Origin of the sequence: Paraburkholderia sp. A1RI_3L (assembly GCF_048957895.1) — a bacterium.
GTDB classification, from domain to species: Bacteria; Pseudomonadota; Gammaproteobacteria; order Burkholderiales; family Burkholderiaceae; genus Paraburkholderia; species Paraburkholderia kururiensis.
On sequence record NZ_JARCHA010000003.1, the window covers coordinates 173015 to 286510 of the forward strand.

At 64.0% G+C, this 113496-nt stretch carries 103 protein-coding genes, 2 tRNA genes, 2 pseudogenes and 1 riboswitch (1 of these 108 running past the window's edge); of the genes and pseudogenes, 62 read left to right on the plus strand and 45 right to left on the minus strand.

Going from position 1 to position 113496, the window contains the following annotated elements; all coding sequences use genetic code 11:
* Positions 1-184: 184 nt before the first annotated feature.
* Positions 185-361: a hypothetical protein gene (locus PXJ20_RS10550; RefSeq protein WP_421030660.1), complete on the plus strand. Its 177-nt coding sequence runs from the start codon at positions 185-187 to the stop codon at positions 359-361.
* Positions 362-371: 10 nt separating this feature from the next.
* Here PXJ20_RS10550 and PXJ20_RS10555 read toward each other — a convergent pair whose 3' ends face one another.
* The 4 genes from PXJ20_RS10555 to wrbA form a co-directional block, all read right to left on the minus strand.
* Entirely contained in the window at positions 372-1199 is an 828-nt protein-coding gene (locus PXJ20_RS10555; protein ID WP_017777755.1) for a metallophosphoesterase, read from the minus strand.
* A gap of 113 nt (positions 1200-1312) precedes the next feature.
* Complete coding sequence (locus PXJ20_RS10560) at positions 1313-2758, minus strand: FAD-binding oxidoreductase (RefSeq protein ID WP_017777756.1); 1446 nt, start codon at positions 2756-2758, stop codon at positions 1313-1315.
* 166 nt (positions 2759-2924) lie between these two features.
* On the minus strand, positions 2925-3344 hold the full coding sequence (locus PXJ20_RS10565; protein WP_421030661.1) for a DUF2069 domain-containing protein: 420 nt from the start codon (positions 3342-3344) through the stop codon (positions 2925-2927).
* Positions 3341-3943 carry an NAD(P)H:quinone oxidoreductase gene (gene wrbA / locus PXJ20_RS10570; RefSeq protein ID WP_017777758.1) on the minus strand — a complete coding sequence of 201 codons (603 nt, stop codon included), beginning with the start codon at positions 3941-3943 and terminating at the stop codon, positions 3341-3343. The genes PXJ20_RS10565 and wrbA overlap by 4 nt, the downstream gene beginning before the upstream one ends.
* An 84-nt stretch (positions 3944-4027) precedes the next feature.
* Here wrbA and PXJ20_RS10575 point away from each other — a divergent pair, with 84 nt between their 5' ends.
* Positions 4028-5347, plus strand: coding sequence for a YihY family inner membrane protein (locus PXJ20_RS10575; protein ID WP_017777759.1), 1320 nt, complete (start codon positions 4028-4030; stop codon positions 5345-5347).
* A gap of 7 nt (positions 5348-5354) precedes the next feature.
* Here the strand turns inward: PXJ20_RS10575 and PXJ20_RS10580 are convergent, their stop codons facing one another.
* From PXJ20_RS10580 to PXJ20_RS10590, 3 genes are all read right to left on the minus strand, one after another.
* Complete coding sequence (locus PXJ20_RS10580; protein ID WP_017777760.1) at positions 5355-5681, minus strand: DUF962 domain-containing protein; 327 nt, start codon at positions 5679-5681, stop codon at positions 5355-5357.
* A 146-nt stretch (positions 5682-5827) separates the two neighbouring features.
* Positions 5828-6661, minus strand: a complete 834-nt coding sequence (locus PXJ20_RS10585) for an alpha/beta fold hydrolase (RefSeq protein WP_421030662.1) — start codon at positions 6659-6661, stop codon at positions 5828-5830.
* Complete coding sequence (locus PXJ20_RS10590) at positions 6658-8028, minus strand: O-acetylhomoserine aminocarboxypropyltransferase (protein WP_421030663.1); 1371 nt, start codon at positions 8026-8028, stop codon at positions 6658-6660. Before PXJ20_RS10590 ends, PXJ20_RS10585 begins: the two co-directional genes overlap by 4 nt.
* Before the next feature lie 47 nt (positions 8029-8075).
* Here PXJ20_RS10590 and PXJ20_RS10595 point away from each other — a divergent pair, with 47 nt between their 5' ends.
* The 4 genes from PXJ20_RS10595 (at position 8076) to aroC (ending at position 12238) form a co-directional block, all read left to right on the plus strand.
* On the plus strand, positions 8076-8330 hold the full coding sequence (locus PXJ20_RS10595) for a hypothetical protein (protein WP_421030664.1): 255 nt from the start codon (positions 8076-8078) through the stop codon (positions 8328-8330).
* Positions 8331-8400: 70 nt separating this feature from the next.
* The gene (locus PXJ20_RS10600) at positions 8401-8862 is read left to right on the plus strand and encodes a CBS domain-containing protein (RefSeq protein WP_017777763.1); all 462 of its coding nucleotides are present in this window, start codon (positions 8401-8403) and stop codon (positions 8860-8862) included.
* Positions 8863-9147: 285 nt separating this feature from the next.
* Complete coding sequence (locus tag PXJ20_RS10605; RefSeq protein WP_421030665.1) at positions 9148-11085, plus strand: MFS transporter; 1938 nt, start codon at positions 9148-9150, stop codon at positions 11083-11085.
* 52 nt (positions 11086-11137) lie between these two features.
* Positions 11138-12238: a chorismate synthase gene (aroC, locus tag PXJ20_RS10610; RefSeq protein WP_421030666.1), complete on the plus strand. Its 1101-nt coding sequence runs from the start codon at positions 11138-11140 to the stop codon at positions 12236-12238.
* A 112-nt stretch (positions 12239-12350) separates the two neighbouring features.
* Here the strand turns inward: aroC and PXJ20_RS10615 are convergent, their stop codons facing one another.
* A complete protein-coding gene (locus PXJ20_RS10615; protein ID WP_126878858.1) occupies positions 12351-14024 on the minus strand; it encodes an electron transfer flavoprotein-ubiquinone oxidoreductase in 1674 nt (557 codons plus the stop codon).
* Positions 14025-14210: 186 nt separating this feature from the next.
* On the opposite strand from PXJ20_RS10615, the gene PXJ20_RS10620 reads away from it, so the two are divergent.
* Complete coding sequence (locus tag PXJ20_RS10620; protein ID WP_421030667.1) at positions 14211-14987, plus strand: SDR family oxidoreductase; 777 nt, start codon at positions 14211-14213, stop codon at positions 14985-14987.
* Between the two features lie 45 nt (positions 14988-15032).
* Entirely contained in the window at positions 15033-15470 is a 438-nt protein-coding gene (locus PXJ20_RS10625) for an acyl-CoA thioesterase (protein ID WP_017777768.1), read from the plus strand.
* A 141-nt stretch (positions 15471-15611) separates the two neighbouring features.
* Here PXJ20_RS10625 and PXJ20_RS10630 read toward each other — a convergent pair whose 3' ends face one another.
* Complete coding sequence (locus tag PXJ20_RS10630) at positions 15612-16166, minus strand: PAS and helix-turn-helix domain-containing protein (RefSeq protein WP_126878857.1); 555 nt, start codon at positions 16164-16166, stop codon at positions 15612-15614.
* A gap of 281 nt (positions 16167-16447) precedes the next feature.
* Between PXJ20_RS10630 and PXJ20_RS10635 the strand changes: the two genes are divergently transcribed.
* The 15 genes from PXJ20_RS10635 to PXJ20_RS10705 all read left to right on the plus strand — a co-directional run bounded on the left by PXJ20_RS10635 (position 16448) and on the right by PXJ20_RS10705 (position 30547).
* Complete coding sequence (locus PXJ20_RS10635) at positions 16448-17152, plus strand: CoA transferase subunit A (RefSeq protein ID WP_126878856.1); 705 nt, start codon at positions 16448-16450, stop codon at positions 17150-17152.
* 2 nt (positions 17153-17154) lie between these two features.
* The gene (locus PXJ20_RS10640) at positions 17155-17796 is read left to right on the plus strand and encodes a CoA transferase subunit B (RefSeq protein WP_017777771.1); all 642 of its coding nucleotides are present in this window, start codon (positions 17155-17157) and stop codon (positions 17794-17796) included.
* A gap of 331 nt (positions 17797-18127) precedes the next feature.
* A complete protein-coding gene (locus PXJ20_RS10645; RefSeq protein ID WP_277597687.1) occupies positions 18128-19003 on the plus strand; it encodes an alpha/beta fold hydrolase in 876 nt (291 codons plus the stop codon).
* A gap of 112 nt (positions 19004-19115) precedes the next feature.
* A complete protein-coding gene (locus PXJ20_RS10650) occupies positions 19116-19469 on the plus strand; it encodes a RidA family protein (protein ID WP_017777773.1) in 354 nt (117 codons plus the stop codon).
* A 130-nt stretch (positions 19470-19599) separates the two neighbouring features.
* Complete coding sequence (locus tag PXJ20_RS10655) at positions 19600-21822, plus strand: RelA/SpoT family protein (protein ID WP_421030668.1); 2223 nt, start codon at positions 19600-19602, stop codon at positions 21820-21822.
* 70 nt (positions 21823-21892) lie between these two features.
* Positions 21893-21969, plus strand: a tRNA-Val gene (locus PXJ20_RS10660).
* Positions 21970-22282: 313 nt separating this feature from the next.
* Positions 22283-24190 (plus strand): threonine--tRNA ligase, encoded by a 1908-nt coding sequence (gene thrS / locus PXJ20_RS10665; RefSeq protein WP_277597688.1) that lies wholly within the window; start codon positions 22283-22285, stop codon positions 24188-24190.
* Positions 24191-24239: 49 nt separating this feature from the next.
* Positions 24240-24761 carry a translation initiation factor IF-3 gene (gene infC, locus PXJ20_RS10670; protein ID WP_081601939.1) on the plus strand — a complete coding sequence of 174 codons (522 nt, stop codon included), beginning with the start codon at positions 24240-24242 and terminating at the stop codon, positions 24759-24761.
* A gap of 311 nt (positions 24762-25072) precedes the next feature.
* Complete coding sequence (gene rpmI / locus PXJ20_RS10675; protein ID WP_004191477.1) at positions 25073-25270, plus strand: 50S ribosomal protein L35; 198 nt, start codon at positions 25073-25075, stop codon at positions 25268-25270.
* Positions 25271-25299: 29 nt separating this feature from the next.
* Positions 25300-25659 carry a 50S ribosomal protein L20 gene (rplT, locus tag PXJ20_RS10680; RefSeq protein WP_017777778.1) on the plus strand — a complete coding sequence of 120 codons (360 nt, stop codon included), beginning with the start codon at positions 25300-25302 and terminating at the stop codon, positions 25657-25659.
* Between the two features lie 206 nt (positions 25660-25865).
* Positions 25866-26879, plus strand: coding sequence for a phenylalanine--tRNA ligase subunit alpha (gene pheS, locus PXJ20_RS10685; protein WP_017777779.1), 1014 nt, complete (start codon positions 25866-25868; stop codon positions 26877-26879).
* 121 nt (positions 26880-27000) lie between these two features.
* Complete coding sequence (pheT, locus tag PXJ20_RS10690; RefSeq protein WP_421030669.1) at positions 27001-29433, plus strand: phenylalanine--tRNA ligase subunit beta; 2433 nt, start codon at positions 27001-27003, stop codon at positions 29431-29433.
* Positions 29434-29489: 56 nt separating this feature from the next.
* Positions 29490-29903, plus strand: coding sequence for an integration host factor subunit alpha (locus PXJ20_RS10695; protein ID WP_026122041.1), 414 nt, complete (start codon positions 29490-29492; stop codon positions 29901-29903).
* Positions 29904-29994: 91 nt separating this feature from the next.
* A complete protein-coding gene (locus PXJ20_RS10700; protein WP_421030670.1) occupies positions 29995-30396 on the plus strand; it encodes a MerR family transcriptional regulator in 402 nt (133 codons plus the stop codon).
* Between the two features lie 74 nt (positions 30397-30470).
* Positions 30471-30547 (plus strand) — tRNA-Pro (locus PXJ20_RS10705).
* Between the two features lie 234 nt (positions 30548-30781).
* Here PXJ20_RS10705 and PXJ20_RS10710 read toward each other — a convergent pair.
* Both PXJ20_RS10710 and PXJ20_RS10715 read right to left on the minus strand, forming a co-directional pair.
* Positions 30782-31000, minus strand: a pseudogene (locus tag PXJ20_RS10710) (transposase); the annotation flags it as partial.
* Between the two features lie 261 nt (positions 31001-31261).
* Entirely contained in the window at positions 31262-32188 is a 927-nt protein-coding gene (locus PXJ20_RS10715) for a LysR family transcriptional regulator (RefSeq protein ID WP_413213538.1), read from the minus strand.
* 186 nt (positions 32189-32374) lie between these two features.
* Here PXJ20_RS10715 and PXJ20_RS10720 point away from each other — a divergent pair, with 186 nt between their 5' ends.
* Positions 32375-33094 (plus strand): type 1 glutamine amidotransferase domain-containing protein, encoded by a 720-nt coding sequence (locus PXJ20_RS10720; protein ID WP_421030671.1) that lies wholly within the window; start codon positions 32375-32377, stop codon positions 33092-33094.
* A gap of 30 nt (positions 33095-33124) precedes the next feature.
* Here PXJ20_RS10720 and PXJ20_RS10725 read toward each other — a convergent pair whose 3' ends face one another.
* Complete coding sequence (locus PXJ20_RS10725) at positions 33125-33943, minus strand: IclR family transcriptional regulator (RefSeq protein ID WP_421030672.1); 819 nt, start codon at positions 33941-33943, stop codon at positions 33125-33127.
* Positions 33944-34242: 299 nt separating this feature from the next.
* Here PXJ20_RS10725 and PXJ20_RS10730 point away from each other — a divergent pair, with 299 nt between their 5' ends.
* The 12 genes from PXJ20_RS10730 to PXJ20_RS10785 all read left to right on the plus strand — a co-directional run bounded on the left by PXJ20_RS10730 (position 34243) and on the right by PXJ20_RS10785 (position 46603).
* Positions 34243-34602 (plus strand): VOC family protein, encoded by a 360-nt coding sequence (locus PXJ20_RS10730; protein WP_413213540.1) that lies wholly within the window; start codon positions 34243-34245, stop codon positions 34600-34602.
* A 31-nt stretch (positions 34603-34633) separates the two neighbouring features.
* A complete protein-coding gene (locus tag PXJ20_RS10735; RefSeq protein ID WP_421030673.1) occupies positions 34634-35692 on the plus strand; it encodes an LLM class flavin-dependent oxidoreductase in 1059 nt (352 codons plus the stop codon).
* A gap of 2 nt (positions 35693-35694) precedes the next feature.
* Positions 35695-36813 carry a flavin reductase gene (locus tag PXJ20_RS10740; protein ID WP_199541346.1) on the plus strand — a complete coding sequence of 373 codons (1119 nt, stop codon included), beginning with the start codon at positions 35695-35697 and terminating at the stop codon, positions 36811-36813.
* Between the two features lie 4 nt (positions 36814-36817).
* Complete coding sequence (locus tag PXJ20_RS10745) at positions 36818-37696, plus strand: alpha/beta fold hydrolase (protein ID WP_421030674.1); 879 nt, start codon at positions 36818-36820, stop codon at positions 37694-37696.
* A gap of 395 nt (positions 37697-38091) precedes the next feature.
* Entirely contained in the window at positions 38092-39303 is a 1212-nt protein-coding gene (locus tag PXJ20_RS10750) for a porin (RefSeq protein WP_421030675.1), read from the plus strand.
* 35 nt (positions 39304-39338) lie between these two features.
* Positions 39339-40778 carry an MmgE/PrpD family protein gene (locus PXJ20_RS10755; protein ID WP_421030676.1) on the plus strand — a complete coding sequence of 480 codons (1440 nt, stop codon included), beginning with the start codon at positions 39339-39341 and terminating at the stop codon, positions 40776-40778.
* Between the two features lie 30 nt (positions 40779-40808).
* Positions 40809-41978, plus strand: coding sequence for a CaiB/BaiF CoA transferase family protein (locus tag PXJ20_RS10760; protein WP_017777793.1), 1170 nt, complete (start codon positions 40809-40811; stop codon positions 41976-41978).
* Positions 41975-42823, plus strand: coding sequence for an FAS1-like dehydratase domain-containing protein (locus tag PXJ20_RS10765; protein WP_421030677.1), 849 nt, complete (start codon positions 41975-41977; stop codon positions 42821-42823). Before PXJ20_RS10760 ends, PXJ20_RS10765 begins: the two co-directional genes overlap by 4 nt.
* A gap of 71 nt (positions 42824-42894) precedes the next feature.
* Positions 42895-44277, plus strand: a complete 1383-nt coding sequence (locus tag PXJ20_RS10770; protein ID WP_421030678.1) for an MFS transporter — start codon at positions 42895-42897, stop codon at positions 44275-44277.
* Complete coding sequence (locus tag PXJ20_RS10775) at positions 44274-45245, plus strand: ketopantoate reductase family protein (RefSeq protein ID WP_421030679.1); 972 nt, start codon at positions 44274-44276, stop codon at positions 45243-45245. The genes PXJ20_RS10770 and PXJ20_RS10775 overlap by 4 nt, the downstream gene beginning before the upstream one ends.
* Before the next feature lie 52 nt (positions 45246-45297).
* Entirely contained in the window at positions 45298-46119 is an 822-nt protein-coding gene (locus PXJ20_RS10780; protein WP_421030680.1) for an HpcH/HpaI aldolase/citrate lyase family protein, read from the plus strand.
* A gap of 112 nt (positions 46120-46231) precedes the next feature.
* The gene (locus PXJ20_RS10785) at positions 46232-46603 is read left to right on the plus strand and encodes a YciI family protein (RefSeq protein WP_017777798.1); all 372 of its coding nucleotides are present in this window, start codon (positions 46232-46234) and stop codon (positions 46601-46603) included.
* A gap of 208 nt (positions 46604-46811) precedes the next feature.
* Here the strand turns inward: PXJ20_RS10785 and PXJ20_RS10790 are convergent, their stop codons facing one another.
* On the minus strand, positions 46812-47405 hold the full coding sequence (locus PXJ20_RS10790; RefSeq protein WP_233411501.1) for a TetR/AcrR family transcriptional regulator: 594 nt from the start codon (positions 47403-47405) through the stop codon (positions 46812-46814).
* A gap of 145 nt (positions 47406-47550) precedes the next feature.
* Here PXJ20_RS10790 and PXJ20_RS10795 point away from each other — a divergent pair, with 145 nt between their 5' ends.
* On the plus strand, positions 47551-48507 hold the full coding sequence (locus PXJ20_RS10795; protein ID WP_421030681.1) for an NADP-dependent oxidoreductase: 957 nt from the start codon (positions 47551-47553) through the stop codon (positions 48505-48507).
* A gap of 731 nt (positions 48508-49238) precedes the next feature.
* Here PXJ20_RS10795 and PXJ20_RS10800 read toward each other — a convergent pair.
* Entirely contained in the window at positions 49239-50429 is a 1191-nt protein-coding gene (locus PXJ20_RS10800; RefSeq protein ID WP_421030682.1) for a sialidase family protein, read from the minus strand.
* 931 nt (positions 50430-51360) lie between these two features.
* Here PXJ20_RS10800 and PXJ20_RS10805 point away from each other — a divergent pair.
* Positions 51361-51702, plus strand: a pseudogene (locus PXJ20_RS10805) (IS3 family transposase); the annotation flags it as partial.
* An 8-nt stretch (positions 51703-51710) separates the two neighbouring features.
* On the opposite strand, the gene rfbB reads toward PXJ20_RS10805, so the two are convergent.
* From rfbB to PXJ20_RS10855, 10 genes are all read right to left on the minus strand, one after another.
* Positions 51711-52772, minus strand: coding sequence for a dTDP-glucose 4,6-dehydratase (gene rfbB, locus PXJ20_RS10810; RefSeq protein ID WP_421030683.1), 1062 nt, complete (start codon positions 52770-52772; stop codon positions 51711-51713).
* Positions 52769-53689, minus strand: coding sequence for a dTDP-4-dehydrorhamnose reductase (gene rfbD / locus PXJ20_RS10815; RefSeq protein WP_421030684.1), 921 nt, complete (start codon positions 53687-53689; stop codon positions 52769-52771). Before rfbD ends, rfbB begins: the two co-directional genes overlap by 4 nt.
* The gene (gene rfbC / locus PXJ20_RS10820) at positions 53686-54258 is read right to left on the minus strand and encodes a dTDP-4-dehydrorhamnose 3,5-epimerase (RefSeq protein WP_421030685.1); all 573 of its coding nucleotides are present in this window, start codon (positions 54256-54258) and stop codon (positions 53686-53688) included. The genes rfbD and rfbC overlap by 4 nt, the downstream gene beginning before the upstream one ends.
* The gene (gene rfbA, locus PXJ20_RS10825; protein WP_421030686.1) at positions 54255-55151 is read right to left on the minus strand and encodes a glucose-1-phosphate thymidylyltransferase RfbA; all 897 of its coding nucleotides are present in this window, start codon (positions 55149-55151) and stop codon (positions 54255-54257) included. The genes rfbC and rfbA overlap by 4 nt, the downstream gene beginning before the upstream one ends.
* Before the next feature lie 53 nt (positions 55152-55204).
* Complete coding sequence (locus tag PXJ20_RS10830; protein WP_421031001.1) at positions 55205-56518, minus strand: MFS transporter; 1314 nt, start codon at positions 56516-56518, stop codon at positions 55205-55207.
* 98 nt (positions 56519-56616) lie between these two features.
* Entirely contained in the window at positions 56617-57336 is a 720-nt protein-coding gene (locus tag PXJ20_RS10835) for an ABC transporter ATP-binding protein (protein ID WP_042300273.1), read from the minus strand.
* The gene (locus PXJ20_RS10840; RefSeq protein ID WP_421030687.1) at positions 57333-58118 is read right to left on the minus strand and encodes an ABC transporter ATP-binding protein; all 786 of its coding nucleotides are present in this window, start codon (positions 58116-58118) and stop codon (positions 57333-57335) included. Before PXJ20_RS10840 ends, PXJ20_RS10835 begins: the two co-directional genes overlap by 4 nt.
* The gene (locus PXJ20_RS10845) at positions 58115-59002 is read right to left on the minus strand and encodes a branched-chain amino acid ABC transporter permease (RefSeq protein WP_017777813.1); all 888 of its coding nucleotides are present in this window, start codon (positions 59000-59002) and stop codon (positions 58115-58117) included. The genes PXJ20_RS10840 and PXJ20_RS10845 overlap by 4 nt, the downstream gene beginning before the upstream one ends.
* Positions 58995-59888 carry a branched-chain amino acid ABC transporter permease gene (locus PXJ20_RS10850; protein ID WP_017777814.1) on the minus strand — a complete coding sequence of 298 codons (894 nt, stop codon included), beginning with the start codon at positions 59886-59888 and terminating at the stop codon, positions 58995-58997. Before PXJ20_RS10850 ends, PXJ20_RS10845 begins: the two co-directional genes overlap by 8 nt.
* A gap of 31 nt (positions 59889-59919) precedes the next feature.
* The gene (locus PXJ20_RS10855) at positions 59920-61014 is read right to left on the minus strand and encodes an ABC transporter substrate-binding protein (protein WP_421030688.1); all 1095 of its coding nucleotides are present in this window, start codon (positions 61012-61014) and stop codon (positions 59920-59922) included.
* Positions 61015-61320: 306 nt separating this feature from the next.
* On the opposite strand from PXJ20_RS10855, the gene PXJ20_RS10860 reads away from it, so the two are divergent.
* The 7 genes from PXJ20_RS10860 to PXJ20_RS10890 all read left to right on the plus strand — a co-directional run bounded on the left by PXJ20_RS10860 (position 61321) and on the right by PXJ20_RS10890 (position 71795).
* Positions 61321-61668: a RidA family protein gene (locus tag PXJ20_RS10860; protein WP_126875844.1), complete on the plus strand. Its 348-nt coding sequence runs from the start codon at positions 61321-61323 to the stop codon at positions 61666-61668.
* 30 nt (positions 61669-61698) lie between these two features.
* Positions 61699-62943: a D-amino acid dehydrogenase gene (locus tag PXJ20_RS10865; RefSeq protein WP_421030689.1), complete on the plus strand. Its 1245-nt coding sequence runs from the start codon at positions 61699-61701 to the stop codon at positions 62941-62943.
* Positions 62940-63731, plus strand: a complete 792-nt coding sequence (locus tag PXJ20_RS10870; protein ID WP_017777818.1) for a maleate cis-trans isomerase family protein — start codon at positions 62940-62942, stop codon at positions 63729-63731. Before PXJ20_RS10865 ends, PXJ20_RS10870 begins: the two co-directional genes overlap by 4 nt.
* Before the next feature lie 126 nt (positions 63732-63857).
* Positions 63858-64580: a GntR family transcriptional regulator gene (locus PXJ20_RS10875; protein ID WP_017777819.1), complete on the plus strand. Its 723-nt coding sequence runs from the start codon at positions 63858-63860 to the stop codon at positions 64578-64580.
* 117 nt (positions 64581-64697) lie between these two features.
* Complete coding sequence (locus PXJ20_RS10880) at positions 64698-65582, plus strand: glycosyltransferase family 2 protein (protein ID WP_017777820.1); 885 nt, start codon at positions 64698-64700, stop codon at positions 65580-65582.
* 101 nt (positions 65583-65683) lie between these two features.
* The gene (locus PXJ20_RS10885) at positions 65684-66619 is read left to right on the plus strand and encodes a dihydrodipicolinate synthase family protein (protein WP_017777821.1); all 936 of its coding nucleotides are present in this window, start codon (positions 65684-65686) and stop codon (positions 66617-66619) included.
* 1519 nt (positions 66620-68138) lie between these two features.
* On the plus strand, positions 68139-71795 hold the full coding sequence (locus tag PXJ20_RS10890) for an autotransporter outer membrane beta-barrel domain-containing protein (protein WP_421030690.1): 3657 nt from the start codon (positions 68139-68141) through the stop codon (positions 71793-71795).
* 252 nt (positions 71796-72047) lie between these two features.
* Here PXJ20_RS10890 and PXJ20_RS10895 read toward each other — a convergent pair whose 3' ends face one another.
* The 3 genes from PXJ20_RS10895 to PXJ20_RS10905 all read right to left on the minus strand — a co-directional run bounded on the left by PXJ20_RS10895 (position 72048) and on the right by PXJ20_RS10905 (position 75026).
* Positions 72048-73349 carry a sensor histidine kinase gene (locus tag PXJ20_RS10895; RefSeq protein WP_421030691.1) on the minus strand — a complete coding sequence of 434 codons (1302 nt, stop codon included), beginning with the start codon at positions 73347-73349 and terminating at the stop codon, positions 72048-72050.
* Between the two features lie 131 nt (positions 73350-73480).
* Positions 73481-74197: a response regulator transcription factor gene (locus PXJ20_RS10900; RefSeq protein ID WP_413213565.1), complete on the minus strand. Its 717-nt coding sequence runs from the start codon at positions 74195-74197 to the stop codon at positions 73481-73483.
* 10 nt (positions 74198-74207) lie between these two features.
* Complete coding sequence (locus PXJ20_RS10905) at positions 74208-75026, minus strand: MipA/OmpV family protein (RefSeq protein WP_421030692.1); 819 nt, start codon at positions 75024-75026, stop codon at positions 74208-74210.
* Positions 75027-75318: 292 nt separating this feature from the next.
* Here PXJ20_RS10905 and PXJ20_RS10910 point away from each other — a divergent pair, with 292 nt between their 5' ends.
* Entirely contained in the window at positions 75319-75618 is a 300-nt protein-coding gene (locus tag PXJ20_RS10910; RefSeq protein ID WP_277597720.1) for a putative quinol monooxygenase, read from the plus strand.
* 367 nt (positions 75619-75985) lie between these two features.
* Here the strand turns inward: PXJ20_RS10910 and PXJ20_RS10915 are convergent, their stop codons facing one another.
* Entirely contained in the window at positions 75986-77116 is a 1131-nt protein-coding gene (locus tag PXJ20_RS10915) for a DSD1 family PLP-dependent enzyme (RefSeq protein WP_421030693.1), read from the minus strand.
* 389 nt (positions 77117-77505) lie between these two features.
* Here PXJ20_RS10915 and PXJ20_RS10920 point away from each other — a divergent pair, with 389 nt between their 5' ends.
* Both PXJ20_RS10920 and PXJ20_RS10925 read left to right on the plus strand, forming a co-directional pair.
* A complete protein-coding gene (locus PXJ20_RS10920) occupies positions 77506-78240 on the plus strand; it encodes a cupin domain-containing protein (protein WP_421030694.1) in 735 nt (244 codons plus the stop codon).
* 3 nt (positions 78241-78243) lie between these two features.
* Entirely contained in the window at positions 78244-79569 is a 1326-nt protein-coding gene (locus tag PXJ20_RS10925; RefSeq protein WP_413213569.1) for an NAD(P)/FAD-dependent oxidoreductase, read from the plus strand.
* Between the two features lie 83 nt (positions 79570-79652).
* On the opposite strand, the gene PXJ20_RS10930 is transcribed toward PXJ20_RS10925, so the two are convergent.
* Positions 79653-80573, minus strand: coding sequence for a LysR substrate-binding domain-containing protein (locus PXJ20_RS10930; RefSeq protein WP_421030695.1), 921 nt, complete (start codon positions 80571-80573; stop codon positions 79653-79655).
* A 123-nt stretch (positions 80574-80696) separates the two neighbouring features.
* Between PXJ20_RS10930 and PXJ20_RS10935 the strand changes: the two genes are divergently transcribed.
* From PXJ20_RS10935 to PXJ20_RS10965, 7 genes are all read left to right on the plus strand, one after another.
* Positions 80697-81101 (plus strand): RidA family protein, encoded by a 405-nt coding sequence (locus PXJ20_RS10935; RefSeq protein WP_421030696.1) that lies wholly within the window; start codon positions 80697-80699, stop codon positions 81099-81101.
* A gap of 52 nt (positions 81102-81153) precedes the next feature.
* Positions 81154-82056 (plus strand): GNAT family N-acetyltransferase, encoded by a 903-nt coding sequence (locus PXJ20_RS10940; protein ID WP_421030697.1) that lies wholly within the window; start codon positions 81154-81156, stop codon positions 82054-82056.
* Between the two features lie 122 nt (positions 82057-82178).
* Entirely contained in the window at positions 82179-83456 is a 1278-nt protein-coding gene (locus PXJ20_RS10945; protein ID WP_421031002.1) for an NAD(P)/FAD-dependent oxidoreductase, read from the plus strand.
* Positions 83453-84910, plus strand: coding sequence for an aldehyde dehydrogenase family protein (locus PXJ20_RS10950; RefSeq protein WP_421031003.1), 1458 nt, complete (start codon positions 83453-83455; stop codon positions 84908-84910). Before PXJ20_RS10945 ends, PXJ20_RS10950 begins: the two co-directional genes overlap by 4 nt.
* Positions 84911-84989: 79 nt before the next feature.
* A complete protein-coding gene (locus tag PXJ20_RS10955) occupies positions 84990-86210 on the plus strand; it encodes a M20 aminoacylase family protein (protein WP_421030698.1) in 1221 nt (406 codons plus the stop codon).
* Between the two features lie 180 nt (positions 86211-86390).
* A complete protein-coding gene (locus PXJ20_RS10960; protein ID WP_421030699.1) occupies positions 86391-87557 on the plus strand; it encodes a DUF4382 domain-containing protein in 1167 nt (388 codons plus the stop codon).
* A gap of 503 nt (positions 87558-88060) precedes the next feature.
* Complete coding sequence (locus PXJ20_RS10965; protein WP_421030700.1) at positions 88061-89341, plus strand: NRAMP family divalent metal transporter; 1281 nt, start codon at positions 88061-88063, stop codon at positions 89339-89341.
* A 67-nt stretch (positions 89342-89408) separates the two neighbouring features.
* On the opposite strand, the gene PXJ20_RS10970 is transcribed toward PXJ20_RS10965, so the two are convergent.
* Both PXJ20_RS10970 and PXJ20_RS10975 read right to left on the minus strand, forming a co-directional pair.
* Positions 89409-89885: a hypothetical protein gene (locus PXJ20_RS10970; protein WP_199541381.1), complete on the minus strand. Its 477-nt coding sequence runs from the start codon at positions 89883-89885 to the stop codon at positions 89409-89411.
* 716 nt (positions 89886-90601) lie between these two features.
* Entirely contained in the window at positions 90602-92545 is a 1944-nt protein-coding gene (locus PXJ20_RS10975; protein WP_421030701.1) for a diguanylate cyclase, read from the minus strand.
* Between the two features lie 411 nt (positions 92546-92956).
* Here PXJ20_RS10975 and PXJ20_RS10980 point away from each other — a divergent pair, with 411 nt between their 5' ends.
* Entirely contained in the window at positions 92957-93229 is a 273-nt protein-coding gene (locus PXJ20_RS10980; protein ID WP_026122051.1) for a DUF1488 family protein, read from the plus strand.
* 13 nt (positions 93230-93242) lie between these two features.
* Here PXJ20_RS10980 and PXJ20_RS10985 read toward each other — a convergent pair whose 3' ends face one another.
* Positions 93243-93452: a hypothetical protein gene (locus PXJ20_RS10985; protein ID WP_017777842.1), complete on the minus strand. Its 210-nt coding sequence runs from the start codon at positions 93450-93452 to the stop codon at positions 93243-93245.
* A 486-nt stretch (positions 93453-93938) separates the two neighbouring features.
* Here PXJ20_RS10985 and PXJ20_RS10990 point away from each other — a divergent pair, with 486 nt between their 5' ends.
* Together PXJ20_RS10990 and PXJ20_RS10995 are read left to right on the plus strand one after the other, a co-directional pair.
* The gene (locus PXJ20_RS10990) at positions 93939-94523 is read left to right on the plus strand and encodes a Uma2 family endonuclease (RefSeq protein ID WP_421030702.1); all 585 of its coding nucleotides are present in this window, start codon (positions 93939-93941) and stop codon (positions 94521-94523) included.
* Positions 94524-94747: 224 nt separating this feature from the next.
* A complete protein-coding gene (locus PXJ20_RS10995) occupies positions 94748-95665 on the plus strand; it encodes a sterol desaturase family protein (RefSeq protein ID WP_421030703.1) in 918 nt (305 codons plus the stop codon).
* On the opposite strand, the gene PXJ20_RS11000 is transcribed toward PXJ20_RS10995, so the two are convergent.
* The 7 genes from PXJ20_RS11000 to PXJ20_RS11030 all read right to left on the minus strand — a co-directional run bounded on the left by PXJ20_RS11000 (position 95662) and on the right by PXJ20_RS11030 (position 102888).
* Positions 95662-95931: a hypothetical protein gene (locus PXJ20_RS11000; RefSeq protein ID WP_017777845.1), complete on the minus strand. Its 270-nt coding sequence runs from the start codon at positions 95929-95931 to the stop codon at positions 95662-95664. The genes PXJ20_RS10995 and PXJ20_RS11000 overlap by 4 nt on opposite strands.
* A gap of 169 nt (positions 95932-96100) precedes the next feature.
* Positions 96101-96256: a hypothetical protein gene (locus PXJ20_RS11005; RefSeq protein ID WP_017777846.1), complete on the minus strand. Its 156-nt coding sequence runs from the start codon at positions 96254-96256 to the stop codon at positions 96101-96103.
* A 35-nt stretch (positions 96257-96291) separates the two neighbouring features.
* Complete coding sequence (gene phbB / locus PXJ20_RS11010) at positions 96292-97035, minus strand: acetoacetyl-CoA reductase (protein ID WP_126875826.1); 744 nt, start codon at positions 97033-97035, stop codon at positions 96292-96294.
* Positions 97036-97217: 182 nt separating this feature from the next.
* Positions 97218-97790 (minus strand): TIGR01841 family phasin, encoded by a 573-nt coding sequence (phaP, locus tag PXJ20_RS11015; protein ID WP_421030704.1) that lies wholly within the window; start codon positions 97788-97790, stop codon positions 97218-97220.
* Between the two features lie 198 nt (positions 97791-97988).
* Entirely contained in the window at positions 97989-98186 is a 198-nt protein-coding gene (locus tag PXJ20_RS11020) for a hypothetical protein (protein ID WP_026122052.1), read from the minus strand.
* Between the two features lie 509 nt (positions 98187-98695).
* Entirely contained in the window at positions 98696-101047 is a 2352-nt protein-coding gene (locus tag PXJ20_RS11025) for a helicase C-terminal domain-containing protein (protein WP_421031004.1), read from the minus strand.
* Between the two features lie 5 nt (positions 101048-101052).
* Positions 101053-102888: a VRR-NUC domain-containing protein gene (locus PXJ20_RS11030; RefSeq protein ID WP_421030705.1), complete on the minus strand. Its 1836-nt coding sequence runs from the start codon at positions 102886-102888 to the stop codon at positions 101053-101055.
* A gap of 83 nt (positions 102889-102971) precedes the next feature.
* Between PXJ20_RS11030 and PXJ20_RS11035 the strand changes: the two genes are divergently transcribed.
* The 4 genes from PXJ20_RS11035 to bamC all read left to right on the plus strand — a co-directional run bounded on the left by PXJ20_RS11035 (position 102972) and on the right by bamC (position 105912).
* Positions 102972-103310, plus strand: a complete 339-nt coding sequence (locus PXJ20_RS11035; RefSeq protein ID WP_277597734.1) for a nucleotide pyrophosphohydrolase — start codon at positions 102972-102974, stop codon at positions 103308-103310.
* Positions 103311-103487: 177 nt separating this feature from the next.
* A complete protein-coding gene (locus PXJ20_RS11040; protein WP_421030706.1) occupies positions 103488-104069 on the plus strand; it encodes a hypothetical protein in 582 nt (193 codons plus the stop codon).
* A 174-nt stretch (positions 104070-104243) separates the two neighbouring features.
* Positions 104244-104471, plus strand: coding sequence for a hypothetical protein (locus PXJ20_RS11045; protein ID WP_199541386.1), 228 nt, complete (start codon positions 104244-104246; stop codon positions 104469-104471).
* Between the two features lie 214 nt (positions 104472-104685).
* Positions 104686-105912 (plus strand): outer membrane protein assembly factor BamC, encoded by a 1227-nt coding sequence (gene bamC / locus PXJ20_RS11050; RefSeq protein ID WP_017777857.1) that lies wholly within the window; start codon positions 104686-104688, stop codon positions 105910-105912.
* Between the two features lie 633 nt (positions 105913-106545).
* On the opposite strand, the gene PXJ20_RS11055 is transcribed toward bamC, so the two are convergent.
* From PXJ20_RS11055 to PXJ20_RS11080, 6 genes are all read right to left on the minus strand, one after another.
* Positions 106546-107508, minus strand: a complete 963-nt coding sequence (locus PXJ20_RS11055) for a DMT family transporter (protein WP_421030707.1) — start codon at positions 107506-107508, stop codon at positions 106546-106548.
* 327 nt (positions 107509-107835) lie between these two features.
* On the minus strand, positions 107836-109434 hold the full coding sequence (locus PXJ20_RS11060; RefSeq protein WP_421030708.1) for an L-lactate permease: 1599 nt from the start codon (positions 109432-109434) through the stop codon (positions 107836-107838).
* Positions 109435-109658: 224 nt separating this feature from the next.
* A complete protein-coding gene (locus PXJ20_RS11065; protein WP_413213588.1) occupies positions 109659-110081 on the minus strand; it encodes a hypothetical protein in 423 nt (140 codons plus the stop codon).
* A 336-nt stretch (positions 110082-110417) separates the two neighbouring features.
* On the minus strand, positions 110418-110642 hold the full coding sequence (locus PXJ20_RS11070; protein WP_017777865.1) for a glycine zipper 2TM domain-containing protein: 225 nt from the start codon (positions 110640-110642) through the stop codon (positions 110418-110420).
* A 298-nt stretch (positions 110643-110940) separates the two neighbouring features.
* Positions 110941-112872 (minus strand): phosphomethylpyrimidine synthase ThiC, encoded by a 1932-nt coding sequence (thiC, locus tag PXJ20_RS11075; protein WP_277597737.1) that lies wholly within the window; start codon positions 112870-112872, stop codon positions 110941-110943.
* Between the two features lie 92 nt (positions 112873-112964).
* Positions 112965-113081: riboswitch (TPP riboswitch) on the minus strand.
* Positions 113082-113215: 134 nt separating this feature from the next.
* A protein-coding gene (locus PXJ20_RS11080) for a GreA/GreB family elongation factor (protein WP_126875818.1) crosses the window boundary here: on the minus strand, positions 113216-113496 show its 3' portion. 130 nt of this gene lie beyond the right edge of the window; 281 of the gene's 411 nt are visible here — the last part of the coding sequence; its start codon lies beyond the right edge, outside the window — the gene reads right to left on this strand; its stop codon occupies positions 113216-113218.

Consider the following 113496-nt stretch of genomic DNA (forward strand, 5'->3'; position numbering starts at 1 on the left):
TCCGCTGATGTGGGCATGCCGCCTGCGGCGCGTCCTGTGTCGACTGCCGCTCGGCGTGTGATATGTGACCTGCTGTTACACGGCGCATGCGGCGTACAACACTTGCTTACTTTTTCGCGCGGCGCCGTTTGCTAACGTGTCGGGACCGGCAAGACCGAAGCAAGGCATAACGAAGAGGATTGGTATGGACACGCATCTCATGATTGGCGTCGCGGTGATGGTGGGACTGATCGGCCTCGCGGCGTCGCGCGACCTGCTTCAGGCGCTGCGCGCTCAACTGCGGCCCGCGACCGTGCGGATCACGACGGGCGGTGCGCGGCGCGTGGTTTCTTCGCCTCGCGACGTGTCGCACGGAGATTGAGGCGTCGGCCTCAGATTTCGATCACCTTGTCCCAGGCGAAGTGGCGGTTTTCCAGCCGGCCCGTGCGCCGGTCCACATAGCCGCGCGGATTGCACACCACGCGTGTGCCGTTCACCGTGTAGTCGAATGCTGTGTGCGTATGGCCGTGTACCCAGAGCGAGACGGGTGCGCGCACCAGCGACGGCAGGTCGTTCACGAAGCCCGCCGATACCGGATCGGCCGCATACCGGGCCGCGAGACTTTGCCGGTGCGGCGCGTGGTGCGTCACCACGATCGTCTTGCCTGAGAACGGCTTCGCGATTTCGGCTTCCAGCCACGCGCGGGCCCTGGCGTGCATGGCCAGCGTGTCGGCGGGCGTGAAGTCGCGCGGCGCGGACGTGGCGGCGGCCGCGCCGGCTTTGGCGTTCGCGGGCCACGAGACCTGAATCAATCCCCGGAAGTCCAGCATCACCTTGTTCGCCGCTTCAATGGCTTCGCGGCGCGTTGCCTCGTCGGCACCGAAGAGCGCGAAGTCGGTCCACAACGTGGTGCCGAGCACGCGCCAGCGCCCCTCTGGGTCCACCAGCACGGTGTTGTTCAGGAAGTGCACGTTGTCCACCGAACGCGCCGCGTCCTGCATCGCCGTTTCCAGTGCGCCGAAGTCGCCGTCGTAGTACTCGTGATTGCCGGGTACGTAGACCACCGGTACCGCGGCGTCGAACGTTTCAGCGGCCCAGCGCAGCCCCAGCGCGTGGTTGTGGATGTCGCCCGCGAGAATCACGAGGTCGGCCTCGGCGTGGGCAATGGTGTCCGGCTCGTCGCATTCCAGATGCAGATCGGACAGCACACGAATCTTCACGACGACAGCTCCTCGACGGTTGCTTCAACAGTTGGGCTTGTTTCGCTTCGCGCCCCGGCGAACACCCGACGGGCGGCATGGCGCCCGCGATGGTCCTGGATGGAAGGGCGCGACTAGGGATTGAAGCGTACCACCTTGCCCGGGTTCATCAGGTTGAGCGGATCGAGCGCCTGTTTGAGCGTGCGCATCAGTCGCACTTCGACTTCGCTCTTGTAGTGCGCGGCGTCGTCCACCTTCAACTGGCCGAGACCGTGTTCCGCGCTGATGCTGCCATGGTGGCGGTGCACGCTGTCGTAGACCACGCGGTTGATCGGGCTCTGGTATTGCGCGAGGAACGCCTTCGCATCCACGCCTTCGGGCGCCTGCACGTTGTAGTGCAGATTGCCGTCGCCAAGGTGGCCGAACGTCACCATGCGCGCGCCGGGCGCGGCTGCGGCGATGGCGGCGTCCGTTTCCGCGATGAAGGTGCCGATGCGCGAAATGGGCACCGCGATGTCGTGCTTGATGTTGAGTCCTTCTTCCGCCTGCGCGAGCGGGATGTGCTCGCGCAGATGCCAGAACGCCTGCGATTGCGCGAGGCTTTCCGCGACCACCGCATCTTCCACTAGACCCTCTTCGAGCGCCGTCTCCATCAGACGCTCGAAGAGTCCGCGCGCGTGCTCTTCGCTCTCGCTGTCGGACAGTTCGAGCAGCACGACCTGTGCGTGCCGGCTCTCGAACGGATAGCGCATCTGCGGGAAATGCCGGTTCACAAGTTGCAGGCAGAAATCGGACATCAGCTCGAAGCCCGTGAGAAGCGGGCCCGCGAAGCGTTGGGCGAGCGCGAGAAAGTCTAACGCGGCGTGCGGCGAGGCGAGTGCGGCAAGCGCCGTGACGCGCGCGGCGGGCAGCGGATGCAGCTTCATGACGGCCGCGGTGATGATGCCGAGCGTGCCTTCGGCGCCAATGAAGACGTCGCGCAAATCGTAGCCGGTGTTGTCCTTGCGCAGCCCGCGCAGGCCGCTCCAGATCTCCCCTTGCGGCGTCACGACTTCGAGGCCGAGGCACAGTTCGCGCGTATTGCCGTAACGCAGCACGCCGGTGCCCCCGGCATTCGTCGCCAGATTGCCGCCGATCGTGCAACTGCCTTCGGCGGCGAGCGAAAGCGGAAAGAGCCGGTCCGCTTCGCGGGCGCGCGCCTGGACTTCGGCGAGTACGACGCCCGCTTCGACGGTGATGGTGTTGTTGTGCGGGTCGACGTCGCGTATGCGGTTCAGGCGCTTCACGCTCAATACTGCCTGCGTGCCGCTTGCGTCCGGTGTGGCGCCGCCCGCGAGCCCCGTATTGCCGCCCTGAGGCACGAGCGCCACGCGGTGCTCGACCGCGGCGCGCACGAGCGCCGCCACCTCTTCGGCGTTGGCGGGCGTCAGCACGGCGCAGGCGGCGCCCGTGTAGCGGCGGCGCCAGTCGGTGAGGTACGGGGCGGTGTCGTGCGCATCGGTCAGCACGTGCTGCGCGCCGACGATCTCGACGCAGGCGGCAATGAACGACGAAATGGCAGTTTCAGCGGCTTCGGACATGATGAAGTGGGACGAAGGTAGGTATGCGGTGTCGGTTTGATTTGCGGCGTGTTGAGTGGAGTATCGCGCGACGTGTTGCGTAAGGTGCATTAGCCGGATGGCTATCGAGCGGGCCGTTCGGGGACGTATTCGCGCCCGGTAACGCGACAGGCCGGCAAGGCACGCGCTACTGTTGTCCAGGCGGCGCGCGTCGCGCAGCGCGCTTGAACGGCGCGACATAGACGAGAGCAGCAACAAAAAAAGCGCCGGCGAGCACGACCTCGACCCAGCCCAGCCGGCTCGACAGGCCGCCGTCCGTCATGCCGCGCACGACGCCCTCGGCGACATACAGCAGCACGAGCATTGACGCCCATTGCAGCGTGTACAGGTTGCGGCGAGCCACGCCGCGCAGCGCGAACAGCAGCGGGGCGGCCTTCAGCACGAGGGCCGAACCGCCCGGGCGAAGCGGCGCGAGCCACAGCTCCCATGCAATGCAGAGTGCGATGAGCCCCACGAGCGCGGCAAGCGCGCCGCGCGCCGCGGCACGCGACGACTCGACGCGTGCGTTCGCGGCCTGCGCGCTGCCGGCATCGCGAGGGACGTTCATGGCCGCTCGTTCAGCATGGACGCCGTACGGGCCAGCCGTGCGCCCAGCGCGATGGCGAGCGTGCGTTCGTCGGCGGAGATACCGTTCGCCGCTGTACCTGCGCGGGCGAAGTGCGAGGCGCCGTAGGGCGTGCCGCCGCTTTGCGTGGTGGCGAGCGCGCTTTCGGTGTAGGGAATGCCGACGAGCAGCATGCCGTGATGCAGAAGCGGCAGCATCATGGAAAGCAGCGTGGATTCCTGGCCGCCGTGCAGGCTGCCGGTCGACGTGAACACGCAGGCGGGCTTGCCGGCGAGCGCACCCGAGAGCCATTGCGGCGTGGTGCCGTCGAGGAAATACTTGAGCGACGCGGCCATGTTGCCGAAGCGCGTGGGTGAGCCGAGCGCGAGACCGGCGCATTCCTCGAGGTCACGCAACTCGGCGTAGGGCGGACCGGACTCGGGGATGTCGGGCTGTGTGGCTTCGCAGACGGTGGATACGGGGGGCACGGTGCGCACGCGCGCCTGAACACCGGGCACGCTGTCGATGCCTTGCGCAATCGCGAGCGCGAGTTCGCGGGTTGCGCCGTGCCGGCTGTAATAGAGCACAAGGATGTCTTTCATAGGCCTCGTCGGTGAACAGGTATTATAGGGGTTGGGTCGGCCGCGCATGCCGCGCGCGGCGCACACTTCGATTGAGGCGGGGCGATGGACTGGTTGTCGAAAGTGCGTGTGGATCTGGATCTCGTGCGGCGGCTCGCGCGCTTTGCTGCGCGGCGTAGCGCAGAAGACCGCATCCCCCAGGTGGCCGGCAGCCTGACCTTCACGACGCTGCTTTCGCTTGTGCCGCTCGCTACCGTCGCGTTCGCACTCTTCACGGCCTTTCCGATTTTCGCGCAGTTCCAGATGTCCCTGCAGGGCTTCCTCGCGGATCACCTGATGCCCTCGCAGATCAACGACCAGATCTTTCGCTACCTGAACCAGTTCGCGTCGAAGGCCAAGGGCCTCACGACGATGGGCATGATCGTGCTGTTCGTCACGTCGGTCATGACCATGATGACCATCGAATCCGCGTTCAACGTGATCTGGCGCGTGCGCAAGCCGCGGCCGTTCGCGCAGCGCGTGCTGGTCTACTGGGCCGTGCTCACGCTGGGGCCGATTCTCGTGGGCGTGAGCCTTTCCATCTCGTCGTATCTGTTCACCAAGTCGCTTGCTTTCGCGGCGGGCCAGAGCGGCTCCGGCGTGATCGAATGGCTGCTGACAGGTGCCATGCTGCCGCTCATGGTGCTCGCGTTCACCATGCTCTACGTCTATCTGCCGAACTGCCGCGTGGAATGGCGCGACGCGGTGGTGGGCGGCGTGTGCGCGGCCGTCGCGTTCGAGTTGGCCAAGCGCGGCTTCGGCTATTACGTGCGGCGCATTCCCACCTATACGGCCGTGTACGGCGCGTTCGCCGCGGCGCCGATGTTTCTCCTGTGGATGTATCTGAGCTGGTTCATCACGCTGGCGGGCGCGATGATCGCGTCCGCCTTGCCGGAAATACGCATCGGGCAATTCCACCGGCCGCAGTTTCCCGGCAGCGATCTGCTGGACGGGCTGCAACTGCTCGGCCGGCTTGCCGAAGCACGTGACGCCGGACGGCCCGGCCATACGCTGCCCGAGCTTGCGCGCATGCTGCGCCGGGACATGGAAACCACCTCGCGGTTGCTGCAGCGCTTCGAAGCGCTCGAATGGGTGGCGCGGCTCGAGCAGGGCGGGGCTGAACCGCGGTTCCTGTTGATCGCCAATCCCGGCCAGATTTCGGTGGCGCGCCTATTCGGCCTCTTCGTCATCGACCGCGACGAGCTCGAGTATCAGCTCAAGCTACGCTCCAGCCGCGTGGATGCAGCCATGCTGCTTGCCGCGCTCGATAACGAAAAACTCGCCTTGTCGCTGGCTTCCCTCATGGCGGCGCGCGAGGCTCGCGCGGCTTTCGCCGGGAGCGACGCCCATCACCCGTCGTCCATGCCGCACCAGACGGCAGTGTGACCTTTCCCTACAAAGGCAGCTTGCCGCGGCAGATGTCCGCGAACATTACCCAGTCGCCCATCAGACTGTAGATCGGGTGTCTGAAGGTGGCGGGACGGTTCTTCTCGAAGAAGAAGTGCCCGACCCACGCGAAGCCGTAGCCGCACACGACCGCCGCCGGCAACCAGGGCCAGTGGCCGGTGGCGATTGCCATGGCCACGCAGCCGATCACGCCCAGCGAACCCACGAAGTGCAGCCGCCGCGATACCGGATTGCGATGCTCGCCGAGATAGAACGGGTAGAACTCGTCGAAGTTCGCGAAGTGTTCGTTTTCGCGGTGCGTGGTGCGTTCCATGATCGCCTCCTTGCCCTCGCTGTGGCGTTCGTGATTGCGTTCGAACGATTGTGCTGCTGTCGTACCATCCGTGCAACCCGGCTATCCGGCCGATGCCGCGACACGCGCGCAACCGCTATCGTGGTGCCTGCGATGGCCGTTTCGTCTCAGGCAAGCAATGCACCCGGGCGTGATGCAAAGGCGAACAGGCTGTCGAGCGTGGCGTCGGGTTGCTCGGCCATGATGGCGTGTCCTGCGTCGAGCGTCACGGTATCCGCTGTCACGCCGGCCCGCGTGAAGGCATCGGCCAACGCGCGCGCCGCACGCGGCGGCGTCATGACGTCGCGCCGGCCGACGATGATTCGCACCGGACAGCGCACGGCCGCGGCGCGTGCGAGGCCGTCGGCATACGCGTTGCAGGCGGCGAAATCGGTATGGAACAACTGGGGTTCGCCGCGCGCCGACACGCGTTCCATGAGCCGCTGGTTCATGCCGTGCAGCCAGAACCCCGGGCCGGGATTCGACGGTTTGGCCGCGATCGTCGAGTGTGACCATGCGTTCACCATGGCGATCGCTTCGGGTTCGCGCTCGCGGGCGGCATCGAGCAAGGCGGGCGAAACGGTCATGGGCAACGCGGTGGCGAGCATCGCGAGATGCGTGGTGCGCGCCGGATAGCGTGCGGCGAAGTCGAGGGCGATCAACGAGCCCATGCTGTGACCGGCCACGAAGGCGCGCTGCACGCCCGCCGCGTCGAGCAATGCGGCGAGCCAGTCCGCCATGGCGGGAACGTCGCGCAATGCCGGCCCGGCGCTGCGGCTGTGGCCCGGCAGGTCGACCGCGAGCACGCCGAAGCCGTGGTTTGCGAAGTAGCGCGACTGCAGTGCCCACACACTGTGATCGTGCTCGGCGCCGTGGACGAACACGGCCGTCGGCAGCGCCGGATCGAAGGGCTTGCCGCCGGTATAGACATAAGCGGGTACGCCCCGCACGTCGAGGATCATGGCGCCTCCTTGCCTGCCCGCGCCGGGTTGGCGACGGCAGAGCCGGGAGCCGAGGCGGGAAGCGCGCTTGCCGCGGGCGCGGTGTTTTTCTGCGCGGCTTTCAGCGCGCGCTTGAGGTCGTCGATCAGGTCGTCCGGGTCTTCGAGGCCGATGGAGAGCCGGATCGTGCCTTCGGCGATGCCTGCTGCGGCGAGGGCGGCGGCATCCATGCGGAAATGCGTCGTAGAGGCCGGATGGATGACGAGCGAGCGGGCGTCGCCCACGTTGGCGAGATGTGAGAACAGGGTCAGGGCTTCGATGAAACGCCGCCCGGCGGCGCGATCGCCGCGCAGGTTGAAGCTGAACACGGCGCCTGCTCCGCGGGGCAGCAGGCGTTGCGCCAGCGCGTAGTCGCGGTGGGTCTCGAGCTCGGGATAGGCGACCGATTCCACCGCTTCGTGCGCGGCCAGAAACTGGACCACCTTGCGCGTGTTCGCGACGTGCCGGTCCATGCGCAGCGGCAGCGTTTCCACGCCCTGCAGCAGTTGCCATGCGGCCTGCGGATGCAGACAGGCACCGAAGTCGCGCAGACCCTCGCGGCGCGCACGCAGCAGGAACGGGGCAACGGTGCTTTCCTCGGCGAACACCATGCCGTGGAAGCCCTCATAGGGCTCGGTCAGTTCGGGGAAATGGCCCGATGCGTCGAAGTCGAATGTGCCGCCATCCACCAGCACGCCGCCGATCGTCGTGCCGTGGCCGCCCAGGAACTTGGTGGCCGAGTGGTAGATCAGGTCGGCGCCGTGCTCGAACGGGCGCAGCAGGCAAGGCGTGGTGAACGTGGAGTCGACGAGAAGCGGCACGCGGTGTTCGTGGGCGATCTGGGCCACGGCAGCGATGTCGAGCACGTCGAGCCCGGGATTGCCCAGCGTTTCGCCGAAGAGCAGCCGGGTTTGCGGGCGCAGCGCCGCGCGCCAGGCGTCGAGGTCATGAGGCGGAACGAATGTGGTCTCGATGCCGAAGCGCCGCAGCGTGTAGTGGAGAAGGTTATGCGAGCCACCGTAGAGCGCGCTGGAGGCGACGATGTGCGAACCCGCGCCCATCAGCGTGGCGATGGCGAGATGCAGCGCCGCCTGGCCGCTTGCGGTGCCGATGGCGCCGACGCCGTTTTCGAGTGCCGCGATCCGCTCTTCGAATACGGCAACGGTCGGGTTCGAGATGCGCGAGTAGACGTGGCCTGCACGCTCCATGTTGAAGAGCGCGGCGGCATGGTCGGTGTCGCGGAACGAAAACGAGGTGGTCTGGTAGATCGGCGTCGCGCGGGCGCCCGTGGCGGGATCCGGGGCCGCGCCGGCATGCAGCGCGAGCGTGTCGAAACGGTTGGCGGACATGTCGATGGGCCCGGGCCGGTGCGGCCAGAACCTTGTGAGGTAAGGGAGTGAGCGATCGTAACACCGGGCTGCGCGGCATCAAGTGCCGTTTTCCCCCAAGCGTGTCGATGGACCTGCTGAAGGGGCCGCTGTGCGAGGCGGCCGTTGCCGGTATTTCGATCGCAAATGAATGCCGTTGTGCGTGGAATGGCCGCTTTCCTTTTGCCGACCTTTCCGCTAGCATCAAAAATCAGTCTGCATTGCTTATGCGGCATGGGCTTTTGCCCCGCGCATTGCCGCTCGAGCGCCCTATGTCTGGATAAGTCCAGATAAGTCCGCATAACCAGCCGCATTTGTGAATTGCATTTACACCCGTATCGCCAGGAGACGACCATGCGAGTCAGCGACATTTTGAAGGTCAAGGGCAACACCCTTTTTACCGTGACGCCCGACACGCCGCTGCACGCCGCAGTCAACACCATGGCCGAGCACGACATCGGGTCGCTCGTCGTGATGGAATATGGCGATCTGGTCGGCATGCTGACCTTCCGTGAAATCATTCTGACGCTGCGCAAAAACGATGGCAGCCTGGGCGCGGCGACCATCCGCAAGGTAATGGACGACCACCCCGTCACCTGCACGCCGGAAACCGACGTCAACGAAGTGCGACGAATGATGCTCGAACATCACGTCCGTTATCTGCCCGTTTTGGACAGCCGCACGCTGATGGGGGTGATCTCGTTCTACGACGTGGCGAAGGCCGTGGTGGAAGAGCAGAGCTTCGAAAATCGCATGCTGAAGGCATATATTCGCGACTGGCCCGAGGAAGAGGGCGAGCAGCCCACGCGACAGTAAGCGCCGGCGGTTGCTCCGTCGGTGGTTCACCGGGTGGGCTCGCGCCACGGGCGAGCAAGCTGTGCGCCGTGAGTTCGCGATCGCTGGGCCGGTTCCAACCTGTCGGCGGTACCGCGGTCACCGTTTCGAGAGAAAAACGCGCGCAGCAGGCGCGCGTTTTTTTGTTGAACTCACCTGGCCGTCGCTGGCCGTCGTGGCCTCTACCCCGGCCTCTACCTCAACACCCGCTTTCACCAGGCGGACATTGCCGGTGCCGGCCCCATACCTGCCCCTCCTGCCTCCCTCATGAGCGACCGCCCCTTACCCGTTGCGCGCCGCGCCCCTCGCGACGGCGAGGTACACGAATCGCAGTTCAGGCTGCTGCGCGAGCGCCGCTTTGCGCCGTTCTTCTGGACGCAGTTCCTCGGCGCGATGAACGACAACGTCTTCAAGATCGGTTTCACCTCGCTCGTCACCTATCAGACGGCGCGTTTTTCCGGCGTGGATCCGAAAACCGCACCGTTCCTGATTTCCGCGATCTTCATCCTGCCTTTCGTGCTGCTGTCGGCGACCTCGGGCCAGATCGCCGACAAGTACGACAAGGCCATGCTCACGCGTTTCGTGAAGACCTTCGAGATTGCCGTGATGCTCGTCGGCGGCGCGGGGTTCTGGCTGCACAGCGCGGCGCTGCTCTACACCTGCACGTTCTTGATGGGCGTGCATTCCACCGTGTTCGGTCCCGTCAAGTACGCCTACCTGCCGCAGCACCTCACGAATGCCGAGCTGGTGGGCGGTAACGGCATGGTGGAGATGGGCACGTTCGTCGCCATCCTCGTAGGCACGATTGCCGGCGGGGCCGCGGCGGGGCTGCCGGGCAACGGTGCGGCCGTGCTGGCGTGCCTGTGCGTTTCGGTTGCGCTCATCGGACGTTTTGCCTCGGCATTCGTGCCGCCGTCCACCCCTTCGCAGCCGGAGCTGCGAATCAACTGGAATCCGGTTAGCGAAACCTGGCGCAACCTCAAGCTGGCCCGCGGCAATCGCACGGTGTTTCTGAGCCTGCTCGGTATTTCGTGGCTGTGGTTCGTGGGCGCGACCTTCCTCGCGTCCTTCTTCAACTTTGCGAAGGACGTGCTCTCAGCGAACCCCGATGTCGTCACCGTGCTGCTTGCCACCTTCTCGGTGGGCATCGGCACGGGCTCGCTGCTGTGCGAGCGGCTCTCGAAGCGCCGCATCGAGATCGGGCTCGTGCCGCTCGGCTCCATCGGCATCAGCGTGTTCGCCATCGACCTCTACTTCGCGAGCCACGCGCTGCCGCGCGCCGGGCACCTGCTTGCGGTCGGCGAATTCCTGCGCGTGCCGGCGCACTGGCGCATCCTCGCCGATCTGTACCTGCTCGCGATGTTCGGGGGCTTCTACAGCGTGCCGCTCTATGCGCTGATCCAGAGCCGCAGTGTGCCGAGCCATCGTGCGCGCATCATCGCGGCGAACAACATCCTGAACTCGCTGTTCATGATCGTCTCGGCGCTGATGGCGATGGCCCTGACTTCCGCGGGCGTCGGCATTCCGGGGCTCTATCTCGTCACGGCGCTTCTCAACGTGGCGGTGGCCGCCTACATCTATCTGCTCGTGCCGGAGTTTCTGCTGCGCTTCGTCGCGTGGCTGCTCGTGCATACGGTCTATCGCATCCGGCTGGTGCACACGGAGCGCATTCCGGCCGAAGGGCCGGCCGTGCTCGTCTGCAATCACGTGAGCTATGTCGATGCGATCGTCATCATGGCCGAAAGCCCGCGCCCCATCCGCTTCGTGATGGACCACCGGATCTTTCGCGCGCCGCTGGCCGGCTGGCTGTTCCGCCACGCGAAGGCCATTCCGATTGCGCCGGCGCACGAGGACGCACACCTGCTTGCGGCGGCCTACGAACAGTGCGCCAAAGTGCTCGCCGAAGGCGAACTGGTCTGCATCTTCCCCGAAGGCAAACTCACGCGGACGGGCGAGATCAACGCGTTCCGTCATGGCGTGATGGAGATCATCGAACGCATGCCGGTGCCGGTGATTCCAATGGCGCTGCGCGGCCTGTGGGGCAGCGTCTTCTCGCGCGACGAAAGTGCGCACCTGCCGCGGCCGCTGCGGCGTGGTGCGGTCAGCCGGCTCACACTTGCGGTGGGCGAGCCGCTCGACCCAGCCAGCGTCACGCCGGAAGGGCTCGAGGAGATCGTCACGGCGCTGCGGGGCGCCCGGCGCTGAACGCGCGGGCTGGCATAATAGCGGCTTCCCCGTTTTACTTTGGACGACGCTCATGTCCGGCAACACGCTCGGCACGCTCTTTACCGTCACGACCTTCGGCGAATCGCACGGCCCGGCCATCGGCTGCGTGATCGACGGCTGCCCACCCGGCATGGCGCTCACTACCGAAGACATCCAGTTCGAACTCGACCGCCGCAAGCCAGGCACGTCGCGCCACGTGACGCAACGCCAGGAAGAAGACAAGGTCGAGATTCTCTCGGGCGTATTCGAAGATGTGACGACCGGCGCGCCCATCGCGCTCCTCATCCGCAACACCGATCAGCGCAGCAAGGACTACGGCAACATCGCCGAAACCTTCCGCCCGGGTCACGCGGACTACACGTACTGGCAAAAGTACGGCATTCGGGACTATCGCGGCGGCGGCCGGTCGTCGGCGCGGCTCACGGCGCCCACCGTGGCGGCCGGCGCCGTGGCGAAGAAGTGGCTGCGCGAGAAGTTCGGCGTGGAGGTGCGGGGCTACATGAGCGCGTTGGGCGAGATCGACGTGCCGTTCGTCGACTGGTCGCACGTGCGCGAGAATCCGTTTTTCGTGCCGAATGCCGACATCGTGCCGCAGCTCGAAGCCTACATGGACGCGCTGCGAAAGGACGGCGACTCGATCGGCGCGCGTATCAATGTGGTGGCGTCGGGCGTGCCGGTGGGCTGGGGCGAGCCGTTGTTCGACCGGCTCGACGCCGACATCGCGCACGCGATGATGGGCATCAATGCGGTGAAGGGCGTCGAGATTGGCGCCGGCTTCGCGAGCGTGGCGCAACGTGGGTCGGTGCACGGTGACGAACTCACGCCGGAAGGCTTCGTCGGCAATCATGCGGGCGGCGTGCTGGGCGGTATCTCGACGGGGCAGGACATTACCGTCTCCATCGCAATCAAGCCGACGTCGAGCATTCGTACGCCGCGTCGCTCCATCGACAAGGCGGGGCAGCCCGCGACGGTGGAGACGTTCGGTCGCCACGATCCCTGCGTTGGCATTCGCGCCACGCCGATTGCCGAAGCGATGCTGGCGCTCGTGCTGATCGATCATGCCTTGCGGCATCGCGCCCAGTGCGGCGACGTGGTGACCACGTCGCCGAGGATCGCGGCCGGAACGCCCTGAAGCGTTCGGGCGCAAGCACCACGCCGTAAAAAGAAACGCCGCTTGAAAGCGGCGTTTTTTTGTATCGGCGGAAAAAGGGCCGTCGTGCCTGAGCGCGGACGGCCCCGAGTCCTCACATGTTCGGATAGTTCGGCCCGCCGCCGCCTTCCGGCGTCACCCACACGATGTTCTGCGTCGGGTCTTTGATGTCGCAGGTCTTGCAGTGCACGCAGTTCTGCGCGTTGATCACGAGCCGGTCGTTGCCGTCGTCGTTCTTCACGAATTCGTAGACGGCGGCAGGGCAGTAACGTCCCTCCGGTCCCGCATACGTGCGCAGGTTCACGTTCACGGGCACGCTCGGGTCCTTGAGCGTGAGGTGCGCCGGCTGGTTTTCCTCGTGATTCGTGTTCGAGATGAACACCGACGAGAGTCGGTCGAACGTGAGCTTGCCGTCCGGCTTCGGATACTCGATCGGCTTGCACTGCGATGCGGGCTTGAGCATCTCGTGGTCCCAGTGCTGGTGATGGAGCGTCCACGGCACGTTGCCGCCGAAGAGCTTTTGCTCGATGCCGACCATCAGTGTGCCGAGGTAGAGCCCCTTGCTCATCCACTGCTTGAAGTTGCGTGCACGGTGTAGTTCCGTGTAGAGCCACGAGGTCTTGAACGATTCGGGGTAGGCGGTAAGTTCGTCGGCGGTGCGGCCGGCCTGCACGGCGTCGAAGGCGGCGTCGGCAGCCAGCATGCCGGTCTTGATTGCCGCGTGCGATCCCTTGATGCGCGAGGCGTTGAGAAAGCCGGCGTCGTCGCCCACCAGCGCGCCGCCCGGAAACACGAGCTTCGGCAGCGACATGAGGCCGCCCGCCGTGATGGCGCGTGCACCGTACGAAACGCGCTTGCCGCCTTCCAGAAACTTGCGGATTTCAGGGTGCGTCTTGTAGCGCTGGAATTCCTCGAACGGCGAGAGGTACGGGTTCGAATAGCCGAGCCCCACTACGAAGCCGACCATCACCTGGTTGTTGTCGATGTGATAGAGGAACGAGCCGCCGTAGGTCTGTGAGTCGAGCGGCCAGCCGGCCGAATGGATGACGAGGCCCGGCTGGTGCTTCGCGGGATCGATTTCCCAGAGTTCCTTGATGCCGATACCGTACACCTGCGGGTCGCTGTCGCGGTTCAGCTTGAACTTCTCGTTGAGCTGGCGGCCCAGATGCCCGCGCGCGCCTTCGCAGAAGAGCGTGTACTTCGCGTGCAGTTCCATGCCGAGCTGGAAGTTCTCGGTGGGCTGGCCGTCCTTGCCGATGCCCATGTTGCCCGTGGCCACGCCTTTCACCGAGCCGTCTTCGTTGTAGAGCACCTCGGCCGCGGGAAAGCCGGGGAAGATCTCGACGCCCGCGGCTTCCGCCTGCTGGCCGAGCCAGCGCGTGACGTTCGCGAGGCTCACCACGTAGTTGCCTTCGTTCTTGAAGTTCTCCGGCAGCGCCCAGTGCGGGACGGTGCGCGCGCCCGTTTCGGTCAGAAACAGAAAGCGGTCTTCGGTGACGGGCACGTCGAGCGGCGCGCCTTTTTCCTTCCAGTCGGGAATCAGTTCGTTGATGGCGCGAGGGTCCATGACCGCGCCCGAGAGAATGTGCGCACCGATTTCCGAGCCCTTTTCCAGCACGCACACGCCGAGTTCGACGCCTTTTTCCGCAGCCCGCTGCTTGAGACGGATGGCGGCCGAAAGACCGGCCGGGCCGCCGCCGACGATCACGACGTCATACTCCATCGATTCGCGTGGACCGTACTGCTCAATGAGACTTGCGGGGGTCATCGAAGCTCCTCTTGCCGTTAGAATGCTTTTTTCGGGAACGTATTGTCCGGTAACGTCTGACACCCCGCAACCCGAAGAGCGCAGATTAGCACGATCGTTCTATTCTTTGTGCTACCGTATTGACGCACGTCCGGCCGTGCCGCAACGTGCCGTCCACTCAACGCTCAACACCTACAAGGAACGACAATGGGCCGTTCGATCAATCTGGAAGGCAAGGTCGCGCTGATCACCGGCGCATCGAGCGGACTGGGCAAGCGCTTTGCCCAGGTACTCTCGCATGCAGGCGCAAAAGTCGTGCTGGCTAGCCGCCGCGTGGAGCGCCTCAAGGAACTGCGCGCCGAAATCGAGGCGTCGGGCGGTGCGGCGCACGTCGTGTCGCTCGACGTGACGGACTACCAGAGCATCAAGTCTGCCGTGGCGCACGCCGAGACCGAGGCGGGCACCATCGACATTCTCGTCAACAACTCGGGCGTCTCTACGACGCAGCGCCTCGCCGACGTCACGCCCGCCGACTTCGAATACGTGTTCGATACGAATACGCGCGGCGCGTTCTTCGTCGCGCAGGAAGTGGCCAAACGGATGATGATGCGCGGCAACGGCGCACACAAACCGGCGTACCGCATCATCAACATCGCGTCCGTGGCGGGTTTGCGCGTGCTGCCGCAGATCGGACTCTATTCGATGAGCAAGGCAGCGGTGGTCCACATGACCAAGGCCATGGCTCAGGAATGGGGACGTCATGGCATCAACGTCAATGCCATCTGCCCGGGCTATATCGATACGGAGATCAACCATCACCACTGGTCGACGGAGCAGGGGCAGAAGCTGATTTCGATGCTGCCGCGCCACCGCGTGGGCAAGCCCGAGGACCTCGACGGCCTCTTGCTGCTGCTCGCGGCCGATGAATCGAATTTCATCAACGGCTCGGTGATTACGGCCGACGACGGCTTCGGGCTCGCGTGAAGACTGACGTGAAGCGTCACACGAAATAACAGGAAGAGAAGTTCGATGAGCGAGCAGGCGTATCACCCCGTCTTCGAAATGTCGATGCCCATTCGCTGGGGCGACATGGACGCGTTCGGCCACGTCAACAACACGGTCTATTTCCGCTACATGGAGCAGGCGCGGATTTCGTGGTTCGAGCATCTCGGCATCGCGGGCGGCAACGGCGAGGGGCAAGGGCCGGTGATCGTCAACGCATCGATGGAGTTTTTGCGTCAGCTTCACTATCCGGGCGACGTCGTGTGCCGGATGACGGTCGGCCAGCCTGGCCGCAGCAGCTTCGACACCGGTTTCGAACTGCGCCGTGCGGACGACCCCGACACGCTCTATGCGCGCGGCAACGCCCGCTGCGTGTGGATCGATTACGCCGCCGGCAAATCGGTGCCGATGCCGGATCTGTTGCGCGCCACGATCGAGCGGGCCGAACTCGTCAAGGCCCGTTGAGGCTCACTACCCTGGCCAGATGAGCAGGCCAGCTGAACAGGCCGGCTGAGCGGGCCTGCTGAACAGCTTCAAGCCGGCGTCCAGCCAACAACATCACACCGGCCTGTCAACCGGCGAGCGCACGATCCCGCTCGCCGGGTCTTACTGCCCCAGCAGCCGCTGCAACAGCTCGGTGGCGTTTCCCGTCCCATACTTGCGCATGAGCCGCGCGCGGTACACGTCCACCGTGCGCGAGCTGATATCCAGAATCCGCCCGATCTGCTTGCTCGTCTTGCCTGTGACGAGCTGGGCGGCAATCTCGCGCTCGCGCGGGGTGAGTTCTACGGCCACGCGGCGTGTGGCGCTGAGGTCCTCGAAGGTCCAGACGCCCGCCGCGTGCGGCTCGGCGCGGTCCAATGACCGCCCCGTCACGTGGCACCAGAAGAGCTCGCCGTCGGCGCGCTTCATGATGCGGTCGTCCGCGTAGCTGCCTTGCGCGGTCATGATGGGCGGGATGCGCGCGCCGATGCGCTCGAACTCGTCCGCCGACGGATACAGCACCTGAAACGACTGCCCGATCAGCGACTCGCGCCGGCACCGGAAGATCGCCGCGAGTTCGTCGTTGCAGTCTTCGATGATGCGATCGCGCGCGAGCACGAGGCCGATCGGCGCGAGATGAAAGGCGGTCTGATAGTCGAGCGAACGTTGGTCGGGCATGGGCGAGGCCGCCACGGTGGTGAGGTTACTTATGTATTTTTGCGTATTGTGCCGCAACACCGCTGCATCGTACCCTTTGCGGCAAACGAGAAGAGCGCGGCGAGCGTTGCCCTGCAAGGCGCCGCGCCGGCGTGAGGCGCACGGCCGGATGTCCATTCGGCCTGCTGCAACGGCATGCCGCCGTGTGGCTAGAATGGCGTTTGCCAACTGGCTGCCGGCGAGTTTTGCCGCGCACTGCGCCGATCCGGTTTTCGGGTTTCCATTGAGGAAGGGACAAACTGATGAACAAGGTCTATGGGAGCGCGGCTGCCGCGCTCGAAGGCATCGTCAAGGACGGGCAGACGTTCGCCGTGGGCGGCTTCGGCCTGTGCGGCATTCCGGAGGCGCTGATCGGCGCGCTGCGCGATTCGGGCGTCAAGGGCATCACCTGCATTAGCAACAACGCGGGCGTGGATGGTTTCGGCCTCGGCCTGCTGCTCGAAACGCGGCAGATCAGGAAGATGATCTCGTCGTACGTGGGCGAGAACAAGGAATTCGAGCGGCAGTACCTCGCGGGCGAACTGGAACTCGAATTCACGCCGCAAGGCACGCTCGCCGAAAAACTGCGCGCGGGCGGCGCCGGCATTCCGGCCTTCTTCACCAACACCGGCTACGGCACGCTGATTGCCGAGGGCAAGGAAACCCGCCAGTTCGGCGACAACCACTACGTGCTCGAGCATTCGCTCACCGCCGACGTCGCGCTCGTGAAGGCGTGGAAGGCGGACAAGGCCGGCAACCTCGTCTATCGCCGCACGGCGCGCAACTTCAACCCGATGTGCGCGATGGCCGGCCGCATCACGGTGGCCGAGGTCGAGGAAATCGTGGAGACGGGCGAACTCGATCCGGACGCGATCCACACGCCCGGCATCTTCGTGCAGCGCATCGTGCTCAATGCGCATCCGGAAAAACGCATCGAACAACGCGTCGTGCGCGCAAAAGGAGTCTGACCATGGCATGGAATCGCGATGAAATGGCCGCGCGCGCGGCGAAGGAACTGCAGGACGGTTTCTATGTGAACCTCGGCATCGGTCTGCCGACGCTGGTGGCCAACCACGTGCCGGCGGGCGTCGAGGTGTGGCTGCAGTCGGAGAACGGGCTGCTCGGCATCGGGCCGTCGCCCACGGACGAGGAAGTGGACGCCGACCTCATCAACGCAGGCAAGCAGACGGTGACGACGCTGCCCGGCTCGTCGATCTTCTCGTCGGCGGACTCGTTCGCCATGATCCGCGGCGGCCACATCAACCTGGCGATTCTCGGCGCCATGCAGGTGAGCAAGAGCGGCGACCTCGCGAACTGGATGATTCCGGGCAAGATGATCAAGGGCATGGGTGGCGCCATGGACCTCGTGGCCGGCGTGAAGCGCGTGGTCGTGCTGATGGAGCACGTGGCGAAGGGCGATCAGCACAAGATCGTCGATGAATGCTCGCTGCCGCTCACGGGCGTGGGCGTGGTGGATCTCATCATCACCGACCTCGGCGTGATCGACGTGACCGAAGACGGTTTGCGGCTCGCCGAACTCGCGCCTGGCGTGACGGTGGACGAGATCGCGGCGAAGACGGGCGCCCCGCTCGACGTGAGCGCGGTGAGCTGAGCGGTATCACGGTTGGCGAAAAGCGGCCTGATGGTGGGTTGCTGTGGTCGCCGCGGTCGCTTGCAGGCGGGGCTGTGTGGTCGTTTGAGGTTGCGTGAGGTTATGTCGGCGAAACGTGACCCTTGTTCGGTAAATCGATTCGAAGCGGGCGGAACGTTCGGAAAGAGCGTTCCGCCCGCGGTGTTTGGGCGGTCGCGTTGCGCGTGACGCTCGTCGCGCTTTCCCTGAAAAACGCGTTGGTGCGGTTCCCCGCCGTCTACAATCGGACTCGTGCCGCCGGCGCCGCAGCGGGCCCGGCCCCGACAGTCTTCTGCCAGGACAGGACCTCACGATGACCGCCACGTCTACCGCCTTGCGCCAGCGCTTCGTTCAATGCATCAGCCCCGGCGGTCTGCACCGCATGGCCTACACCGAATGGGGCGACCCCGCGAACCCGCGCGTGCTTGTCTGCGTGCACGGGCTCACGCGTTCGGGCCGTGACTTCGACCGGCTCGCGGCCGCGGTGAGCGACACCTATCGCGTGGTGTGCCCCGACGTGGTGGGCCGCGGCCTCTCGTCGTGGCTCGCCGACCCGATGGGTTACGGCGTCGCGCAGTACGTTGCCGACATGGTCACGCTGATCGCGCGCACGGGCGCTGAAAAAGTGGACTGGTTCGGCACTTCGATGGGCGGGCTGATCGGCCTCGCCCTGGCGGGCCTGCCCGATTCACCCATCGGCAAGATGATCGTCAACGACGTCGGTCCCCATATCGAGCCGCAGGCGCTGGCTCGCATCGGCGAGTATCTCGGCAAGCCGGCGCGCTTCGAAACGCTGCAGCAGGGCATCGATCATGCCGCGTTGCTCGCGCAGTCGTTCGGCCCGCTCACCCAGGAGGAGTGGCGCGAGATCAACACGCCGCTCCTGCACGAGGTGGACGGCGCCTGGGCATTCCGTTACGACCCGCGCATCGCCCAGCCGTTCGGCGCCACGACACCCGAGCAAAACGCGCTCGGCGAATCGATACTCTGGCGCTCGCTTGCGGCCTTCCCGGGGCGCATGCTCGTCGTGCGCGGCGAGCAGTCGGATCTGCTTTCGCGTGAGACGGTGGCGCGCATGGTGAGCGAAGGGAAGGCTGTTGCGAGCGTCGAAATTGCCGGTGCGGGCCATGCGCCGGCCTTTCTTGCACCTGACCAGATCGCTATCGCGCGACGTTTCCTGATCGGCTGAGCCGCGCTCGGGTCATAATATGCGATTGCACGCCTGCGCGAGGCAGGCGGCCGCGCATGGCGCTGCACCATTGCCGCAGCGTGCCACCTTCACCACACCAACAGGAAACCTTATGGCAGTCAATCGTCACCACGTCGGCCCGCGTCTCTCGGAAATCGCCGTGCACAACGGTACCGTGTACCTGGCCGGCCAGATCGCCGAAGACACGAAGCAGGACATCACCGGCCAGACCCGCGAGGTGCTCGACCACATCGACCGCCTGCTTGCCGAAGTGAACAGCGACAAGTCGCATCTGCTTTCGGTACAGATCTTCATCTCCGACATGGCCAACTTTCCCGGCATGAACGCCGTGTGGGACACGTGGGTCGTGCCGGGCGCCACGCCGCCGCGTGCCACGGTGGAAGCGAAGCTCGCGAACCCGGCGTGCCTCGTGGAAGTGGTCGTAGTGGCGGCGCAGCGCAGCTGACGGTTGGGCGGGGCAGCCCGCGGCGCAAGCGGCTGCGGTTTGTTGCCCTGCAATTGACCGTGCGGAAGCTTCGGCTGCCGCATGGCGGTTTCATCGTTCCAGCCCGGCATGATTGCCGGGTCAAAGCATCATGAGTCGCGACAATCTCCCCACCACCACGAGTCCGGTGCCGTCCATCGACGACGCGCTCGCGTTCGTGCGCGAGACCGCCGGTGACGCGCGACTGCCGTCCGGCGAACTGCTGATCGAGCATGCGGCGGGGACGGCGTCGATCATGGGCAAGCTCAACGTCGATTCGCCCGCGGTGCTGGCGGCGGCGCTCTTCGCGCTCACGCCGTATCTGTCGGACCCCGAGCGCATTCTGGCCGAACGCTTCGGCGAAGAGGTTTCGCAGCTCGTTGCGGACGTGCGCAAGCTGTTGAGGCTCGGCACCGTCAGCATGCGCGCCGCTCAGAATGCGATGCCCGAGGCCGGTCGCGACGCGCAGGCCGCGCGTCGCGCGCAGGTCGAAGCGTTGCGCAAGATGTTGCTCGCGTTCGCGCAGGACATCCGTGTCGTGCTGATCCGGCTCGCCTCGCGGCTGCAGTCGCTGCGCTACTACGCCGCGGCGAAGCTCACGCCGTCGCCCGACGTGGCGCGCGAGACGCTCGAAATCTACGCGCCGCTTGCGAACCGGCTCGGCATCTGGCAGTTGAAGTGGGAGCTCGAGGACCTCGCGTTCCGCTTCGAAGAGCCCGAGACCTACAAGCGCATCGCGAAGTTGCTCGACGAGAAACGCGTGGAGCGCGAGAGCTACGTCACGCAGGCCATCGATCGGCTGCGCGCCGAGCTTGCCGCCGCGCACATCGATGCGGAGGTGTCGGGGCGGCCGAAGCACATCTACAGCATCTGGCGCAAGATGCGCGGCAAGGAGCTCGATTTCGCCGAACTCTACGACGTGCGCGCGTTTCGCGTCATCGTTCCCGACATCAAGGATTGCTACACCGTGCTCGGCATCGTGCACAACCTGTGGCAACCGGTGCCGAGAGAGTTCGACGACTACATCTCCCGGCCGAAGCCGAACGGCTACAAGTCGCTGCATACGGTTGTGATCGGCGACGACGGGCGCGCGTTCGAAGTGCAGATCCGCACGCACGAGATGCACCAGTTCGCCGAATACGGTGTGGCCGCCCACTGGCGCTACAAGGAAGCGGGCGTGCGTGGTTATGGCGGTCAGTTCAGCGCGAGCGACCGCTACGATGAGAAGATCGCATGGCTGCGCCAACTGCTCGCGTGGAAAGACGACGTGTCCGACGGCCGCCAGCCGTGGGACCAGTTGCGCCAGGCTACCTTCGAGGACGACCACATCTATGTGATGACGCCGCAGGCGCGCGTGATCGCGCTGCCGCAGGGCGCAACGCCCCTCGACTTCGCGTATCACCTGCACAGCGAGCTGGGGCACCGCTGTCGTGGCGCGCGTGTCGACGGCGCGATGGTGCCGCTCAACACGCCGCTGCAGAACGGTCAGACGGTCGAGGTCATCGCGGTGAAGGAGGGCGGGCCGTCACGCGACTGGCTCAACCCGCAGCTCGGCTATCTGCAAAGCCCGCGTGCACGCCAGAAGGTGCGCGCGTGGTTCAACGCGATCGAGCACGAAGAGAACATCGCGTCTGGCCGCGCAATGGTGGAAAAGACGCTGCAGCGCGAGGGCAAGACCTCGGTCAATCTGGACCAGCTCGCGGCCAAGCTCGGGTTCAAGTCGACCGACGATCTGTTCTCCGTGGTCGGCAAGGAAGAGTTCAGCCTGCGTCAGGTGGAGCAGGCGTTGCAGGACGCGCCGCCGCCCGAGCCGGAAACGGAAACGCCCGAGCAGATCACGAAGCGCGCGAGCGGGGCGAGCGTCGCGCATGGCGCATCCACCGGCGTGCTCGTGGTAGGCGTGGACGCGCTGCTCACGCAGCTCGCGCGATGCTGCCGTCCGGCACCGCCCGACGACATCAGCGGCTTCGTCACGCGCGGCAAAGGCATGTCGATCCATCGCACGGATTGCCCCACGTTTCGTCGCATGGCCGAGCGCGCGCCTGAGCGCGTGCTGCAGACCACGTGGTCCGCGGACGTGCTGAGCGGGCGCGGACAGTCCGTCTATCCCGTGGATCTCACGATCGAGGCGAGCGACCGCCAAGGGCTGCTGCGCGACATCTCCGAAGTGTTCGCGCGCGAGAAGATCAACGTGATCGGCGTGAAGACGCAGTCGCGGCGAAACGCGGCTTTCATGCAGTTCACCGTCGAGGTGTCGAGCGCGGCGCAAATCCAGCGTGCATGCACCCTGCTGGGAGAGGTGCAGGGCGTGGTGCGGGCCGCGCGCAAGGCATGAGGCGTTTTCATGTCGCCGCATAAAAGTGCTTGCCAAGTGTTCCGGTACTCCATATAATTTCAGCTTCTTCAGGCTCGTAGCTCAGCTGGTTAGAGCACCACCTTGACATGGTGGGGGTCGTTGGTTCGAGTCCAATCGAGCCTACCAACGAAATCGGAAGCCTGGTCATGCATCGGGTTTCATGCGGTATCAGCAGTAGTACAAACGGCAGTGCACGCGCTCTTGCGCATAAGGCGAATACGGTTATGACACCGCGAACGTTTACCGAAACTACTTCGGAGCGACGCTAGTCGAGGACCCCTTTCGCCTCTGTATTTCGCCGTGTAGTCTGGTTCGAAATGTGAATGCGGCCCCTCGAAAGCGGGGCCGCATTTTTTTTGCCCTGGTTTCGTTGCCGGTCCGCGTAGGGTTTCTGTCTTTCACCTGTTGACGTGCCGCCGGCCGGCACATGGAGAACGCAATGGTTTCGATACGTCTGCCCGACGGTTCTGTTCGACAGTACGATCATCCCGTGACGGTCGCCGAAGTGGCCGCGTCGATCGGCCCCGGTCTCGCGAAGGCGGCGCTCGGCGGCAAGGTCGATGGCGAGCTCGTCGATACGTCGGCGCTCATCGACCGCGATGCGTCGCTTGCGATCGTCACGGAGAAGGACCCCGACGGTCTCGACATCATTCGCCACTCCACGGCACACCTGTTGGCGTACGCGGTGAAGGAGCTTTACCCGGAAGCTCAGGTCACGATCGGACCGGTGATCGACAACGGCTTCTATTACGACTTCGCGTACAGCCGTCCCTTCACGCCTGAGGATCTCGAGAAGATCGAAAAGCGTATGCAGGAGCTCGCAAAGAAGGACGAGCCGGTTACGCGTCGCGTCGTCTCGCGCGACGAGGCGGTCGACTACTTCAAGAGCATCGGCGAGAAGTACAAGGCCGAGATCATCGGATCGATTCCCTCAAGCGACGAGATCAAGCTCTATTCGCATGGTGGGTTCACGGATCTTTGCCGCGGCCCGCACGTGCCGTCCACGGGCAAGCTCAAGGTCTTCAAGCTCATGAAGGTGGCGGGCGCCTACTGGCGCGGCGACGCGAAGAACGAGCAGTTGCAGCGCATCTACGGCACAGCCTGGGCGAAGAAGGAAGAACAGGACGCGTACCTGCACATGCTCGAAGAGGCGGAGAAACGCGACCACCGCAAGCTCGGCAAGCAGTTGGACCTGTTCCACATGCAGGACGAGTCGCCCGGCATGGTGTTCTGGCATCCGCGCGGCTGGACGCTCTGGCAGCAGGTGGAGCAGTACATGCGCCGCCGCGTGGCCGAGGCCGGCTATCTCGAGATCAAGACGCCGATGATCATGGACCGCTCGCTCTGGGAAGCGTCCGGCCACTGGCAGAACTATCGTGAAAACATGTTCACGACGGAGTCGGAAAAGCGCGACTACGCCATCAAGCCGATGAACTGCCCGGGCCACGTGCAGGTGTTCAATCATGGCTTGCGGTCGTACCGCGATCTGCCGCTGCGTTACGCGGAATTCGGCTCGTGCCATCGCAACGAGGCTTCCGGCGCGCTGCACGGGCTCATGCGCGTGCGCGGCTTCGTGCAGGACGATGCACACATCTTTTGCACGGAAGATCAGTTCATCAGCGAGTCGATCGCTTTCAACACGCTCGCCATGAGCGTGTACAAGGATTTCGGCTTCGATCACATCGACATCAAGCTGTCGCTGCGTCCGGACTCGCGCGCCGGCACGGACGAAACGTGGGATCGCGCAGAGGACGGCCTGCGCCGCGCGCTCACGGCCTGCGGTGTGAGCTGGGAAGAGCTGCCGGGTGAAGGCGCGTTCTACGGTCCGAAGGTCGAGTACCACATCAAGGACGCGCTCGGCCGCTCGTGGCAGTGCGGCACGCTGCAGCTCGACATGGTGCTGCCGGAGCGCCTTGGCGCCGAGTACGTGGCCGAGGACAACAGCCGCCGGCGCCCGATCATGCTGCACCGGGCAATCCTCGGATCAATGGAGCGCTTCCTCGGGATCCTGATCGAGCACCATGCCGGCGCGATGCCTGCCTGGCTGGCTCCGATGCAGGTGGTTGTGATGAATATTGCTGAAAGTCAGGCCGAATATGCGCAAAAATTGGCCCAAACGTTGCAAAAACAAGGGGTTAGAGTAGAGGCCGATTTGCGCAACGAGAAAATTAGCTATAAAATACGCGAACACACGCTCGAAAAGGTCCCGTACCTGCTGGTGGTCGGCGACAAGGAGCGTGAAGCGCAAACGGTAGCCGTGCGTGCCCGTGGCGGTGTCGATCTCGGTGTGATGCCGGTCGATGCCTTCGTTGAACGCCTGCGTGAAGACCTGCAGGCGTTCAGGTAAACCACCTGGCAGCGCGGCTCGTTTTTTTAATTTTTAGAGGAAACGTAACATCGCTACTGAAAAGTCGCATCGCATCAACGGCGAAATTACCGCGCCCGAGGTGCGTCTCGTCGGAGTCGATAACGAGCCGCTCGGCATCGTGAAGCTTGCAGATGCTTTCCGTCTGTCGGAACAACAGGATCTCGACCTGGTAGAAATTGCCCCGCAGGCAGTGCCTCCGGTGTGCCGCCTGATGGACTATGGCAAGTTCAAGTACCAGGAAGCGAAGAAGCAGCACGAGGCGAAGCTCAAGCAAAAGGTCATCCAGGTCAAGGAAGTGAAGTTCCGCCCCGGGACCGATGACGGCGATTACCACGTCAAGCTGCGCAACCTCGTCCGCTTCCTCGAAGACGGCGACAAGACGAAGATCACGTTGCGTTTCCGTGGCCGCGAAATGGCTCACCAGGAAATCGGTATGCGCATGCTGGAGCGCCTGCGTACTGACCTCGACGAGGTGGGGCAGGTCGAGCAGATGCCGAAAATGGAAGGGCGCCAGATGATCATGGTGCTCGCTCCCAAGAAGAAGAAGTAAGCGCAGGGCAAGCGCGATGTGCCGCAAGGCACTTCGCTGCCGTGCGAAGCAGGTTAGTGCGCGGATTGTCGTTAGACGCTTCGCGCCAGCAGGTTCCGGAACGGCGCCCGCATCCTGTGTCGATCTCAGTGATCGGTGCGGCGACGGGCGTTTTTCCTGAAAGCGGCGGCCAGCATCACCGGCCGGCTGCATACCAAGTGGAGTGGGTTTCGAAGGGCGGGTGAAGGGCAAACGATGGTCCCGGGCTTTTGCATCGGGCGTTCGCGAGCCAACCGCACACCCATGTCCATCAAATAATGGAGTTGTCTGTCATGCCCAAGATGAAGACCAAGAAGAGCGCTGCGAAGCGCTTCGTGGTGCGTCCGGGTGGTACCGTTAAGCGCGGTCAAGCCTTCAAGCGCCACATCCTGACGAAGAAGACCACCAAGAACAAGCGGCACCTGCGTGGCGCTACGGCCGTTCACGATTCCGATCTGAACTCCGTGCGCGCAATGCTGCCGTTCGCGTAACCCTCAACCGATACTCATAGGAGCGAAACATGCCTCGAGTCAAACGTGGGGTTACCGCACGGGCCCGTCACAAGAAGATCATCAAGCTGGCCAAGGGTTACCGCGGCCGCCGCAATAACGTCTATCGCATCGCCAAGCAGGCGGTCATGCGCGCAGGCCAGTACGCCTACCGCGACCGTCGCAACAAGAAACGTGTGTTCCGCGCACTGTGGATCACGCGTATCAACGCGGCGGTGCGTCAGCACGACATGACGTACAGCGTGTTCATCAACGGCCTGAAGAAGGCGTCGATCGAACTCGACCGCAAGGTGCTGGCCGACATGGCTGTGTTCGACAAGGCTGCTTTTGCTGCTGTCGTCCAGCAGGTGAAAGCCGCCGTTGCGGCCTGATCGCTAACCAGGCGCTCAGGTATTGCGTGGTTGGTTGCAGCGAACATTCCGGCTTGCCGGTGACGCTGCAACAAAAACGGGGCTCCTCACCGAGCCCCGTTTTTGTTGGTCGAGCCAGTCGCGCGTGGGTGTCGGACCGGTCGTGCTCCGGCTCCGCTACGCCGTACTACAGACACTGAAACACTGACGTTGAAACGATGGGACCAATGGATCTGGACCAGATTGTCGCTGACGCGCAAAGCGCCTTTGCCGAGGCGCCCGATGTCAACACGCTCGAGAACGAGAAGGCGCGCTTTCTCGGCAAGTCGGGTGTCCTCACGGAACGCCTGAAGGGATTGGGCAAGCTTGACCCCGAAACGCGCAAGACCGAAGGCGCGCGCATCAACGTCGCGAAGCAGCAGGTGGAAGCGGCGCTGACGGCACGCCGTCAGGCGCTCGCCGACGCGCTGTTGAACCAGCGCCTCGCCGCCGAAGCCATCGACGTCACGCTGCCCGGTCGCGGCATGGGCGCAGGCAGCCTTCATCCGGTGATGCAAACGTGGGAGCGCGTCGAGCAGATCTTCGGCTCGATCGGCTTCGACGTGGCAGACGGTCCCGAGATCGAGACCGACTGGTACAACTTCACGGCGCTCAACAGCCCCGAGAACCACCCGGCGCGTTCCATGCAGGACACGTTCTACGTGGACGGCAAGGACAAGGATGGCCGCCCGCTGCTGCTGCGCACGCATACGAGCCCCATGCAGGTTCGCTATGCACGCACTCACACGCCGCCCATCAAGGTCATCGTGCCGGGGCGCACGTATCGGGTAGACAGCGACGCCACGCACTCGCCGATGTTCAATCAGGTCGAAGGCCTGTGGATCGACGAGAACATCAGCTTTGCGGACCTCAAGGGCGTCTACTCCGATTTCCTCAAGAAGTTCTTCGAGCGCGACGACATCCTGGTGCGTTTCCGGCCGTCCTACTTTCCGTTCACCGAGCCCTCGGCCGAGATCGACATGATGTTCGAGCAGGGCAAGAACGCGGGCAAGTGGCTGGAGATTTCCGGTTCGGGGCAGGTGCATCCCACCGTGATCCGCAACATGGGCCTCGACCCGGAGCGCTATATCGGCTTTGCCTTCGGTAGCGGTCTCGAGCGTCTGACCATGCTGCGTTACGGCGTGCAGGACCTGCGTCTGTTCTTCGAGAACGACCTGCGGTTCCTGAAGCAATTTGCCTGACCCGCGATACGACCGAGCGGCTGCGCCCGTGGACCGGGCCGCGCCGCCCACTGGCCGGCCGCGCTGCAACGAGGCGAGTCGCGCGGCGCCGTGCTCCTAACCTGTTGGAACGTACAGACTCATGCAATTCCCGGAATCCTGGCTCAGAACCTTTGTCGATCCGCAGCTCACTACCGAAGAGCTGTCCCATGCGCTGACGATGGCTGGTCTCGAGGTTGAGGGGCTGCGCCCGGCTGCGCCGCCCACGTCGAAGATCGTGGTGGGGCGCGTGCTGGAAGTGGTCAAGCATCCGGACGCGGACAAGCTCAACGTATGTCAAGTCGATGCCGGCACGGGCGCGACGCTGAACATCGTCTGCGGCGCGCCCAATGTGGCGCCCGGCATCAAGGTGCCCGTCGCGCTGGTGGGCGCGCAGTTGCCGCCGGCGGAAGAGGGCGGCGCGCCGTTTGCCATCAAGCTCTCGAAGCTGCGCGGTGTGGAGAGTCAGGGCATGCTGTGCTCGGCGCGTGAGCTGAAGCTTTCGGAAGATCACAGCGGCCTGTTGATCCTGCCGGAAGACACGCCGATCGGCCAGGACATCCGCGAAGCACTCAATCTCGACGACACCGTCTTCGAAATCAAGCTCACGCCGAACAAGGCCGACTGCCTTTCCGTCTTCGGCATCGCGCGCGAGACCGCAGCCATCACCGGTGCGCCGTTGAAGGCGCCGCAGTTCAAGGCTGCCGAAGTGAAGCTTGCCGATACGCTGCCGGTACGCGTTTCCGCGCCCGATCTGTGTGGTCGCTTCTCGGGTCGCGTGATTCGCGGCGTGAACGCGCGCGCGAAGACGCCGCAGTGGATGGTGGCGAGGCTCGAACGTTCGGGTCAGCGCAGCATCTCGGCGCTCGTCGACATCTCGAACTACGTGATGCTCGAATTGGGCCGGCCTTCGCATGTGTTCGATCTCGACAAGATTCACGGTGCGATGGACGTGCGCTGGGGCCGCAAGGGCGAGACGCTCAAGCTCCTGAACGGCAACACCATCGAAGTGGACGAGGCCGTAGGCGTAATCGCGGACGATCACCAGATCGAAAGCCTCGCCGGCATCATGGGCGGCGACAGCACCGCTGTTACGCTCGATACGACGAACATCTACCTCGAAGCCGCCTTCTGGTGGCCGGACAGCATTCGCGGCCGCTCGCGCCGCTTCAACTTCTCCACCGACGCGGCGCATCGCTTCGAGCGCGGTGTGGACTGGTCGACGACGGTCGAACACATCGAATATCTCACGCAGCTCATTCTCGGTATCTGCGGCGGCGAGGCCGGCCCGGTTGACGACCAGGTCGTCAATGTGCCGAAGCGCGAGCCGGTGAAGATGCGCGTGTCGCGCGCGAACCGGATCATCGGCGTGCAGATCGGCGCGGACGAAATCGCGCAGATTTTCATGCGTCTCCGTCTTGCCTTCGAAAGCGACGGCGAGACGTTCTCGGTGACGCCGCCCGCGTATCGCTTCGACATCGAGATCGAGGAAGATCTGATCGAGGAAGTCGCCCGCATCTACGGTTTCGAAAAGATTCCGGCGCGTCCGCCGGTTGCGTCGAACGTCATGCGTCCCACTCACGAGACGCAGCGCTCCGTGCACGACATTCGCCATGCACTTGCCGCGCGCGACTACGCGGAGACGGTCAACTTCAGCTTCGTGGACGCCGAATGGGAGCACGACTTCGCCGGCAACGACAAGCCCGTGCGTCTGCTGAATCCCATCGCGAGCCAGCTGTCCGTGATGCGCACCACGCTGTTCGGTAGCCTGATCGGCGTGCTGCGATACAACCTGAACCGCCGCGCCGAACGCATCCGCGTGTTCGAGGTGGGTCGCGTGTTTCTGCCCGATGCCTCCATTGCTTCGGGCGAGATGACCGTGGAAGGTTTCGCGCAGCCCAAGATGGTCGGCGCGCTGGCCTATGGCTCTACTGCGGACGAGCAGTGGGCGTCGCCCACGCGTGCCGTCGATTTCTTCGACGTGAAGGGCGACCTGGAAGCGTTGCTCGCACCGACCGTGGCGCGCTTCGTCAAGGCCGAGCATCCGGCGTTGCATCCGGGGCGTTGCGCGCGCATCGAAGTGGACGGGCGCGCAGTGGGCTGGATCGGCGAACTGCATCCGCGCTGGATGCAGAAGTACGATCTGCCGCACGCGCCGATCCTGTTCGAAATCGAAGCGCAGGCGCTCATGCAGCGTGCGCTGCCGAGCCCGACGGACGTGTCGAAATTCCCGCCCGTGCGTCGCGACATCGCACTCGTGGTCGACCAGAAAATCGAGGTGCAGGCGCTTCTGGACGAGATGCAAAAGGCCCTTCAGGAAGGTCCCGCGAAGATCGTTCAGAGGGTTGCGTTGTTCGACGAATTTCGTGCAAAATCAAACACTTCCGGTGGTATGGCTGCGCACGAGAAAAGCCTTGCCTTCCGGGTGACCTTGCAAGATACTGGCGGGACCCTTCAGGACGAAACGGTCGATCAGGCCATCAAGTCTCTGGTGGATCGCCTGGCTCGAGTCTATGGCGCCCGGTTGCGCGGATAACCGAAACGGCAATTCGCGCATAGCAGCTTACTGGTTCGCGCGCCATTCATAGCTACATGAACGAAATGAACTCGAGCGATTTCGAAGCCCTTCTTGCGGCGCAACGCAGCGCCATGATTCGCGACATCCCGACATCAACGGCCCCCGCCTCCACGGAGACGCCTACGCTTACGAAGGCTGAACTCGCCGAATTGCTGTTCGATAATGTCGGGCTCAACAAGCGCGAAGCGAAAGACATGGTGGAGGCGTTTTTCGAGGTGATCCGCGATGCGCTGGAAAGCGGCGAGAGCGTGAAGCTCTCCGGCTTCGGCAACTTTCAGCTGCGCGACAAGCCGCAGCGGCCCGGTCGCAATCCGAAAACCGGCGAGGCCATTCCGATTGCGGCACGTCGCGTCGTCACGTTCCACGCCAGCCAGAAGCTGAAGGCGCTCGTCGAGAACGGCGCCGACACGAGTTACGCGCGCAACTAGACGTTGCGCCGCGGCGCCATGCGACGCGCGGCGCAACCGTGGCGAACGCCCTTCGCAGCACCTCTACCAACACCACGACGGCTAACCGGCGATGACAGCGACAACTGAAAAAGTCGTCTTGCCTCCGATTCCCGCGAAGCGTTATTTCACGATCGGAGAGGTGAGTGAGTTGTGCGGCGTGAAGCCGCACGTGCTGCGGTATTGGGAGCAGGAGTTCACGCAGCTGAAGCCCGTGAAGCGGCGGGGCAACCGACGCTACTATCAGCATCACGAGGTGCTGCTGATTCGCCGGATTCGCGAACTGCTTTACGAGCAGGGGTTCACGATCAACGGCGCGCGCAACCGGCTGGACTCGCGTGGCGATGTGGTGGAAGAGCCTGTGCGCGAGATGGACAGACAGGTGCATGCGGTAACGGCAAAACCGGCATCGAGCGTCGATGTCGAGCAACTGCGTCGCGATCTGCTCAACGTGCTCGACGCGCTGAGCCATTAGCCGGACCGACGTTGCGGTAAGTTCGTACGTAAAGGTTCTAAACGCACAAACACTCTGTTATACTTTTGTGCTTTCGGGGCGTAGCGCAGCCTGGTAGCGTACCTGCATGGGGTGCAGGTGGTCGGAGGTTCAAATCCTCTCGCCCCGACCAGAACAAGCCCGCGTAATCAACAGGTTACGCGGGCTTCTCTTTTTGCGCTCTTGGGTATGTCGTCGTCCCTGGTAACGGTTGCCTTCTCGTTGCCTGGACATTCCCCGGTAGCGACATCGCCGGCACCCTCACGCTGCGGATTTGCCATATCGAGGCTAGCATGTGACCGCGATGACGCACTGAACTAGTTGTGCTTCGTTCGGCTCGTGCGGAATATCGTCCAACGCGGACGGAATCGCGCTCGGCAAACATCTTCTTCAGCCGCGCATTCTCTTGCTCGAGTTGCTTGAGCCGCTTCACATCGGCGGCTTCCAGCCCGCCGAAATGCTGCCGCCAGTTGTAAATGGTTTGCTCGCTGATCCCGTGCTTCTTCGCGGCCTCAGCGACCGGCGCCTTGTCCGCCTCGCGCAGGATGGTGACCATCTGTTCGTCGGTAAACCGGCTCGTCTTCATGACTTCCTTTTCTCCGTTGGAAGCCATTCTCTCAAGTTTCAACCGGTCCGAAAATTCCAGGGCAGGTCAATCTGGCAGACCGCCTGCTCTCGGTCGTCAATCCTTCAAGACGGTCCGGGTCGGTGCTTACCGAAGCAGTATCCACTTCGGCCTTTCGGGCTAAACGATGCGTGGTGCTGTGCAGCGCGCCGACAGCGGCTCTGAACGACCCGCAAGGGGCGGTGGAGACTGCGGAAAGTGGGTGTTCGCGCCATCGCTTGACTACGTATAGCTGGCGCTTGGGCCATGTAGCGTCTCCTCGCAATTGTCCAGCAACTGACACAATGCGTCGAAAACCACGCGGACCCGTGCCGGTACCGGTATCCGGTAGGGCCGGTATACATACATGACGGCGGCGGCAGGGCGCAGTTTTTCTAGAACGGGGACAAGGCGATTTTCACGCAACAGCGGCGTGGCGAGATGCCCTGGCAATTGACCGAAACCCATGCCGGCCAGCACGGCCTCGCATTCCGCTTCCGGATCGTCCGTGACGAATACCGGATTCGTGGGTACGAAAGGCTCCACGCCATTGAGTAGCCAGGGCCATGGGCGGCCGGTATTGCGGTCGATCAGCATGGTGAGCGGAGCCTTCTCCAATGCCGTCTGGTTTTCGGGTTCACCCCATCGTGCCACGAGTTCCGGCGAGCCAGCAATCACTAGCGATGCGCCCGATACCGCTCTCGCGACATGGCTGCTATCGCGCATCGGCCCGATGCGTACGCCGATGTCGATCCGTTCGTCCACGACATCGGCGAGCACTTCCGACAAACGTAAATCCACGACAAGACCCGGATGACTCGCGACGAGCGGCGCGAGCCCCGGTGTGATAACGCGCCGTCCCAGTGAGGTCGGAGCGGCAATCCTCACCGTGCCGGCGAGCTCGCGAGGGGCGTGGTCGGCACCATGCGCAAAGATTTCGTCAATGCCTGCAATCGCGGCTGCGCTCTTCGAGGCGAGCTGCTCGCCGACGTGTGTGAGCCGCACCCCACGCGTGCTGCGATGAAAGAGCGGCTCGCCGAACTCCGCTTCCAGTTCCCGTATAACGCGCGTAATGACCTGCGGCGACACGCCCATTCGTGTGGCAGCTGCCCGGAAGTTAGCACTTCCGGCGGCTACACAAAAAATTCGCAACGCTTCGAATCGGTTCATGCGCTTCTCCACATGGCGTTCCGGATACAGGAATTGAGAAATCGCGGTGCATTCATTTACGCGATTACCGGCACGGTCGACACTAGCCGACGCATACCCGATCCACTGCCTGATGGCCGCTGCTCCACATTTCCTGACGAAACTCGGGCCGGCTCTACGGGCATCACTTCAAGGCGAACAACGCACATGCATTCCATCCTGATGATTCTGACTGGCGCGACAACATGGACACAGAAAGACGGCACGCAACGTCCAACCGGCTTCTGGGCCGAAGAGTTCGTCACGCCGCATGACATCTTCATACGGGCCGGCGCCCGCATCACGCTGGCTACGCCAGCCGGCAAGCCGTCGATTGTCGATGCCCTGAGCCTCTCGCCGCAGGGCAATCACGGTGATACCGAAAAAGTCGCCGAACTGGCGTCTTACCTCGAGCGCTTTGCCGACGCCCTACGCGCGCCATTGCCCACCGAGAACGTGAACGCTGCCGACTTCGACGCCGTGTTCGTGCCGGGCGGACACGGCCCCATGCAGGATCTCGCAGTCGACGCAGGCGTAGGCAGGATCCTGCAAGCGGCACTTCATAACGAGCGACAGGTCGTTGCAGCGGTATGCCACGGGCAGGCGAGCTTTCTGTCCGCGGGCGACGCTCAAGACTGGGCGTTCAAAGGCAGAAGAATGACCGCCTTCACCAACGATGAAGAGACGCAAGTCGGCCTTGCCGCCAACGCACCCTGGTTGCTGGAAGATCGCCTCCGCGCTGCCGGGGCCTTGTTCGAAGCGGGCGCGCCGTGGAGCAGCCACTTAGTGATCGACGGCAACCTCGTCACGGGGCAGAACCCCGCATCGGCGGGCGCGGCCGCTGAAGCGGTGCTGCACCGGCTTGCGTCGCTCGCTGTCTGCGCTTGAGCGCACTGCGCCGGCCCGCGCGCGACCGCATCAGTTCGCCGCGTTGCTTTGCGAGCGGGGCCGACCGCCCAGCAGGGCGGTCGCCAGCGCCGCAGACTCGAGCAGGGCGACCACATGCTTTGACCCGGGCTCGAAGTCCAGCACGGTGTCGGCCCCCACGAGGCTGATGACGAACTTGACGTCGCCGGTCCAGTTGATGACCGGCGCCGCAATAGACGCGTAGCCCGCAATGTCCGAACGCCGCATGGTTGCGTAGCCGTTCGCCTGCAGTTCATGCATCACGTCCGCGTGGAATGTTTGGATCGCGTCGCCGCCTGCTTTGCGCGAGGCCAGTTCCTGTTCGAGAAACGGTCGCGTCACGGCGAGCGGCAGGCTCGCAGCGAACACCTTGCCTGCTGCCGTTGAGAGCAACGACATCAGACCCGTGCGTAGCTCGAATGCGCCGCGCTGCTGTCCTTCGAGTTTGAAGAGGCTCAACACGCCGTCGGTCGTCCACATCGTGATGGCGCCGCTGCACTGTGTGGCGTCGCGCAACTTTCCCAATTCGCCCCGCACCACGTCGAAGCCGTCGATCTGCCGCGTTGCGCTGACCCCCAGCATCAGTGCCGCCGGGCCAAGCCTGTAGTAGCCCGGTTTCTCGTCCGCCGCGGCAAGACCCGTGCGCACGAGGCTCACGAGATAGTTGTTTGCGGCACTGGGTGTCATCTCCGCGCGCGTCGCGATCTCTTTGAGCGGCAGGGCCTGCTGCGTGTTCTGCAATGCCATCAATAGCCGGAAAGCGATTTCGACGGACTGAATACCGCGTCGCTCGTTCTTTTCAACCGGTTCTGAAGTGTCTGGTTGTTCCATTTCTCGTCAATTCCAGCAAGTCAAATGCATGCGTTCGTCTAGGGATTAACCCGGGCCTCGCGCGCAAGCCATGGCGCGCGCCGCGGCGCGCAACCCCTGCTCCCACAACGTTTTGCGACCGATCCCCGCATTTTTGCACGGGTTGAGCACCTGGCGCCCTTGCATTGACAGGGCGCGCGCACGGCGCATAATACAACCATACACCACGCGTTCAACAATATACCACGAACGCCGACGCAAGAACAGTGCGGCCGCATCGGGCCGCGACGGCGGTCGTTTCCCAGTCAGGAGAAGCAGGCATGGCGATCCAGAAGATTCAAAGCGTCTACACGGTCGTCCGCGACATGGACAAGGCGCAGGCGTTTTACGAGCGTGCTTTAGGGCTCACGCTGAAGTTTCGGGACAGCTCGAAATGGCTGCAGTTCGGCGTGGGCGGCTCGAACTTCGCGCTGAGCTCCGTAGAGGAGGCCGCGCCGGGAGCGACAGGCAGCGTCGTCGTTTTCGAAGCGGACAGCGTCGACGGAATTCGGGAGCGCGTCGAAGCCGCCGGCGGCGAGTTCGTTTCGGAGCGCGACATGGGCTCGCACGGCAGGGTGCTGGTCTTTCTCGATGCCGAAAGGCAGATCTTTCAGGTTTTTTCCCGGCAGCCATCCGCGTGATAGATAGCCCGGACATCAATAAGGAACCCTCATGAAATTCGGCATTTTCGATCAAAACGACAGGAGCGGCCGTCCGCTCGCGCAGCAGTACGAAGAGCGTCTTCAGCTTGCGGAGCTGTTCGACGCCAACGGTTTCTACTGCTATCACACGAGCGAGCATCACGCGACACCGCTCAGCACGACGCCGTCGCAGAATGTGCTGATGTCGGCTATCGCGCAGCGCACCCGCCATCTCCGGCTCTGTCCGCTCGTTTATCTGCTGCCGATTCATCATCCGGTGCGACTGGCGGAAGAAATCTGCATGCTCGATCACCTGAGCCACGGCCGCTTCCAGTTCGGCATTGGCCGCGGCGCGTCTCCGCATGAACTCGCGGCAATGGGCATCGATGCCGCGAATGCCGGGAAGATGTACGCGGAATCATTCGACGTCATCGCACGGTTCTTCACTTCGGACAGGCTGAATTTCGCGGGCCAGTTCTGGCAATTCGACGACGTCCCGGTAGAGATCAAGCCGCTGCAACATCCGCATCCGCCGGTGTGGTATGCGCTCGCGTCGCCGGATTCGACGGTGTGGCCCGCGCAACGCGGCATCAACATCGTGTGCGGCGGTCCGGTCGAACGAATCCGCGCGGTTACGGACCGTTATCGCGAAGAGTGGAGCAAGACGCACGATGCTCACGACGAGTTGCCGCTGATCGGCGTGAACCGCTACATCATCGTGGCCGATACGGACGAGGCCGCGCTCGAGATCGGTCGCAAAGCATGGCCGACATTCTTCGGCAACTTCATCCGGCTGTGGCGAAAGCACGGTACGGAACCCGTCAACGCAAAGCTGCCGCCCGACTTCGACTCGCTGCTTGCGAGCCGTCACGCGGTGGTGGGCTCGCCCGAAACGGTCACGAAGGAACTCGCCAGCCAGATCGCCGATGGTGGGCTCAACTACCTGATCGGCAGCTACGTGTTCGGCGACATGGCGCACAGCGACGTCGTGAAGTCGGTGAATCTGTTTTCCGACCATGTGATGCCGCATCTAAAAGACCTGGGGCAAGTCGCTTTGCGCCCTGTCCTCGAAGAAACGCAGCGGGTGTGACCATGAGCGATACGAGCCGGTTCGATGCGAAGGAACTGCGCCAGGTGCTCGGCTCCTTCGTGACGGGTGTCACGGTGGTCACGACCGCCGATGCCGAGGGCAAGCGCTATGGTGTGACGGCCAATTCGTTCAGCTCGGTATCGCTCGATCCGCCGCTGGTGCTGTGGAGTCAGGCGACGAAATCGCCGAGTCATCCGGTCTTTCTCGAAGCGCCGCGCTTCGCGATCAACATTCTTGCCGAGGACCAGATTGAGTTGTCGAATCGCTTCGCGTCATCGGGCATCGACAAGTTCGCAAACGTCGAGACCGACAGCGGCAAGGGCGGGGTGGCGCTGCTGCGCGGCTGTTGCGCATGGCTGGAGTGCAAAGTCGTGTCGCGGCTGCCGGGCGGCGACCACGTGATTTTCGTCGGAGAGATCGAGGCGTTCCGCCGCACGGCCCGCAAGCCGCTCGTATTCGGCGGAGGTCAGTATCTGGTTGCCGATCCGCACGATTTCGGCAAGCCGCCGCCAGGCATCTCGACGACTGTGCAGTCACAGTTGCACGCGATGCGGCTCGGCGCGCGCGCCATGGCGCGTCTTGCGAAAGACTTCGATCAGACGCTCGCGCTCGCCGTATGGGGCAATCATGGACCGACTATCGTCGCGTGGGAGCCGTCGTCGGAGCCCGTCAGCCCGCAACTGCCGGTGGGACTCACGCTGCCCGTGATGTCGACGGCGACCGGCGTCGCGCTCGCGGCTTATCTGCCGCCGGAAGCGACGAACCGCTTTGTCGGCGCCGAACTGATTGCCGCTTCGGCGGGCGAAGTGGACTGGCCGGCCACGCCGCAGGCGTGGGCCGACGAACTGGCAAGCGTGCGCCTGCACGGGCTCGCGAGGCGTACGCCCGGAGCGTTCTACGGCGCGCACACGATCATCCACGCATTGAGCGCACCGGTGCGCGGCGCGGATGGCACAGCGGTGCTCGCGATAACGGCGGTAGGCGACGCGGCGCGCTTCGAGCCAGAATTCGACAGCCCGTTTGCCCGCGCGCTGCGCTCGACCGCAGCCGATCTGTCGCGTCGGCTGGGCTACGTCGGTCAGACGGAATCGCCGGATCTTGCACACGCCGCCGAGGGTTGATGCGATGCCGAACCTCTCTTCTGCCGATCTCGCCTTGCTCGAGGCCGATCTTCCGCCCCCGATGCGCGTGGAGGTCGACTCTGACCGTTATGCGACGGAACGTGGTTATGTCGAACTGCGCGCAAGCGGGCCGGCTCGCGCGCCGGTGATCGTGTGCCTGCATGGCATCGGCTCGAACTCCGCGGGCTATCGCGCGCAGCTCGCGGGTCTGTCCCACCGGTTTCGCGTCATTGCCTGGAATGCGCCGGGCTTTGGCGCCAGTACGCCGCTCGCCATGGCCGAGCCCCCCGCCGACGACTACGCCGACGTGCTTCTGAGTCTGCTCGACCAGTTGCAGTGCACGCGCATGGCCGCGTTGGTCGGCAGCTCGTGGGGAAGCGTGATCGCGATGGCGTTCGCTGCGCGCTACCCGCATCGGCTCGGGCGGCTCGTGCTCGCGGCACCCAATACGGGGCGTGGCCGGTTGGCGGGCACGACAAGGGACGAAGCGCTCGCACGCATGCTCGATTCGGGTAGGACACCTGACGGAGCGTCACGCGCAGCGGTGGTGGCTCGCCTGCTCCCGGCCGATGCGACGTCGCAAGTACGGGAACGGGTGGCTCAACTGCGCGATGCGGTGACGCCATGCGGATGGGCACAGGCGGTTCGAATGCTGTTCTCCGTGCACACGCCTTCTCTCGTCGGTGATATCCGATGCCCGATCGACATGCTCGCTGGTGCGCGCGACACCCTGGCTCCAGTCGAACAGCATGCGTTGCCGTTGTGCGAAGCCGCTCCCGGAATCCGGCTTCACGTGTTCGAAGACTGTGCACACATGCTGAAGCTCGAAGCCCCGACGCGCTTCAACGCCATCGTCCGCGATGCGGCTGATCGCGCAGGCTGACAGGGCAACCCTGACGGACGCCGCAACGACGTCCGCCAGACAAAACAGATGGAGACGAACGTGCAAACGGATTCGACTACGCCTGCGCGCAGGCACGGGTGGATGGCTGCGATGTTGTGTGTCATCAATGCGGTCGCGTTCATCGACCGCAGGGCGCTGCCGCTTTTGATTCAGCCGAGTCGGCAAGGTGAGTGGACTGCATTTTTCCCGTGTTCTGCGCGGTGGGCATGATTTGCCTCCTTGGTGTCTCAAGGCAATTGCACCGAGAGTCCGGGCACGAACCTGAACTGGCGCAGACCGGCTGACATGCGAAATGCGCCGTACCCGCACGGCTGGCGACTGATGGCCAATTGAACCGCGGGAAATCACAAAAAAAATCTATCTTGGAGACATGAATGAGGAAGAGACTGATAGCGGCCGGTGCGCTAGGGATGTTCGCGGCCGCCGCCCATGCGGAGTCGAGCGTGACGATCTATGGAATATACGATGCGGGCCTGCGCTACCTTCACGAGGCGAACGCCGCGGGCCAAAGTTCGGTAAGCATGGGCTCGAACGGCACGTCGACGCCGAATCGGCTCGGCTTCAAGGGCGTCGAGGAACTGGGCGGCGGGTTGAGCGCGCACTTCAACCTCGAAACGGGCTGGAACGCAGGCAACGGCGCGCTCGAATCGACAACCGGCTCACCCATCACGGGCAACTGGGCGTTGTTCCAGCGGTTGGCGATTGTCGGAATCTCGCACGCGCGCTGGGGAACCATCGACCTCGGCCAGAACTACAGCGTGGGCTGGCGCACGAGCTACGACTACGATCCGTTCAACTATCGTTATCCGACCATCGATCCAGTCAGCGCCATCGTGCCTGGCAGCAGCGTCTTGCAAGTGACCGCCGGCGTGCGTTTCCACAACGATGTTCAGTACACCGGCGTGTTCGGTCCGATCACCGTGCGGGCCGAACACGCGTTCGGTAACGTCGCGGGCGCCGTTACGGCCAATACGGCGACTGCGGGATCGCTCGCATACAAGTCAGGGCCGTTAGTGATAGCGGGCTCGTATACCACTCGCAAGATCGCGACGACGGGCGGTGTCTTCACCGGTGCGCCAGCGGTTGCGGGGCCGCCGGCCGTTGCCGGCGAGCCCACCGTCAACGCGAACACGCCCACCTATGCGGACCGCTCGTGGTCTGCGGGCGCCGCGTACAGATTCGGATCTGTACGAGTGTCAGCCGGCTACAACGACGAGCGCCTTGCCGGGGCGCTCAACAACGTCGTCGCCGGACTGCCGTTGACGCCGGCGCAAGGCGACACACGTGTGCGGGGCGGCTGGTTCGGCGCAAACTGGACTGTGTCTCCATTCTTCAATCTGGCGGCCGGCTGGTTTCGCACCCTGGTCGATACGCCGATCGCCCGGGCAGCGGGCGCCGCCTCCGGAACCAGCGGCAAAAAGGATCTGCTGATGTTCGCGGCGACCTGGTCCTTGTCGAAAACCACCTACCTGTATGGCGAAATCGATAGAACCGCGCTCTCCGGAAACCAGGTGCTCGGCTATGGCACGAAGACGACGCAGCGTCATCCGCTGGGCGTTTCAACGGGGCTTGTCGTGGCATTTTGAACCGCTGCAAGAGACACATTTTTGAAGGAACGGTTATGACTGATGTGCTGAAAGGGTTGTCGCGCTTTGCCGCCGAGGCCGCGTTCGACGATCTGCCGCATGCGATCGTGCACGAAGCGAAACGTGTGCTGCTCGATTCGATCGGTTGCGCGCTCGCATCGATATCGTCGGAGAAGGGGCGGCTGTGCATCGCGCTGTCCCAGCGGCTCGGCGGCCCGGCCGAGGCGTCCATCATCGGTGTGGCAGGCAAGGTGTCGCCCTGCAACGCGGTGCTCGCGAACGGCGAACTCATCAACGCGATGGATTACGACGCGCTCGTGATTCCAGGTGGCCACGTGTCGCCCTACGTCGTACCGCCCGTGATGGCGATTGCCGAGCAGCGCAACGCTTCGGGCAAGGACCTGATCCTCGCGACGGTGCTGTCGCACGAAGTGGCGATGCGCGTTACGCGCGGCATGTCGCCGATGATCCAGGTGTTCGCCGAAGGCCCCGACGCGCAGCGCTACGAATGGACGACACCGTACGGCGGCTCACGGTTCAACGTCGGTGCTGCGGCGGGTGTCGGGCGCTTGCTCGCGCTCGACACGCAACGGATGACGCACGCGCTTGGCCTCGCAGGGCATTACACGCAGGTGCCGACGCACGGCAAGCTGTCGTACAGCGTGCCCACGTCGATGGTGAAGTACGGCACGCCGGGATGGCAGGGCACCGGCGCGATCGTCGCCTGCTATCTCGCCGAAATAGGCTACCTCGGCGACGAGACGCTGTTCGACGGCGTGAGTGGCCTATGGCGCTTCACGGGAAGCGATACCTGGATGCCGGAACGCGTGCTGCCGGGTCTGCACGACGAGTGGCTCTTCGCCGAACAGCAATACAAGCCTTATCCGTGCTGTCGCGTGCTGCACTCGAGTCTCGACCTGTTCTACCGCATGGTGGGGCTGCATGGATTCACGCCGGACGACATCGACAGCATTCGTGTGTTCGGCCCGCAATACTGCGAAAAGCCGCATCTGCAAAACCGCATCATCCGCAGCGCAATCGACGCTCAGTTCAGTGCGGCGTACAACTTCGCGGTCGCCGCGCACGGGGTAACGATCGGCCACGAGTGGCAGGACGACGCCACGATGCACGACGCGAAAATTCTCGCGTTCATGGACAAGGTGACGTGTGAAGTACACCCGGAATACACGCGTCGGCCGCTCGCGGATCGCTTGATGAGCCTCGGTCGCATCGAAGTGAGCGCGAATGGCCGCACGTACACCGACGAGACAACGTTCGCGTACGGCACGCCACGCCCCGGCTTCGAAATGGACGATGCCGCACTGATCGGCAAATTCAGGCACAACGCGCGACGCGTGCTGACGCCGGCGCAGATCGATTCCGCCGTCGACGCACTGATGGATCTGGAGAACGTGCGCGCGGTATCCGGCTTGATGCGGCATATCGTGCCCGCGCACGGCAGCGACGCGACCTGACTCACAGAAAGCAAGGCAAGGAGAGATCACATGTCCGCATCGGCGGCAAAGCAGATGAACACGAAACCACTGGAAGGGCTTCTGGTGGTCTCCATAGAGCAGGCGCTGGCCGCGCCGCTGTGCACCGGCCGGCTCGCCGAAATGGGCGCGCGCGTCATCAAGATCGAACGCGCGGAGGGCGACTTCGCGCGCGGCTACGACGACGCGGCGAACGGCGAGTCGTCGTACTTCGTCTGGACCAATCGCGGCAAGGAGTCGCTCGTCCTCGATTTCAAGCAACCGGAAGATGCAGCATTGCTCAAACGCATCGTTTCGAGGGCGGACGTCTTCGTCCAGAACCTCGCGCCCGGCGCACTCGCACGTGCCGGCCTCGACAGCGCTGCGCTGCGCAGGAGCAACCCGCGGCTCATCACGTGCGACATCACCGGTTACGGCGAAGGTGGCGCGAGCGCGCTCAAGGCCTACGACATGCTGGTGCAATGCGAGAGCGGGCTCGTGTCGATCACGGGCACGCCCGAAGGGTACGGACGCATCGGCGTGTCGATCTGCGACATCGGCGCGGGCATGAACGCCACGATCGCGGTCCTTTCGGCCTTGGCGCTGCGTGAACGAACGGGGGCGGGCACGGGCGTCGCGGTATCGCTGTTCGATGGCGCTGCCGACTGGATGACGATTCCTTATGTCCACGAAATGTATGGAAAGGGCGCGCCGACGCGGCAGGGCGTGCGGCATCCGTCGATTGCGCCCTATGGTGCCTACACGACGCGCGATGGTCGCGACATCGTGATCAGCATCCAGAACGAGCGCGAGTGGCAACAGTTTTGCGCCGTCTTTCTGCGCGCGCCCGATGTTGCGAACGACGAACGCTTCGCGACGAACAATGCGCGCGTGCGAAACGGCGCCGCGCTCGATGCCGTAATCGCCAGGGCATTTGCATTGCTGGATGTCGAGCAAGTGCTGCACCGGCTGACCGAAGCCAACACGGCATTCGGACAGGTACGCTCCGTTGCGGAAATGGCGAAGCACCCGGCTCTTCGTACATGGCCGATGCAGGTGGGCGACTGCGAACTCGACCTGATTGCGCCGGCCGTGCGCGCGCCGTGGGACGCGCAGCGATTCATGCCGGCACCGCGGTTGAATCAGCAGGGAGCCGCACTACGCGAGGAGTTCGCAGACGTAGCGATAGGAGAACCGTCATGAGTCGTGTGGATATGGCGCATCTGAAGCAATGGGTCGGCAAGGAGATGTCGGATGTCGATACGTTGTCGGTTCGTCACGCGCACCTGATGGCCGCCACGCTGGGCCTTGATCCCGCCGCCCTGGTCGAAGGCGTGCCGCTGCCGCCGCTATGGCACTGGATCTACTTCCTGAGCGGCTCTCCGCCGTCGGAGCTCGGGCGCGACGGTCATCCGGCACGCGGCGGCTTCCTGCCGCCCGTGCCGCTGCCCAATCGCATGTGGGCAGGCGGCCGGCTCGAGTTTCTCGCACCGCTGCCGTTGGGCGCGAGCGTCGAGAAGCGTTCGCGGATCGTCTCTGTCGAACACAAGCAGGGGCGCAGCGGCGAACTGGTATTCGTCACCGTACGGCATGACGTGCTACATGAAGGCCGCACCGCAATCAGCGAGCATCACGATATCGTCTACAAGGAAACGGCGCCGCCAGGCCCGCGCCCGCCTTCGGCCGCGACTGCCATGCCCGCGGCGCAGCACAGCAGGCGCTTCGAGCCTACGTCGACCACCTTGTTTCGCTATTCGGCGCTGACGTTCAACGGCCACCGTATTCATTACGACGTCGACTATTGCCGCGAGGTGGAGGGCTACAGCAACCTCGTGATTCACGGCCCGCTGCACGCGACGCTTCTGGCCATGTACGCCGAAGAGATCGCGGGTAAATCGCTCGCGACGTTCCGCTACCGCGGCATGCAGCCGAGCGTGCTCGGCACCGTGCTCACGATCAACGCACACGCGAGCGGCAGCGATGCAACGGTCTGGACGGCACTGCCGGACGGCAGCGTATCCATGCAGGCCGACGCGACGTTCGGCTGACGTTCTGCTGACTTAAGCGGCGCGTGCCGTTGCGGTGCCGCGCCGGGAAATCCAATCGAGGAGACATTGCCATGAATCAGCCGACAGCCGCGAGCCTCTCGCCCGCGGCGAAACGTTCCATGTTCGGTGGAGCGTTCATGATGTTCATCGACACGTTCGATATCTATCTTCCGGCATTCATCCTGCCGGCAATCATCGGCTATTTCATACCGAAGTCGCTGCCCGAGTCGATTCAGGTCACGGTCAGCACGCTGATCTTCACCGCCACGCTGCTCGGTCGTCCGCTGGGCGGTTTGATATTCGGACATCTCAGCGACAAGTACGGACGCAAGAAGATCGCCATGCTGGTTTCGGCCGGATTTACCTTCGTCACGTTCGTGCTGTCGATCATGCCCGGCTATGCACAGTGGGGCTATGGGGCGGTGGTGCTCTTCATTCTGCTGCGGTTTCTGGACGGCATTTTTCTCGGCGGCGGCTATGCGTCTGCGCTGCCGCTCGCGCTCGAACGTTCTCCTATCCCGATGCGCGGGCTTGTCGGCGGGCTGATGGCCGCATCGGCCGTGTTTTCGGTGATCGCCATCAACGCCATCCAGTTCGTGCTGCTGCTCGTCATCTCCAGAGCGCAGTACAGCGCGTGGGGATGGCGGCTGCCTTTTCTGGCCGGCGTGTTGTTCGGGGTGGTCTATCTGTTTTATTACGCGAAGGTGCCGGAGCTGGAGTTCAAGGGCCTGCACGGCACGCGCGCCAAAAAGCAACCGCTCGGCGAGCTTCTGGGCAATCGCGCGCACGTGCGCAAGGCGGGCATTCTCTTTCTGATGATGACCGGCTACTGGTTCAGCAACCAGATGGCGCTCTCGCTGCTGCCCTCCCTGATGATGGGTTATCTGCACGTGCCGGCTTCCATCTTCACGAAATGGGCGATCGTTGCGAACGTGGCGGTGATGATTGCGGTGGTCGCGTTCGGCATCCTGAGTCAAAGGATCGGGCGGCGGCGGATGTTGATGATCTTCGGTGTCGCGATCACGTTGTCGCCTTTCCTTTATCACACGATCGTCGAATACGGCAAAGGCGCACACGACGCCGCCGGCATGGGTGTTGCGATATCTGTCTTGATGATTATCGCAAGCGGGTCGCTCGGCATCGTCATCACATACCTGAACGAATGCTTTCCGACGCGGATGCGCTCCACCGGCTATTCGCTTGCTTACTACCTGAGCGTGATCGTGCCGGGCCTCTACAGCTTCTGGCTGCTCGGCCTGCAGAAGTTCATGCCTTACGAGTACACCCCACTGGTGCTCGAATGCGTCGGCGGACTGCTGTTTCTGTTCAGCGCATGGGCCGGGCCCGAGACGCGTGATGTGGACCTGCTCGCTATTGCCGAGGGCCGTGCTCCGAGTCACGAGGAGAGTCAGCGCGAAGCACTGAAGCGCATCTCGGAAGAAGTCGCGCGATGAAGGTGTGTGTCTATGGAGCCGGGGCTATCGGCAGTCTGATCGCCGGGCGCCTCGCTTGCGTTTCGGGTATCGAGGTCAGCGTCGTTGCGCGCGGCGAGCAACTGGATGCGATCAGCCGGCAGGGCATACGCATTGTCGACGCCGCGGGCGAGGTCACGGCACATGTGAAGGCAACGGACAACCCCGCGTCGCTCGATGTGCAGGACTACGTATTCCTTGCGCTGAAGCAGCATCAACTGCTAGACGTGGTGAATTCCATCGAGCCGCTCATCGGCACGCATACTTCGCTCATTCCACCGACCACCGGCATTCCTTACTGGTACTTCTACGGGCAGCCGGGCGCGCATGCCAATCGCCGCATCGACCGGCTCGATCCCGGTGGCACGCTATGGCGTGCTATCCCGCCGCAGCGTGTACTCGGTTGTGTGTTTCGCGTGGCGGCTCAAGTCGTCGCGCCGGGCGTCGTTCATCAGGACGGTAGCTACGCAAAGCTGCCACTCGGCGAGCCGGACGGTTCTGTATCGGCGCGTGTGCGGCGTCTGTCGGAAGCGATGTGCGCCGCAGGCTTCGAATCGCCTGTAGTCGACAACATCCGTAGCTGGCTCTGGATCAAGATGATCAGCAGCTTGTGCTGGAATCCGGTAGCGGCGTTGACGCTTGCTACGTGGGGCGAGCTGGCTGCGAGCCCAGGCGCCGTGGACGTCGTGCGTCGCATGATGCAGGAAGCCGATGCCGTGGCGTGCGCGCTGGGCGGGCCGCCGCCCATTGCGGTTGAAGAACGGCTGGCGGCGGCGCGCTCGGCGCCTCATCACAAGATGTCGATGTTGCAGGATCTTGAGCGAGGACGTCCGCTCGAATATCAGCCGCTCGCCGATTCGATCGAGGCCATGCGCGACATAGCCGGACTTGGCACGCCGACCATCGACAGCGTGCTGGCGCTTTTGCGTTTGCGCGCAAACAGAGGGTGAATGTCTGCGACTGTGCACCCGACGACTGTACGCATGAACCATAAGGAACGACATGACAGAACATGGCGCTGGGAAACACCGCTCCTATCTCTTTGTACCCGGAAGCAGGCCGGATCGCTTCGACCGTGCGATGAAGAGCGGCGCCGACGCGGTAATCATCGATCTGGAAGACGCGGTTGCCGCGGCGGACAAGATATCGGCCCGCCATTCTGTCGCTACCTGGGCGCGAGAAGACCGCGTGGTGTATGTCCGTGTCAATGCCCGTGACACGCCGTGGTTCGAGGAAGACGCACAGTTGAGCCGTCTGCCGGGAATCGCGGGGCTCGTGCTGCCGAAAGCAGAATGTTCCGCCGACGTAGCCGCGCTCGTCAGCGCCGCAAAGCAGCAAACGGCCATCTTCCCGCTCATTGAAAGTGCGAAGGGCATGTGCAACGCACTTGAAATTGCGAAGGCGCCATGCGTGCGTCAGCTCATGTTCGGCACGCTCGACTTCACGCTCGATATGCAGATGGACGTGGACAACGAGGAACTCAACGGCTTTCGGGCAGAGCTCACGAAAGTCTCGCGTGTGGCCGGTATCGATGCCCCTGTCGACGGCGTAACGGTCGCGGTGCACGACGCGTTGCAACTCGAACGCGACACCAGCAACGGCAAGCGATTTGGGTTCTTCGGCAAGCTATGCATTCACCCGAAACAGGTGGTCACGGTGAACCAGGGTTATGCGCCATCGGAAAGCGACATAGCGTGGGCGCGATGTGTGCTTGATGCGGCGCAGGACGGGAAGGGCGTCGCACTGATGATAGATGGAAGCATGGTGGACCGGCCCGTCGTGCGACGGGCGGAGCGGATCATGAAGCTTGCTTCGTCAAACTGACGTAACGTTAGGCGCTCCCAACCATCGCCGACAGCGTTCAAGCATCCAGAAGCATTGTCGATTTCCGATCGTCAGCTTCGTCGTCAGTCCATACACACTCAAGGGATCTCCTATGAAATACCTCGGCTTGGCCTACTACACCCCTGAAAGGTTTGCTGCGATGCCACCGGACGACATCAAGGAATTGTTGAGCCGATGCCCCGCGTTGGACGAGAACATGCGTGCTACCGGCAAGGTTCTGGTTTCCGCGTCGCTTGGCGATCTGAGCGGCTGGCGTACGCTTCGCCCGCGCGGTGGCAAGACACACGTGACCGATGGACCCTACACCGAGTCGAAGGAAGTCGTGGGCGGCCTGTTCATCATCGAAGCAGATAGCCTTGACGACGCGTTGCGCATCGCGTCCATGCACCCGGCCGCCACTCTGGGCGAAGAAGGCGGATGGGCCGTCGAGCTTATTCCCATGGATTTCTACCTGCCTCGATAACAGCCACGGCGCCTGCCTCAAGAATGGGTGGGCGCCTTTCTTCACAAACACCTTTCAGGCTTCGTGAGTCATCGCGGCGGCGCCCGATGTCATTGCATCTCGGTCGAACCTGGCTGGTGACTGGCCCCCGTCGACCCGACGCTGACCTTCTGTCATCGGGCACCGAATGACAACTTCGAGGCCGATAACGACAGTCCGGGCGTGAGGACTACCGCACCCCTCTCTCGTCTCGTGGCCTCTGGGCAAACGTCACGAGATCGCTCAATTCCTTGAACGCGTGTTCGACGTGGACGCCAAGATCCGTCGACCCGTTTTCGAACCAGGCCGCAACCGCCTGCCCTAGCGTCGCCATTCCGACTTGTGCCGCGAGGCTGGCGGCCTTGTCGGACACACCACGCTGCCGGAATGCCTCCACGAGCGCCGACGTGACGGCGCGGGACTTGGTCTGTGCCCGCTCCTGCAAGGCAGGGTTGGCCGCGATGATGTACCGGCGCGGCTCGGTAAACGAGCGATTCTGGATGAAGAGCGGCTCGACCGACGGGAACGCGCGAACCAGGGCTTCCAGCGGTCCTAGATCTGGCGGAGCGCTCGCCACCGCGCTCGTCAGTGTCGAGATGAACTCGTCTTCCCCCCCGAACAGCACTTCCCGCTTATCAGGGAAATGACGAAAGAACGTGCGCTGCGTGACACCGGCCTCAGCGGCGATGTCGGCCGCCGTCGTGCCGTCGTAACCACGGGTTTGATAGAGCTTGAGCGCCGCCTCCTGAAGGCGGCGCCGCACTTTTTCGGGATCTCTGGGCATGATTCACCAATCGTATTGTCACAAGCTGACTTTACGCGTATCGTCAGCATATGACGATACGCTATCGTTGTTCTCCGTGCGCCGCAAGCATGGGAGAGGCAACCGCGCGTCTCGCATCCACTGCCAACCGTCACGGAGAATTGCAATGTCGAGTTCCGATCCGTCAACGATGAAAGCCCTTTGGGTTCAGCGCTATGGTGCGCCGGCGGATGTCCTGCATCTGGCCGATGTTCCCGTCCCCTCACCCCGCGCGGGGCAGGTGCGTGTCCGGGTTCATGCGTGCGCTTTTAATCCGGCCGACTGGGCGGTGTGCCAGGGCTTCTTTCCGCTGCCGCCGCCGCGCGGCATCGGCTTCGACGTGGCGGGGACGGTCGATGCAATCGGGGAAGGCGTCACTGACATCAACCTTGGCGATCCCGTCTTTGGCGTTCCCGACTATCTCGGCTATCCCACCGCCGGAGCGGCGGAATTCGCCGTCCTGAAAGTCTGGTTTGCCGTGCCGCACGGGTTGAGCCTCGAGCACGCGGCGTGTCTTCCCATGGCCGTTGAAACGGCCACCCGCAGCATCGACCTGCTTGGTCTATCGAAAGGGCAAACCATCATGATCAACGGCGGCGGGACGATGACCGGGTTCGCCGCTGTTCAGATCGCGCTGCTGCGGGGCGCCCATGTGATCGCTAGTGCCGGCGAAACGTTCGCGGATCGCTTGCGTGCGCTAGGCGCGAAAGTGACGCCCTATGGCGAAGGGATGGTCGAGCGTGTTCGCGAGATCGCGCAAGGCGCGACGGATTTCGCCTTGCATACCGCGCGTGTCGAAGGCGTGCTGCCCGACCTCATCCGGATCGTGGGCGGCGACCCTCGCCGGGTGATGAGCTTCAGCGATTTTGACGAGGGCGGCCTCGGCGTTCGCACGACAGGGCGCGAGAAGGAGGGGGTGCATCGCTACGATGTACTCGGAGACTACGCCCGGTTGGCCGCCGTCGGGCAGTTCGCCATTCCGGTCGCGCGCACGTTCACGTGGGAAGACTGGCGGGAAGCGGTCGAACTTAGCATGGCCGGTCGCGCGCACGGCAAGCTGCTCTTCATCCCCGGACCGCGTTAAACGCGCAACGGCGCCGCGACCCCTCACCTGATTTGCGTCTTCCGAGGCCTGCGGCCGTCAAGCACGCAGGTCGCGGGCTCTCGTCGGGCCGTGGCCAGCCCATTTCGCAAGCAGGCTGCAGTCAAAGACTGAATTCAAGCGCTTCCCTGTTGGCAGCAGCCGAAGCAAGGAGGCTTCGTAGCATGACCCGTTGCGAGACAAGATACTTCCGCTGAACCTCAACAGTGTCAGCGTCCCCCGTAGGGGATCAACCGCAAACGAAACACACCGTGTCTCCACTCTGCGAGTGAAGCGACCGAACGCAAGACTCTAGCTCGGATGCAATTTGCAAAAGAATCGTGGGCGCAGCCTCGTCGTCTTCGAATTGGTCGAACATCGTGCCCCACGAGCTGTTGATTCGCTTCCAGAATCCCGACGCGAAGAGCCGCTCGGAGACTGCCCCATCCAGTATGAAGATTGGCTCCGCGACGTCGCCGCCCGCAATATAGCAGCGCGGTGCCTGTAATCTGCGCATGAGGTAACCTCGATGTCCGAGATACCAATGGCTAATGATCCATGCGGAGGTGTCGAGCGGCCGCTTCTGGCCGACGCGGCACGTTAGACAGCTGCACTCGGCTTGAAGCCGGCGTCAACCTCGACCTGCGACGTTGACGAGCGTCTTGTCCGCCACGGCCATCGCGATCGCTCAGAAGGGCTGGCCGATGTGCCAGCGGACATCTTCTGTTGGTCTGCTAGGGGCCAATATCCAGATGACCGACGTAGACCGTGCACCCTTTCCCAAATTTGACGCCGGGATTGTCAGGCTTTGTCGCGAGTTCCACCAATCCGCGTCCATTCGGATAGGCGAGCAGCGCTGACGAATAATTGGCGCAATTGATGTCTGTGCTTGGCGGTATGCCGCCGACTTGCACCGGTGCCGGCAACCTGGTCCAGACTCCATGTCCTTCCGAATCGGCATTCGCGAACAATACGCGCCCGTCGAGCGGGGCCTGCCTGCCGTTGCTGTCGACCAGATTCCTGCCAACTACGATGATCCGGCCACTCTCTTTCATCGAACCGGGAAGCCACGTGTTATTCGGAGCGACCTTAAAATACTCACCCTTCTCATCCTTTGGCACAAAACCCAGATACGTGGGATCACCAAAATTCCATCCATCTGTCGAGACACGCGCATGTACAGTGCCCGAAAACCGGGGCCCCTGAACCTCGTATGTCATGAAGAACCGGCCGTTTGAAATGCGGCTGACCACGGCCATGCCTGGGCGGTCCTGCTTTACACCGCTGGCTACGGTATCTCGCTGATCTTCCCAGCCGGCGCCCTTGAAATAATTGCGCATCTGGACAAGCTTCTGGCTATGCGCAGGATCCGTCTCGTCAGACCAGAACATGACCAGTGCCCCGTCATCCGCAATCTCGAATTGAGGCTCCCAAAGGCCATGATGGAGATCGCCTCTCGCCACCGGAATGCCTTGATATTGCCAAACCCGCCCGTGGTCACCGCTTGTGAAGTAACCGATGGCAGGCGTTTTCCCCTCCAGGTACGCTGCGGCATAGACGAGGGTACCGCGCGGCAAGCTTCCAACTTGTCGGTCTAACTGAAAGAGGGTTTCGCAGCACCTGAGGGTGAGACCGTTCGACGAGGCGTCAATGGTACTGATCCGGGTCCAGGTCTTGCCGTGGTCACCACTGGAAAAGATGTCGCTTCGGGAACTCGCAACCAGATCGCCGGTGTAATGCCCCGCTTCGTTCATCACTCGTACAATCCTCGGATAGCCTGTACTTCCCGGGATAGGCGATTCTGGTGAAATGCGCACCCCAGGGGAAAACGGTGTATCGGTGCTCTCTTGCGACATTGCGATGTTGAACTGCAGATAGCCGGTCAACGCACCAAGCAACAGCAGGAAACGCAAGCTAATCCTCATCCGATGTGCTCCTATTCAAGGCAAATGAGTGCGCTCTCCCATACATGTCGACGTGCAGCCATGCTGGAGCGAGAAGGTGCTGATAGCGCATACGTGGTGAAGGATGCCCTTAAGTGAATGCCCGGGAATGCGAATGCCTTCGCTCCCGGTGACACTGCCTCTCCGGAAATGATCTCGCGTACGCGTTGCCGAAGCGTCGCTTAACGCCGGGAATCCCAATCGCACGGAAAGTGATCGGCGCTGCTGCGCTTCGTTTTGCGTTCTTCGCACCTCGCCACGACGCACAAACATGGCTGCAAGTCTGGTACTCCGACACGTTCGCGATACAGCGAGGCGCTGTGGGCGAAACCAACACCGAGCGGTACCGGTCTGGCGGTGACGCGTCCGCCTGTGCCAAAGTCAAAGTATTAGCGCCTCAACAAGCTCCAGTGATTTTGGGTCGACCTTCACTCGGAGCCGCGTCTGTTGCGAAGCGGTGGTGTAGTACGCGAAGTTAAATCGCTGACCGCTGTTCGACTTCCCGCAAATGCTCGGGACGAGCAGCAAGAAATTTCATCGCGTCAGTCGGAGCGGCTTTACCGCAGGCGCTCGGTGCGAACGTAGGCGTAAGCAACATGATCCTGATCATGGCTCGCTTCCTCGAAAGCATTCGGGTCCGCTAGAACAGCGGGTTTCAATGTCGCCGCCTTTCGCACGGAGGTGCCAGACGACAGGGCCAAAGCAGCCAGCTGGGTGCGTTCGCGCGACCTCTCAAGTCTCGTAATCCGTGCTTCTCGTCAGACGCTCCCATGTGTCGAGATCGCGCCTCAGGTCCTCGAGCTTGGTGCGGACAAGATCGAGCGCATCACCTCCAATGACGAGATGCAGCGGGGGCTGGTCTGATTCCAGCGCGGCGATGATGGCTTGGCTGCCCCGCACCGGATCTCCCTGCTGTTACGGCTATCGTCGAATCCGTGCGGCGTTGGGCAGGCAGCAGGTCTTTATCTCAGAGAAGGTCGTGCGACGTTTGATGCGACAAGAAGGCCTGGCCGCCGCATCGACCAGACGACGTCGCTATGGCTCCTATCGTGGAGAAATCACTCCCGCTCCGGAGAATCTCATCAATCGTGATTTCCGTGCAGCCGCCCCGAATCAGAAATGGCTCACTGACATCACCGAATTCCAGATCCCTGCCGGCAAGGTGTATCTGTCGCCGGTAATAGACTGCTTCGACGGGTTCGTTGTGAGCCGGTCAATCGGCACACGGCCAGATGCTGAACTCGTCAATGCCATGCCAGGTTTTTAGCCGCACCCCCGATTCATCGCCGGATCAGTCCAGGTTTTTATCCGTCCCCGATTCCACGTCAGTGTTTTGCGAATCCCACTCTCGAAGTTCTCCTGAGGCCGCCAACCGAGTTCGTCGATGATCTTGCCCGCGTCGATCGCGTAGCGCCAGTCGTGTCCGGGCCGGTCGGTCACGAACTGGATCAGCCCCGCATGCGGCGCGCCATCGGGTCGGGCCTCGTCCATCAGCGCACAGATCAGTCGCACGATATCGATGTTTCGCCATTCGTTGCAGCCGCCGACGTTGTAGGTCTCGCCTGGGGCGCCGCGGCGCACGACCGTGTCGATGGCGCGGCAATGGTCGTCGACGAACAGCCAGTCGCGGATGTTCGAGCCGTCGCCGTACACCGGGATGCGCGTGCCTTCGATACAACTGCGGATGACCGTCGGGACAAATTTTTCGTCGTGCTGAAGCGGGCCGTAGTTGTTCGAGCAGTTGGTCGTCGTGACGGGCAATCCATACGTGTGCCAATAGGCGCGCACCAGATGATCGGAGCCGGCCTTGCTGGCCGAATACGGCGAATTGGGCGCGTAGCGGGTCGTTTCGGAAAACGGGGGATCGTCGGGCCCGAGCGTGCCGTACACCTCGTCGGTGCCGATGTGATGAAAGCGTCGTTGCGCTCGCACGGTGGCGGCGTCAAGACGCTGCTCGCCGAACCAGTACTGCCGCGCGGCTTCGAGCAGGGTCGCGGTGCCCACGACGTTGGTGCGGACGAACTCGCCGGGCCCTGCGATCGAGCGGTCCACATGACTCTCGGCGGCGAAATGGACGACCGTGTCGATTGCGTGCTCGCGCAACAAAGCATCGACCAGTTGCCTGTCGCAGATGTCGCCGACCACGAGCCGGTGCCGGTCCTCGTCCGGCAGGTCGGCAAGGTTGTCGAGCCTGCCGGCGTAGGTCAGCAGATCGAGCGTGACGATCTTCACGTGTGGATCGGTCGCCAGCAGGTGGCGGACGAAATTGGCGCCGATGAAGCCGGCGCCGCCGGTGACGAGCACGTGCTGCGGACGATGGTTCATGAGGTTCGCTTCCAGATGTCGAGCGTTTCGCTTAAACCCGCCATCCACGGCGGGGCTTCGATGCCGAAGCGCTCGCGCAGCCGCGTGCAGTCGAGCGACGAATTGGCAGGCCGCGGCGCCGGCAGCGGATACGCCGAGCTCAGGATGGGCTGAACGAGCGGCGTGCGCGCGAGCAGCCCGGCACGCTGCGCGGCGGTGAAGATCGTTTGCGCGAACCCATGCCAGGTCGTGACGGGCGTGCCGCACAAATGGTAGGTGCCAGAGGCAAGCGGCTCGCCTGCGAGATGGCGCGCGGCGATCGACAGCAAGGCGTCGGCGATGGCGCCCGCATAGGTCGGGCCGCCGTACTGGTCGGCGACGACGCGCACCACGTCGCGCTCCTGGCCAATGCGCAGCATGGTGCGCACGAAGTTGCCGCCGTATGCGCCGAATACCCACGCGACCCGCACGATCAGATGCCGGTCCGGCAGATGCGCGCGCACCGCCTGTTCGCCGGCCCATTTGCTCATGCCGTAGACGCCGAGCGGTGCGGCCTCCGCGGTCTCGGCATAGGCACCGGGCGCACGGCCGTCGAACACGTAGTCGGTCGATAGATGAAACAGGGCAATCCCGGCTTCGGCACAGGCGGCAGCGAGCGTCGCCGGCCCGTCGTGGTTCGCGCGCCAGGCGGCCTCCGGTTCGCTTTCGGCGCGATCCACCGCCGTCCAGGCGGCCGCGTTGATGACCACACTCGCGCGATGCGCGGCCAGCGCGGCGCGCACCGCGTCCATATCGGCGATATCGAGCTGCGCGCGCGACAGCCCGACCAACGCATGCTGCCCGGCACGCCGCACGAGCTCCTGGCCCACCTGGCCGCCCGCGCCCGTCACGAGGATGGTCGCAGGGATCGTCACGGGGATCGTCACAGGGATCGTCACGATGCGCTCCGGTAGCGCGGCAGCGAGTCGGGCGCGCGTTCGGCGAGGCGCGGATGCAGGCGGTCCTTGTCGGAGAGTTGCGGCGCGATGTCGTCGAACACGGGCCAGTCGATGCCGAGATCGGGGTCGTCCCAGCGTATTCCGGCGTCCGAGGCGGCGTCGTAGTACTGCGTGCACTTGTAGGCGAAGTCCGCGTCGTCCGAGAGCACGCAGAAGCCGTGCGCGAAGCCCGGCGGAATCCAGAGCTGCCGGTGCGACTCGTCGTCGAGGCGAGTACCGAACCATGCGCCGAAATGCGGCGAGTCGCGGCGGATGTCGACGGCCACGTCATAGACGGCGCCGCGAGCGGCGCGAACCAGCTTGCCCTGCGGATTGACGCGCTGGTAGTGCAGGCCGCGCAGCACGCCGCGCCGCGAGCGCGACTGGTTGTCCTGCACGAACGTCGCGTCGATGCCCGCTTCGCGCAGCCAGCTCTCGCGGAAGCTTTCGACAAAAAAGCCGCGCTCGTCGCCGAACACACGGGGTTCGAACAGCAGCACGCCCGGCAATGGCGTTTCGACGATCTTCATGCGACCACCTCCTTGCGCAGCACGTCGAGCAGATACTGGCCGTAGCCGTTTTTCGCGAGCCGGTGCGCCTGCGCTTCGAGTTGGTCCGCGCCGATCCAGCCCAGCCGGTAGGCAATCTCTTCGGGGCAGGCAATTTGCAGCCCCTGCCGCGCCTGCATCACTTGAATGAAGTTGGCGGCGTCCAGCAGCGATTCGTGTGTGCCGGTGTCGAGCCATGCATAGCCGCGACCCAGAATCTCCACATCGAGCGCGCCCCGTTCGAGGTAGGCGCGGTTCAGGTCGGTGATCTCCAGCTCGCCGCGCGCGGAAGGCCGGACGGCCTTCGCCAGTTCGACGACATCGTTGTCGTAGAAATAGAGCCCCGTCACCGCGTAATTCGATTTCGGCTGCTTCGGCTTTTCTTCGAGGTCGATCGCGCGTCCGGTTTCGTCGAACGACACCACGCCGTAGCGCTCGGGGTCGCGCACGTAGTAGCCGAACACGGTCGCGCCCGTGGTCTTCGCGGCGGCGCGCTGCAGCAGCGACGACAGCGCGGGCCCGTGATAGATGTTGTCGCCGAGTACGAGGGTGGCCGCGTCGTGCCCGATGAACGGCGCGCCGATCACGAACGCCTGGGCGAGGCCGTCCGGACGCGGCTGCTCGGCGTACGAGAAACGCATGCCCCACTGGGCGCCGTCGCCGAGCAGTTGCTGGAACGCGCCCAGATCGCGCGGCGTGGAGATGATCAGCACTTCGCGGATGCCCGACAGCATGATCGTGCTGAGCGGGTAGTAGATCATCGGTTTGTCGTAGACGGGCATCAGCTGCTTCGATACCGAATGCGTCAGCGGATGCAGCCGGGTACCGGAGCCGCCCGCCAGAATGAGGCCTTTTCGGCCAGTCGCTGTGATCATGCTGTCCTCGCTGCCAGTAGAAGAACGTTGAGCGGGCGCCGATGGTCCGGCGTTCAGCCGGGCTTGATGGCCCGGACCACAACCGCGAAGCCGCCCGCGTAGGCTGCCGCGATGATCGCGAAGCCGGCGGCGGTGGCGCGGCCGGCATCGGCGAAGCTATGCAGTACGACCGACGCGATGGCCACGCCGACGAGCGAGCCGATCTGCCGGCTCGCATTGAGCGAGGCGGCGGCGAGGTTGGCATCCTCGGGACGCGCGGCCTGCATGACGACCAGGTTCATCGCCGGGATCGCGAGGCCGGCGCCGAAGTTGGCGACGCCGATGCACAGCGCGATCGCGCCGTACGGCAACGCGTCGATGCCGAGCAGCGCGGCGCTGCCGAGTGTCGCGAGCGCAAGGCCTGTAAGCAGCGCGCCGCGCGAGCCGAGCCGCGCGCTGACGGGGGCGGTGGCGAGATTGCCGATACCGAACATCGCCATCAGCGGAAACAGCTGGAAACCCGTCACGAGCGGGCTCGATCCGCGCTGCTGCTGCAGGTAGAGGCTGATCAGAAAGATTTCGGCAAGGATGCCGAAGTTGATGGCGAGGCCGAGCAGGCTACCCGCCACGAAGCGCCGCTCGCCGAGCAGCGCGGCCGAGAGGATGCGGTAGCGGGCAAACCGCTCGCGCAGCACGAACGCGGCGGTGGCGGCGATCGTCGTTATCGCGCCGGCGACGATGGCGGGCGAGGTCCAGCCGAGGCTCGGCCCCTGGATCAGCGTCAGGCTCAACGCGGCGAGCGCAATAGCGGCGAGCAGATGGCCCGTGCCGTTGAGCGGCCCGGCATGGCGTGGCGAACGTGCCACGTAGCGCTGGGTCAGCCACAAGCCCGCGACCCCGACCGGCAGGTTGACCCAGAAGATGCCGCGCCAGCCGATTGCGTCCACCAGTACGCCGCCGACACACGGCCCGAGGGCCATCGCGGCCGACACCAGCGCGCCCCAGATGCCGATCATGCGGGTGCGCAGCGGGCCGGGCGGGAACGCGAGCGTCAAGAGGCTCAACGAACTCGGCATGAAGAGCGCGGCGCCCACGCCTTGCAGCAGGCGCGCGGCGATCAGCATCGCCGGTGTCGCCGCGAGCGCGCACAGCGCCGAGGCGGCGACGAACAGCGCGAGACCGAGCAGATAGATGGTCTTCGAGCCGTAACGGTTCGCCAGCGCGCCGCCCAACAGCAGCAGCGCGGCGAAGCTGAGCGTGTAGGCGTCGACGACCCAGACGAGCGTCGTCAACGACATCGCGAGGCTGTTCTGCATTGCCTTCAGCGCGACGTTCACGATGGTCACGTCGAGCATCGCCATCACGAAGCCGCATGCAACGGCCACCATGACCGTCGCAGGGCGCGCCTGTGGTGCCGTGGTCGTCGCGCCCGGGCCGCTCGTGCCGCTTGTGCTGCTCGTGCCTCCCGTCCCGGAAGTGGCCGGATTCATGCGGCTCTCCCACCGAGGTAGAGCCGCCGCATGTCGTCGCTTTCGAGCAGTTCGGCGGCCGGACCTTCCAGCGCCACGCGGCCCATTGTCAGCACGATGCCGCGATCGGCAATGCGCAGCGCCTCGATCGCGTTCTGCTCCACCATCAGCACGGCGATGTGTTCGGTGTCGCGCATGCGGACAATCGCGTCGAACACTTCGTCCACCATCTTCGGCGACAGGCCGGCCGACGGTTCGTCGAGCAGCAGCATCGCGGGCCGCGGCACGAGCGCCCGTGCGAGCGACACGATCTGCCGCTCGCCACCCGAGAGCGCCGCGGCCGGCGCACGGTAACGGCGCCGCAGCACCGGGTATTGCTCGCACAGCTCCTCGATGCGGGCCTCGCGCGGAAACGACGACATGCCCTGGCCGCCGAGCATCAGGTTCTCGCGCACGGTCAGTGCGCCGAATACGTTGTCGGTCTGCGGTACGTAGCCGATGCCGTGGTGGCGAACCTTGCGATACACCGGCTCGCGCGCGAGGTCGCGGCCCTGCATCGTCACCGTGCCCGAGCGGGGCAGCACGAATCCGGCAATAGCCTTGAGCAGCGTGGACTTGCCGCAGCCGTTCGGACCGAGGATCGACACGATCTCCACGGCGCCGACACGCAGCGACACGCCATGCAGGATGTCGATGCCCTTGGTGTAGCCGGCAACGAGTTGGTCGACTTCGATCATGACGCCTCCAGCGGCCGGCGGCCGCCGCGCGCACGGCCGAGATACGCGTCGAGCACGCGGCGGTTGCGCTCCAGTTCGACCGGCTTGCAGTTGGCGATGGCCGCGCCCCGATCGAGCACGATGCAGCGGTCGCACAGTTCGCGGATGAAATGCATGTCGTGTTCGATCACGACGAGCGTCACGCCGAGCCCGTGGATGCGCCGCAGTTCCGCGACGAGTTCGCCGCGCAGATTCGGATGAACGCCGGCCGTCGGTTCGTCGAGCAGCAGCAGCTTCGGCGCCGTCATCATGGCGCAGGCAATGCCGAGCAGCTTCTTCTGGCCGCCGGAGATCGATGCCGCGGGCAGGTGTGCCACGGCGGCGAGCTTGAGTTCGTCGAGCAGCGCGGCGGCCCGGGCGCGTGTTTCGCGTTCGAGTGCGCGCAGTGAGGGTCCGCGCAGCAGCGCCGCGACGAGTCCGTGGCGCGCCGACGAGGCGGCCATCGTCAGTTCGAGTACGGACATCCGGGCCGGCATGGACGGCAGCTGGAAGGTGCGACGAATGCCGAGTTGCGCGATGCGCTGCGGCGCGAAGCGGTCGATGCGGCGGCCGTCGAAGCGGATCTCGCCGCTTGCGAGCGGCGCGAAACCGGTCACGGCATTCAGCACCGTGCTCTTGCCGGAGCCGTTCGGGCCCAGCAGGCCCACAATCTCGCCGCTGCCGACCGAGAGCGTGAGTCCCGACAGCACGGTGTTGCCGCCATAGCGGATGGCGATGCCATCCAGCTCGAGAAGGGCGCTCATAGGTGAGTCTCCAGACGTTCGGGCAGCAGGCCGCGCGGCCGCCACATCAGACAGGCGAGCAGCATGAGCCCGACGAGGCCGAGCCGCACCGCGCCCGCGAGGTCGCTGCCCACGCCGAACCAGTCTTTCAGGAAAGGTGCGAAGGAATACACGGCCTGAACCAGCACCGCGCCCACCAGCACGCCGGCATGGCTGCCCAGACCGCCCACCATCACGATGGTCCAGAGCGCGAAGGTTTCGGACGACAGCATCGTGTCCGGCCCGACGTAGCTGATGTACCAGGTGAGCAGCGCACCGGCCAGCGCGGCGGGCAGGGCGGCCGCGACACTCGCGCGCGTCTTCAGCGAAAGCGGGTCGTAGCCGAAGCAGACGGCGAGCGCCGGCTCTTCGCGCATGACCTTCAGCGCGCGGCCGAAGCGGCTGCGCACGATGCGGCGATAGGCGGCGTACACGAGCGCAAGGCAGCCGGCCGCCACGCCGAGGAACGCAAGGTCGGACCAGGGCGCGGCGAGGCCGCCGAACAGCGGCGCGATGCCGCCGATGCCCTGCGCGCCGCCCGTGAGCCACGTTTCGTTGAGCGCGACGGTGCGCAGAATCTCCGCAATCGCCAGCGTCGCGATGCCCCAGTAGTCCGACGACAACTGGCGGCCGAGCCGCGCAATCGCGACGGCCAGCGCGGCCGCCGCTGCGAGCGCGAGTGCCAACGCGGCGGGCAGCGTCCAGCCGAGCTGCGAGGCGATGCCGGCTGCGTACGCCCCGAGCCCGGCGAACGCGACGAAGCCGAAGTTGACCATGCCCGCGTAGCCCGCCTGCAGGTTGAGTCCGAGCGCCATCATCGCGGACAGGCAGGCCGAGGTCAGCAGATGGACGAGGAAGCTAGACACGCCGCACCTCCCTGTCGAAGATGCCGTACGGCCGGAACATGAGCGCGACGAGCAGGATCAGGAACGACACCGCGCTCACGTAGGCCACGGGGAATGCCAGCTGCGGATAGCCCGTCAGCGCGCCGAAATCGACGTTGAGCATCAGCGTTTCGGCGAGCGCGATCAGCAGCGCGCCAGCCGCTGCGCCGAGCGGATTGCCCAGACCGCCGAGGATCGCCGCCGAAAACACCGGGATGAGCAGCCCGTTGCCGAGGTTCACGTGCACGCTCTCGGTGAGGCCGAGCATCGTGCCGCCCAGCGCGGCGAGCACCCCGCTCGCGAAGGTGATGACGTTGGTGACGCGCTGGGCGTCGATACCGGTTGCGAGTGCGAGCGGACCATTCGACGCGAGTGCGCGCATCGAGCGCCCCAGATCGGTTCGGTACAGCAGCGCGGAGAACAAGAGCAGCGTGAGGGTGCCGCACGCAATCGAGTCCAGTTGCGCGCGCGACACGGCGATGCCGCCGATCAAGAGGGGCGGCGTCAGGTCCTGCGCGTACTGGAGCGGTCGCGAACCTGCCGTACCCAGCACGAGTGCGATGGCGATCAGCGACACCGCGAGCGAACCGATCATCGCGACCGCGCTGCCCGAACGCAGTAGTCGGGCGAATACGAAAACATTGAGCAGAACCGCGAGGCAGCCCACCAGCGTGCACGACACGGCGGCGGCCAGAACGAGCGGCAGTCCGGCGCGTTCGCAGCCGAGCGACGCGAAGGCGCCCAACATCGCGTACTGCACGTGCGCGATGTTGGGAAAGCGGATCAGCGAATAGAGCGTGGACAGTCCGATCGAAACCAGCAGCAGGTCGGAGGTGCGGATCAGGACGTCGAGCAGGAATGGCAGCATGGCATTCTCCGTGAACGGCTGACGATGACGCTCACTGCGCGACGACGGCCTGTCTGAAGACCACCTTCTCGTACGGCTGGACCGCGCGCTGGCCGTCGCTGTCGAACGCAATGTCTCCTGTCACGCCGTCGTAGCCCTTGCCGAGCGCGTCCATCGCCGCGCGGATCTTCGCGGGATCCGCCGAATGCGCGCTGTTGATGGCCGCGGCGGCGAGCATCGTGGCGTCGTAGGCGTAGCTGCCGAACGCCGAACGCGGCGCCTCCTTGTAGGCGGCCTGATAGGCGTCGGCGTACGACTTTGCGTTCGCACCGCCCGCTGCGACTTCCAGGCCGATCTGGCCTTGCGCGATCTGCGGCGTGGTATCGCTAGTGCACATGGTCAGATAGATGCCGTACCACGGCGCTTTGTTGAGCTGCATCTCGTAGGCCTGGCGATTCAGCGTCGCCGCTTCCTGGCCGTACGCGCTGTAGATGTAGGCGTCGGGCTTCGCGCGTGCCGCCTGTTCCAGTTCTCGGCGATAGGTGGACTGCCCCTCGGTATAGAGCACGAGCGACACGACGGTGCCGCCGAGCGCCTCGAAGCGTTTCTTGAACTCGCTCGCAAGACCTTGCCCGTAGCCGTTATTCGGCGCGATGAACGCGACGTGGCGCAACTTGCGCGCGTACACGTCCTGCGCGGCGAAGCGCGCCGAGAGGTCGTCGAGTCCGATCACGCTGAACGAGCCCGCACCGATCTTGCGAATCTGCTGGCTCGACGAGCCGATGTTGACGTGCACCTCACCCTGTCTGACGAGGAACTGGCCGATGGGAATCGTCACGGACGACGAGAACTCGCCCAGCACGACGGGCACATGATCGACGGTGGCGAGCTTGCGCGTCGCGTCGAGCGCGGTATTGGCCGTGCCGCCTGAGTCCTCGATCTTGACCTGCAGTTTCTGGCCCAGCACGCCGCCTTGGGCATTGATCTTCGCGACAGCGAGTTCGATGCCGCGCCGCTGATCCTCGCCGATCGACGCGCTCGATCCCGTCAACGGCAACACGGCCCCAAGGCTGACATCGGCCCATGCGTTCGCCGCACACAGACACCACGCAGCGACGACTCCGGCACTCCAGCGATACAGCTTCATCGTGTTTCTCCTGATGGGTGATTGGACGTTTGGATATACAAAAGTGTGTACAGAATTGCTGATCAAAAATAGTTGTGCGATAAATTTTTGGTGGAATTTGGCAGGCTTGGGTCTGGCCGCGAATAGAACATGAAATGCCCATAAAAAGCGCACTTTATGCACGAATACGTATTCGCGGATGCACCATTTCGAGTGGTCCGCTCAAGATTGGCGCACACGTCGGTTTTATTGAAAATGTGTATACAGCGCTGAATTGTCGATGCTACGATCAGCCTCAACTTGCGTAGGTCAACGAGAGGCAACTCAATGGAAATCAAGCGTTATGGAACGGGCGAGCGGATGAGCCAGATGGTGGTGGCGGGCGGATTCGCCTTCATCGCGGGACAGGTGGCGGACGATACGTCGCTCGACGTCGCCGGCCAGACCCAACAGATTCTCGACAAGCTCGACCGCCTGCTGGAAGAGGCGAAACTCGACAAGCGCCACATCGTGTCCGCCAGCATCTGGCTCGCGGACCATCGCAGCTTCGCCGACATGAACCGGATCTGGGACGCGTGGGTGCCGAAGGGCGATGCGCCGGCGCGCGCATGCGTTGAGTCGAAGCTGGCCTTCCCGCAGTACACGGTGGAAATCGCGGCGATCGCGGCGTTCTAGATTCGGACTGGCTGAACTCGGAGCATCGGGATGAAAACGGTTGTGCTGGGCGGCGGGATCGTGGGCGTGACGACAGCCTATTTTCTGGCGAAGGCGGGCGACGAGGTCGTGGTCGTCGATCGCCGCGATGGCGTCGCGCTCGAAACCAGTTTCGCGAATGCCGGCCTCATCGCGCCGGGGCACTCGTACACATGGGCGTCGCCGCGCGCGCCCAAGATCCTGCTCAAGTCGCTGTTTACGGAAGGCCAGGCGCTGCGGCTCAAACCGAAGGCCGACTGGCGGATGTGGGCGTGGTGCTGGCTGTTCCTGCAGAACTGCACGGCTGAACGTTCGCGCCGTAATACGTCGATCAAGGTGCGGCTTTGCCGCTATGCGCAGCAGCAGCTCCAGCAGGCGACGCAGGATGAAAGACTGGCTTACGACCGGATCAGCGGCGGGTTGCTGTACCTGTATCGCGATCCCGCGTCGTTCGAACGCGGCGTGTCGAACATGGCGATCCTCGCCGACAACGGACTGCCGCTCGAAACGCTCGACCGGCAGGCGGTGATGGCGCGCGAGCCCGCACTGCGCGCGGGCGGCGGCGACATTGCCGGCGCGATCTACTGCCCCACCGACGAAAGCGGCGACGCGCATCTGTTTACCCGCGCGCTCGAACAGCGTTGCCGTGAACTCGGCGTCGACTTTCGCTTCGGCACCGCGATCGACGGCATCAGCGCGAGCGGGGATGCCGTGGACTACGTGCAGACGTCGGCAGGGCGGGTCACGGCCGACCGCTACGTGCTCGCGCTGGGCTCGTATTCGCCGTTGCTGGCTCGCGGGCTCGGCTACCGGCTGCCGGTTTATCCCGTCAAAGGGTATTCGGTCACGCTGCCGATCGAGGCGTCGCACGAAGCGCCCACGTTGGGCGGCGTCGAGGAGAACCAGCTCGTCGCGTGGGCGCGCTTCGGTCAGCGGCTGCGCCTCACTGCGACAGCGGAGTTTTGCGGTTACGACACAGCGCACACGCCTGCCGATTTCACTCACATGCTCGGGACCGCGCGAGCGTTGTTCCCGAACGGCGCCGATTACGCGCGGCCTTCTTACTGGGCCGGATTGCGACCGATGACGCCCGAGGGTACGCCGCTGATCGGCGCCACGCGACATCGCAATCTGTTTCTCAACACGGGGCATGGGCACATGGGCTGGACCATGTCCTGCGGCACCGCGAAGATCCTCGCCGACGTGATGAGCGGGCGGCAGCCGGACATCGATATCTCAGGGATGACACTACAGTGAGCGAACTTCTCTCGAATCGCGTCGAGCGCAGCCAGAGTCCCTATGCGCGTTTCGGCTTCTCGCTGGACGACGGTATCGCGCGGCGCGCCGCCATCGGCCTTGTCGTGCTCGCGACCGATCACACGATCGAATACGAATGGCGCCGGATGCTCGCGCTCGAAGGCGTTGCGTTCTACGAAAGCCGCGTCGCCAACTCGGCGGAAATCACGGCGGCCACGCTCGGGCAGATGGACGGCCGGATTCGCGCGGGCGTGGAGCTGATCCGACCCGGCGAGCACCTCGATGTCGTCGCCTTCGGCTGCACGTCGGCATCGATGGTGCTCGGCGAAGAACGCGTCTTCGAGCGCATCCACGAGGCGCGCCCGGACGTGGCCTGCACGACGCCCATTACCGCGGCGCGGGTGGCGCTCGACGCGCTCGGTGCGCGAGGGGTGGCCCTCCTCACGCCATACGAGCGGCCCATCAACGAAGCGATGGCGCGCTACCTGCGGGAGCGCGGCGTCGACGTGGTACGGATAGGGTCGTTCGAACATCGCGACGACAACGAGGTCGCGAGAATCGACCGTGCGTCTATCGAGCACGCGGTATTCGAGCTGGCGAGCGATCCCGCCGTCGATGCGGTGTTCGTGTCGTGCACGAGCCTTCGGCTTGCCGACGCCATTGCAGGCTTCGAGGCGCGGCTCGACAAGCCGGTTTTGTCGAGCAATCATGCGTTGGCCTGGCATGCGCTGCGGCTGGCCGGCGTGACCGATTCGCTGCCGCAGTTCGGCAGACTGTTCACGGTCTGAAGCGTGCGCGCACCCGCGGCATGCGGCTACACGTGCCGCACGTGTCACGTGTAGCCACGCGAGAGTTGGCCTGAAGGTTGGAAGGGTAGTGATAATGAGCGGTGACAGATTGAACCAGGAGACAACATGACAGCGGATTCCGTGATTGCGCGGAACGTGCGTCCCGGCGGGCGGGACTCCGTTGCGCCGAAGCGCACGGGCATGACGGTCAACGAGATTTACGAGCAGTTGAAGCAGATGGCGGTGCTGTACAAGATCCGGCCGGGCGAGCGCGTCAACGAACTCGAGCTGGCGGAGCGCCTCGACGTAAGCCGTACGCCGATTCGCGAGGCACTCAACCGGCTGGTGGCCGAGAACCTGCTGGCGTTCGTGCCGAACCGGGGATTTTTCATCCGCGAACTGGGCGAGAAGGACGTGTTCGATCTCTTTGAATTGCGGCGTTCGATTGAATCGACGGCGGTCATGCTCGCGTGCGAGCGGGCTTCCGACGGCGACATCAAGACGCTGCGCCGCTTCTGGAAGCAGGTCATGAAGACTGCGGAGCGCATGCCGTCGGACGAGCTTGTCGTGAATGACGAGCTGTTCCACCTCGAGCTGGCGGCGATGTCCGGCAACGCAGAGATTGGCAGGGTGCTGCAGGGAATCAATGCCCGGATCCACTACGTCCGTTGGGTCGACGTCGATCAGCGCCGCAACGAAGCGTTCACCGAGCATCTGCAGATTCTGGATGCACTGGCGGAGCGCGACACCGCGCGCTGCGTGGCGTTGACGGATACCCACATTCGCTGGCGCATGGAAGAGATCACGCGCGTGGTTCATGCAAGCGTCGTGAAGCTGTACGCAAAATAACGGCGGCCACGATAGGTGCTGTTCGTGGCAAGAAGGGACAGCAGCAATTGAAAGGAGGAAGCCGCCGCCCGCAGGCGAGGGCGGCGAACCATCATTCTTTTGCGATGAGGCGTCGTCATGAAACATGGCACGTTGATTACGCTGTACAAGCCGAGCGCTGAACAAACCGATCATCTGTTGCGCTTGCCCGCCTTAAGCCCCGTGGTCGTTGCGGTGGACAACTCCCCGCAGACCGATCCGGTCCTGCATGCGCGCCTTGCCGCCAACGGCATCGACGTCATCGCCAATCACAATCGCGGCGGCATTGCCGGCGCGTTCAACGCCGGTGTCGAATTTTTGATTGGACGCGGCTGCGACGTGTTCTTCATCTTCGATCAGGATTCGACGATCCCCGACGATTACTTTGCGCGAATGCTGGAAGGATGCGCGGCCGTCGGCGACAGGCGCTTTCTGGTCGGGCCGCGCATCTTCAACCTGAATGTCCGGCGCGACCTGCCGCTCTTCACCGTGCGGCGCTGGTCAGCGCAGATCGCGCCGATTCGTGACGGCGCGCATGGGCTGCAACCGTGCTCGGTCATCATCTCGTCCGGCACGGCGATTTCGCTCGAAGCGTATCGCGCGCTGGGCCGGTTCCGGGAAGACTTCTTCATCGACCATGTGGATGCGGAGTACTGCATGCGCGCCCAGGCGCACGGGGTGCCGGTATGCGTGAACGCGGACGTGTCGCTGCCGCACGAGCTTGGCAAACCGGTGCCGGCGCAGCATTGGCCGCGCGTCGAGATATTCGACCAAAGCGCGTTGCGGCACTACTACGCGGCCCGTAACTGCATCCTGGTCGCGCGCGATTATTGGCGCCGCTACCCCGCACTGTTGCTCATCAACCTGATCACGCTCAAGCATATTGCCTTCGTGTTGCTGCACGCACGGGAAAAGCGCATGAAGCTGCAGGCCATCCTGTGCGGCGTAGCGGATGGCCTGCGCGGGAAGTACGGCCGCGTCTGACGTGGAGGCGATTTTTCGTTCGCCATGTGTCGCATGGCAAAACAGGGTGATGGACTTCATTAATCGTTATGCAATCCTTAATTAAAGGAAGAGGAAGCGAGATGAACCGTACAACGCCGATCAAGCGCCGCTACGCAGGCGCCTTCTCCGTTGCGCCAACCATTTTCACAGAGGAGGGCGCGCTCGATCTGGACGGGCAGAAGCGCTGCGTCGATTTCATCATCGACGCGGGTGCGGACGGCCTCTGCATTCTCGCGAACTACTCGGAACAGTTTTCGCTGACTGACGAAGAGCGCACGCTGCTGACAACCACGATCCTCGACCATGTCGCGGGTCGCGTGCCGGTGATCGTCACGACCACGCACTTCAGTCCGGCTATTTGTGCCGCGCGTAGCCGTGCGGCGCAGGCGGCTGGCGCCGCGATGGTGATGATCATGCCGCCGTATCACGGCGCGACGATTCGTTGCGGCGAGGCGGCGATCGAACACTTCTTCGAGGAGGTGGCGCACGCCATCGACATTCCGATCATGTACCAGGACGCGCCGATGAGCGGCACATCGGTATCGGCTGCGTTTCTTGCGCGGCTGGCACACAAGATCGACAACTTGCGCTACTTCAAGATCGAGGTGCCGCAATCGGCCGCGAAGCTGCGCGAGCTGATCGAGCTGGGCGGTGACGCCATCGAAGGACCGTGGGACGGCGAGGAGGCCATCACCTTGCTGGCCGACCTCGATGCGGGTGCGACGGGCAGTATCCTCGGCGGTGGCTATCCGGACGGCCTGCAGCCGATCCTGAAGGCCTATCTGGCGGGCAATCGCGATGAAGCGGCGGCGGGCTACGCACGCTGGCTGCCGCTTATCAACTACGAGAACCGCCAATGCGGACTGATTGCCTGCAAGGCTCTGATGAAGGAAGGCGGGGTGATCGCGTCGGACGCTGTGCGCCGGCCGCTCGTGCCGCTGCATCCGGCGACACGTGCCGGACTGATCGAGATTGCCCGGCGGCTCGACGCACAGGTCCTGCGCTGGGCTCACTGAGCAGAGCCGGCGCCCGTGCCTTTTCTCGTGCCCAGGGGAAGTCGACCTATGAGCACGTCAACGATCCGTGTGGCCGGGAACGGCTCGACGGCGACATCTCACCGTACCTTGACGTTTCGCCGCGCGATATCGTGCAGGCGAGCCGCTTGCCTGGGGCACCTATCATTTGTGCGGCACGCCCGTCACGACCCGGCATGGATTCGCACAAGCGATCTTCGCCGCCGCGCACCGTGCCGGGCTTCTCGCGTGCACGCCGCTCGTTCAACCATCCTGACCTCGGCGTATCCACGGCCGGCGCCGCGGCCGGCCAATTCGTCGCTCAACACCTGGAAGAGAACTCATGAATCATCGTCCGCAGCGCGTGCTCGTCACCCGCGGCAATCGTCGGAAGCCAACTGGGTTCCTCTATACCTTGTGAAGTATCGGCGTTTGTACGCCTCAACGGTGTGGGCAACGAACTGAGGACAACGCGCGGCAGCGACGTTTCCCCGCCGCCGCCAGCTATCAGGCGTTGTCCGGCGAACCGCCTTCGCAGACGAGGCGACAGATCGCTGGATGCGACCCTGGCTTCTGTCGTTGTGGATACGGCCGCTCGTGGCGTATCGAATCGGTCTGCTCCCGTCTGGTATCGCCTGATCGATCCGTGCCCGCTTTCCTGCGGTTGCGTTGAGTACGACGCCGGGCGCCATGCATAGGGCTCACTGCTATGAGCCTCGCCTCAATTAGCGTCGACGAGGACGAATTTCGGTTTCCTTTCTGTATTAACGCAGCTCTCGTTTTGCGCGGCAGATACGTTTTTACCTATAAAGGGACGGCTTTAGCATAATGCGATGTAAAAATAAAATCGCGTCTCCAGATGTTGGGATGCCATAAAGAATGTCGCGGCGCGAAACCCATCCGCCGCGGCTTAATGAAATTGACGACCTGTGAAGGTAAAAGCACGGCGCACCTGCGCACGCGTTTCATCACGGTACGCCACTTCGCCATTCGCGCGAATAATCCCGATCCTCTATGGCCACGAGGTCACGCGACTTACTACCGCGGCCCGATGCTTTGCGCTCGCGACCGCAGTGGCTTCCAGACAGGCTCTCAGGAAGATGCCGCCGCGGGTGCAGACCCCCGTGCAGCAGGCTGCCGAGGCCCGCCGGCCAACCGTTTGAGCTTTGTTGAGCATTCCCCTGCATGGTTTTTCCGGGATATCGCCACGCAATAAAAAGATAATCGCAAACGTTTGCGTATTTACAGCGTCGAACGCCAATCGTTTGCGTCGCGGTAATTCATTGCGGCTTTTTAACGATTGCAAGATGTGTAAGCGGTATATCCCTCTATTTAAGAAAACCGTTTAACGATCCTTTACATTCGCTTTTTTTAATTTCCCTATATTCCGCACTCGTGCAGGGACGTGATTTTCACGGATAAGCTGTCCAGTCCGTCGAATCCTTCAGCCGTCGTTCGAAGCACCGGCGTCCCGTGCGTCGAACATAGACGTAAAACAATCCCAAAAAGGCATACGCGGAAAATGAAAAAAGAGCGCTTACCCCACGAGGCGTCGCACTGTGACGCCAATTTGCGCGGGAATCGGCATCAACTTTCCTGCATCACGCTGAACCCCCGCCCGAAGGCGACGACGCTCGCGGTTCTCGGCTATATCGCCCTCATTCCTGCGCTCGCTCACGCGAACTGCGCGACGTCGGGCACGACGACCACTTGCGACACGACCTCGCCGTCGCCATGGACGACGATGATCGGCGCGGGCCCGACGGAAGCACCGGGTTCCCAGGTGACGGTGGGCCCCAATGCGCAGGTCGTCGTTGGCAACAGCAGCGCCATCGCGCTGTCGGACAGCGCGAACATCGTCGTGCAGTCCGGCGCACTGGTGCAGGGTAATGCGACGAACACCACCGGCACGTACGGCACGGGCGGCAATACGATCGATTTCCGGAACAACAGCACGCTGACGGTGGAGCAGGGAGCGACGGTGCTCGCCAACGGCACAGAGAGCGACGCGGAGGCCGTGAATCCGGAGGGCACCGGCAATACGATCATCAACAACGGGACCATTCGCGGCGTCAATTCGGCGGCGATCTGGTTTCAGAACACGTCGGGCACCAATACGGTCATCAACAACGCCACGGGTGTCATTCAGGCCCCGGGCAACGTGATGGGGGCGTCGGGCAACGGCGCTGTGGTGTTCAGCAACCTCGGCAAGGTGGTGGGCAACCTGGTTTTTGCAGGCGGCAACGACACGCTCAACATGTACACCGGATCGAGCGTATCGGGCACCATCAACGGCGGAGGCGGCAGCAATCTGCTGACGCTCAACGGCACGGGCAGCGACACGCTGCCCACGACGATCACCAACTTCCAGACGCTGCAAAAGAAGGACAGCGGTACCTGGACGATCACGAATCCGATCGGCAGCATGGGCGTCACCTCCGCCGAGGTCCAGCAAGGCACGCTGGTTCTGACCGGCAACAACGCGAGCTATACCGGTTCGATGCTTGTGGATCAGGCGGGCACGTTGCGGGCGAGTGCGCAGAGTCTGCCGGGCGCGGTGACGGACAACGGCCTCGTGCAGTTTCAGCAAGACACGGCGGGCACCTACACCGGCCTAGTGAGCGGTTCGGGTGCCGTGGAAAAAGACGGGGCGGGCACGCTGACGCTGGCGCCCACCGCCGCCGGCGGCAACACCTATACCGGCGGCACGGTTCTCAGGCAGGGCGTGCTCTCGGTCGCGGCGGACAGCGCGCTCGGCGGTACGTCGGGTGGCGTGACCTTCGACGGCGGTACCCTGCAGTTTGGCGGCGCGTTCGACCTTGCCGGCACGCGCGCCGTCTCCGTCACCTCGAACGGCGGCACGATCGACACACAGGCCTTCGACTCGACGATCAACCAGAGCATCAGCGGTTCGGGCGCGCTCGACAAAACCGGCTCGGGAACGCTGACGTTGAACGGCGCGGTGGTCGGTCCGATTGCCGCCGAGGTTCAGCAGGGCACGCTCGTGCTGAACGGCGACGGGTCGCAGTTCACGGGAAGCGTGACGGTGGACCCGCCGGGCGTGCTGCAGGCCAGCGCGCAAAGCCTGCCGCCCACGGTAACCAACAACGGACTCGTGCAGTTCGAGCAAGGTGTGGACGGCGTCTACACGGGCGCCATCGGCGGCTCGGGCGTGGTCGAGAAAGACGGGACGGGCACGCTGACGCTTGCGCCCTCCGCCGCCGGCGGCAATACGTACACGGGCGGCACCGTGCTGAAAGCGGGCACGGTCTCCGTGGCGGCGGACAGCGCGCTCGGCGGTACGTCGGGTGGCGTGACCTTCGACGGCGGCGCGCTGCAACTGGGCAGCAGCTTCGATCTGGCCAGCACGCGAGCGGTATCGATCACGTCGAACGGCGGCACGATCGATACGCAGGGCTTCCAGTCGACCATCGCGCAAAACATCACGGGCGCCGGCGCTCTGGCGAAGATGGGCACCGGCACGCTCGTGCTCGATGGTGTCAACACGTATTCGGGTGGAACCTCAGTGGCGGCCGGCACGCTCGTGGTGGGCGATGCGTCGAGCGCGGGGGCGTCGGTTGCGGGGCCGGTGGCCGTTGCAACGGGCGCTGTGCTCGGCGGCTATGGCACCGTCAATGGCGACGTGACGAACAACGGGACAATCGCGGTGGCCAATGCGTTGCCGTCGGCCGCAGCCGACGCGCAGGGCAGCTTCACGATCAACGGCCAACTGGCGAACGCGGGCATCGTGCAACTCGGCAGCGGCGCTCAGGCCGGCAACACGCTGAACGTCAACAGCTACGTCGGGCAAAACGGCGTCATCGCGCTCAACACCGTTCTCGCCGCGGACAATGCGGCTTCGGACAAGCTCGTCATCAACGGCGGCACGGCAACGGGGGCGACCACGCTAAAGGTGACGAACGTGGGCGGCCAGGGCGCGCCGATCGTGTCGAACGGCATCGAGGTCGTTGCGGCCACCAACGGTGCGACCACCGATACGAGCGCGTTTACGCTCGCGGGCGGCACGGTCAAGGGCGGCGCGTACGAATACTATCTGGCGAAGGGCGGCGTGAGCGCGGGCACGTCGCAGAACTGGTACTTGCGCAACACGGTGCCCGCCGCGAGCAGCGCAGCGGTGACAAACGCGAACGGTAGCGGCGCGTCCACCGTGGGCGCGGCAGCGGGCACGCCGGCCTTGCCGGCAGCGAATGCCCATGCGGTCACGCTTTACCGCCCCGAGGTCGCGCTTTACGCGCAGGTTCCGGACGTCATGCGCCAACTCGACTGGATGCAGATCGACGAGTTCCATCTGCGCCAGGGCGACCAGATGCTGCTGAACGAGAAGGGCAGCCTGCCAGCAGGATGGGGCCGTGTCTGGGGCGCGCATAGCGTGCTGTCGGAAGGCGGCGATGTGAGTCCGCAATTCGACGGCTCGATGGGCGGCGTGCAGGTGGGCCACGACATCTATGCGGACGGCACGCAAGGCGGCCATCGCAACCACTACGGCTTCTATCTCGGCATGGCGCGCGCAACGGGCGATGTCAGCGGGTTTGCGGTGGGCGTGCCGGGCGCCGCCGTCGGACATCTCGCGGTCAACGCATACAGCCTCGCCGGCTATTGGACACACATCGGGCCGGGCGGCTGGTATACGGATACGGTCATTTCCGGCAGCGCGCTCACGGCGGATACGACATCGAGCGACAACATCCGTTCGGGCACTCACGGTACTGCCGTCACGGCCTCAATCGAAGGCGGTTTGCCGCTGCCCATCGGGCATGGACTCACGGTGGAGCCTCAGGCGCAACTGGTCTACCAGCATCTGTCGATCCGCGATCTGAACGACGGCGCCTCCAGCGTGGGGTTCAGCAGCGGCAATAGCGTGCTGGCAAGATTCGGCGTGCGATTCGAGGGCACGTGGGACGCGCTTGGCGCCGCATGGCAGCCCTATATGGGGTTCAACGTGTTGCACGCGTTCGCGAGCGGCGACCACCAGAACTATGACGGCGGAACGTCGATCGGCACGCCGGTCAACCAGACAACGGCCCGGATCGACGTCGGCGTGGTCACGAAGTTTTCGAAGCACGGCAGTGCGTATGCGGCTGTCAACTGGGGCACGAATCTGGACGGCGAGCACGTCCGGACTGTTGGAGGAAATGTCGGCGCGCGTTGGTCGTGGTGATTCTCAAGCGGCGATGAACACCGCCGCCTTCCGCGCCATCCGCGGGGGCGGCGGTGTCGCTGAGGCGCGTTGAAGTCGCTCAAAGCGAGCGGCGCCCTGCGCTGCCGTCCGGGATCGATTCGCGTGCTCGACCGCACCACTATCGAAGCAGCTGAGTGTGGATGCCATGTCGTGCTCGAAAGGGAGTAGGACCGTATCACGAAGCCTGCGAGAAGAGCAGCTGGATCAGGATCGGCACCGCGAGCAGCGCGATCACAACCACACAGTGAAGCCCGTTCCAGGCGAGAAAGCGCTCACGGTTAACCGCCAACCATGCGCCAGCGCAATTTCCTTGCATATCGCGAGCCCAAGACCGGCACCCTCGTGCGTGGCGTCGGGCGCGCGCCAGAATCGCTTGAACAGAAAGGGAAGATGATCCTCGCGTATGCCGGGCCCTTCGTCACTAATTCCGATCGACGCCGCGTCGATCCTCAACAGCACGATGCCATTCGCGGGCGACGCATGAATGGCGTTTTCGACGATGTTCTTGAGGAGGATGAAGAGCGCGCCTTTGTCGGCCCAAATAGCGGGTAGTGCGACACGTTCTTCGATACGCAGGCTCACCTGCTTGTCATCCGCCTTACGGGCGAGATACCCAATCACTTCGTGCGCCACGTCGGCGGTGTTCACTTCGCCGAAGTCGAAATTCTGGGCGTCGCTGACTTCAGCCAGATGCAGCAGTTGCCGGACCTGTCGCGACATCAGATCGATCTCGCGGAACAACAGATGTTTTTCCCTGATCTCGGGCTGCAACTCGATCTGGCCGCGGATCAGGGTCAGCGGCGTTTGAAGCTCATGCGCCGCGGTCGCGAGGAATTGCTGCTGGACCGTAAAGCCGTTCTCCAGTCGTTCAAGCGCCTCGTTGAATGCATTGATCAACGGCTTGATCTCGCTCGGAATGCCGCGAGCTGAAAGACGCGTCTTCAGATTGCGCGGCGTAATCTGCGCTGCGGCATCGGACGCGTCGCGTAACGGCTTGAGCACCCGGCGAATCGTGAAGGGGAGTGCCAGCCCGAAGGTGACGATTGCAACAAGGAGGATGGTCCTCACTATGCCCGGAATCGGTTTGACCTTCAGGCTGACGAGCGCTTCGGTAAAACGTTCACTTGTCGCAGTCTGCACGTAGTACACGGATTCGCCGCGCACGATCCGCTGCGTCGCCATGGAGAACCGCCGCCCGCCGATCGTCACGTGCGCTATCTTGCTTGTGTCCCTGGAAAAATCGTCTGTGAGCCACGGGCCCTCGCTTTTGCCTCTGTCCGAAACCAGCAGGATGTGTCCGTGTTCGTCCAGTATCCGGTACTTGAGCTCGGTGGATGCCACCCGGAAAAACCAGTCCTCATGCTCCGGAAGTTTTACGGAAACAGGCATACCGTCGTTGTCGAAGCTGATTCCGTCAACCACGTTACGGACCATTTCCATCAACTCCCGTCGACCCAGCGTCTGCTCCGGATAGCGATCGAACACATAGATCACGAGGGCAGCCAAGGCGGTCAGGCTGGTGGCCAGTGCCACGACGGTTGTGACCCATAACCGCGCAGACAGACTTCGAATCCAATGATCAAGCACGACGCTCCTTTGCTGAAAGCGGTATTGGCCTCGGCGGCCGGATGACGGGACACAGCTGGAACGACGAACGCCCCCGTTCATGTGTGCTCGTGTTGGGGCGCATGTGGCTCGCGGCCATCGGAAGCTTCCTGAAGGGTGAAGCCCGTGCCGCGAAGATTCACGAGTCGCACCGTTGCGTTGATTGCGGCCAGCTTCTTGCGCAACCGGTGCACGGTCACCTCCAGTGCATTCGGTGTGACTGCTTCGCCGAGTCCCCATGCGGCATGCTCGAGCGCTGCGTGCCGAACCGTCCGGCCGCCCGCCTCGATGAGGCACGACATGATCTGCAGTTCTGCCGGCGCGAGCAGAACGGACGATGCGCCACACCGCATCTCGCGTTGCCGAGGGTCCACCGTAACGCCCCCGAACGACATGACCAACGCCGTCAGCAACGCCGGGCGGCGCATCAGCGTACGCACTCGCGCAACCAGCTCGCTCATGGCAAACGGCTTGGTCAGGTAGTCGTCGGCGCCGCTTTCAAGACCCTCCACACGATCGTGCAGGGCATCGCGAGCGGTCAGCATAAGACACGGTGTCATCTGGTGCGCCTTGCGCAGCGTGCGCAGGAAGGTGAGCCCATCGCCATCAGGCAGGCCACGATCCACGATCAACACCGCGTAGTCTGCCCGGCGCATGCCGTAGGCCGCCTCGGAGACCGTGTGGAACAGGTCCGCCTCGATGCCCACGCCGGCGAGAGCCTGTCTCACCATGTCGGCGAGACGTTCGTGGTCTTCCACAATTGCGACTCGCGCCATGGAATTGAACTCACTTGAACTGGTAAATGTAGCCGAGCCTGATATCTGGGATGAACCGCTTGCCGACCAGCGGACTGTCCGTGATGCCGCTGCCGAGGTGCGATACGCCCACGTCCAGCACGAAGCGCTGGTGCTTCGTGACGTTGTAATCGACGCGTGTTCCGAGCGACGTGCGCCAGGTTGCCGTGCCCGTGTAAGCCGGACGTCCGGGGCGCGCTTCGGAAGGGCGCACGCCGTAATAGTAATTCACGTATTTTCCGCTTAGCCACTCGATGCCCACGTGCGGTGTAAGCGAAAAATCGCCGACATCGAAGGACTTGCTGTACTCCAGAGCGGCCTTCTCGCCCTTGTTTCCGCCCAGCAGATAATTGCCGGACAGCGTGCCGAACGCGGTGTGCCATGCGAGCGCCGGACCGTACCAGAAAGCGCCGTTCCGATCCTCCATGCCATTCAGGACCGGAGCATCCGATTGCTTGTAGCCATCGCCCAGCGAATACTTTCCGCGAAGTGCGACGCTCACGCCATGCCAGGTGCCGACTTTCAGGTCAAGCGTGGTGCCAAGGAGATGCACCCACTTGTCGTCGAAGTAAACCAACGGAAACGGTTCAACTTTCGTCCCGTATCCCTTGTATGGCGATTGCCCGACACCCACTCCCGCACCCAGGCCCCAGCGCGTCACGTTCGTCGCATTGTTCAGGATCGTAAGTCCCGAGCTTGCCGCATCGGCCTGGTCGAGACCCTCTCCTTCGGCCCACGCCGTCTTCGAAAGGAGCGCAAGCAAGGCGGTGGCGAGGATGACGGGCCGAACCGGCAGATGGTTTTTTTTCACGATTGCTTCCAGGAGGTCAGCTGACAAGGGCGGACTGACTTTATGGGAGCTCGACTTACCAATCACTTACCGGTTAATTGGCGGTCAACTGCGTTCACAGATAGCGCGCGTCTGCGCGCTGACTTCAATGGACGTGGCGTGACACCGGCCGCGGGCCACGCTGTTGCTGGAGGATCAGCCGGCCGTCCGATTGCACCGACACCGCATCCCGCCGATACAAAACGGTTGCAACCTGGCGTCGCTGGACGCAAGCTTTCGACCTGCTCGATTCCATTTCGAAAGGAGTGACAAGATGGCGCTTCACGTGATTGCTTCCCTGTTCCTGAAGCCGGAGCACGCGCAGGCCGGCGAAGCCGAGCTGCGCAGCATGGTGGTCAAGACGCGTGCCGAACCGGGCAACCAGCGCTACGACCTGTTCCGCGAACAGGATGGTTCACCACACCTGCATCTGTACGAGATCTACGACGACCAGGCAGCGTTCGATGCACACGTGGCCAGTCCGCACTTCAAGGAGTTCCGTACGAAGTCGGCCGACTGGTTCGCGGCGCCACCGGTCATCAGGGTGTTGTCCGCAATCGACGTGGCTGGGTAAATAAGCTGAGCCGCCGTCGCGGCCTGCTCTTGCACTGGGGTCGCGCGGATGCCGTCACGCATGAGGGCATCCGCGAGGTTCGTCGCCTGTGGGTCGAGCCGCCGTCATGTCGAAGCACGCCAGCGCAGTCTGGAGGCGGGGAGGTGGGCTCGATCTTCGTGCTCACCCGTTCGAGCGTCCGGCTTCCTGCAATGGCATCGAATGCGTCATGCCGGATCCAGATTATCGAGAAGACGCATTTCTCACGTGTTGCCGGACTGCTGGGCCAGAAGTGACGAAGTGCGGGGCACGCGTGGATAGCCATAGCCCTGAAAGTCGTCATCTGAATCGATGCGTTGCATGTTCTCGCTTTTAATACCGACGTTCATTACCAGCCATAGAACCGCGGCCAGGTTTCGATCTGTCCGTCAGCACGTACGGCATGATAGGCGGGATGTTGCGCGCCGGTGGCGCACGCATGGTTGGGCAGGATTCGCAGAAGTGTTCCAATGGGGAACCGCTGATCGATTTCGTGATCGGGTGCGCCGCATCGCGAGACGATGCCATGCTCCTGGTTCGCGCCGCTCATCAGGTATCCGTCCAGCACACTGCCGTCTTCATGACAGACGAGTCCGTAGCCGAAATCCCGCTTCTGGCGCTGCGTGCCGCGGTCGCGGCTCATTGCCATCCAGCCCGCGTCGACAATGGCCCAGCCTTTCTCTTTCTGGTGGCCAATCACAGTGGTCAATACGCTCAATGCGATCTCGGATGTCTCGTTCATGCCCACGTTGTGCATGACGAGATCGAACATGACATAAACGCCTGCCCGAACCTCGGTGACACCTTCAAGATGCTCAGCAGTCAGCGCGGTGGGTGTCGAGCCGATGCTGACCACGTCGCATCGCAGTCCGGCGGCCCGCAGACGATCGGCGGCGCGCACGCAACCCGAACGCTCCTGTTCGGCGATGCGGACGAGGTCGTCATGTGCATCGTAGTCATAGCTGGATCCTGCATGGGCCAGCACGCCACCTGGATGCATGCCGCCGTTGCAGAGTGTTGTTGCCACATCAAGGAGTGTGTCGTCATCGGGCACGATGCCTGAGCGATGGCCGTCCACGTCGATTTCGATCCAGACCTCGAAGGCTTCTTCGTGTTCGCGACCGAAAGCGACGATCGCTTCGGCACAGGCGACGCTATCGGCGACGATCTTCAGGTCGCAGCCTTGCCGGCGTAGCGCCAGTGCTTGCTGGAGTTTCGTCGGGGCGATGCCGACGGCGTAGACGATGTCGCGAATGCCGCTTGCAAAGAACTGTTCGGCTTCCTTGAGTGTGGACACGGTGATACCCCGCGCACCGGCGTTCATTTGCGCCTGGACCACCTGTTCGCATTTGGTTGTCTTGACGTGCGGCCGGAACCTTACGCCGAGCGCATTCATGCGTTGCTGCATCCGCTCGATGTTGTGCTGCATGCGCGCGACATCGATCAATGCGGCCGGGGTGTTCAACGACTCCAGATTCATGTGCGACTCCTGGCTATTCTTCGCGCGATCGACGTCGGATGCAGGTATCGCGCCGAGGCAGGAGCCACTATAGGAGTTTGTCGAGAAGTTGTGCTTAACGATTGATAAACCAGCCATTAAGCGTCCGTGAATGTCGATGTGTCGAAGACGATGCTGCGTCAGAGGCGCGAGATTCGAGCGCTTCGCTATCGCATGGAGTGGTCGGGGCCCGTTCGGCATGCCGGATAGTCGTCGCTTTTCGACCAGGAACAACGATGGGACAGGCGCCGGATCGGCCTGTCATTAATTAGCGTTTAACCCTCGCTTGTCGGAAAATTAACCACATGAACACGCTTGCGCCGCACAATTGCGCGCATCAACGATGAGCCGTGCCGTCGACAGGAGAAAAAGTGACCACAGCATTCGTATTGCACCGTGCCGACGGAGCGCCTTGTTCGACCGTGTTCCGCAGGCAGGCATTCGGTAGGAACGACCCATTCGCGCAGCATCGGGAGATCGCATGGGAGGGGCCCAACTCGATGGTCGCAGGTCGTATCGACTTCGTTGGCGAGGTTGACGTACCGAGCTTTCCGCACATTGAAACCATCGTGGTCGTGGAAGGCGAACTCACGCTGGAAGCGGCCGGAATGGCACCGCTAGTGCTCGGCCCACAGGAGGGCGCCGTTGTCGGAGGCGGGACCGCACTTCGGGTGAGAGCCGGGTCCCGAGCACGCTTCGTATTCTGCGCGGCCGATTGCCAGAGCCCTACGCGACGCGGCCTTTTTCCCTTGCGCGCCGACGCCGACTTCAAGCCGTCTTCATCGCTGCCCGCGGAGCTGCTGCTGGGCGCGGCCCCCCAATGCCGCAGCGACAACGTCTTCACCGAGGAGGGCGCAGAGTACCGCGCCGGTACGTGGGATTCGACGCCTTACCATCGAATTGTTCGCCCGCATCCCGTGAACGAGTTCATGCAGCTTCTGGCCGGCAGCGTGCGGTTCGCTGCCCCCGATGGCAGTGTGCTGTCGCTCGGCACGGGCGACGCGCTCTTTGTGCCTCGCGGTACGTCGATGGGATGGGAAAGCAGCGATCACGTGGCGAAGTTTTACGTTGTCCAAACTGTCCGCGCTTCAATCGAACGAGATTAAATCATGTCGCCTCCGCTGCGCCACATACAGACTTCGCCCACGCTGCCAGCCGCCGCCGACGTGGTTGTGATCGGCGGCGGCGTGATCGGGGTCTTTGCTGCCTACTACCTGGCTCAACGCGGGGTTTCAGTCGCCCTGGTAGAGAAGGGGAGGATTGGAGCCGAGCAGTCAAGCCGCAACTGGGGCTGGTGCCGGCAGCAGAACCGTGACGCTCGCGAATTGCCGATGGCCAGCAAGAGTCTCGATCTGTGGGAGCGATTCGCTCGCGAATCGGGCGAAGATACCGGCTTTCGCCGCTGCGGGCTGTTGTATCTCAGCAATGACGACGCCGAGTTGTCCCGTTGGGCCAGTTGGGGCGACTTTGCAAAGACCGCTGGGGTGACCACCTACATGCTTGATAGCCAGCAGGCCACCCAGCGGGGCGGCGCGACTGGCCGAGTCTGGAAAGGCGGCGTTTTCTCGCCCAGCGACGGCACCGCCGACCCCGGCAAGGCCGCGCCGGCCGTGGCCGTTGCACTCATGAAGCTTGGGGGCAGCGTCACCCAACAGTGCGCGGCCCGAGGCATCGAGCTGGAGGGCGGGCGGGTTGCCGGCGTTGTCACCGAAGCCGGCGTCATCAAGACGAAGACGGTTGTGCTCGCGGGTGGCGCGTGGGCGTCGTCGTTCTGCCGCCAGCTCGGCATTCGTTTTCCTCAGGCGTCGATTCGCCAGTCCATCCTCAGTGTGTCGCCTGTAGAAGGTCGCGTGCCGGATGCGCTATTCACCTCAGGCGTATCGATTACTCGCCGCAGCGATGGAGGCTACGCGCTGGCCATCAGCGGGCGGGCACGCGTGGATATGACGCCTCAGTTGCTGCGGTTCGCTCCGCATTTCGTGCCCATGTTTGCGAGGCGCTGGCGCAACCTTCTGCCGGGAGGGCTGGAAGGTATTCGCGGCGGTCATGAAATGCTGAAGCGGTGGCGGCTCGACGTGCCAACACCCATGGAGCGCGTGCGCATTCTGGACCCGAAGCCTGATCGGGCGACAGTGGCCGAAACGCACCGCCGCGCGGTCGACCTTCTGCCTGAGCTTCGTGAGGCCAGAATCACGCATGCCTGGGCCGGTTTCGTCGACAGCACGCCGGACGGCGTGCCAGGAATTGGCGAGGTGCCAGGCGTACCGGGACTCATCCTGGCAGCGGGCTTTTCGGGGCACGGCTTCGGAATAAGCCCTGGCGCCGGCCATCTGATCGCGGATCTCGCAACAGGCGCCGAGCCGATTGTGGACCCCGTACCGTATCGGCCCAGCCGGTTCGCCAATTCCGCATGGGGCAAGGTGGCTGATTTCTAGTGCGAAGGTCGACGGTCGGCGTTCGCCGCGAATGCCGGCTCAACAGCAGGAAGGCGGGTTGGCGGGCGATGTTCCGTGCCAGGTCAATTCCGCCAGGGCACCGGGTGAAACGCCTGCTTCGCGGCCTCCAGAAATACCCGCTGACGGACGGTCAAGCCCTGACGCGTGGGCGTAAGCGCCATGATCGGTGCAGGTTCAAGGCGCCACGCGGGCAAGACCCGCTTCAGTTTTCCCTCTGCGACTAGCCGTGCGCAGTCCCATTCGGATCGCGCGACAACGCCAAGGCCGTCAACGGCCCAGTCGCGAACCACGGTGCCGTCGTTCGACGACAATGCGCCGTTCAACCGAACCGTGACGGCTTTGCTTACGCGTTTGCCCGCGGCATCGTGCTGAGTGAAACGCAGACGGGTCACGTCCTCGTCGTTCTCCCGTAAGGTCAGATATGCGTGCCGTGTGAGTTCGGACGGATGCTTGAGTTTCGACAGGCTACGCGCAAGCGCGGGGCTCGCGCAAAGGAAACGGTCGTTCGGGGCCAGGAAATGGCCTACCCAGGAAGACCCTTTGATGTGGCCGATGGAAACGACTACGTCCGCACCCGACGCGGCAGAGAGCGGACTTTCGACGAGGATCAGCGAGATCGCCAGATTCGGATGCGAGCGATACAGGTCTCGAACGAGCGGCCCGACATATTCCCTGCCGAACCCGAACGGTGCCACCACGCGTAAATGCCCGCTTACTCCGCCCGATTCTCCCGAAACGCGGGACGGAATGGACTCGATTCGCTCCAGGATGTCGATCGCTTCCTGAACCAGGCGGTGGCCTTCGTCGGTGAGGGAGATGCCTCTGGCCGCGCGCGTCGCGAGGTTCACGCCCACACGTTCTTCGATGCGCTGAAGACGTACGGTGACCGCGGGCGGCGTCAGGTTCAATAACCTTGCCGCGGCCGCAAGCGATTGCGATACGCCGAGCGCACGGAGCAACTGCATGTCTTCCAGCTGGAGCATTAAGGGTCCGTTAACGGTCAATTCATTGGAGATTAAACACGACAAAAATATTTTTTTCTATAGTGGGTCGCATTCACGTGGCCATCTCTGTGGGCAGCGTGCTTTCTACGTGGAGCGGTCGTCATGGATCAGCATGAAAACGGTGCGCAGTGGCCCCAGACAATGAATCCCGCTGGGCTGGCAACGCCGGGTGGCCACTACAGTCACGTTTCGGTCGCGAATGGTCTGGTCTTTGTCTCGGGACAACTTCCCATCGATGCTGCCGGCCGAAGGCTCACGGACACGTCTTTTGAAGCTCAGGCCGACCAGGCTTTGGCAAACCTGGCTTGCGCACTTGCCGGTGCAGGCAGCGATGTCAGGAAACTTGCCCAGGTTCGTGTCTACATCGTCGACATCGAGCATTGGGCGAGTTTCAACCAGATCTATGCACGCTGGGCGGGCGATGCGAGGCCCGCTCGCGCCGTGGTGCCGGTTCCTGCATTGCACTTCGGTCTGAAGATCGAAATCGAAGCGGTCGCGGTGATATAGCGTGGGCGGTTCGATTCGTGGCTGAACGAATATATTTCGCAGGACAAATCAAATGAAACGGGAATCCATTGCGAGCGTTCCGTCTTCCGCGGCGGATATTCGGTATCGAACGTTCATCCCAGCCGATGTGCCCGCGGCCCACGCGCTTTCCATGGCGCTTGCCTGGCCATACAGGCAGGAAGACTGGCAATTCTCCGCTGAGACCTCGACGGGATTCGTTGCTGAAGAAAAGGGTGTCGTCATTGGCACAGCGATGTGCTGGAAGTTCGGCGCGGACCGGGCCTCTCTCGGGCACGTGATTGTGTCGTCCCGGCACCAGGGCCGGGGCGTCGGCCGCGAGCTGATGAAGGCGGTGCTCGACGAGCTGGGGCCGCGCGTCACCTTGCTCCATGCGACGCTGGCCGGTCGCCCCCTCTACGAAAAACTTGGCTTCAGCGAGTGCGGATGGTTGGATCAATGTCATGGGAACGTCAGCAAGGCCGTTCCAGTCGCGTTGCTGGATGGCGAGCGGCTGCGTGCGGGGACTTCTGCCGACTTCCCTTACCTCGTCGAACTGGCTTCGCGCGCTTGCAGTCTGGACCGTGGTCCGCTCCTGATGGCATTGCTCCAGCGCGGCGAAAGCGTGGTGCTTGAACGCGATGGCGAGATCGTCGGATTCTCGGTGCTGCGCCGTTTTGGCCGGGGGCATGTGATCGGCCCTGTGGTTGCGCTGCGTTCACAAGACGATGCACGCGCAAAGGCGTTGATCGGCCATTGGCTGACCGCACGCGAGGGCGAGTTCATTCGCATCGACGTCCCTGTTGAAACAGGTTTGACCGGCTGGCTAAGCGAGCAGGGATTGAAGCGAGTGGACACCTGTCCGAAGATGGTTCTGAACGCGTCTGCAACTGAACACCGTGGAGTGCCCGACCCGGTCTGCCGGTTGTATGCGCTGGTGAGTCAGGCCATGCTTTAGGTTTGCGCTGCGAATGGCGGCTCCGAAGCCACGAATTTGCCGCCGACTTTTAAGCACCGCTTTTGTTGCCCGTGCGCATGGTTCGGGGTTTGAGCACCAATGCGCCTGCTTTGGAGTGTGTGATGCATCTGGGTTCTTACTGGCTGGATACCTCCGAGCCCTTCGCCGGCAGCACGCCCGAGATCGCCGGTGGAGAATGCGACGTCGTCGTGGTGGGCGGTGGAATCACGGGCTCGGCAGCTGCATTGGCGCTGGCAAAGAAAGGTGCGCGCGTCATTGTGTGTGAAGCAGGAACCGTGGGACAGGCTGCGTCGGGCCGCAATGGCGGCATGTGCAACAACGGCTTTGCGCAGGACTACGCGTCGCTCTCGCAGCGCATTGGCACCGAACTGGCCAACCGGTTGTATCGCGCGTTCGACGCCGGTGTCGATACGGTCGAGCGGCTGGTCAGGGAAGAGTCGATCAATTGCGATTTCGTGCGCAGAGGAAAACTCAAACTCGCAGCGAAGCCCGAGCATTACGACAAGCTGGTGCGAAGTCAGGCATTGCTCGCCGCGGGCGTCGACCCGGATACGCGCGTCGTGACGAAGGCCGAGCTTCGTAGCGAGATCGGTTCGAACCGGTATCACGGCGGATTGATCCTGGAGAAGAGCGCGGGGATGCACGTGGGGCGTTATGTTCGCGGTCTCGCGAAGGCTGCGCAGGCACGTGGCGCACACATCCTTGAACACGCGCCGGTGCTAGGTTTGCAGCGTGAAGCTCGCGGCGCATACGTGGCGCGAACGCCGCATGGAACGATCCGCGCGTCACAGGTGTTGCTCGCAAGCGGCATCTCGCAGGTGGGACCATTCGGCTGGATTCGGCGCAGGATCGTGCCGGTCGGCGCTTTCATCATCGTCACCGAGCCGTTGTCGCAAGAGCTGCTCGACCGGTTGCTGCCAACTCGCCGGATGGCGACCGATACCAAAAACTTCGTCAACTTTTTTCGTATCACGCCCGACAACCGGATGCTGTTTGGTGGTCGTGCGCGTTTCGCGATGTCGAACCCTGCGTCCGACGAAAAGAGCGGACTGATTTTGCGCGCTCAAATGGCCACGGTGTTTCCGGAACTGGCAAACGTGCGCATCGACTATTGCTGGGGCGGCATGGTCGATATGACGGCCGACCGCCTGCCGCGCGCGGGGCAGAAAGACGGCATCTACTATTCGATGGGATACAGCGGCCACGGTACGCACATGGCCACGCTGATGGGTACGCTCATGGCGGAAATCATGGATGGGCGCGCCGACCTCAATCCGTGGAACGACTTCGCCTGGCCTGCTATTCCCGGTCATTTCGGCAAGCCATGGTTTTTACCGCTGGTGGGCGCCTGGTACCGGCTCAAGGACACATTGCAATGAATTCACCTGTTCGTCACCTGACGCAAGCTGGAAGGCTGGATCGGTTCTACATCGACGGGGAATGGACGGTTCCCGACGGCACCGACCGAATCGCCGTGGTTTGCCCGTCTACCGAAGACACAGTCTGCGAGCTCGCTGCTGGAAACGAACGCGATGTGGACCGGGCAGTACGCGCCGCGCGCAGGGCCTTCGCTTCGTGGTCCGTAACGTCGCCGCAACAGCGTGCGGCCTTGCTCGACCGCGTTCATGCCTTGGTACTCGAACGGGCGGAGTTGTTTGCCACGGCACTGGCCACGGAAATGGGCGCGCCGATCAGTTATGCCCGTGGCGCGCACGTACCATTTGCGGCCGAACACATTCGGGTCGCGCGCGACAATCTGGCAAATTACCCGTTCCGAACGCAGCGAGGAACGACCGCGATCGTGCGCGAGCCCATCGGCGTGTGCGCGCTGATTACGCCATGGAACTGGCCCATTTATCAGATCACAGCGAAAGTGGGCCCGGCGCTCGCGGCGGGGTGCACCGTGGTCCTGAAACCCAGCGAACTCTCGCCGCTCAGCGCCCTGCTCTTTGCAGAGGTGATTGCGGACGCGGGCGTTCCCGCGGGCGTATTCAATCTGGTGAACGGAACGGGCGCGGTAGTGGGCGCATCGCTTTCGTCTCATCCGAAGGTCGACATGGTTTCGATCACCGGTTCGACACGTGCTGGTGTGCTGGTTGCGCAAGCGGCGGCACCCACCATCAAGCGCGTGGCGCAGGAGCTCGGCGGCAAGTCGCCCAACGTTGTGCTGCCCGATACCGATCTGTCGCGCGCCATCGCGCCTGGCGTTGCCGCCGCGTTCCGCAACATGGGCCAGTCGTGCAGCGCACCCACGCGGCTCATCGTGCCGCGCGGCGCGCTGAAGCGCGTCGAGGAGCTGGCCGTCGCAGCCACACAGCAGATGATTGTCGGCGACCCGTTCGTCGAGGCGACCACGCACGGACCGCTGGCTAATCGCGCGCAGTTTGACCGCGTGCGGCAGATGATCGAAGCGGGTATCGACGAAGAGGCGACGCTGATTACGGGTGGCCCCGGAAGACCCGCAGGATTCGGCCGAGGCTTGTATGCGCAGCCCACGATCTTTTCCGACGTGCGCACCGATATGACCATCGCCCAGCAGGAGATATTTGGTCCTGTACTCGCCATCCTTCCTTACGATACCGTCGAAGAAGCGATCGCCATCGCGAACGACACGGTGTACGGGCTCGGCGCGCATGTGCAAGGCACGGACAAGGCACTCGTGCGTTCGGTGGCTGCGCGCATCCAGTCGGGCCAGGTGCATTTGAACTATCCGGCATGGGACCCGCAGGCGCCGTTTGGCGGCTATAAGCAATCGGGGAACGGTCGCGAGTATGGGATCGAAGGTATGGAGGAGTACATGGAGGTGAAGTCGATCGTCGGGTTCTACGATTAAAGCAGCGCCCACGCCTCGCGCGATCACAGTACGGATTTGAAGTCATTTGCTTGCTAAAGGTGCCGAGATGGTGCCGAGATTGGAACCCTCCGTGATTCCCGAGACTTCGTTGAAAACGCATCACGCGCACTGGGCGAAATTGCGACGTGACCTGCATGCCCATCCCGAGTTGCGATTCGAAGAGCACCGAACCGCCGACGCGGTTGCCCGCGAGCTCGAAGCCTTGGGCTATGCCGTGTCGCGCGGGCTGGGCGGTACCGGTGTGGTCGCGAGCCTGCCTGGCGCGTCGGCCGAGTGGGGAATCGTGCTGCGCGCCGATCTGGATGCATTGCCGATACGGGAGGCCAACGATTTCTCGCATGCATCGTGTGCGGATGGCGTCATGCATGCTTGCGGGCACGATGGGCACACAGTGATGCTGCTGGGTGCGGCGCGCATCCTGAAGGAGCTGCCGCAGTTGCCTGGCACCGTTCACTTCGTGTTCCAGCCGGGCGAAGAGGGCGGCGCCGGTGCGCGCAAGATGATCGACGACGGGTTATTCGAACAATGCCCAACGCAAGCGGTGTTTGGCATGCACAACTGGCCCGGTTTGCCGGCGGGACATTTCGGTTTGCGCACGGGCCCCATCATGGCTGCCGGCTCCAGATTCAGGATCACGATAACGGGCAAGGGGGCGCATGCGGCGCAGCCGCATCTGGGCCTTGATCCCATCCCGCTCGCCTGCTCGATGGTGCTGCAGTGTCAGACCATTGCCGCGCGGCACAAGGACCCTGCGGATCCTGCTGTTATTTCCGTCTGCATGTTCCATGCGGGCGATACGGACAACGTCATTCCGGACAGTGCCGAACTGCGGGGAACGATCCGCACGTTGTCGTCGGGGCTGCAGCAGCAATTGCAGCGAGACATCGAGCGCATGTGCGAAGGGCTGGCTTCCGCCTATGGCGCGCAGGTCGAGGTTACTTTTTTTCAGTACTATCCCGCGACGATCAACACGCCGAACGAGACGGCGTTGTGCGAAGCAGTGATTCGGCAGACGTTTGGAGAGGTCTGCCTTGATAGCGACATCCCGCCGAACATGACCTCCGAAGACTTCGGTTTCATGCTGGAAGAGCGGCCCGGCGCGTACGTGCTGATCGGTAATGCCGCGACGGGAATGGCTGCGCCCGGCCTGCATCACCCGAAATACGATTTCAACGATGACATCATTCCCGTAGGCGTCCGGTATTGGGTTGCATTGGCGCAGCGTTATTTCGCTATGGCGCAGGAGAAGGGCGCGCAGCGGCCGGAATTTTCCAATTAAGACCGGGACGGAAATTGGGCTAGCCTCACTAAGCGGCCCAAGAAGCGGCCCAGGCGACCTTTCCGCAACCCCAACTTCGCCGGCATTCCAACAAGTTACGCTTTGTTTCAAAGTGCAAAAGTTGCGGCTTTCGCGGCAACGTATTCTTCCGGCACCACTCACAAAACAACAGGTGTTGCCATGAATGACTGGAGGAAGACACTGCTTGCCGCTGCTTTTGCATCGGTGGCATTAGCCGCGTGCGGCGGAGGAGGTGGAGGGGGAGGCGGCACGCCGACGGGCACCGTCAACGTTCAAATGACCGATGCGCCTTCGTGCGGCTTCGATCACGTCTATGTGACGGTCAGCCAGGTGCGTATCAACGCGAGTTCGAGCGCGGGCGACAACGACAGCGGATGGACCAACATTACGCTTGCCACTCCGCAGAAGATCGATCTTCTCTCGCTCATCAACGGGACGATGGCCACACTTGGGCAGGCGTCGCTTCCTGCCGGGCAATACCAGCAGGTGCGCCTCGTGCTGACCCAGAACCAGGGTAATACGGTGGCCAATTCGGTCGTGGTTTCAGGCACGACCAACGAACAACCGCTAGCCACGCCGAGTGCGACGCAGAGCGGCCTCAAGATCATCCGGCCGTTTGACGTGGCCGCGAACGCGACGGTCGATCTCGTTCTCGACTTCAACGCCTGCAAGTCGGTCGTCCAGCAGGGCAACGGTTCCTACACGCTGAAGCCCGTGATTACGGCGACGCCCACCAACGTGGCCGGCATCATCGATGGCTATGTCGCGCCGGCCGAGGCGGGCGCCACGGTGTACGCGGAGCAGAGCGGCAAGGTAATCAGCGGAACGGTTGCGGACAGCACGGGGCATTTCGTTTTCTCCACGCTCGTGCAGAGCTCCACGAACGGCAATTACGACATCGTCATTGCGCAGCCCGACGAGACGACGGGCATCATCACGTCGGTACCGGTCGTGGTCGGGGCAACGACGCATGTGTCGACTTCGTCGGCGCCCGTCACGTTGCCGGCCGCTACGATGAATACGGTGAGCGGCACAGTGACGGCATCCGCGGATGCGAGCCTGCGTGCGCTGCAGAAAACGTCGTCGGGCACCTATGAGATTGCATCGGCCAACGCCAATCTCGATACGGGCGCCTATACGACGAGCTTGCCGGTCGCGGCCCCGATGGTGGCCGCCTATACGGGCACGCTGCCGGTCGCGTTCTCTGCGGCTGCGTCGTCGGCCGGTCAGTACACGATAGAGGCCGATGCGGCGTCGGGCGCGACGCAGTCCACGGCGGTCAGCATCACGAGCGGCAGTCAATCAGGCATCAACTTCACTTTCTGACAAACAAGGCGTAACGGAGGGGCGTGCCCCTCCTCGCGGGGATTCCATGAAAAAACTCATCGCAGTCGCCGCCGTGGCGACGGGCATGTTGGCAGGTTGCGCGGTGTACGTGCCGGACGCACCCGGCGTAGTCGTTCACCCGCAAGGCGGCCCAGGTAACGGATTCTGTCCACCGGGACAGGCCAAGAAGGGCAACTGCTAGAGAAGTAAGGCAGAAAAACGACGGGCGCCGCTGGCGCCCTTCGTTTTTGCGTCGCTGGGACGCTCAGGCTTTGTAACCGATAGTAAGTTGTGCGTACGCAATATGTGCCGAGGTGCGGTGCGTCATGCAGTTCCGCGCGGCTCGATCACGCCTCGGGGAATTGCATTGGACAACACATAATGTGCGCCGCGGCCCCATGCTGTCCGTTCTCCGACGCAAGCACGGCGAATGACTGCACCGAGCGCCGTTCACGGGAACACGCATTGCGAGGATCACGCCACACTGTGCTCGGGACCCAACGATGGACAACGTGCGCGAACCAGAAACCGCGGACACGGCGAACCCGTTCTGGCTGAAGAGGCTGGGCCCCGGCCTGATCACCGGGGCGGCGGACGACGACCCGAGCGGTATCGGCACCTACACGCAGGCGGGTGCGCAATTTGGCTTTAGTCTGCTATGGACCGTGCTGCTCACCTATCCGCTGATGGTGGCAATCCAGATGATCAGTGCACGGATCGGGCGGGTGACCGGCAGGGGGCTCGCATCGAACATCCGGCAGTTCACGCCGCGCTGGGTCGCGGTGCTTCTCGTGTTGCTGCTCGTGGCGGCGAACACGATCAACATCGCGGCGGACCTCGCGGCGATGGGAACGTCGGTGCGTCTGGTGACGGGCGGTCCGCAGCAGCTCTATGTGGTCGTGATCGGCGTGGTTTCCGTCGTGCTGCAGGTTTTCGTGCCCTACGAGCGGTATGCGCAGATACTCAAGTGGCTCACGCTGGTGCTCTTCTCGTACGTTGCCGTGGCACTCGTCGTGCCCATCGATTGGCGCGAGGTGGCGGTGGCCATCGTCCATCCGCAGGCGACACTCTCCGCGGATTACCTGACCGCCGTGGTCGCCGTATTTGGCACGACGATCAGCCCGTATCTGTTCTTCTGGCAGGCGTCGCAGGAGGTCGAGGAGATGCGTGCGGCCCCGGGCGACGCGCCACTCAAGCACGTGCCGCAACAGGCCGCCGCCCAGTTCGCGAGGATCAGCGCGGACACCTGGACCGGCATGGCCGTCTCGAACGGTATCGCGTTCTTCATCATGCTCACGGCGGCGTCCACCCTGCACAGCCATCACGTCGAGATCAAGACATCGGCCGACGCTGCTCGCGCGCTTGCACCGATCGCCGGCAAATGGGCGTCGCACGTTTTTGCGCTGGGCATTCTGGGCACGGGGCTGCTTGCGCTTCCGGTGCTCGCCGGGTCGGCTGCGTACGGGATGGCCGGCGTGTTCCGCTGGCGCAGCAGCCTTGCGCTGCGCCTCGTGCTCGCGCGCGAGTTCTACGCGGTGATTGCGGTCGCGATTCTGGGCGGCGCCGCCATGACCTTCTTCCACTTCGATCCGGTGAAGGCGCTCTACTGGAGCGCCGTGATCAACGGTGTCGCTGCCGTGCCGGTCGTGATCGTGGTGATGCTGATGGGCACGAACGCTCGCGTGATGCGCGAGTTTGCGGTGACGGGATGGCTCAAGACGGCCGGGTGGGCGGTGGCCGGCATCATGGCGATCGCTGCGGCGGGTACGCTGCTTCCGGGTTAGACACCGCGCCGCGCGCTTCGCTATCGGCGTGAACGGTAGCTATGCCGCTGCAACGCCGCGCATGTTGTTACTTCGAGCCGGCTGCGATGCGCTCGCTGAGGAACCGCGGGAACCCGTTCTGCGTGGCGACGATCTTGCTGGCGCAATCGTCGTAGTCGGAGCCCATGGCGCGGTTCGGGCCGTACATGCCGCGGCACTGCGCGTAGAGCGTGATGGTGGCGCCGCCACTATGCGGCACGCGCGTCGCGGAAAAGGTGGCCTTGCCCGATCCGCCGGGCACGTCGGTATCGATGGTTTCGCTGCTGGTGCTGACGATTGACGTGGCCGAGCGCTGTGCGATGTAGTCGCGCGTCAGCGCCCAGGCCTTGTCGCACTGCGATGCGTCGCGGCATGAGACCGTTGCGGCCCGTTGTGCCGCTTCCAGCGCATCTTCGGTGCGGTTGAAATCGCGTTCGCGTTGCGCGTCCTTGTCGGCCGACGACATGCAGCCGGCAAGCGCGAATGCAATGGATGCCGCAAGCGCGGCGGCGATGATGGTCCTCACGGATCGAACTCCCCAGTCTGGTTCGACCGCGATTATAGAGCGCGAGGGGAGGGTGCCGCGATTGGCGCCCGGTGCAGGATGCACGAATGGATACGGCCGCTCGCGTCCTTGCGGATTCGAGCGGCCCGAACTGCGTACTCAACTACATGCTGAACTGCGTGCTGCCTTGCTTGCTACAACCGGTACTACAGACTGCAACTGCTTCGTGCAACAACAGCGTCAAATACGTGAAACGGACTGCCACAACAAACCGCCACAACAAACCGCACACCACGGACAACAACCCATCACAACGAACCGCGACTACGCAAACTCACAACAACGAACTACCGCTACGCAAATCCACCACAACGAACTGCCACTGCACAAACTCACTCCAACGAGAAGCCACTGCACAAACTCACTGCGTGTTACTGCAACTTCAAGACTGCACGTGCTGCAACTGATATCAACGGTACTGGTTCACAACACCACCGGAGGGGAGCCGGGGATGGAGCCGATGTCGCGCTCCATGGAAAACAGTGTAGGCGCTGCGCACGCAATCCAATTGGTCGAAAGGGGCAAGGTATGGCGGCTAATTTGGGCAATTGATCGAAGCCGGGTGCAACGGCGCAAGTCCTGGCGTACCTGGCGTACCCGAGTCCCGGCACAGCCCGACATCCCCACAGCGGGCCGCAGGGCGGTCCGAACCTTTAGCCGCTATCGCATCAGCGCACTCAAACCTCGGCCGTCAGCCATCCCTGACTGGCAATGCGGTTTCTGCCGAGGCGCTTCGCCCGATACAGCGCCGCATCGGCTGCGCCCACCAGCATGCGGACGGTGACCTCTGCGCCGCCCCTTGCGGCCGCCACGCCGACACTCACCGTCACCGTTTGCCGGTTGCTCGCCGCATGCGGAATGCGCTGCAGTTCGACGCCGCAGCGAATGCGTTCGGCAGTCTCGAGCGCGTCATCAGGATCGCTGTCACCGAGGATGATCGCGAACTCTTCGCCGCCGTAACGCGCCGCCATACCGGTGTGCGGCACTGCGGCTGCAATGGCGCTCGCCACGGCCCGCAGGCAGTCGTCTCCGGCCTGATGGCCGTAGGCGTCGTTGTAGGCCTTGAACTCGTCGATGTCGACGAGCAGTAGCACGACGCCCGCACTCGCATTCGCCGCGTCGGCCGAAAGCAGGCTGCGCTTGAGCTCGATGTCGAAGTGGCGCCGGTTGTAGAGCCCCGAGAGGCCGTCGACATAGGCAAGACGTTTGAGCTCGATCTGCTCGGCATCGCGCCGCTGGTCTTCGAGTGTGCTGGCGTTGATGTCGCGCATGGTGAACGCGAGCGCGTCGAACGGGAGGTGCGGGGGCGTGAACGCCGGCGAAAGCAGGCTCTGCATCCAGATATGCGAGCCATTGGCGTGCCGCGCGCGGTAGCGGATCGCGACTTCGCCGCGGTCGCACTGCACGGCTTCGATTGCGGACTCCACAGCGGGGCGGTCCGCCGGATGAACGAGGCCGAGCACGCCTGTGCCCATGAGTGCAGCCGGCAGGTAGCCGAGCTTTGACTGAACGCGCGGCGATACGTAGGTCACCGTGCCGTTCAGCGAGAGTTGCATGACTACGTCGTCGGCGTTTTCTGCCAGCGCGCGGTAGCGCTGTTCGCTTTCACGCAGCAGATCGAGCAGCTTGCGGCGTTGCGCCTGGAGTGCGTTGATAGGAAACGCGATACCCAGGGCCGCGAGCACGAAGAGCTGCAGCGCGAGGATGCGAGCGTGATTCGACTCGTGATGAGGTTCGATCCACAGCGCGCCCTGGCCGTGGATCGTGAAAGCCATCGCAATCGCAATCAACAGCAGCACGCCGACGAACACCGCGGCGAGTTCGGCCTCGAATGCGAGCACGGCCACGGGCGGCAGCGCCCAGTACGTGAGGCGCCAGGTGCCCTGACTAAAGACGGCAAGCGCAACCACGGCGAGCAACGCGAGCAACGCAAGCGTGCGATTGCGTCGTTCCGAGCGCCAGAGCGCGCGCAATTCGCCGGAGAAGAACACAAGCGCCGCGGGTGTGAAGATCGTCATCCCGAGGGCGTCGGCGACGACCCAGTCGCGAAACGAGGAGAACGGATGGGCGCCGAACCGCGCGTGAAGCAGCGACACCGCAACGGCCCCGGATGCGACCGGCGCGAGCGCGACGGCGCCTGCCACGAAGCGCAGGCAGCGACGCGGCCGCGCCAGTTCGGCGGTGCACGCAACGCGCGGGGCGAAGAGCAGCGCGATGACGACCTCGACGATATCGGCCGCCATGAACGAAGAAGACACGTAGAGGGAGTCGCCCCGCGCCAGGTTGGCGCCGAGAAAACCCAGCGCGCCGCCCAGCAGCACATGGAGCCGGCACGGTTCGCGAGCCGCGAGCGCCTGCGCGAGCAGTACGCCGTTGGCCACCCAGATCGGCAGCACTTCGCCCGACATGGCCCTTGCTGCGCCGCTGCCGAGGCAAATCAGAAAGACGAGTACGGCGGCCAGCGCGAACGCGCCGAGGCGTGTGTCCCGTGCGGGCGGCAAAGACGCGGCAGCGGACCGCGCATCGTCCGCAGCGTCGGGCGGCGCGAGTGGCGCAGTGGCCGCGGCGACGTCTGCGAAATCGTATTGCGCATCGGCGACTCGCCGGAGTTCATGCAGCATGCCTGCTCCCGATTCAGCGGTCGCCCTCTGTTTGTCCATATTCTGTGCACGCTTTAACCGATGTATACGGCATGCGCCGCCGGTTATTTAGACTGATGAATACGCAATCGCGAATCCGACAAGGTGCCGGGGAAGTTTCGAATGGGACTTGAGACGCGTGGCCGGACGTTCGTCTTTACCTTGTTTGCCGTGCGCGCAGTGAGGGCATGACGGCACTTTTACCGCTTGCTCGAACCGCTTGCCCTGCGCGGTTGTGCGGGCGATATGCACGCCGCGTGCAACGTCGCGCGGCCAGCTGGTTTTGCTTGAGAATGAGGTTGTCTCGCCTGTACGATATGGTGCAAGTGAGGTGCAGGCGGGGTGCGGGTCGGGGTGCAGGTCGGCCAAAAAAAATTCTGGCGAGTTCTCATCGTGGAAACCCTTGAACGTGAACCCGGCGTTTCGCCGGATGGACGCACTGTGGTCTTTTTCCTGTCGAGTCGAGGTCGCGACATCGAATGCGCCATTACGCGCGACGCACTCGAACAGCATTTCTGGGTACAGCCGGGCGACAGCGAGTTGCGCGTTCTCAAGGCATTTACCGATGGTCGCAAACGCATCGTCGCCGTCGCCGAGCGCAAGGTGCTCACGCATCCCGGCGAGCGGGTCGTGCTGACCGTCGCCGACTTCGGCGTGCGCAAATAGCCCGCTCGATCCTCTACTGCGATTCGAGCGCGTCACAGCGCGCCTGGGCGGTCTCGTCCGGGTACTGGTCGCGATACGCGTCGAAGATCTCTGCGCACAGTTGCGCAAGCGCCGCCACGTTGACGGCCTGATCCGCATGCTCGACTTCCCTCGCGCCCAGTATGTCGTCGAGGACCGGAGCAAGACGGCGCAGTCGATGAAAAGTCGCGTCGTCGAGTTTCATGGTGGACCTCCGGTAGGTGGCGCCGGACGGTGGCAAGACATGCTGTGCTGCTGTGCCCGCCGGCGAGCCTTGGTGTTCGCGTAATGCATGAGCGGCACGTTCCAGCCGTACACCGTGGAACGGCACCGAGATGGCCGGCATGGTTGCCATCCATCCTCGCGGGAACCCGCCAGGCCGGTTTCGGCGGCAGCCCCCGGTGATTCGGCGTGTCGCAACGTGTGCTCGTCAAATGGCGGCTGTCGCGCCGCACAACGAAGTCTCTACGTCTTCGACTTCGAATTCGGACCCCGTTTTTGAATCAAGCGGGTGGCGGCTCTGCGGCACACAATGCAGACCGGCTGCACGGAAGCGTCCATCAGAATCCCCGCTTGAAGGGCCTCGAAGCTACGTTGAGCATACCCTGGATTGTGCGCTGCACACATACTTAATAATTGTTAAGAGGCGGGTAGAGGGTATACGCTTAGGTGACTTCCCGACGAGACGCTTATGGGTACGCCTTCTCTTCTGGACCGCAATGGACTGTTAGCCTCCTGGCACCGGCTCGGTGCGGATGCGGGCTGGACTGCACCAAGCGGGCATGAACGGTATGAAGTCGACGAGGCCGGTGAAGCGGTGATCCATTCCCCGCCGTCCGCGCGTCGGCAGATCGTGCTCACGGACGCCTATTGCCAGCTCACCGAACAGATCGGCCATCTCGCCGTGATGTCGGCTGCGGTGACCACGCCCTCGTATGGCATACGGATCGCCGACGTCGTCTGGATGCCGTGCGAGAAATGGGAAACGTTCGACCGGGACGCGCCCGTGCCGTTCGTTCCCGATCTGTGCGTCGAAGTGCTGCTCGATCGCGACCGGCGCGACGACGTGGAACGCCGCGTGGCCGCCTATTTCGAGGGCGGCTGCAGCGAGGTGATTCTCGTGGATGCACGCGGCCAGGTGCAATTCTGGGGCGCGAGCGGACGCCGGCAGGCGTCGGTATTCGGCATCGTGCTCGCGTTCGATCCTCTGTATTTCGAGTTCGCCCACGGGGCGACGGCGGAGCCTCACAGCCGCGACGCCCGCTTCGGCCGCTGAAGCCTCGGTGTGGTGGCGTGGCGGCTATGTGCTAGCCGTCGCGTGCGGCTTGCCGCTACGCCGGTCGCCTCACAACCTGCGGCGTCGTTCTGCGCCGGTTCACTGTCTCTGCAGGGGCAGGCCGGTTCCGCTCAAGATTCCCCACCATCTGCCGACACTCAGACAGACAACGAGGCATTCGCCACGCGCCGCATCGTGCGCGCCGCAAGGGGACGAAAACGACAATGAGCAACGGCTTCTCCGCCGACGCGGCACACTGGCTCGCAGCCCTGCCGGCAGATTTCCTCGCTTCGCTGGCGACGGCAGGCGCCGTGCTCGGTGTCGCAATGGCGATCGAGGCACGCGTTCCGCATGCACAGGCGGCCTCTGCAAAGCATGCGTGGTTCAACGTCCGCTACATGATCGCCATGCTCGCGGCGCTTGCCTTGTTGCGACCGTTCGCGCTCGGTGTTTCCCTGGCGCTTGCGCGGGCGCTCGGCGGCGGATGGGTGACGTTCCGCGAGGGCGTGGCGGGCTGGTGCGAAGCCTTTGCTGCCGTGCTGTTGATGACGGATCTGCTCGAATACCTGTTTCATCGCGCACAGCACCGGTTCGCGGTGCTGTGGCGCATGCACGAACTGCATCACAGCGCGCCGCATTACGACGTCACGCTCGGCTACCGGCACTTCTGGCTGGAGCCGGTCATCAAGACCGCGCTGCTGTATCCGCTTGTCGGAATCGTATTCAAGGCGCCCACGAGCGTGGGGATGGCGGTGGGCATGGTGTTTCTCGTGAACCACCACGTGGCGCACCTGAATCTGCGGTTCTCTCCGCGGCGGTTCGGTCTCGTCGTGAGCCATCCGCAGTATCACCGGCTGCACCATTCGCGCCATGCTGCCGACTACAACCGGAATTTCTGCGACCTGCTGCCGCTGTGGGATATGGTGTTCGGCACGCTGCGCCGGCCGCGGCCTGACGAATTCGTCGAGATCGGTCTGGATTCGCTCGCGGCGCCACAGAGCATCGCTGATGCGTTGCTGTGGCCCTGGCGCCGCGAGTCATATGCGTCGCGTGCCTTATGTGATTCAGACGAGGCAGGCGATTCAGGCGATTCAGCGGCATCGGCTGTGCCCGCCGTTGCCGCGCTGCCGGAGCGCCGTTAGCCGCGCTCGCCGGTATCGGGACTGACCTGTGCCGCGCCTTCGAGGAAGCGCCGCGTCGCTTCGAACGACTGCAGCATCTGGTCGGGCCATGGCGTCTGCAGCATGACGGCCTGGTGGTTTTCGAACGCGGCCGAGAGGAGTTTCGCGAGTTCCGGCGAGCGCAGGTGCCGGAGCAGCACGCTGACCGCGATGGCGGTCGCCTGGCTCGCGCCGGCTGTTTGCAGTTCGGAAGTAGTGAGTGCGGCGAGCTGTTTGTTGATGTCCATACGATTGCCTTCAGGTTTTGCTGCGCCGATCAGCCGGCGCAGCGGCCCGATTTTGCCACGGACGGTGGCCCCGGACCGGCAGGGCGGCGGCTCGTGCGTGCCGTGGCCGTGGCCCGGGTCCGTGCCCCGATGCGCCGCGACGGCCGCTCACGATGGCACGCGGCAGCGCTCAATGCCGCCCGTGTCGCCAATGCCGGCGCACGTCGATCAGCCCGAGCCCCAGTTTCTTGCGCCGCCACTGCTCCAGACGGTAGTGTCCCGCGACGAAGATCGCGGCCATGGCGAGCGCGCACGATCCCACGACGATAGCCGTCGTCTCGTTCATTGCAGCCCTCCGTAGACGGTTTAGCGTACGCGCCGTTACTGGAGATACTGCCCGCCGTTGATGGCGATGTTCGCGCCCGTCACGAACCCTGCCTCGCGCGAGCACAGATAGGCGACGAGCGCCGCGACTTCGTCGGGGTCGCCCAACCTGCCCACCGGAATCTGCGGGATGATCTTCGTTTCGCGGATTTCTTCGGGCACGGCCATCACCATCTTCGTCGCGATGAAACCGGGCGACACGGTGTTCACCGTGACGCCTTTCTTCGCCACTTCGAGCGCGAGTGCCTTCGTGAAGCCGTGCATGCCGGCCTTCGCGGCCGCATAGTTGGTCTGCCCGAAGCCGCCCTTGCTGCCGATGATCGAGGAAATGTTGACGATGCGCCCCCAGCCACGCTCCACCATGCCGTCGCATACCGGCTTGGTCATGTTGAACACGGAGTCCAGGTTGGTGCGCAGCACGGCGTCCCAGTTGACCTTGTCGAGCTTCTTGAAGCTCGCATCCCGGGTGATGCCGGCATTGTTGATCAGGATGTCCACCGGTCCCACTTCGCTCTGGATCTGCGCGACGCAGCGCGTGCAGGAGTCGAAGTCGGCCACGTCCACCGGATAGGCGCGGAACTGCCGGCCTTGCGTCTCCATGCGGGCGAGCCAGCCGGAGGCGTCGGTGTTGCTGGGGGAGCAGGTGACGACCACGGCGTAGCCCGCGTCGTGAAGCCGGATGCTGATCGCTTCGCCAATACCGCCCATGCCGCCCGTCACTACGGCGATCTGCTTTGCCATCGGTTTTTCCTCAAAAACGGCTGCACCGGGAGCAGGCGCTCGCGGCACGGCCTTGGGTCAATACGAAATCCGCATCGGCGCGAGCGAGGCGCCGGTGCCCCGATATGCAATCAGCTTGAAATAAGGAATCCTGCCTTTGCAGGACGAAACCAGCAGCACGGGCGTGAGAGCCCGTGCTTCGTTTAGCGCTTTGCCGTGCCGGCGGCGGCTTGCTCGGCGCTGCGCCGCGCGGCCTTCGAGGCGGCGGTGGTGAGTGCTTCGAGATTGCTTTCGGTGACCTGCATGGCCTGCTTGCTGGCTTTTTGCAGCGTGTCGTAGAGCGTGGAGGTGGTGCCGATGGCCGACTTCCATGCCGCGATGGCCGCCTCGGACCCGGCCGGCGCGCTCTTGCCGGCTTCTTCCACGAACGCCTGGAAGCGTCCGTTATAGCGCTCGTATTGCCCCTCGGCGATCTGCGCGAGCGAGCCCTGAGTGGCCGACGCGATGTCGAATACATGGCGGCCGTAGGCCATGACCTTCTCGGTGAGCGGCGCGACGAACGCGGCTTGCAGCGCGACCCATTCCTGCGGGTTGGCCGAGCACTCGACCGCCTTGAGCGCATTGCCTTGCGCTTCGGCGAGATTCGACTTCGCCGCCTGCAGGTTCAGCGCAGCGAGCTTTTCCATGCCTTCGAAGAGCGTGTTCGCAAACGCGAAGAACGCGTCGGCATTAGCTTTCTGTGCGGTAACGATCTGGTCCTGACCCGGTAGAGCCATGATGAAACTCCTCTAGAGCCGGTGCCACGCGAGCCGTTGACGATAGCGGCGCGCAGGGCGACGGCGGGTGGCGATGTCGGAACGCCGATGCACGGCATGCATGGACGTCACGAGCGATGAAAGCTGATCGAACTTCGTGTACAGCAAGGCGGTGGCGCCGAGTCAGGGCGGCGCCGCCGCGCGCGAACGCTGTGCCTTTCAATGCGAGCGGTCGAACGCCTTGAGAAAGGAGTCGCCGTCGCTCGTCAAGCGGGCGCGACGTTGGCCGCAGGCCAGTTCTTCGAGCGAGACGAGCTGCCGTTCGAGCAGCGCGTCCAGTTCGGCGCGGCTGAAATCGACCTGGTCCGGCGCCTCTTTAACCAGCATCAAAGTGGCAAATTCATGTGGACTCAGCATTGCGTCTCCAGTCTCAAGCGTGCCGGGTTTGCGGGTTTGTCGGGTTTGTCAATTCCCAGGCAGGAATTACCTGAAAGCCAATGGGCGAGGAAAAATCGGGTAATTCCGGTAAATCGGCGTATCTCGGCAACGGGAGTGCCATGATAACCGCACAATTTTAGAATGCAATATCGGCGGTACATTTTCTTGCACCCGGACAAAACGCCGCCGTATTAATCGAACGGGCGTACGCGCGCGGGCAGACCCTGTCGGGCCGGGCGTGGTGCGTCGAGTAGTTATGTATGATGAATTCAATTCAAATCGAATAATAGTACTTTATTGCCCAGAAAATGCTGCCGAATGGGTTTTAATGTAGGGCTGAATTGAGTAACTTTTATTACACGGGTGCGGAGTTCGTCTCTGATCGGTTATGCATATCCGAATGGGCGGGCATTCGCCCGCCGACGGAATTTATGCTCACCTTTTCGTAATCGCAACGGGAAGCGGCAACGCGACCGCTCAGGCGCGCTTCAGGGCTGCAGCGTGGCGCCCGTAGCGCCCGTAGCGCGACTGGCTTTGACGGACCACGTCTGCACACGCCACCACGCGGGCAGCAGCGCGCGCACGTCGGCACGTGCAAAGCGGTCGTCAAGCAGATACACCACGCCGCGATCTTCCGGCGTGCGGATCACGCGGCCTGCTGCCTGTACTACTTTGCGAAGACCGGGAATGAGATACGCATAGTCGAAGCCGGCGCCATAGAGCTGTTGCATGCGCTCGCGCATCTGCTCGTTGACGTCGTTCACCTGCGGCAGGCCCAGCGTCGCGATGAAGGTGCCGATGAGCCGCGTGCCGGGCAGATCGATGCCCTCGCCGAAGGCGCCGCCGAGTACCGCGAAGCCCACGCCGCAGCCGTCAGGCACGAAGCGCGCGATAAAGGCCTGTTGCGCCGCTTCGTCCATCGTGCGCGACTGCTGCCAGACCGGCACATGCGGATAGCGCGACGCGAAGGCGTGGGCAGCGCGTTCCAGGTAGTCGTAGCTGCTGAAGAAGCACAGGTAATTGCCGGGCTGCCGCGCGAACTGGTCGCCCACCCGGTCCGCAATGGCGGCAAGCGACCCCTCGCGGTCGCGATAGCGCGTCGAAATGCCATGCGTCACGTAGACGTCGAGCTGCGCCGCGCTGAATGGCGAGCCGATATCGATGCTCACGGTCTCGTCAGGCAGGCCGAGCATGTCGGCGTAGTAGCCCGAGGGCGCGAGCGTGCCCGAGAACAGCGCGACGCAATGCGCCTGCGCCATGCGCGGCCGCAGCGCGCCGGCCGGCACCACGTTGCGCACGCACAGCGTGGAGCGCTTGCTGCGCGCGCCGCGCACCGAGTGCGGCGGGGCGAGCGTGATGTCGAAGAGCGAGTGCTTGTCGAAGCGCTCGGCGAGGCGGGCGAAATGCAGGGCGTCGAAGTAGAACCGTTCGAGTTCGGCGTCGTGCGGCTGCGGATGGTCCGCGAAGTAATCGCCGATCGTGGCGCAGGCCTGCTCGAGCGCGGCGATGAATTCGGCGGGCAACGTGTCGCCTGCGCGATACGACTCGTGCTGGTCGGCGTGCAGCGCGTTCCAGCGCCGGTGCACGCGCATGAGCGCGCTCGCGAGCGGCCTGGGTGCGCCACGCAGCACGGCGTCGAGCCGGGTCTGCGCGAGTTCGGCCGAGTACATGCTGCGTGCGCGGTCGGGCAGGTTGTGTGCCTCGTCGACGAGCACGCCGACGCGCCAGCCGTTCTGCGCGCCCAGCATGGGCAGCAAGGCGCTCACGTCGAAGTAGTAGTTGTAGTCGCCCACCACGACGTCGCTCCAGCGCACCAGCTCCTGGCTCAGGTAGTACGGACATACGTCATGGTCCAGCGCCACCGCGCGCAGCGCGGCGCGGTCGAGCCGGCCTGCGGCGACAGCGGCGCTGCGCGCGGCGGGCAGGCGGTCGTAGAAGCCGCGCGCAAGCGGACACGACTCGCCGTGGCAAGCCTTGTCGGGATGCTCGCAGGATTTCTCGCGCGCTACGAGTTCGACGATGCGCAACGGCAGGGCCGCGGGTGCGGCGCCGGCCGAGCCTTCGACCTGCGCCTGCGCGAGCTTTTCCAGCGTATCGAGCGCCACCTGTCGCCCCGAGCTCTTCGCGGTGAGGAAGTAGATCTTGTCGAGCCCCGCGCGCGGACACGCCTTCAGAAGCGGAAACAGCGTGCCGATGGTCTTGCCGATGCCCGTGGGCGCCTGGGCGAGCAGGCTGCGCCCGCTCACCGCGGCGCGATAGACCGACTCCGCGAGCGTGCGCTGGCCACTGCGAAAGTCGTCGAAAGGCAGGCGCAGCGCCGTGAGCGCGGCGTCGCGCGCGGCACGATGCGCCATCTCTTCGCGGGCCCATGCGAGAAAGCGGCCGCAGTGGTCGTCGAAATGCGCCTTGAGGGCGGCCGCGGTGGCGATCTCGGTCAGCACGGTTTCCCGCTGCGAGCCGATGTCGTAATAGACGAGCGCCAGTTCGATGGCATCGAGCCCGAGTTTCTCGCACAGCAGCCAGCCGTAGATGCGTACCTGCGCCCAATGCAGCGCGCGATGGTTTTCGCGCATCGCATGCAGGTCGCCGCGATAGGTCTTGATCTCTTCGATGCGCCGGGCCAGCGGATCGTAGCCGTCGGCGCGTCCGCGCACGGTGAGTTCGCCCCACGTGCCGGACACAGCGACCTCGGTCTCGTAATGCGCGGGGCGGCGGCCGGCGACGGCGAGATGGCCGGCGCGTCCTTCGTCCGCGGTGGGCGACGGCGTGAAGCGCAGGTCGAGGTCGCCGCGTTTGGCGGTGTACTCGCATAGCGCGCGCACGGCGACGGTCCAGTTCACGCAGTTCACGGCAGCGGCTCGCTGGCAGCTTCAGCGCTGCCGGGCGCGGCTTCGGCCGCGGTCTGTGCCGCTTCTTCCCAACGCACGTGCAGCACCGACACCGGCATGCCATGCGCGGCGCAGTATTCGAGCCAGCGCAGCTGGTTGTCCTGCAGACGGTCGCCAGGCCCTTTCACTTCGATCAGTGCGTAGCGACGCTCGGCAGGCCAGAAGCGTACGAGATCGGGCAGGCCCGAACGGTTCGTCTTCAGATCGGCGAGCAGCCGTTCGAACCATAGCCGCAGATGGGCCGCCGGAAAGCAGTGCAGCGCGAGGTCGAGCAGGTCGGGCGTCAGCATGCTCCACGCGACAAAGGGCGACTGCATGCCGGCTTTCGCCGCAAAGTTGGCCATGATGGTCTGCACGTACTCGCCCGTTTCGAGTTCGGCGAGACAGGCGGCGAAGAGCGCCGCGCGCCGGGCGACGAAGTCGGGTGCGTGCAGATCGGCCGGGCCGCGCTGGAACGGGTGGAAGAACGCGCCCGGCAGCGGCGCGAAGACGGCACGCCAGCACAGCAGGCCGAAGAGCGCGTTGATGAGCGTGTTCTCGACGTAGAAGGCCGGCGCGTCGGCCGAGGAAAGTTGCTCACAGGCAATGTCTTCGACGCGCGTCGGCTGCTCCGGCGCCGGCACCTGTAGCTCGTCGCGTACGACGGACGAGCCGAAGCCGCCATCGTGCCGGCGCAAGCGGTTGCGTTGCAGGCGCGCGAGCGTGCGGGCGTTGCGCTGGGCTTCCTCTTCGCTCTCGGGGGCTGTGGCGATCTGCTGGGCGAGAACCAGCGCATCGCTGCGGCGGCCCAGCGCTTCGAGCACGCGCACGCGCCGGTAGCGGGCGCCCGGATAGCGGCAACGCTCGTAGACGTGCAGCGCCAGATCCCACTGACGGCAGCGCTCGCTCTGCTGGCCGATGGCGAAGAGCAGCTTCTCGCGACGCGTCTGGAGCCAGGGGTTATGGCTCGCGCAGCCTTCGGCGGCTTCGATCAGTGCCATGAGCGCGTGGGGCTCGTCCGCGCTCTCGAGTGCGTCGCGCAAGGCGTCGAGCGCGAGATAGACCTCGACGTCGGCACGCTCCTGAAACGCTCGGGACGTGCTGTCGAACGGCACTGTCTCGTAGCGCAGCACGCCCAGGTCGGCGAGCACGAATTCCGACCAGTCTTGATGAAGGTTGCCGAAGAAGAGCAACCGCAGGCGCTCGCAAAGCGGCGCGACGGCGAGATGAAAGACGTGATCGTCCGCGCCTGGGCGCCAATGGCGGTAGGGGCGGCAGGTGCGGCAGGTGCCGTGTGCGGTATCGGTGCGAGGCATGTCGCTGCCCGCATCGGATAGCACGTTGGCCACCAGAGCTTCGACCAGCGCGGTTTTCGTCATGCGCCCATGCCCTGGCGGCAGCCACGCGGCGGGCAGGTCCCGACTCTGGTCCGCTACGGCCGTCACAACTGACGGTAATTCGCCGCGCGTGAGCAGCGCGGCGAGTTCGTCGACAGCAAGCAGCGGGTCCGAATCGATCCAGCCGAGCGCGACGAGCGGTTGCGCGGCCGCGATGGGGCAGCCAATCTCGTCGTAGCGCAGCCGACTTGTGCGAAAGAGCGGGCCCCGGCGCATGAGCATGCGCGTGAGAAGCGCCTGGGAAGGCTGCGCGAGCGTGGCGAACCGGTCGATGAAGTGCCGCTCCTCGACGCCGAGCAGGTCGGCTGAGCGCGCACCGATCCACGCGAGCGCCCGCTGGAAATTGGCCAGGTAATAGAAGGAGACGGAGAAGGAGGAGGTATCCGGGACAAACGGAGCCGGGAGGGTCGAGCGCACGTTGCGACAACTGTATGGATATACAGCTATGATAGCAGCCGTCGCGCGCGAGGCGGCGTGCAGCGGTACCCATGGAGAACGGCATGAAACTGATCGACATCGACGGGCTGCAGCGCACGGCGCTCGCATTCGCCGAGGCGCGCGGCTGGCGCAAGTTTCACAACCCCAAGAACCTGGCGATGGCGCTTTCCGTCGAGGTGGCGGAACTCGTCGAGATCTTTCAATGGAAGACGCCGGAGGAGTCCGCGGCTGTGATGGAAAGCGGCGAACGCGAGCACGTCGAGCAGGAGCTGGCCGACATCGCGATCTATCTGTCCGAGCTCGTGAGCGTACTGGGCGTGGATCTCGATGCCGCCGTGCGCGCCAAGTTCGAACTCAATGCGCGCAAGTATCCGGCTGTGGACGGCACGAGCGACGTTTGAGGCCGAGGTCGATACGTCAGGCAGTTGCCTCGCGGGGCATGAGGCCGGTGGCGCATGGGCTCGGGGCGAGCGCCCGGGCGGCGCTGCCTTCGCCTGGGGCGCCGTGCGGGGGCGCGTGCAGGTGCTGCCGGCCACGCCTCGTCGGCTACAATTGCGGCTCCCTGAAACGGAACAGCAATGAAAATTCGCACTCTTTGCGTCGCCGGCCTCGCGACCGTTGTCGCGCTCACAGCCGGATGCGTCGCCCTCTACACGAACCCTGGCCAATGCGAAACGGTCATGCGTGAACGGCTTGCCGAAACGCCGCTGGGCGCGATGTCGGTGACGCACACCTCGGTGGCGTACCGCGGCTCGCGTGTGGTCGTGGAAGGCGAGTTGCCGCGGCCGGCTTCAGCGGCTGTGGCAGCGTCGGCGGCTGTGGCTTCGGCGGCCGATTCCGTGGATGAAGGGAAAGAGGCGGACGCTGCCGACGCAGCCGCTGCTTCGGGCGCTTCCGCTGCACGAGGCGAGGTGGCGCGCGCGTCGGGGACGTCGGGCGCATCCAACGACGTGGCACGCGCGGCGTCGCCGGTGGGCGCCGCGAGCGCGCCCGAGGCCGCGAGTGCGCCTGCCTCCGGCTTCAAGGCCTGGTTTGCACGCTTGAAGCACAAGCCCGGCAAACCCATCGCCGCGGAGTGCACGTTCAACGAATCGGGACTGACGTCGTTCCGATGGCTCGCGCCGCCCGAACTCGCGAAGACCACGGCGGACGAAGACTGACCGGCTGTTCGCCGTCCGGGGGGTTCATCCGTCGATGAGTGCGCCGTGAGCGGCGACGCATCTCACTTGCCTCGCGGCCATCTGCCGTACCTTGCGCGCCGGCGCCTCCCGCGATTGACCGCTGCCTGCAAGCCCCGGTGCTACGATCGTTTCGTGGTGACGAAGGAGGGCGACATGGACGGCTACGTGACACACCAGATCGAAGGCGCATCGGTCGACATCGACGTGATGCCCGTAAAACCACACGGATTCTGCGCGCGTTTTCGCATTTTTCGCGACGCGACAGACGCGCCCGCGTGGCATCAGGTGCATGTTTCGGGCAGCGTGTTCGATACGGCGCAGGCGGCCGAAGAAGCGGCTTTGTCGATGGCGCTCGAGCAGGTTCTTGCGCGCGGCTCATAAGCGGGCAGGCGCGAGTTGCCGCGCTTGGCCCGCAACGCCTTGCTTGCGTGCTGCGCGTTGCACGGGCTGGTTGCTTCGCCGTCGGGCACGCGTTCGGAGCCCTGAGCAAAACGCCCGGCGTAGCCGGTTTTTGCCATTCGCCGTTGCGCACCGGTAGAATGGCAGGTTGATCCACGGGTAGAGGCCGTGGTGTAGCCGAAGGATTACCCCGAACATGACTGATTTCTATCAACGTCTTGCCACACGGACGGCCGCTCTGTTGATGGCAGGCGGGCTGGTCGCCGGCTGCAGCTCGCCGACGCCGGGTGCTATCGATTACCGCAGCGACACGAGGGCCAAGCAGTCCACGCTTGCCGTGCCGCCCAACATGCTGGAGGAGACCGCCGACCAGCGCTCGCTGCCCCCGCAAGGTGGCGCAACCACGCTCTCGCAACTGGAGCAGGTGCAAAAGGCGGCGCCCCAATCCGGCACCGTGTCGGTCGTACCGGCCGTCTCGGGCATGCATCTGCAGCGCGACGGCACAGAAAGCTGGCTCGTCGTCGACAACAAGACGCCCGACCAGCTCTGGCCGCAGATCCGTCGCTTCTGGCAGGAGCAGGGTTTCCTGCTCGTGGTCGATCAGCGCGACAAGCGCGTGATGGAAACTGACTGGAACGAAACCCATCCGCAGATCAACGAAGGGTTCATCCGCAACACGCTTTCGAAGGCCATGGGCAATTCGTACGTGACCGCGGAGCGCAACAAGTACCGCACGCGTCTCGAACAGGCGCCCGGCGGCGGCACCTACGTCTTCGTCAGCCAGAAAGGCCTGCATGAAGCGCTCGCCGGCCCGAACAACGAAACGAGCAAGTGGGTCGAGAAGCCCAACGATCCAGGCCTCGAAGTGGAATATCTGAAGCGGCTCATGGCGTCGCTGCAACTTGCCGACTCGCGTTCTGCCTCGGGCGACACGCAAGGCGCGCCGATCGCGACACAGGCGCCGGCGCCTGCATCGGGTGCGGCGAAGTCCGCAGCGGCCGCAACCGCTGCGCAGAACGCCGCGCTCGCCGCGCAACAGCCGCTGCCGGAAGAGTCCACCAAGGCGACGTCCGCACAATACACGGCGACGGAACTCACGCTGGGCGAGCCGTATGACCGTGCGTGGCTGCGTGTGGGCCTTGCGCTCGATCGCAGCAACTTCACCGTGGACGACCGCGACCGTAATCGCGGCCTGTACTTCATCCGCTACGTCGATCCGAAGGACATGAGCTCGGCCGAGCAGGGCTTCTGGAGCCAGGTGTTCCATGGCCGCAAGGAGAAGGTCGCGAAGCAGTACCGCATCAACGTGCGGGCAGTGACCGAGAACCAGACGCGCGTGGCCGTGGTGGACGACCAGGGCAACGTGGACACGTCCAAGCCCGCGAAGCAGATCATGAGCCTCGTGGTCGATCAGTTGCACTGATCGAAGATATCCGGAGGGATTGTCCGGCGCGCTCGTGCCGGACGCCCTCAGGAAAATCGAAACCCGCCTTGCTGCCGCAGGCGGGTTTTTTTGCGCCTGCGTTTCGTTCGGAGCGCGTGAGCGCCAGAAGGCTGGGCACCCGTCGTGTAACGTGACGTTACCCCGTAACGCGCTAGCGGCGCCCGTCGCCGCGTTTGCCGCCGCAACACCTCTTGTCGCTGCCGATTCGCTTCTCAATCAAGCACTTGGCGGCCATGTCCGGACACATTTTCCCGCTGGCATATAAGCTGCTTTTCAGGTTGCGCAAGCGTCTCGCGCCCCCGCGCAACCTTGTGCCCGATGGCGTTACATGAAAGAAGCGGTGCCGATGTGCGAGCGCGTGTGCATAAGCGCGCCACGAATCGACCTCGTTGCGCGTACCGGTCCGCGAACCGGCGTGCGCTGCCCGACGACGACCTGTGCGAATCACCTGGAGCGCGTTCGCGCGAGGTCTCGATGGCCCCGTCGCCTATCCTCGTAGGGCGACGGTTTTGCCCGCACTCCGATGGAGTGCGGGCTATTTTTTTACCCGAGATCGGGTCAGACGGACGGACGCATCGAATTCTTCGAAGACCAGGTGGGTGCCGTCGCTCGTCACCCCCGCGTTTCCCCCCGGCCCACCGCCCTCGACTCACGCGGCCGCACCCCCGGAATGCGCCGGATCGCACCCGTCGCGAGGGCCGTGCCCGCCAGAATCACGCCGCAGCCTGCCAGCATGCCGGCCGATACGTGCTCGTCCAGAAAGAGCGCGCCCCACAGAATGCCGAACACTGGAATGACGAACGTGACGGTCATGGCCCGCGCCGGTCCTGCTGTCGCGATCAGATGAAAGTACATGATGTACGCGATGCCGGTGCACGCAACGCCGAGCGCGATCACGGCGCCCCAGGCGTCGAGCGGAATCGGGGCCGAGGGCCATGACGCGATGGCCGGCGGCAGAAGCAGAACCGTGGCGCCCGTCATGGTGCCCGTGGCGACAGTGAGGGCGTCCACGCCTGCCAGATACTTCTTCGTATAGTTGGCCGCGATGCCGTAGAGCAGCGTCGCGCCGAGCGCTGCAGCGGCGGCAAGCGCCGTGGCGAACGGCGACGCTGCCGATGCCGCCGCGCCCGCATGCGGCGTCGCGATCTGATCCCACACCAGCATGAGCACGCCCGCGAAACCCAACGCCATACCGATGCTGCGCAGCGCGCCGAGCCGGTCTTTGAGCCACAGAAACGCGACGAGCGCGCCCCACAGCGGCGTGGTCGCATTGATGACCGAGGTCACGCCGGCCGAGAGTGTGAATTCGGCATACGAGAGGAGGCAGAACGGCGCTGCTGAATTGAGCACGCCGACCACGACGAGCGGCAAGGCACGCTGGCGCAGCGTGGTCAACGCTTCGCGCGCGGGGCGCCGCGCGAACAGCACGACGAGAAGGAACAATGCGCCGATACCCACGCGCACGGCAACGAGCGGTGCCACGCCGAAACCGGTTACGCCAACGCGAATGAAGAGGAAGGAGGCGCCCCACAATGCGGCGAGAATGACGAGCTGGAAGACGTTCTTGATATTCATGAGGGGTGCGCCGCGCACGGTTGAGTCGCGACGTGCGACGCATGGTATCACCGCGCATGTGGCCGACGTTTCACGCCGCAATGAAACGGCAAGATTCGGGAGAGCGCATGAGGGCAAGCGAGCCGATGAGGCAGAGCACGCGAGACAGCCGCAGCAAAACCGCAGCAGGGGAGCCGCCGCTGCGTGCACGCCCGGATCGGCATCGGCACGCAGCGAGCCCGGGAGACACGAAGTTCAACCAGACGAACGTGTCGCAAAGAGCGGGCAAAACTTCCGCTGCCCGCTATCCGTCACCTGCCGCGGCGCGAGCGGCCGCAGCGATGGAAATCAATGCGGAATCATCCCCGGCACGACGTTCTGCTGAATCCACACGAGAATGCCGAGCAGGATGGTGAGCAGGATCGAATGCTTGAACGTCTTTGCAAAGACGTGGCCTTCCTGGCCTTTGAGGTTGGTAGTCGCCACACCCGTGGAGATGTTCTGCGGCGAGATCATCTTGCCCATCACGCCACCCGACGAGTTGGTCGCTGCCATCAGCACCGGATGCAGGTTGAGCTGCCGCGCGGCCACCACCTGCAGGTTGCCGAAGAGCGCATTGCCCGAGGTATCGCTGCCCGAGAGGAACACCGCCACCCAGCCGAGAAACGCGGAGACGAGCGGAAAGAACGCTCCCACCGACGCCACGCCGAGACCGAGCGTGTAGTTGAGCCCCGAGTAGTTCATGAGATACGCGAGCCCCACGATCGTCGCCACCGTGAAGATGGCGATACGGGTCTGCACCCAGGTATCGACGATGGCGCAGCCGAACTCGCGCGGCTTCAGCCCCACGACGAAGGCCGTGATGATCGCGGCCACCAGAATCGCGGTGCCGGTGGCGAGCGGCTGGAAGTCCCACACCGCGCCGTACGGTGCGTTGTAGAGCGTGATGTAGACGGCCTTGTCGAGTCCTGGCCACGGAATCTTGACGTCGCCGATCGCGAAGATCTTCGCCACCGTCCACACGATCACGACCGCCGACACGATGAGCCACGGGTACCAGCCCGCCAGGCCACTGATGTCGCCGCGCACTTCTTTCTCGCGGTCGACGTTGATGGCGAAGTGCGGATCCGGCGCCGGCTTCCAGACCCGCACGAACGCGATGGTGAGGATCAGCGAGACGAGCGAGGAGAGCACGTCGGTGAGGCTATAGCTGATGTAGTTCGAGGTGACGAACTGCGTGAGCGCGAACGAAAGGCCCGAGACCAGCAACACCGGCCACACGCGCAGCATGTTGCGAAAGCCCGCGTACACCGCGATCACGTAGAACGGCAACAACAGCGCGAAGAACGGCAACTGGCGGCCGACCATTTTGCCGAGCGTGTCGGCGGGAAGATGAGTGACCGCACCCAGCACCGTAATTGGCACGCCGAGCGCGCCGAACGCGACCGGCGCGGTGTTGAAGATGAGCGTGAACGTGAGCGCTTCGAGCGTCGGGAAGCCGAGCAGGATCAGCAGCGAACTCGTGATCGCGACCGGCGTGCCGAAGCCCGAAATGCCTTCAAACAGCGCGCCGAACGAAAAGCCCACCACGACGAGCACGACGCGCCGGTCGTTCGGCATGTTGTCGAGCAGCCACATGCGGAACGCCGCGAAGCGTCCCGAGCGCTGCGCGATGTTGTAGAGCAGGATCGCGGCGAAGACGATCCACATGACCGGCCAGATCGCGAACACGGCGCCGGCCGCCACGGCATTGAACGCAAGTCCCACGGGGAACTGCCAGCCGAAGATGGCGACGACCAGCCCCACGATGAGCCCGGCGAGCGACGCCTGCCACGCAGGCCGCCTTGCCCAGCCGAGCAGCACGAGCACGACGATGATGGGTAGCGCGGCCACGATGAAAGAAGGCAACAGGGCGTTGCCGATAGGGGTGAGCAATTGATGAAACATCACGTCTCCTTCGTTGTTGTTCGAATCGTCGCGAACACCGCGCGGGTTGGGCGCGACGGGACTGGAGCAGGACGGATGGCGTCCCCGGCATCCGCGCGCTCATGCGCGGCGTGTGTGGACGTCTTTTAAGGCGGCGTTTCAATGGCCATACGCAGCATAGGAAACGGGTGTGCCGCGTCAAGCAGGGAAACTACGGGAGGCTGGGTTATAAATGCGCGGCGAGGTCAGTGATGGCGCCCGCCATGGCCGCCGTGCCAGCCGCCGCCATGCCAGTAGCCGAAATTGAACGATACCGACGGGCCCCATCCGTACCCGCCCCAGGGGTAAGGGTAGTAAGCCGGATATACGGGCCATGCCGGATAGACCGGCACGGGCGCGACCACGACAGGCGGTGGCGCGTACAGCGGAGCGGGATACTGCGCGTCAGGTGGAACGTCAGACGGAGAAACGGTCTGCGCCGACGTGACGGGTGCCTGGGAAGACGACGCGGCCGAAGGCGCGATCGGCACCTCGCGCTGCGTAGCCGCGGTTGGCACCGGCGGCGCGTAATAGTAGGCGGGGTAGTACGGGTAATAGTAGTAGCAGCCGGACAGCGCAAGCAGTGCGCCGGCACTGGCTATGCGGGCCGCAGCGGGGAACAGCTTCATGATGAGGCGCTCCTTCTCGATGCTTCTTGCCGCATTCCGTCAGGACGATGGCGCTGCCGCTGATCAACCTGATCAACGCGGTTCGCGCGGCCGGGCCTGCTACGCGCGGCGCATACGTGGCGTGTGTCGAACAGATCGAGCATACGCCGCCGTCGGCACGTCGCCTATTGCAAAGCCGTAACGCCCTGTTTCACATCATTTCAGCTGCGCGGCCCTAATAAAAACGCGGCGCACCCCGTGTTCGGGTGTGCGCCGCGCGAATCTCCCTGATTGGTGCCGCCGCTGATGATCGTTGTGTTATTCAGCCTCTGATGCTGCCGGACACTCCTGGGTGCGTTACTTGCCCACCTGGTTGCCGATGATGCCGCCTACGGCCGCGCCGCCCAACGTGGAGAGCGCATTGCCGCCGATGGCCGCGCCCGCCACACCGCCTACACCTGCACCGATGGCCGTATCGCGCTGCCGCGTCGTCATGTTGTCGCAAGCCGAGAGGCTCGCCACGAGAGCCACAACCGCCGCCAGCACACCAAGCCGTGCACCCGGATGCCGAACCGCTTTCATGATCGCTACTCCTTCTTGTTGAAAGACGCGGTGCCGGCGGTCAGGCCCGCCCGGCACCTGATAAGACGATCTTATCTAGGAGGGCCGTATCAGGGTGTGTACGCTTGTCAGCAGATTGTCGGATCGGTAAATAAATGTTTCGGGCGGTGGCGATGCAGCGCAATTTCGCTGCATCGCCACCGCCCGAATTGGCCTGGACTTAGGCCTGCACCAAGGCCTGCGCCGCCGTCCGGTCGCGCCATGCTGCAGGGCGCAAGCTCGAACACGCAGACGGCGCAGGGCAAAGCCCGCGCTTACGTCATTGCCGCTGGTAGATTTCGGCGCCTTGCTTGACGAACTCGACAGCCTTCACTTCCATGCCTTTCTTCAGCGCTTCGTCGTCGCTCAGGCCTTCTTTTGCAGCGTATTCGCGCACGTCCTGTGTGATCTTCATCGAGCAGAAGTGCGGGCCGCACATCGAGCAGAAGTGCGCCACCTTCGCCGAGTCCTTCGGCAGCGTTTCGTCGTGGAACTGGCGTGCCTTGTCCGGGTCGAGGCCCAGGTTGAACTGGTCTTCCCAGCGGAACTCGAATCGGGCCTTCGAAAGCGCGTTGTCGCGCACCTGCGCGCCGGGGTGTCCCTTCGCGAGATCCGCCGCGTGCGCCGCGAGCTTGTACGTGATGATGCCTTCCTTGACGTCGTTCTTGTCGGGCAGGCCGAGGTGCTCTTTGGGCGTCACGTAGCAGAGCATCGCCGTGCCGAACCAGCCGATCATCGCCGCGCCGATGCCCGACGTAATGTGGTCGTAACCTGGCGCGATGTCGGTGGTGAGCGGCCCGAGCGTGTAGAACGGCGCCTCGTCGCACCAGTCGAGCTGCAGGTCCATGTTCTCCTTGATGAGCTGCATGGGCACGTGGCCGGGGCCCTCGATCATGGTCTGCACGTCATGCTTCCACGCGATCTGCGTGAGCTCGCCGAGCGTCTTGAGTTCGGCCAGTTGCGCTTCGTCGTTGGCGTCGTAGATGGAGCCGGGACGCAGGCCGTCGCCCAGCGAGAAGCTCACGTCGTACGCCTTCATGATTTCGCAGATCTCTTCGAAGTGCTCGTACAGGAAGCTTTCGCGATGATGCGCGAGACACCACTTGGCCATGATCGAGCCGCCGCGCGACACGATGCCGGTCATGCGCCTGGCTGTCATCGGCACGTAAGGCAGGCGCACGCCGGCGTGGATCGTGAAGTAGTCCACGCCTTGCTCGGCCTGCTCGATCAGCGTGTCGCGGAAAATTTCCCACGTGAGTTCTTCTGCTTTGCCGTGAACCTTTTCGAGCGCCTGATAGATCGGCACCGTACCGATGGGCACCGGGCTGTTGCGAATGATCCATTCGCGCGTTTCATGAATGTGCTTGCCGGTGGAGAGATCCATGACCGTGTCGCCGCCCCAGCGGATGGCCCACGTCATCTTGTCCACTTCCTCGCCGATCGACGACGTCACCGCCGAGTTGCCGATGTTCGCGTTGATCTTCACGAGGAAGTTGCGGCCGATGATCATCGGCTCCGTTTCCGGGTGATTGATGTTCGCCGGGATGATGGCACGGCCGCGCGCCACTTCCTCGCGCACGAAATCGGGCGTGATCTCTTTCGGCGCGTTTGCACCGAACGCCGTGGCGCCGAACGCCTGGCCCGGATGCTGACGGCCCATCATCGCGGCGAGCTTTTCGCCGTTCGGGCCGCTCGCACGCAGGCTTTCCAGATATTCGGCGCGGCGCTGGTTCTCGCGGATCGCGATGTACTCCATTTCCGGCGTGACGATGCCCTGGCGCGCGTAGTGCATCTGCGTGACGTTGCGGCCGGCTTTCGCGCGGCGCGGCGTGCGGTGCAGGCCCGGAAAGCGCAGTTCGGCGGTGGCGGCGTCGGCGGCACGCTCGCGGCCGTAGGCGCTCGAGAGGCCCGGCAGCGCTTCCGTGTCGCCGCGTGCTTCGATCCAGCGCTGGCGCAGCGCGGGCAGACCCGCGCGGATGTCGATGCGCGCTTCGGGGTCGGTGTAGGGACCGGAGGTGTCGTAAACGTAGACGGGTGGATTCTTCTCGCCGCCGAACGCCGTGGGCGTGTCGGCCTGGGTGATTTCGCGCATCGGCACGCGGATGTCGGGCTGCGAGCCGGTCACGTAGACCTTGCGTGAGTTCGGCAGCGGTTCGACGGCGGCGGCGTCCACACGCGCGTCAGCGGAAAGGAATTTTGGGTTCGCGTTCATGCATCTCTCCTGATGTGGGTTCGCTACGCAGGAGACGAAATGAACGTGGACGGATTTCGCGAGAAGAGGTGGCCCGAAAGCCGATGAAACCGAGGCGAAACCCGGACGCTTCCCTGCGCTGGCATTATCCAGATCAGGTTCAAAGGGTATTTCTCACCCGCGGCAAGCGTCGCCGAAGCGACGCCGACGCAGGACCCCCGCGCAAGCAGCCGTCAAGATACACCGGGCGGTTGCAGCTTGGCAACCCGTTCCGCACCCCGCCTTGTACCGGTCCTGTATAGGCATCTGGACCCGCTGCCAGACCTTTTCGGCGCACCAGAGGCGGCGCTGCGCCGCGGCAATTTCACGACGCGGTGTCGTTGGCCGCCTCGGGCTGATACAGGATCTTGTCGACCTTCATCGCCTTCTGCACGCCGCCCGGCGTCGTGAAGTGAATGTGCTCGCCACGCTTCGCACCAAGCAGCGCGTGGCCCGCAGGCGAAAACACGTTGAGCCGTCCGTGCGCCACGTCGGCCTGCGGTGGGTAGACGACGGTCCACGTCATGGATTCGCCCGTCTGTTCGTCGAGCAGCACGACCTGCGATCCGATCGTCACCACATTACGCGCAATCTCGTGCGCATCCA

Excerpts from the sequence above, each read along its gene's own strand:
- PXJ20_RS10550 (WP_421030660.1), top strand. The coding sequence starts at position 185 with ATGGACACGCATCTCATGATTGGCGTCGCGGTGATGGTGGGACTGATC.
- PXJ20_RS10560 (WP_017777756.1), bottom strand. The coding sequence starts at position 2,758 with ATGTCCGAAGCCGCTGAAACTGCCATTTCGTCGTTCATTGCCGCCTGC.
- PXJ20_RS10565 (WP_421030661.1), bottom strand. The coding sequence starts at position 3,344 with ATGAACGTCCCTCGCGATGCCGGCAGCGCGCAGGCCGCGAACGCACGC.
- wrbA (WP_017777758.1), bottom strand. The coding sequence starts at position 3,943 with ATGAAAGACATCCTTGTGCTCTATTACAGCCGGCACGGCGCAACCCGC.
- PXJ20_RS10575 (WP_017777759.1), top strand. The coding sequence starts at position 4,028 with ATGGACTGGTTGTCGAAAGTGCGTGTGGATCTGGATCTCGTGCGGCGG.
- PXJ20_RS10580 (WP_017777760.1), bottom strand. The coding sequence starts at position 5,681 with ATGGAACGCACCACGCACCGCGAAAACGAACACTTCGCGAACTTCGAC.
- PXJ20_RS10585 (WP_421030662.1), bottom strand. The coding sequence starts at position 6,661 with ATGATCCTCGACGTGCGGGGCGTACCCGCTTATGTCTATACCGGCGGC.
- PXJ20_RS10590 (WP_421030663.1), bottom strand. The coding sequence starts at position 8,028 with ATGTCCGCCAACCGTTTCGACACGCTCGCGCTGCATGCCGGCGCGGCC.
- PXJ20_RS10600 (WP_017777763.1), top strand. The coding sequence starts at position 8,401 with ATGCGAGTCAGCGACATTTTGAAGGTCAAGGGCAACACCCTTTTTACC.
- PXJ20_RS10605 (WP_421030665.1), top strand. The coding sequence starts at position 9,148 with ATGAGCGACCGCCCCTTACCCGTTGCGCGCCGCGCCCCTCGCGACGGC.
- aroC (WP_421030666.1), top strand. The coding sequence starts at position 11,138 with ATGTCCGGCAACACGCTCGGCACGCTCTTTACCGTCACGACCTTCGGC.
- PXJ20_RS10615 (WP_126878858.1), bottom strand. The coding sequence starts at position 14,024 with ATGACCCCCGCAAGTCTCATTGAGCAGTACGGTCCACGCGAATCGATG.
- PXJ20_RS10620 (WP_421030667.1), top strand. The coding sequence starts at position 14,211 with ATGGGCCGTTCGATCAATCTGGAAGGCAAGGTCGCGCTGATCACCGGC.
- PXJ20_RS10625 (WP_017777768.1), top strand. The coding sequence starts at position 15,033 with ATGAGCGAGCAGGCGTATCACCCCGTCTTCGAAATGTCGATGCCCATT.
- PXJ20_RS10630 (WP_126878857.1), bottom strand. The coding sequence starts at position 16,166 with ATGCCCGACCAACGTTCGCTCGACTATCAGACCGCCTTTCATCTCGCG.
- PXJ20_RS10635 (WP_126878856.1), top strand. The coding sequence starts at position 16,448 with ATGAACAAGGTCTATGGGAGCGCGGCTGCCGCGCTCGAAGGCATCGTC.
- PXJ20_RS10640 (WP_017777771.1), top strand. The coding sequence starts at position 17,155 with ATGGCATGGAATCGCGATGAAATGGCCGCGCGCGCGGCGAAGGAACTG.
- PXJ20_RS10645 (WP_277597687.1), top strand. The coding sequence starts at position 18,128 with ATGACCGCCACGTCTACCGCCTTGCGCCAGCGCTTCGTTCAATGCATC.
- PXJ20_RS10650 (WP_017777773.1), top strand. The coding sequence starts at position 19,116 with ATGGCAGTCAATCGTCACCACGTCGGCCCGCGTCTCTCGGAAATCGCC.
- PXJ20_RS10655 (WP_421030668.1), top strand. The coding sequence starts at position 19,600 with ATGAGTCGCGACAATCTCCCCACCACCACGAGTCCGGTGCCGTCCATC.
- thrS (WP_277597688.1), top strand. The coding sequence starts at position 22,283 with ATGGTTTCGATACGTCTGCCCGACGGTTCTGTTCGACAGTACGATCAT.
- rpmI (WP_004191477.1), top strand. The coding sequence starts at position 25,073 with ATGCCCAAGATGAAGACCAAGAAGAGCGCTGCGAAGCGCTTCGTGGTG.
- rplT (WP_017777778.1), top strand. The coding sequence starts at position 25,300 with ATGCCTCGAGTCAAACGTGGGGTTACCGCACGGGCCCGTCACAAGAAG.
- pheS (WP_017777779.1), top strand. The coding sequence starts at position 25,866 with ATGGATCTGGACCAGATTGTCGCTGACGCGCAAAGCGCCTTTGCCGAG.
- pheT (WP_421030669.1), top strand. The coding sequence starts at position 27,001 with ATGCAATTCCCGGAATCCTGGCTCAGAACCTTTGTCGATCCGCAGCTC.
- PXJ20_RS10695 (WP_026122041.1), top strand. The coding sequence starts at position 29,490 with ATGAACGAAATGAACTCGAGCGATTTCGAAGCCCTTCTTGCGGCGCAA.
- PXJ20_RS10700 (WP_421030670.1), top strand. The coding sequence starts at position 29,995 with ATGACAGCGACAACTGAAAAAGTCGTCTTGCCTCCGATTCCCGCGAAG.
- PXJ20_RS10715 (WP_413213538.1), bottom strand. The coding sequence starts at position 32,188 with ATGAACCGATTCGAAGCGTTGCGAATTTTTTGTGTAGCCGCCGGAAGT.
- PXJ20_RS10720 (WP_421030671.1), top strand. The coding sequence starts at position 32,375 with ATGCATTCCATCCTGATGATTCTGACTGGCGCGACAACATGGACACAG.
- PXJ20_RS10725 (WP_421030672.1), bottom strand. The coding sequence starts at position 33,943 with ATGGAACAACCAGACACTTCAGAACCGGTTGAAAAGAACGAGCGACGC.
- PXJ20_RS10730 (WP_413213540.1), top strand. The coding sequence starts at position 34,243 with ATGGCGATCCAGAAGATTCAAAGCGTCTACACGGTCGTCCGCGACATG.
- PXJ20_RS10735 (WP_421030673.1), top strand. The coding sequence starts at position 34,634 with ATGAAATTCGGCATTTTCGATCAAAACGACAGGAGCGGCCGTCCGCTC.
- PXJ20_RS10740 (WP_199541346.1), top strand. The coding sequence starts at position 35,695 with ATGAGCGATACGAGCCGGTTCGATGCGAAGGAACTGCGCCAGGTGCTC.
- PXJ20_RS10745 (WP_421030674.1), top strand. The coding sequence starts at position 36,818 with ATGCCGAACCTCTCTTCTGCCGATCTCGCCTTGCTCGAGGCCGATCTT.
- PXJ20_RS10750 (WP_421030675.1), top strand. The coding sequence starts at position 38,092 with ATGAGGAAGAGACTGATAGCGGCCGGTGCGCTAGGGATGTTCGCGGCC.
- PXJ20_RS10755 (WP_421030676.1), top strand. The coding sequence starts at position 39,339 with ATGACTGATGTGCTGAAAGGGTTGTCGCGCTTTGCCGCCGAGGCCGCG.
- PXJ20_RS10760 (WP_017777793.1), top strand. The coding sequence starts at position 40,809 with ATGTCCGCATCGGCGGCAAAGCAGATGAACACGAAACCACTGGAAGGG.
- PXJ20_RS10765 (WP_421030677.1), top strand. The coding sequence starts at position 41,975 with ATGAGTCGTGTGGATATGGCGCATCTGAAGCAATGGGTCGGCAAGGAG.
- PXJ20_RS10770 (WP_421030678.1), top strand. The coding sequence starts at position 42,895 with ATGAATCAGCCGACAGCCGCGAGCCTCTCGCCCGCGGCGAAACGTTCC.
- PXJ20_RS10775 (WP_421030679.1), top strand. The coding sequence starts at position 44,274 with ATGAAGGTGTGTGTCTATGGAGCCGGGGCTATCGGCAGTCTGATCGCC.
- PXJ20_RS10780 (WP_421030680.1), top strand. The coding sequence starts at position 45,298 with ATGACAGAACATGGCGCTGGGAAACACCGCTCCTATCTCTTTGTACCC.
- PXJ20_RS10785 (WP_017777798.1), top strand. The coding sequence starts at position 46,232 with ATGAAATACCTCGGCTTGGCCTACTACACCCCTGAAAGGTTTGCTGCG.
- PXJ20_RS10790 (WP_233411501.1), bottom strand. The coding sequence starts at position 47,405 with ATGCCCAGAGATCCCGAAAAAGTGCGGCGCCGCCTTCAGGAGGCGGCG.
- PXJ20_RS10795 (WP_421030681.1), top strand. The coding sequence starts at position 47,551 with ATGTCGAGTTCCGATCCGTCAACGATGAAAGCCCTTTGGGTTCAGCGC.
- PXJ20_RS10800 (WP_421030682.1), bottom strand. The coding sequence starts at position 50,429 with ATGAGGATTAGCTTGCGTTTCCTGCTGTTGCTTGGTGCGTTGACCGGC.
- rfbB (WP_421030683.1), bottom strand. The coding sequence starts at position 52,772 with ATGAACCATCGTCCGCAGCACGTGCTCGTCACCGGCGGCGCCGGCTTC.
- rfbC (WP_421030685.1), bottom strand. The coding sequence starts at position 54,258 with ATGAAGATCGTCGAAACGCCATTGCCGGGCGTGCTGCTGTTCGAACCC.
- rfbA (WP_421030686.1), bottom strand. The coding sequence starts at position 55,151 with ATGATCACAGCGACTGGCCGAAAAGGCCTCATTCTGGCGGGCGGCTCC.
- PXJ20_RS10830 (WP_421031001.1), bottom strand. The coding sequence starts at position 56,518 with ATGGTGGCCGTTGCATGCGGCTTCGTGATGGCGATGCTCGACGTGACC.
- PXJ20_RS10835 (WP_042300273.1), bottom strand. The coding sequence starts at position 57,336 with ATGATCGAAGTCGACCAACTCGTTGCCGGCTACACCAAGGGCATCGAC.
- PXJ20_RS10840 (WP_421030687.1), bottom strand. The coding sequence starts at position 58,118 with ATGAGCGCCCTTCTCGAGCTGGATGGCATCGCCATCCGCTATGGCGGC.
- PXJ20_RS10850 (WP_017777814.1), bottom strand. The coding sequence starts at position 59,888 with ATGCTGCCATTCCTGCTCGACGTCCTGATCCGCACCTCCGACCTGCTG.
- PXJ20_RS10855 (WP_421030688.1), bottom strand. The coding sequence starts at position 61,014 with ATGAAGCTGTATCGCTGGAGTGCCGGAGTCGTCGCTGCGTGGTGTCTG.
- PXJ20_RS10860 (WP_126875844.1), top strand. The coding sequence starts at position 61,321 with ATGGAAATCAAGCGTTATGGAACGGGCGAGCGGATGAGCCAGATGGTG.
- PXJ20_RS10865 (WP_421030689.1), top strand. The coding sequence starts at position 61,699 with ATGAAAACGGTTGTGCTGGGCGGCGGGATCGTGGGCGTGACGACAGCC.
- PXJ20_RS10875 (WP_017777819.1), top strand. The coding sequence starts at position 63,858 with ATGACAGCGGATTCCGTGATTGCGCGGAACGTGCGTCCCGGCGGGCGG.
- PXJ20_RS10880 (WP_017777820.1), top strand. The coding sequence starts at position 64,698 with ATGAAACATGGCACGTTGATTACGCTGTACAAGCCGAGCGCTGAACAA.
- PXJ20_RS10885 (WP_017777821.1), top strand. The coding sequence starts at position 65,684 with ATGAACCGTACAACGCCGATCAAGCGCCGCTACGCAGGCGCCTTCTCC.
- PXJ20_RS10890 (WP_421030690.1), top strand. The coding sequence starts at position 68,139 with ATGAAAAAAGAGCGCTTACCCCACGAGGCGTCGCACTGTGACGCCAAT.
- PXJ20_RS10900 (WP_413213565.1), bottom strand. The coding sequence starts at position 74,197 with ATGGCGCGAGTCGCAATTGTGGAAGACCACGAACGTCTCGCCGACATG.
- PXJ20_RS10910 (WP_277597720.1), top strand. The coding sequence starts at position 75,319 with ATGGCGCTTCACGTGATTGCTTCCCTGTTCCTGAAGCCGGAGCACGCG.
- PXJ20_RS10915 (WP_421030693.1), bottom strand. The coding sequence starts at position 77,116 with ATGAATCTGGAGTCGTTGAACACCCCGGCCGCATTGATCGATGTCGCG.
- PXJ20_RS10925 (WP_413213569.1), top strand. The coding sequence starts at position 78,244 with ATGTCGCCTCCGCTGCGCCACATACAGACTTCGCCCACGCTGCCAGCC.
- PXJ20_RS10930 (WP_421030695.1), bottom strand. The coding sequence starts at position 80,573 with ATGCTCCAGCTGGAAGACATGCAGTTGCTCCGTGCGCTCGGCGTATCG.
- PXJ20_RS10935 (WP_421030696.1), top strand. The coding sequence starts at position 80,697 with ATGGATCAGCATGAAAACGGTGCGCAGTGGCCCCAGACAATGAATCCC.
- PXJ20_RS10940 (WP_421030697.1), top strand. The coding sequence starts at position 81,154 with ATGAAACGGGAATCCATTGCGAGCGTTCCGTCTTCCGCGGCGGATATT.
- PXJ20_RS10945 (WP_421031002.1), top strand. The coding sequence starts at position 82,179 with ATGCATCTGGGTTCTTACTGGCTGGATACCTCCGAGCCCTTCGCCGGC.
- PXJ20_RS10950 (WP_421031003.1), top strand. The coding sequence starts at position 83,453 with ATGAATTCACCTGTTCGTCACCTGACGCAAGCTGGAAGGCTGGATCGG.
- PXJ20_RS10960 (WP_421030699.1), top strand. The coding sequence starts at position 86,391 with ATGAATGACTGGAGGAAGACACTGCTTGCCGCTGCTTTTGCATCGGTG.
- PXJ20_RS10965 (WP_421030700.1), top strand. The coding sequence starts at position 88,061 with ATGGACAACGTGCGCGAACCAGAAACCGCGGACACGGCGAACCCGTTC.
- PXJ20_RS10975 (WP_421030701.1), bottom strand. The coding sequence starts at position 92,545 with ATGCTGCATGAACTCCGGCGAGTCGCCGATGCGCAATACGATTTCGCA.
- PXJ20_RS10985 (WP_017777842.1), bottom strand. The coding sequence starts at position 93,452 with ATGAAACTCGACGACGCGACTTTTCATCGACTGCGCCGTCTTGCTCCG.
- PXJ20_RS10990 (WP_421030702.1), top strand. The coding sequence starts at position 93,939 with ATGGGTACGCCTTCTCTTCTGGACCGCAATGGACTGTTAGCCTCCTGG.
- PXJ20_RS10995 (WP_421030703.1), top strand. The coding sequence starts at position 94,748 with ATGAGCAACGGCTTCTCCGCCGACGCGGCACACTGGCTCGCAGCCCTG.
- PXJ20_RS11000 (WP_017777845.1), bottom strand. The coding sequence starts at position 95,931 with ATGGACATCAACAAACAGCTCGCCGCACTCACTACTTCCGAACTGCAA.
- PXJ20_RS11005 (WP_017777846.1), bottom strand. The coding sequence starts at position 96,256 with ATGAACGAGACGACGGCTATCGTCGTGGGATCGTGCGCGCTCGCCATG.
- phbB (WP_126875826.1), bottom strand. The coding sequence starts at position 97,035 with ATGGCAAAGCAGATCGCCGTAGTGACGGGCGGCATGGGCGGTATTGGC.
- phaP (WP_421030704.1), bottom strand. The coding sequence starts at position 97,790 with ATGGCTCTACCGGGTCAGGACCAGATCGTTACCGCACAGAAAGCTAAT.
- PXJ20_RS11020 (WP_026122052.1), bottom strand. The coding sequence starts at position 98,186 with ATGCTGAGTCCACATGAATTTGCCACTTTGATGCTGGTTAAAGAGGCG.
- PXJ20_RS11035 (WP_277597734.1), top strand. The coding sequence starts at position 102,972 with ATGAAACTGATCGACATCGACGGGCTGCAGCGCACGGCGCTCGCATTC.
- PXJ20_RS11040 (WP_421030706.1), top strand. The coding sequence starts at position 103,488 with ATGAAAATTCGCACTCTTTGCGTCGCCGGCCTCGCGACCGTTGTCGCG.
- PXJ20_RS11045 (WP_199541386.1), top strand. The coding sequence starts at position 104,244 with ATGGACGGCTACGTGACACACCAGATCGAAGGCGCATCGGTCGACATC.
- bamC (WP_017777857.1), top strand. The coding sequence starts at position 104,686 with ATGACTGATTTCTATCAACGTCTTGCCACACGGACGGCCGCTCTGTTG.
- PXJ20_RS11055 (WP_421030707.1), bottom strand. The coding sequence starts at position 107,508 with ATGAATATCAAGAACGTCTTCCAGCTCGTCATTCTCGCCGCATTGTGG.
- PXJ20_RS11060 (WP_421030708.1), bottom strand. The coding sequence starts at position 109,434 with ATGTTTCATCAATTGCTCACCCCTATCGGCAACGCCCTGTTGCCTTCT.
- PXJ20_RS11065 (WP_413213588.1), bottom strand. The coding sequence starts at position 110,081 with ATGAAGCTGTTCCCCGCTGCGGCCCGCATAGCCAGTGCCGGCGCACTG.
- PXJ20_RS11070 (WP_017777865.1), bottom strand. The coding sequence starts at position 110,642 with ATGAAAGCGGTTCGGCATCCGGGTGCACGGCTTGGTGTGCTGGCGGCG.
- thiC (WP_277597737.1), bottom strand. The coding sequence starts at position 112,872 with ATGAACGCGAACCCAAAATTCCTTTCCGCTGACGCGCGTGTGGACGCC.